Origin of the sequence: Undibacterium sp. Ji22W, assembly GCF_049340305.1 — a bacterium.
Taxonomy (GTDB): domain Bacteria; phylum Pseudomonadota; class Gammaproteobacteria; order Burkholderiales; family Burkholderiaceae_D; genus Undibacterium.
Genome location: NZ_JBMPOU010000001.1, coordinates 576,717 through 692,059, shown reverse-complemented (window position 1 = coordinate 692,059; position 115,343 = coordinate 576,717). Strand labels below are relative to the sequence as shown.

Below are 115,343 nucleotides of genomic sequence, written 5' to 3'. Positions count from 1 at the left end.
CAGGTACCAAATCAGGCGCCGAAAGGAGCATCCACCGCATGACTTTGTCCAGTAAACCATTTTGGCCCATTCTCAGTCATGTAAAAATGATCTTCGAGACGAATACCGAATTCACCATCCAGACAAATCATTGGCTCGTTGCTAAAGCACATACCCGCTGCCAATGGTGTCTTATTCCCTTTCACCAGATAGGTCCACTCATGAATATCAAGACCGATGCCGTGACCAGTCCTATGTGGCAAACCAGGCGTTTTATAACCGGGACCAAGGCCTGCCGCTTCAAGTACACGACGTGCAGCGGCATCCACGTCTTCGCATGACACTCCAATTTGTGCTGCATCAAAAGCAGCAGCTTGTGCGGCTTTTTCCAAATCCCACATGCTACGTTGACGAGCAGTCGGTTCGCCAAAAACATAACTACGCGTAATGTCCGAATGGTAGCGCTCGATCATGCAGCCAGTATCAATCAACACCATATCGCCTTCTTTCAAATATTGCACACCATCAGGACCATGTGGAATCGATGTCGGCAGACCGAAACTGACGATACAAAAAGTCGAACTGCTACCACCAAAGGCGCGATGTGCCTGATTAATAAAATCAGCAACCTCAACAGAAGATATTCCTTCGCGCAAAATTTTTGCTGTACGTCTCTGTACTTCCAGCGTAATGTTTTTTGCTGCCTGCATTAGCGCAATTTCATTCGCTGACTTATGCATGCGGCATTCCGCCGTGATCACCATACCGTTCACAATGGAATACGAAGTCAAGGCTTGACGCAATCCGTCGGTAATGAAAAACGGCGCAGCCTCATCCATGGCAATACTGCCACTAAGACCTTCATCCTTGAGAATTTGCGCAACTAAGGAGTACGGACTTTCATCTTCTTCCCAAAGACGAATCTCAGCTTGATTGCCAAGAGTCTCGCGGAGCTTCGAATCTTCAAACGCCGGACTAACAAAAATCAGTTTACCTGTATGTGTCAGCACGGCACCCACCAAACGCTCACTTTGATACCAAGATAATCCAGTGAAATAATACAAACTAGTACTCGCACTCAAAATCAATGCTGCGATACCACGTTCCTGCATCAACGCAGTTGCCTTTTCGCGTCGACGCTGACGCTCATCACCGGCGATAGGGCGAACATGCGATAAATCTTTAACGATGCTGGCTAATTCGGTTGCAGCGTTTGAGCCACCTATGGAAATCATCATATATTTTCCTTCAAGTCGGTAATCGAGATCAATCTAGAGAATCGGGATTCAGTAATAACAGGACTGTAACAAATTTAAATTACGCAGTCTTGATAAGCTCCAGAATATCCGTGACGAAATCTGCATAACAAAAAAGGCTAGTCATTTTCTGACTAGCCTTTCATCTCTCTCGCCATTAATGTAGCAAGCGTCTTACCAGTTTATTTGCTTGATTACATACGTGCTTTTATCAAGTTACCGATTTTCTCAATACCTTCGTTAATTTTCTCAGGTGAAACGGTCACAAAACTTAAACGGAACGTATTGGTTTCTGCTTCATTGGCGTAGAACGGACCGCCAGGTACAAACGCCACATTGTTCGCCAGTGCATCATCCAACAAATCTTTACTATGGATATGCTTAGGCAAAGTCGCCCAGATAAACATGCCGCCCAATGGTCGTGTCCACGTCACGCCTTCTGGAAAATGCTTAGTCATCGCCGCCAACATCACGTCACACTGTGCTGAGTAAAAACGACGAATACTAGGAATATGTTCGTCTAAGAAACCATCTTTAATCACTTCATACACCGCCATCTGCGTCAGTGTTGACGTATGCAAATCGGTCGCTTGTTTTGCCTGTTCCAACTTACGAATCAAAGTCACGGGTGCAACCATGTACCCTAGGCGTATGCCAGGTGTCAATATTTTTGAGAATGAGCCAAGGTAAATCACGCCATTTGGATTCATGTTCAACAACTTAGGCAAAGGCTCGCCGCTGTAGCACAAATCGCCATAGGGATTATCTTCAATCAGAGGAATACCCATGCGTGCGCAGGTTTCCACCAATTCTTTTCGACGTTCAACAGACAATGTTCGACCAGTAGGGTTTTGGAAATTAGGCAAAGCATAAAACAACTTTGCTCCCTCCCCCTTGGCTGCAACCGATGCGGGTACAACGCCATCGTCGTCCATCTCGATAGAAACAAATTCTGGGCGGTAGACGGAGAATGCTTGTAAAGCACCAAGGTAACTTGGCGTTTCCACCAAAATTTTGCTACCTTCATCGACCAATACTTTTGCCAACAAATCCAAACCTTGCTGGGAACCAGACACCATCATGATTTGATCAGCGGTGATCGTACAATCGGCAGTTGACAATGATTTAGCGATAAATTCACGCAGTGGTGCGTAGCCATCCGTCGTCCCATATTGCAATGCCGTTTTACCATTTTCTGCCAAGACTTTATCAAAAGCGGCACGCATACGATCGACCGGAAAAGTTTCCGGTGAAGGCAGCCCACCTGCAAAAGAAATCACTTCTGGACGCATCGTCACTTTGAGGATTTCGCGAATTGCCGAACTTTGCAACTGTTCTGCACGTTCGGAAAATTTCCACTCTATTGGTTTTACATTTTGCAGGTTCATACTTGTTTCACTTCAAAAAAAGTTTCAAAACTGGTTGATTGACTGAGCGCTCATGACATCTGCGCCATATAGCAAAAAAACTACACTCAGACAATCTCAGCAATCATTTCGATTTCGACACAAGCGCCCAAAGGAATCTGTGCAACGCCAAACGCAGAACGTGCATGTTTCCCCTGTTCGCCAAAAATTTCTCCGATCAATTCAGACGCACCATTCGTGACCAAATGTTGCTCCGTAAATTCTGAGGTTGAATTTACCAGACTCATCAATTTCACAATACGTTTAACACGGTTCAAATCGCCACCACAGGCATCTTGCAAGGTCGCCATCAAATCAATTGCGATCAATCGTGCTGCTTCTTTACCTTCGGCGGTTTCCATATTTTTACCTAATTGTCCAACCCAGACCTTGCCATCTTTCTTAGCGATGTGCCCGGACAAAAATACGGTATTACCCGTTTGTGCATGCATTACATAAGCGGCGGCAGGCGCAGCTACTGCTGGCAATTGAATGTTTAAAGCTTTTAATTTTTCGTAAACTGACATGACAATTCCTAAACAAAAGTTAATCCGTAACGCGGTTACGGTTAATGGAGAATGCTGAAGTGCAAAAAGCGAATTAATAGCGTCATTGTAAGGGGCAAGGCTTTGCAAGACCACCCTGGAATCCAAAAACAACTCAAATGCCGGCTGTTTTTTGTATTCTTTTGACTGGAAATGAAGGTAAACCAAGAAGTATCTGCAAGATACGCGTCAAAACTGTTTAGCGTAGATACCACCCAAAAACCACTTGTGTTTGCCCTGTCAAAAACCAAAAGCACTTGTTCTTTATGCTATGCTACTCGCAAAAACCAATACAGTACCAATACAATTAACAAAATAGATTTCACACTGTCATGGCACTTTTACCGATACAGAAGAGGATGAGGAAATGCGCTCTAGTTCTAAACTCACAATAGGCAACATGGTGTCGCGTGATTCTGGCGGTTCTTTAGTCGAACAAATCGTGCGTTCGGTCGCCTGTCGGATCGATGACAAACTATTGCGCACTGGCTCACGGATGCCCTCCATTCGCCAGTTTGCAGATGAACAAAAAGTGTCACGCTTTACGGTGGTGGAGGCTTATGATCGCTTAGTCGCGAATGGCTATTTGGAGTCGCGTCGAGGTTCTGGATTCTTCGTACGAGAACGCGCTTCACTGATTAATACCCCTACCGCTCATGCACAAGAAATTCCCAGCTCGCAGCAACCAGATGTCGTTTGGCTGGTACGAAATATGTTGCGTCAGCTTCCACCGCAAAAAATGCCGGGATCTGGACTATTGCCGCATGAATGGCTAGATGGAGAATTGGTTGCTAATGGCCTGCGTGCAGTCAGTCGATTAAATCAAAGTCTGTTACTGCATTACGGCACACAGCAAGGCTTTCTGCCTTTTCGCCAACAGCTGCAACTGAAATTGGCTGAACTCGAAATTGCTGCAGCACCGGAACAAATCGTCACCACGAACGGAGTAACGCAAGCCCTGGACTTGGTCGCTCGTGAATTTACCCAGCCAGGTGACACAATCTTTGTGGACGATCCCGCTTGGTTTTTAATGTTTGGTACCTTTGCTACTTTAGGAACCAAAGTGATTGGTATCCCGCGTTTGCACGATGGTCCAGATGTCGCCAAACTTGCCGAATTGGCCGCCCTACATAAACCCAAACTTTATATTATCCATTCGGTCTTGCACAATCCAACCTCCACTTCTTTGTCAGCAGCAAAAGCTTTTCAGGTCTTAAAAACTGCCGAGCAGCATGATTTTATGATTGTGGAAGACGATATCTATTGCGACATGCATCCTGGCTCTGCAGTGCAGCCAGCTACGCGGGTAGCTGCGCTCGATCAGCTCAATCGCGTAATTTATTTGGGGGGATTTTCTAAAACTCTCGCTGCGAATTTGCGCGTAGGTTTCATAGCAACGTCGCGCGAAACGGCAATACGTTTGGCAGACCGCAAGATGCTATCGAGCCTGACGACCAATGAAATCAGTGAACGCGTGGTTCACAAAATTCTGTCCGAAGGGCATTACCGCAAGCACGTTGATCGCATACGCGGCAAGCTCGATAGCGCACGCGATGAGGTCACTAACCGGGTCGAAAAAATCGGCATGCAAGTCAAGTACCGCACACCCGCAGGAATGTTTCTTTGGGTCGATACTGGCAAAGATACGATAGCCTTAACCGAAAAGGCTTTAGAAAAAGGTTTCTTACTTGCCCCCGGAAGTTTGTTTTCACCACATCAATTGCCATCGACCCACATGCGCTTGAATGTGGCTGCGATGGCTGATTCTGGCGTGTGGGATTTTTTAGAAAAGGAATTGAAGTAAGTTGCACTCCTTACCGTGATCTGTGCAACTTCCTAAGAAAAAATTGTACCGATGAAAATTGGCGCTGCAAACAACTTAACTCTGCTTACTAGTGAATGCAAACAAAAATCTATCCATAGCGGCAAATAGAATCTCAACGCTATAACCGGCCAAAAATGCCAGGGCGAATGGCGACAAGGACTTAAATAAACCATCGCTCTGATCCGGAATGACAAACCACGCAAACACCATCCCACCTAAGGTCCCCAAATACAAGCGTATCCGAAATCCTATATTCGATGCTTCCGAATAAGTACGCGTAGAAATCTCAGACGATAGCGTACGCAAAACATACACACAAGTGCCCAGCAAACCGTATAGGAGCGGTAGCAAATAGCGCTGTAAAGCATCTAGTAACAAATTCGACGATTGCAATAAAATTGAATTATCATAAATTCTCCTCTCACCGGGATCATCGACTTCAATTTGTGGATTCGGTAGAAAAATTGCCCAAATACGACTCCAAACATGTAAGGATTCATAGCTAGATTTCTTATGAAGCAAATAGGTTTGTTCTTGCGCTTTCAATGTAAATAAACTGGTATCTTGCACCACATTTCCGCTACTAATTGCGACGCTGCTGGACTCTTGCGAAGCTGTCTCCGCAGAAGATTTATTGTTATTCTTTACCGATGAACTCATCGCTTGCAAACGTGCGGCTTCCCATTTTGCTTTGGCCTCTGTATGCTTTTCGGTAATTGTTTGTATATCGCCAGTAATCTGTTTTCCGAACAGCCAATAAATCTGGATCGTCAATAAAGTACAAAGCGTCACAATCGCCAATGTGGTGTACCAACGCACTGCGCTACGTGCCAAAGAAATCATCGAGAGATGTAAGCCCCATACCTTTCTGGTAGCACCTGGCTGGGGATCTAAGACCGCTTGCAAACTATTCACGGTGACTGGCGCCACAGCTTTCGCCAAGGTGTTGTAGGCGAGCCAAAATGCGGTTTCAGCATCGTCATTCATGGATTGTGCGGCGTAAGCACTGCCACTGCTGATAATCACGTGTATGACATTTTCGTCGACAGAGCTGCCACGTTCTGCGGCATAAGCAACCAAAATCTGCGCATCTTGAATGGCTGCTGCCAAGCGTTGATTATTTCGCGTATTCTTCGTCTCCTGAACAGCGGGACTCGTCATATCAGCAACGGTTTGTTCTACACTCATCGTTTCACCTCAAAAGAAAATTTACATGCTTTCTGTTTATTTTCTGCCGTTGGACAAAGTACCGGATCGCCCGTCGCGTACACCAAGTCGACACGCCACCATCCACTACTCAGATGTTCTTTACCACTCCAGACACGCCAACTAAAGGCACCATCGGCTGTTAATTCATACGACAATCTCTGCAAAGCATCTTTCTTGCCAACCGACAGGTCAACACTCAAATTCAAGACATCTGGGGCCTCTGCACTAATTTCATCACTTTGATATTTGTACCACTCATGACGAATGGGTAAGCTCCCGTCACGACTCAATTTCAGTTCCTCCAAGAGTGCAGCGGAACCACGCAACTGCATCCATAAATACGCTTTTTTGCCACGTACCGGAGAAGATAATTTATTCTTAAATTGTCGACTACTCCGCTCGATGCCGTCGGTCAAAACCATGCGTTCAAGTTGAATTTTTTCTTGTGCTGGTACGTTCAAAGCAAACATACACATCACGATCATCGACACTAGTCTCAGAATATTTTGCATGGCCCTTCGCCTCGTTTGTTTTACTTTGCGCTCATTCGCATAAATAAAAAAATATTTTTTATAGTTTATTTTTACGCAAAAGTATTCAACAAAAACAGGAATGAAACAAGCAAATTTTGAATTATCAAATGAAAAGCAACAAAGATACTTTTTTACTTTAGCTAAGCGAATGGTTTGAACTTGTCGCTGCCAATTGTTGGACAATTAGACAAGCAAAAAAACGCCTAGATACCGGCGTCCTGATGGGGAGGGAATGATAAATTAAAAACTAGGCGGACGCCATGATCTGCGGATGATCCGCCACCACGACTGAAGAAGTTCTGACACGCCGCAAATCGTCTTCAGCGCGTTTCAACATACTTTCCACGCTGTCCGCTTCTTGCATGGTAGCGATACCAACATTGGCACTGACGCGGACCTCTCGACCAGAGATAGGAATCGGTATCGCAGCAATCGTGTTGAGTGCCCTATTTGCAACTTTATTCGCAATTTCAGCTTCGGCTTCAGGCAATAGAACGACAAACTCTTCAGTTCCATATCGCGCCAGACAATCATAATTGCGGGTAGCCCGTTGCATCCGTTTGCTAGTTTCAACTAAAACCATATCAGCGGTGCCAGTACCAAATTGTGAATTGATGTGCTTAAGATCGTCGACATCAAATATCAATACTGACAAGGACTTCCCCAAACGAAGATGCCTTAGCATTTCGTTTTCGGTAATTCGCAAAAATTCACGCCGATTAACGACCCCGGTGAGTGGGTCAGTAATTTCTTTGCGTTGCAATTCAAATTCAGCACTAAGCAATTTCAAACGGTATTTGTGGACGGTCGCCGCCACCATTTGGCCAGTGTAAGTACTTAGCAACAACACACAAAACACGATTACCTGATAGGTTGCGCTAGGGAAAATTTTTGTCAGACACAGTATTGTGACGAAAAACAAATACGTAAGAACCAGACGCTTGACATAGACACCACGTATCGGCAAAACGATCGAAGCCATGACGCAAATCCAAGCATCGATTGCAAAATGTCCAAGATAAGTTAGCGGAGATAAAAAATCGCCGACTAATTGTGTCGTCAAGACCAACGCCGACCAAAAGAACAGATGCTCTTCAAGATGAACGAACGGGGATGCATGATTCGATTTGCGTAAAATCCACCAAGCATATGCCATGATTGCCAGACGCATTAAACCTAGCCCAGCAAAAGCGCTCCCCTGACCGAGTAGCGTGAAATCGACGTACAAGAGCGGAGCGTTAACATACAACATGAATTGCAAAATTCTTTGCGCCCGGAGCTGATCTGGTTTTTGATACTGTGCGCGGAGCTCCGCGTCAGTGACTTCTGGATATGAAGTAGTCATAGATCCCCCGCGCTTAATCTCATTTTTATAATAGGAATTATCACCAACCGGATAATTGCTTAAGAGTATGAATTCAGTGTAGCGGCTTCAGGGCCAATATCAAATCAATTGGTACAATTTAATTCACTTTGTATGCAAACCCTTGCGCGCATCAGACAAAATTAACAATTCAATACAAAAAACACGCCGAATTAATTACTGCACTACGGCAAGAAGTCGAATTAAGCGATAATATCGTCCTGCCGAAAACTCTGATCATTTCACTACAACGATGAAATCAGGAACCACTGGCAAAACTACCTTTATTACTTCAAATAATCCATGACCATGCAACTTTACGATAATTGGGAACGCTCCCTACGCCCTTTCTCTCCGATTCATCAAGACTGGGTCGGCTTGTATTGTTGCGGTCCAACGGTGTATGACTACGCCCACATCGGCAACCTGCGCACCTATCTATTTGAAGATGTTTTACGTCGAGCCTTAGAGTTCAACGGTTACAACGTTCGACACGTCGTGAACATCACCGACGTCGGACACCTCGTTTCCGATGGCGACGACGGTGAAGACAAGATGGAAAAAGGCTCGCGCCGCACCGGCCAAACGGCGTGGGAGATCGCCGAGAAATACACTGTCGCGTTCAAAGAAGATGTGCAACGCTTAAATATTTTGGAACCAAAAATCTGGTGCAAGGCGACCGACCACATCGTCGAACAAATTGATTTCATCAGCGTCATCGAAGGAAAAGGCTATACCTATCGCACCTCCGACGGCATCTATTTCGACACCTCGAAACAAGACGACTATGGCTATCTCGCTCGCCTCAACCGCGAAGGCTTAGAAGCAGGCAAACGCGTAGACATCGGCGAAAAGAAAAACCCAACTGACTTCGCGCTATGGAAATTCAGCCCAGCAGATAGCACCCGTCAAATGGAATGGGATAGCCCTTGGGGCCGTGGTTTCCCAGGATGGCATATCGAATGCTCGGCCATGTCGGCGAAATATTTGGAACCCTGGTTTGATATTCACTGCGGCGGCGAAGACCATATCGCGATCCACCACAGCAACGAAATCGCACAAAACCAAGCCTGCCACGGCACACGCTTAGCTAACTTCTGGATGCATGGCTACTTCTTGCAAATCGATGCAGGCAAGATGTCGAAATCGAGTGGCGACTTTTTGCGTTTGCAGACTTTAATCGATGACAATATCGACCCACTCGCTTATCGCTGGTTATGCTTGTCTGCCCACTATCGCAGTCAACTTAATTTCAGTTGGGAATCCTTAAAAGCCTCGCAAACCGGTTTGAATCGTCTACGCGAAACCTATTTCAGTTTGCCTGCTGGCGGGAGCATTAACCAAGACTATGCCGACCGTTTCAAAGCTGAAGTTGATCAAGATTTGAATTTACCGAAGGCGATTGCGGTGATGTGGGAGATGTTGAAATCAAATGTCAGCGACGCCGATAAAAAAGCGACTCTCGATTACTTCGATCAAATGTTAGGTTTAAACTTGAAGGCATGGGAACCGAAGAAAACTGAAATCCCTACGCACATTTTAGAACTCGTCGAACAACGTAAGCTCGCTCGTCAAAACAAAGTGTGGGCTGAATCTGATCGTTTGCGTGATGCGATTAAAGCTGCGGGGTTTGAGGTTGAAGATACGCCCGCTGGGATGGTGGTGAAGGCGTCTACCTAAAGAGACACCATAGCTATCAAGGAGCGCAAAGAATTCGAATTCTTTGCGCTTTTTTTAGCGGTAACAAATGTGCGTCTAAGAATTTCCACACATTCCTAATAGCAAAAAATACCCCAGCACAGGCCCAGCACCAAAGCCAATTAACGGCATAGGCGTCAACCCTAAGTACGCGCAAATCATGATCACGATGTAGTACAGCGCAATCGGCATCAATTCTGGGGAGCTACGTTTGATACCTGCATAAAACAAGCAAATCGGAATTAGTGCTACGCTCAATATCGCCGCTAACATCGGGGCGATTCCCGCACTCCCCGCCAACTGAATCACACCTTCAACATAAGACACGGGCTGCAGCGGATCTGGCTGCTGCCGGCACCAGTAACATAGCAATCCCAATACCAAACTAATCCCCAATTTCAGCACCAAACCACCCGCTCGATGCCACACAACGAACAAGACCGCTAGCGAGAAGGCCATGAGTTGTGAAACATCTGGTTGTAAAGCCAGTAGTGCTGCGAACACTAACACAAGCAACACATTGGCGTACGCGGAAAACTGTAAGCGCCAATGGAGGTTAGCGAACACGTATAAAGCCAAAGGCAAAACTGCTGCTGAAAAGTATAAGCGTAAGCCACCGAATTTAAGCCAACGACTTGGACTTTCAGCTTTAGAAAATACGTAACAAGCGGCGAAGCCGATCAACATCGATACGAGTATCAAAATCGAATTACGGACTAGCCGTGGCATCGACGAACCGTTCTCCGCATCTTGATTTCGGCGCACTTTGTCCATCCAAAGCACGAAGGCGATGCCTATCAAGGCAACCACAATCTGCTGCACTTGCAGTGCCTGTCCCGCCCCTGCCAAGCGCACCAGTAGAAGACTGCCAATGAGGCCTGGCAGGGCAAACAGAATCAATAACCAACTTGTGCGCACCAATTCTCTCCCCACATTTTGCAGATTAAAACGAGGCTCTATTTACTTAAGGTACGTGAACGTAGATATCGCATAGCTGGCGTACTGATCCACCGTTCCAGCAACGCACCAAACAACAAACAAGCCACTACCACGGGCACATACACCACAAACGTCCAACGCATATTCTCACCAAAATAAGCACGATAAGCGCTGCAAACCGACAAGACGATGAACATATGGCTCAGATAGATTTCATAACTCAAATACCCCATCTTCGCCAACCATTGCCACCCCCAACGAGGGCGTGGAGCGAGTCGCTGAGCTGCGAACACTAAGAGGCAAGCGGACAGGCACAAGAGCAGCATGCTGTAGCCATGTATCACTTTCCACACCTCGCTGCCGAAGAAATAAATCGCGATCAAGCCAATGCCACCCAATACAGCAATCGAACGCGCAAACTGTTCGCTGGTTTTCCAGATTTGTGCAAGCAGCGCTGTCAATACGCCGAAAGCAATGGCCGACATGCCTGGCAAGTAAGCTTTTTCTTTCCAAATTTCGTTACTAACGATCGCTTCACGGGTCCATGGCAATGAGAATGCCAAAATCAACAAAGCGGCGACCAACCAGCGTCTTGGTAAGACTATACACAGCAAGGGAAACGCGAGATAAAAAACCTCTTCGATAGACAAAGACCACAAGACATCCCAAGCGGCTGGCAGCCAAGTCGTTTGTCCTTCGTACCAATTCAAGTGCAAACCAAGCGCAGACAATAAAGCGCGCCATAAAGTTTGGCCTTTTTCTTGGACCACGTAGCCGTCAACACCAAACAAATGCATGAGGCTCAATACAACGAGTAAAAGTGCGAGCAATGGAAAGATACGGCTGAAACGTTGACGGTAGAACTGACGCCAATTGATCGCACTGAGTTCCCCATAAGTTTGCAAGCATCGCTGTGCAATCAGAAAACCAGACAAGACAAAAAACAGAAACACCGATTCATAGCCATTGAAGCTAATGCCATTAATGATGCGCTTACTCAAAAACTCCCCCGCCAAGCTCGGTTGCAAGGGCAAACGAAAACTCATGGCGAGATGATGAATGACGACGAATAGAATGGAAAACCCGCGTAGCAGGTCGATACCGAAATTACGTTGACTTGAACTAAGTTTAGTTGAAATTGCGTCTTGAGTCGGATGCATGAGGAGTAGTAAGCGTGAGCGAACCCGCATCCTACACAAAGCGCGAGGATAAACCAAGCACCGACTATTTGCTGCCGACAACGCCCGCAGATTTATCGTAAAGTGGTTTGTTCTTTTCGACGATATGAACAGTGAACAATTTCAACGAGGTATCACCAACAACCTTGAAGCCGCCATGTGGCACCATGCGTAAATTCATCAGGCTAGCACCCGTAGAGAGACTAAGCGACTCTTTTCCTGGCATTTGAATCTGAGCGCCCTGCACCACATACAAGGCTTCGATGCCGTGATGAAGATGCAAATCAATACCCTCGCCTGGCTGATATTCTGCGACGGACGAAATTACTTCCATGCCGGTAGCAATGCCATTAGGTCCTAGCAGTTCAACTCGTTGTTTTTCTTGGCGCTGCGGAGAATCGCTCAAGGCTTGCGCAAGTAGAGTCCCGCCGCTGCCAATCGCGATCAAACAAGCTGCCACCAACAATTGCCGTAAATTAAAACTAGCCATGAAGTACCTCCCGCTGATCTCACTAAAATATGCGGCTAAAAGCGCGAACTATCTTCTTTCAGAAACTCGATTTCTTCCGCCGTCGATTCGCGTCCCAAAATCGCATTGCGATGCGGGTAACGCCCGAAACGGTCGATGATGCGCTTGTGCTTTAACTCGAATTCGTAATTACCTTGAGGGGCATGTTCATGAAACAACTTTTCAGCAAAAGCGTGGATAACACGAGATTCACTATGCATGAATGGCATGTACAAAAAATTTCTTTCAATCGGGTTTAAGCCATGATCTGCCTGCGCCCTGATCGCCTCTTGTGCCAGCACCAAGGCCATGGCATCCTGCGCAAAAGCTTGCGGGGTATTGCGATACATATTGCGAGAGAACTGATCGAGGACGATGATTTCTGCGAGCCGACCATGGTCATCAGAACGCCACTGATAAAGCTCGCCTGCGGCGGCCTGTAGCATCAAGCTGTGAAAGCGACTTTGTATCAGTTGATCAAATTCAGGATCAACACTCCACCATTTTTTGCTGTCGATTTCTTCGAACCAGAAGTGAATAATGTCTTGAAACATGAGAGGCTTTCATGGGGAATCAATCCGCTCATTCTACCCGTGAAAGCTAAGTCAAGACAGCAAAGTTCAGTGTTGATCAACGGTCGAAATCAAACGCTCTGGCGCCAACACACCAAACTCTTGCAACTGTGCCGAGCCCAGTAATTGTCTCGCTGCTTGTTCAGGATCAACGCGATAAACTCGCACTCGTCCGAGCTCACTTGGATGAGCGACAGCTTCTTTCGCCAATGAAATCCGTTGTCCTTGCAAAAAGCGTTTAGATAAATCTTGGTTTAAGAGAACCTCAGGAAAACTCGATAACAAAGCATCGACAGGCGCCAACAAGGCATGACGTTGCTCTTCACTCATTTCTATCAATTGATCGAGCGTTACGGTATTTTCTAAAATAAGATGACCAACATGGGTGCGGCGCAATGCGTTTAGGTGCGCACCGCAGCCCAAAGCATTGCCGATGTCTTCACCTAAAACACGAATGTAAGTGCCTTTGCTACAGCGTACATTTAGGGTGAGAAATGGCGCTTCGTATTTAACGAATTCAAGTAAATGAATCGTCACCGGACGCGCTTCACGTTCAAGAGTGATGCCTTCGCGTGCATATTCATAGAGTGGTTTGCCATCGCGCTTGAGTGCCGAATACATAGGCGGGACTTGTTGGATGTCACCTTTGAATTGTTCTAAGACCGTCTGAATTTGTGCTTCGGTGACGTGCACTTCGCGGGTTTGTATGACTTCACCTTCGGTATCACCTGTGTTGGTGCTGACACCCAGATGCACCACAGTTTGATAGGTTTTGTCGGCATCCAATAAATCAGCAGAAAACTTGGTCGCTTCGCCAAAACATAATGGCAACAAGCCGGTGGCAAACGGATCTAAGGTCCCAGTGTGGCCGGCCTTAATCGCATTGAGCAAACGCTTCGCTTTGATTAATGCATCATTGCTCGACCAACCCACAGGCTTATCTAATAACAGCACGCCGTTGATGGGTAGGCGTGTTTTTTTCTTAATGGGTTGGTTCATATGCAGGTTAGAATTGGAAATTCAAAAAGTCTCTACTCAGCACTCATAAGGCATGTAGGGCGGGTAAAACCCGCGCCGCCAGCCTATCGAGCACCTGATCAGCGCGGGTTTCACCCGCCCTACGAAAACTGCAGTCTCTAAGTCTCTGCGGTTTCAGCTTCTTAAGAACCGAATCAGTCTTCGTTGTCGTTCTTATCTTCTGGAACGTGAGTCGCGTTCGCCTCATCGATCAACTTCGACATCGCGATACCGCGCATAGTGGAAGTATCATGGACGAAATGTAATTGCGGCAAAGTGTGAATGCGCAATTTCAAACCTAGCTGATTGCGCAAAAATCCTGCTGCCTTGTTTAAGCCTTCTAGGGTATTTTTGATGGCGGCGGGATCGTCCGCCAAGGTCGTGAAATACACTTTGGCATGGGCGTAATCAGGCGTCAATTGCACTTCAGTGAGGGTAATCATGCCGACACGTGGATCTTTCAGTTCCGACCAAATGATTTCGGACAAATCACGTTGGATTTGATCAGCAACGCGCAAACCGCGAGCTGGGATGGATTTACTATTTTTTGCCATAAGGATTACCGGTTACTTCTTTTATGTTCTATCAATCATTGAAGAAAGCTCGCTGCGCTTTTCAATGTTCGTCGCCATGATTCTTTAGGAAAAAGAATTGGCTTTTACTAGCATTGCATGCTGCCACTTAGACCTTCACTCTTCCGGCAAACGGTGCTTGCGAGGAAGATGCTACATTGTAGGGCGGGTGCAACCCGCGCCGCCATCGCATCACATATCTGAGCAGCGCGGGTTGCACCCGCCCTACGAGATCTAGAATTTCTCCCATTATTCTACAAAGGGAAGGAATTTTCAGTCTCTTTTCAACACTACAAAACTAAAGAGGAAGCTTGCGCTTCCTCTTTAGTCTTACTTCTTAATTGCTTACAGAGTACGGGCAATTTCCTGGATTTCGAAGATTTCTAAGAAATCTCCAACCTGGATATCGTTGTAGGATTTGAGTGAGAGACCGCACTCCATACCTGCACGTACCTCTTTGGCGTCGTCTTTGTAACGCTTCAAAGAATCCAACTCGCCAGTCCATGTCACCACATTGTTGCGCAACAAACGAACCGACGACGTACGCTTAACAACGCCTTCTGTAACCAAGCAACCTGCAATGGAACCCACTTTGCTGACGGAGAAGACTTGGCGAATCTCGACCATACCAATGATCGTTTCGCGCTTCTCTGGTGCCAACATACCGGACAGAGCAGATTTGATTTCGTCTACTGCATCGTAAATGATGTTGTAGTAACGGATGTCCACGCCATTCGATTCAGCCAACTTACGAGCGGAAGCATCAGCACGAGTGTTAAAGCCGATGATGACCGCTTTGGAAGCAACCGCCAAGTTGACGTCGGATTCGGAAATGCCACCAACTGCCGCATGTACCACTTGTACGCGGACTTCGTTGTTCGACAATTTGACCAATGATTGAACCAAAGCTTCTTGCGAACCTTGAACGTCGGTTTTGACGATGATCGGCAAGTTTTTGAGTTCGCCTTCGCCCATGTTTTCGAACATGTTCTCGAGCTTCGCTGCCTGCTGTTTCGCCAATTTAACATCACGGTATTTACCTTGACGGAACAAAGCGATTTCACGTGCTTTGCGCTCATCAACCATGACCATGACTTCTTCACCAGCCGCAGGGACTTCGGTCAAACCTTGAATCTCTACCGGAATCGATGGTCCAGCTGTGTGGATATTCTTACCGTTTTCATCCAACATCGCACGAACGCGACCATAAGATGAACCAGCCAAAACCACATCTCCGCGTTTCAAGGTACCAGATTGAACCAAGATCGTTGCAACAGTACCGCGACCTTTATCCAAGCGAGATTCAACCACCAAACCTTTAGCAGGTGCATCAACTGGTGCACGCAATTCTAAAACTTCAGCTTGCAACAAAACTTGCTCTAACAACTCGTCGATGCCCTGACCAGTTTTCGCTGAGACAGATACAAACGGTGATTCACCACCGTATGCTTCTGGAACGACGCCTTCAGCGATCAATTCTTGTGTCACGCGATCTGCATTACCACCTGGCTTATCAATCTTGTTGATCGCTACCACCAAAGGTACACCAGCTGCTTTTGCATGCGCAATCGCTTCTTTCGTCTGTGGCATCACGCCATCGTCTGCTGCAACGACCAGAATAACGATATCGGTTGCTTTCGCACCACGGGCACGCATAGCTGTAAACGCTTCATGGCCTGGCGTATCCAAGAACGTGATCATGCCACGTGGCGTTTCGACGTGATAAGCGCCAATGTGCTGCGTAATACCGCCCGCTTCACCGGAAGCCACCTTAGCGCGACGAATATAATCGAGCAATGATGTTTTACCGTGATCAACGTGACCCATCACCGTAACGACTGGCGCACGTGGTGATGATTCGTATTCTGCATGTTCAGCAACATCCGTCAGCATAGACTCAGGATCATCAATCTTCGCCGCGAAGGCTTTATGGCCCATCTCTTCAACCAGAATCATCGCTGTTTCTTGATCAAGAACCTGATTGATCGTGCACATTTGACCGAGTTTCATCAAATGCTTAATCACTTCAGAAGCCTTGACTGACATTTTATGTGCCAGTTCAGCGACAGTTAAAGTCTCTGGCACATAGACGTCTTTAATAACGGCTTCAACTGGTACCTGGAAATTGGTTTCTCTATCATCATGATGATTATTACGACGACCTTTAGGACCGCTTTTCCATCCATCACGACCAACTGGTGCTGCACCACGTGTTTTCAAACCACCAGCGCCGCGTTTTTTCGCGTCTTCTTGCCATGTAGAGGACACATTGGCAGATTTGATGGCTTTTTTGTCGGTTGGTGCGGCTACTGCCGGCTTCACTTCTTTCTTGTCACCAGGCTTTTTCTCACCAGGCTTTTTATCAGCTGGTTTATGTAACGTACCTTCTGCGACTTTAGATGGTGCAGCAACAACAGGAGCTGGCGGCTCGACCACTTTTGGTTTACGCGCTGCCAGCATCATCTCTTTAATCTGTGCAACTTCGTCAGCAACTTTCTTGCGAGCGTTTTCAGCATTGGCAGCACGTGCAGCCGCTTCTTTCACCGCCTCTTTGGCTTCAGCTGCAGCGGCAGTCGCTTTTTTCTTTGCTTCCTCAGCGGCTAGACGTTTTGCTTCTTCATCTGCTGCAGGTGCATCAGAAGCGACTTCCGAAACCGCTGGAGTTTTGCTTGCTTTCGCACGTTTCTCTTCCGCTTGTTTCGTTTTTTCTGCTTCTGCTTTTGCCTTCGCAGCAGCTTCCGCTTCGCGTGCCGCTTTCGCTTCTGCTTCTTTTTCTGCTTCAAGTTTAGCCAGTTGCTCTTGCTTCGCTAACAGCTCAGCTTCACGACGCGCTGCCAACTCTGCCTCGGCTTGCGCTTCTGCCTCACGACGCGCCATTTCCGCTGGATCAATTGCTATCTCAGGTTTCGCATTGTCTTCTGGAGAGCTTTCGTCCCGCTTCACAAAAGTGCGTTTTTTACGTACTTCAACTTGTACTGTGCGTGTTTTGCCTGTCGCATCAGCTTGTTTGATCTCGGTCGTTTCTTTCCGAGTCAAAGTAATTTTTTTCTTATCGGCATCAGGAGCCACGCCGTGCGAACGGCGCAAATGTTCCAACAACTTGTCTTTATCTTCTTTAGACAAGACGTCGGACGCAGACGCTTTTGTAACGCCTGCGGCATTCAATTGCGTGAGCAGTAAATCCGCTGACATTTTCAGCTCGGTGGCAAATTGAGCTACATTATTACTCGCCATTCAGTCCTCTTTCTTTGTTTGCGCTGTGATTTAACGCTATAAATTTAGTTAAATCCACGCTTAAATTATGTTGTTAACTCGTGATTATTTTGCTTCAACGAGTTTCCATGCTTTTTCCAATAAGGCTTTAGCATGTTCATCATATTTAGCGTCAATGAGTTTCATCTCATCATCAGTCACATCTTCAAATGCATTATCAATTAATTGACGCGCACGGTCTGTAGACAGAGCCAAAATCGCACCAAATTCATCGTAAGCTAAGCCACCGAAAGCAGCGAGGGTCTTAATACCAGCCAAGCCCAATTTACCTGCTGTTGCACGGCTCATACCTTCCAGATTAATCAATGCGTCTTCCACACCTTCTACACCTTCTTCAGAAGCAATCGCTTCTGTCACAAGTGCATCACGTGCGCGATTGCGCAATTCATTCACTGTATCTTCATCTAAGGCGTCAATTTCCAGCATTTCGCTAATTGGTACATAAGCGATTTCTTCTAAGCTAGAGAAGCCTTCGTCGACCAAGATGTCTGCAACTTCTTGATCCACGTCGAGTTTTTCCATGAACAGAGCACGGATGCCAGCAGATTCTTGTTCTGCTTTATCCGCAGATTGCTCTGCCGTCATGATATTAATTTGCCAGCCAGTCAATTCTGCTGCCAAGCGTACGTTTTGACCACTACGGCCAATCGCAATCGCGAGGTTTTCATCATCGACGACCACGTCCATTGCGTGTTTTTCTTCATCAACCATGATAGAAGAAACATTCGCCGGTGCTAATGCACCAATCACGAATTGCGCTGGATCTTCAGACCACAATACGATATCAACACGTTCGCCACCAAGCTCGCCAGTCACTGCTTGAACGCGTGAACCACGCATACCAACGCAAGTACCGATAGGATCAATGCGTTTATCATCCGTGTGAACCGCAATCTTAGCGCGCACACCTGCATCACGTGCTGCAGATTTAATAACCAAAGAACCTTGTTCGATCTCCGGCACTTCCAATTCAAACAATTTCATGATGAATTCTGGCGCGGTACGAGACAAGATCACTTGTGGACCACGTGCATTGCGGTCAATACGCAAGATGTAAGCACGAACGCGATCACCAACACGCAAGTTTTCTTTTGGGATCATTTGATCGCGCGGCAAACGTGCCTCGATACGACCAGATTCAACCACCGCTTCGCCGCGCTCCATGCGTTTGATCGTACCCATCACCAGGGAATCACCACGCTCTAAGAATTCAGCCAAAATCTGTTCACGTTCCGCATCACGGATACGTTGCAATACGATTTGTTTAGTATCTTGTGCAAAACGACGACCCAGTTCAACAGATTCGACCGGCTCTTCGATGTATTCATCGACTTCGATATCAGCGTATTGCTCAACAGCTTCGAAATGCAAAATTTCTTGATCTGGCAATTGCAAACCTGCCTCGTCAGCCACCACGTGCCAACGGCGGAATGTACGATATTCGCCCGTATCACGGTCGATTTCTACACGAATATCAACTTCACCTTCATAACGCTTTTTGGTAGCCGTTGCCAAAGCATGTTCCAATGCGCCAAAAACGATATCTTCATCAACGTTTTTTTCACGCGCCAGCACATCAACCAATAATAAAACTTCGCGACTCATGCTTTGCGACTCCTAAAATCCACTTGCGGCACTAAGCGTGCCTTATCTAAATCAGCGAGCGTAAACTCAAGCATCGCCGCGCCATCTTTTGTTTCAAATTCGAGCTTCAGAGTTTCCCCGTCTGGCTCATGCAATACACCTTCGAAGCTCTTACGATTCGCCATGCCTGGCATAGGCAATCGCAATTTCACATTGGCTTTTTCGCCGACAAAACGGACGAAATCAGCAATCTTCTTCAATGGTCGATCCAATCCCGGAGAAGAAATCTCCAAGCGTTCGTAAGCTACTTCTTCCACAGTCAATACGTGTGACAATTGATGACTGACTTTCGCGCAATCCTCTACTGTGATATGACCCTTTTCTTCAACATCTTCAGGCAAAAGGTCAATATACACACGAAACAAACCGCGCTCTGCCCGCTCAAAATCGACCAGATCATAGCCTGTCCCATTGACAGTCTTTTCAATTAATTCCAACAATTGCAAGACAATTCTCCGATAAACACAGATCTCGATTTTGCAGCAAATCAATTTAAGTTCAATTAACTTAATTTCACGCTCAAAAACGATTCGCCAAAAAAAAATGGGCACTAGCCCATCTTCTTAGCGCCTTAAACGAATTTAAGATAATGGTTAAAAACCAATCTAAAACCAACCCAAGGAAAAATCTGCTAACTACAAGATTATAAACGATTAATTACTCAATCGCAATGAGAAGTCGGTGAAAAACACAGCCTGAGCAACATCTTTCACCCACTTCCAGGCATTTAATTTTATGTGCCGCGGCGACGGCGTGCTGCAATCGCCTGACCAATCGCCGGCCCACTACCACGCTCAGTTGGCCCGCGACGATTTTGATCACGACTTGGATAACCTAAGGCTGTTTGCAAAGGATCTGGCTGACGACTGCGCGGCTTTCCACCATTTGCATTTGGCTTAGCAGTTTTACCACCCTGTGCACCAGCATATCCACCAGTACTTGCACCACGCGCTGGACGACCATTTTGAGGATTAGCAAAACCACCACGCACCGTAGGCTCAAAACTTCTTTGCACTGGTGCATCAAATGGATTCACATTACGTGGCACTTTGCCACCTTGCACGCGATTACCATTTGGCTTGCCCATAGGTTTTTCGGATTTTTCACCAGCAGTTTTTTCCAAACCACTAACTTTGAGCAAGCTACGCACTGCATCCTCGCCTAACTCATCCCAACGGCCGCGTTTCAAGCCAGAAGGCAAAGTCATCACACCATAGCGAGTACGAATCAAACGCGACACAGTCAAACCTACAGCCTCGAACATACGACGCACTTCGCGGTTTCGGCCCTCTCCAATGATGACGCGATACCATTTATTCACGCCCTCACCACCACCATCAGAAATTTTGGAGAATTGCGCCAGACCGTCTTCTAGCTCAACACCGGCCAACAGTTTTTGACGCATGCCTTCTTCCAAATCACCCAAAGTACGCACGGCGTATTCTCGCTCAATGCCGTAACGTGGGTGCATCAGGCGGTTTGCGAGATCACCCGACGTGGTGAACAACAACAAACCTTCAGTGTTGTAATCGAGACGACCAACTGCCAACCATTTACCCACCTTCATTTGCGGCAAACTATCAAACACCGATGCGCGACCTTCTGGATCACTAGTACTAACGATTTCACCGGCTGGTTTGTGGTAAATCAGCACGCGTGGCGGTTTTTTACTAACCTTACGCTGAATTAGTTTTCCGTTAATCCGCACTTGATCTTGCGGCAAGATCCGCTGACCAATATGCGCTGGCTCACCATTGACGGAAACGCGACCAGCAATAATCAACTCTTCCATATCACGACGCGAACCGAGACCAGCTTCTGCCAAAACTTTATGCAATTTTGGCGCATCATCATCGGCCGTTAAATCACGGCGCGGCTTCTTATTTTTATCGTTGCGTAATAGCTGAGTATCATCTGCTGCGTCATAGGCATCAGAAGTCACGAATGAAAACACATCATCCGCATCTGGTACTGCGCCACGACTATTTTGCTGACCCGGACGACGTTGAGTATTTTGGTTGCGCTGATCGCCGTTGCGATTTTGACCACCTTGTCCAGGTTTAGCCTGTTGACGATTACGTGGCTGACCATCGCGCGCCTGCCCATCACGAGGTTTCGCGTTACGGGAATTTGTTCTATCGCTTTGCGGACGACGTTGGCGCTCATTACTCTCTTCAACACCAACTTGATTCGCTGACTCCAACTGGGGTGCATTTTGCTGCAATGCATTCACTTCACGCGACTCAACTTGACGTGGCGCGCGCGGCTGACGTGGCGGACGCTCTTGACGCGGCGCTCTGGCAGCAGGCGCTGACCGCTCTGCAAAAGCTGATGCTTGAACCACTTCAGCACTGTCTGCTTCTGGCTTCAATCTAGGCTTGCGCGGTGCACGTGGCGCTTTAACAGCTGGCGCGCCGTCACTCACCGCATTTACAGCATCGGCAGTTGCATCATCGGTCTTTGCGACTTTTGGACGTGCAACGCGTTTTGCACGAGCACGCGGTGCGTCGGTTTCAGCACCAGGATTTTGCTGGCTAGAAGTATCGTCTGGATTATTTGTGTTCATTATCTGATTCTGGTTTGAAAGGTGTTAGAGCTTCAGCATCTGCTTCCACTACTTCATCTATATTCGTATCAGCCATCATTGCAACATCATCCAAGATCACATCACTGGCTGCTTCTTTTTCTAGAGCATCTGCAGCATTGCCTTCCGCTACAACATCACTCAATTCTTCTTGCGCACTTATTTGCACACTTATTAGCGCATTTACTTTAATTTCATCTTCAACTATTTCAATCGTATTATTTTCAACGACAACCGCAATAACATCTTCTTGAGAAACCTCGACCTCAAGCTCGCCATCTACATCAACATTAGAAAGCAAATCATCACCAAGCGTGTCAACATTCACCACAGGCGCATCAGCAACCTCAACCAAAGCCTCAATCCCGTCGAACATATTCAATTCTGGAGAGTCATCTTGAGAAGGAAGCCCGTCCTCAGCCTCTTCTTGACCAATCTGCTGCAAAGGTGGCAATTGATCAAGCGATGCCAAACCCAAATCACTTAAGAATTGCTTGGTCGTCGCAAACAAAGCTGGTCGCCCCGGCACTTCACGATGACCAATGGTTTCTATCCATCCACGGTCTTCAAGCGTCTTTACCATTTGCGAGGCCACTGCAACACCGCGTATTTCTTCAATATCACCACGCGTCACTGGCTGACGATAAGCAATGATCGCTAAAGTCTCCAAGGTCGCACGTGAGTATTTGGGCGGCTTTTCTGGGTTCAAACGATCAATGAAAGCACGCATCTCAGGGCGACTTTGAAAGCGCCAACCGGTCGATAAGGAAACCAACATAATTCCTTTATCCGACCAATCTTGACGCACTTCTTCCAGCATTAATTTGATCGTATCAGCACCGACCAAATCTTCTTGATCACTACTATCAACAAACAATTTTTTCATTGTATTAATGGTCAGCGGCTCATGTGCGCATAACAATGCGGTTTCGAGTACACGCTTGGCATCTGCAGTATTCATGCAAACTCTTTAGCTAACAGGTTGTGTTGATCTTAAGAAGTATTCAGTGAAGCACTCGGGATAATTATTATCCCAACCAGTCTAGTCTTGTAGGACATTGCGCAGCACGAATCATCGATGTGCGCCTGGTGGATCAGTCTGCAGCCAACTTGTTCTCGGGTCGCCAATTCGCGAGCAACCAATATAAGTCAGTCAAAACAGTCGATCAATTTAGTAGATGCCCGATTGTAGTCTAGAAATACGCTCTAAACGCAAACCAATCAAAAAAATTCGTCAGCCTAACGAAAAAGCCACGATGAAACGTGGCTTTTTCTTAAAACTGGTTGCGGGGGCAGGATTTGAACCTACGACCTTCGGGTTATGAGCCCGACGAGCTGCCAGACTGCTCCACCCCGCGTCTGATAAATAGAACTATACAGGACTTTGCTGCTTTGCGCAATTTCTTTCTATACTTAAGCAGTATTCGTAAGTAGATACTTATCGCCACATCATGACTCTACGTGGTTTTATCACTTATGCTCTCATCGAATCTGACTGACAGTGATACACTTTGATAGATACAATTTATATGTCTGCTCCGAAAGATTTACGCTATGAAATTTTGCTCTGATTGCGCTGCGCCTGTGGCTTTGAAAGTTCCCGCTGACGATACGCGAGAACGCTTTGTCTGCACAGACTGCGGCACGATTCATTATCAAAATCCGAACATGGTGGTCGGTACTTTACCAATATGGAATATTGCAGGCGAAGTCAAAGTGTTGCTCTGCAAACGCGCGATTGAGCCTCGTTATGGCTTCTGGACTTTGCCAGCAGGCTTTATGGAGAATCAGGAAACTTGTCGCCAAGCTGCACAACGCGAGACGATAGAAGAATCTGGAGCAAATATTGAACTGCACGAATTATTCTCCGTGCTCAGCGTACCGCATGTAGATCAAGTCCACCTATTCTATAGAGCAACTTTGGTTGACTTGAATTATCTGGCCGGGATCGAGAGTCTCGAAGTAGCTTTATTTGCCGAACATGAAATCCCTTGGGACGAAATTGCGTTTGCTACAGTGGGACAGACTTTGAAGTTTTTTTTTGAAGACCTAAAAAAAGTCCGCGCTGGTGGACAATTTAGCTTGCACGAACATGATTTTTATAAATCACATCGCCCTAACTAAGTAAGCAAGTATATCGGCATCCCGCACCTATGATTCCTTGGTTAGAAATTGACAGCCCGTTCCCCAATGTCGAGGACGCCTTGACGGAGGAACAAGGTGCCGCAGGCTTATTGGCTGCTGGTGCCGATTTGTCACCTGAACGCCTATTAAATGCCTACCAGAACGGCATATTCCCATGGTTTTCTGAAGATCAGCCCGTGTTGTGGTGGTCAACTGATCCGCGTATGGTCTTAAAAACTAGCGATTTCAAACTCTCCGATAGTTTAAAGAAGCGTCTGAACAAATCGCTCAAAGATCCGCACTGGAGTTTTCGTTTTGACACGGCATTTGAACAAGTCATGCGCTATTGCGCCGAACCACGCAAAAATCAAGATGGAACCTGGATTTCAGAAGAGATCATCGCTGGCTATACCGCTCTGCACCAATTAGGCTATGCGCATAGTTCAGAAGTCTGGCTTGACGACCAATTAGTCGGTGGAGCCTACGGCATTTGCATCGGTAAAATGTTTTATGGTGAATCGATGTTTGCTAAGGTGACGGATGCTTCTAAAATGGCATTAAGTCAGTTAGTGGTTTTCTTACGCAAGCAGGATGTGGAAATGATAGACTGCCAGCAAGAAACCTCGCATCTGGCGACATTTGGCGCTAAGCCCATAAGCCGCCATGACTTCATGCAACATGTAAGGCAGGCGATTGTGCAAGAGACGATCCAACATTGGAGTTCTTTAGATTTAATCAGCTTCAAGGAATATTTACAAACCACGCATCCCCTAGCCAGCAGAAAGATGATCAGCGATGCAATCCCGAACTAATCCGCCAACACAGTCTATTTTGCCTATCGCTGACGAAGCAATTCAACGCGCTGATCATACTGATAGTGCCGATAATAGCAATGATGCGGGCAACTACATCACGTTGCATTACTATGCGACAGCGCCCTACGCCTGCAGCTATTTGGATGATCGGCAAGCGCGTTCGCAGGTTGCCACACCAGCACACCTGATCGGCAATGAGGTGTATTCGGAATTAGTCAGTCGTGGCTTTCGACGCAGCGGTGTTTTTGTTTATCGCCCGTATTGTGACCATTGTTCGGCCTGCACACCGGTACGTACCATCGTCGACGAATTCAAAACCAACCGTAGCCAACGTCGCGCACTACGATTGCACGCCGATTTACATGCCGAAATTTTGCCACTCGAATTTATTGAAGAACACTTCGAGCTCTATCAACGATATCAAAGTCGCCGCCATGCGGGCGGTGGCATGGATCAAGATGGGCGCGATCAATATGCACAATTTCTATTACAGAGTAGAGTCAATACGCGACTGGTCGCATTTCGTGACGCGCAAGATATTGTACGTATGATTAGCATCATCGATATCTTGAATGATGGTTTATCCTCCGTTTACACTTTCTATGATCCCGATGTGCCACATAGCGCTTACGGCACCTTCAATGTGCTATGGCAAATCGCCCAGACCAAAATACTTGGCCTACCCTACCTATATCTCGGTTACTGGATAGAAGCCAGCCGTAAAATGTCGTACAAAACCAATTTCAAACCACTGCAAGCTTTACTCGATGGCAGCTGGCAATCACTCTAAACTCAATGTAAACTACTTAAAATTATGTCCGATCAATTGCTCTATTCCTTAGCTCGCCCTTTCCTCTTCTTCATGGATCCTGAAAGCGCGCATGACCTAACGCTACCGGGTCTAAAGCGCGCTCACAATATGGGTCTGACGCGCCTGCTCCCTAAGCCAGCGGCCGATCCGCGTAAAGTGATGGGAATTACGTTTCCGAATCCGGTGGGTTTAGCCGCAGGCTTGGACAAAGATGGCCGCTATATTGATGGGCTGGCATCTTTAGGTTTTGGCTCGATCGAAATCGGCACTGTCACACCACGCGCCCAAGCTGGCAATCCTAAGCCACGCATGTTCCGCTTGCCGCAAGCCAACGCGATTATTAATCGTATGGGATTTAATAACGGTGGCGTCGATGCCTTTGTCGCGAATGTGCAAGCTTCACGTTTTTATCAAGAGAAGCAAGGTGTGCTCGGCTTAAATATCGGGAAGAACGCAGATACACCGATAGAAAAAGCTGCCGACGATTATTTGCTGTGTCTGAATAAAGTCTATCCTTACGCTAGCTACGTCACTGTCAACATCTCCTCACCGAATACAAAAAACTTACGTCAATTGCAAGGTGCATCCGAACTCGACGATCTGTTATCCAAACTCAAAGACGCACAACAGCGCTTAGCCGATCAACATAAACGTTATGTGCCCATCACTTTAAAAATTGCACCTGATATCGACAGCGAGCAAATCAAAAACATCGCCGAATCTTTATTGCGCCATAAAATTGATGGCGTGATCGCCACCAACACGACGATCACCCGCGATGCGGTCAAAGGTCTACAACATGGCGAAGAAGCTGGTGGATTATCGGGTGAACCGGTATTTGAATTATCCAACAAAGTCATACGCACATTAAAATCAGAGCTCGGCAACGCGCTGCCCATCATCGGCGTTGGCGGTATTTTTTCAGGCAAAGATGCAGTGGCAAAAATGGATGCAGGTGCATCGTTAGTGCAAGTGTATTCAGGCTTGATCTACCGCGGTCCCGCTTTGGTGCGTGAGTGCGCCCTCGCAATACGAAACAATAAATGACTTTACATAAGGTGGCTACGACAATGCTATATCCACCCTATCGATTCCATCTCAAAATTTCAGATTAATCATGAAACTCAAAAAACTTGGCTGCAGCGATTTAATGGTGTCAGAAGTATGTCTTGGCACCATGACTTTCGGTGAGCAAAACACAGAAGCAGAAGCACATCAGCAACTTGATTTCGCAGTAGCAAATGGCGTGAATTTTATTGATACCGCCGAAATGTATCCTGTCATGCCACGCGCAGAAACAGTCCACCGTACAGAGCAATTTATCGGCAGCTGGATTAAGCAATCTGGTCAACGAAACAACATCATTTTAGCCACCAAAGTAGCCGGTCCGTCACGCGGCATGCCATGGATACGCAATGGCGATAACGATCTCGATGCAAAGAATATCCGTATCGCCATCGAAGCGAGTTTGCAACGCCTGCATACCGATTACATCGATCTGTATCAATTACACTGGCCTAGCCGCAACGCGCCTATTTTTGGTCAGAAAGAATTTAATCCCGACTTAGAACACGACAGCGTCGACATTGAGGCCACATTGGATGTCTTAGACAGCCTGGTCAAAGAAGGCAAGATTCGTCACATCGGCGTGTCCAACGAAACACCTTGGGGCGTGAGCGAATTCGTCAAGCATGCCGAACGCAAGCAACAAGCCCGCATCGTCTCAATTCAAAATCCCTACCATCTGATGAACCGCAGCTACGAGCAAGGCTTAACTGAGACCTGCTATCGCGAACAAGTCGGACTGCTCGCTTATAGCCCACTCGCGTTCGGACGCTTAACGGGTAAATACGTCGATGATGCACTAGCCAAAGGACGCTTGACAAAATTCCCGCCAACTTGGAGTCCGCGCTATATGCGACCTGAAGTCATCACCACGAGCGCACGGTATACGGCTTTAGCGCGCGCGCATGGACTAACCCCTGCACAACTTGCATTGGCCTGGTGTTACTCACGCTGGTTTGTGGCCAGCACCATCATAGGCGCAACCGACTTAATCCAATTGGAAGAAAACATTCGCGCAACGGAAGTTTGCTTAAGTAATGAGCTGATTGCAGCGATCAATCAAATTCATGCTGAAGGCGCAAATCCCGCGCAGTAATTACAGAGAAATTGCCACCATCTAGCGTGAACGCAAGTCGCTTCACGCCGATGGTGCCAGGTAATAACTCAAGGCGATTCCAAAACCGAGGCAGCGCGTCCAAGCGCAAATTTCCACCACGATTGATAAGCAGAATTAGATAAGCCTTCGCCATGTGCTTTGGCTCCCCGGACTGGCTTTTCGAACACACCCACATTCGCCGCGGGTATACGCAAAGCACGATAAATTTCTGCCATCAGATTCGCGGTAGGCTCTTCCACATGATAGGTAGCAAACCAGCGCTTGGGCTGCGTTGCATTGGGCTTGGTGTACCAGTCGGCAATCTCCCCTGGTGCGCTTATATCCCAGCCTCCCGACAACATGATCACGCGCGCCACTGGTTTCGTTTGGGCGATAAAAGCGGCATGTCCACCGCCCTGCGATTGACCGCCGACTGCAATGCGTTCCCACCGCGGACTGCCATCGGCGTTGAGATAATGCTCCCAATGTTCATCCTGGCGCGTGTCTTTCAAATATTGTAAAAGCTGCGTAAATCGGTATTGAATGGCGTCTTGCGCTTGGTCCGCGATCAGCGAAAATCCCAGATCACCAAAAATGCGTTTGCGTCGAAAATCTTCCGCGCAAGACCGGTTGCCGCGCAAATTCTTGCCAACGCAAATACCCGACACAGCCTGATCAGTAATGTAGGACAAAATAATGACACGATAGCCCTGCTGCGCCGCAAATTGCGGAAAATCAAATTGTGCACCAAGATGCGGACGTCCCAGAGTGCCCGGCATCCATAGCAAGAGATCACCTGCGACGCGACCTGCATCAACAAGAACAATATGCGGCGAATCTGCCGCCTTGATCTCAGGCGCAGTGGTTGAAGGTCGCACATCGACACGCACCACTTCCGCTTGAGCAAAGTTCATCAGCAAAAAGGCCAAACTTGCAATGAATGTGTTCTTCTTCATTGTCGATTTCTCCTCCGAGAATAGCGAACTATTTGAATATCGAATACCAAGGAACAGCTTTTTTGTAGAACTCACAGCTTGCCCCAGCATGCTCGCGGGGTGAATGCTTAAGAAATCCCATTTGCAATCCCATTTGCAATCCCATTCGCAACACCACCCGCAGCCACCAGACCATGGCCACCCACAGGTTGCGTTTCAAAACGTTCGCCAAATCCGGCAATAATGGGCCGTGCCTTGGCGATCGCCGCTTGTACCGAAGGCAGCGAAAGTGAATCCTTATGCGCCTGCTGGCTTGTCCATGCTTCTGTAATCCATATCGCATCTGCGTCAGTGGGATCTTTAGCGACAACATAACTAAGACAACCCGGCATTCCCGACACACCTTCTAGCAAAATGGATATCAAGTAATCTTGCTGCCCAGGTGTGCACTTCATTTTTCCGATAAGACCGTACATAACTTGCTTCTCCATAGAGATAGATTTAAGGTGCGAGGAGTTGTCATTGTAGCTGCTGCCCCGGCGAGCATAATCGACTTTGAACCAGGTATGTTTGTTAATCACTAGCGAATTGACACATCGTTTGGAAGTCCGCGTTGAGCTTATGCTTGATTAAGAAACCGGTACTAGCAAATGACATGCGCCGCCCGCGTCAACAGGAAAGCTACTGCCGGGTGCGAAGTAAACCCATCAAGCGGGGCATAAAACCAAATGTGATATGGATTGACCGAACGGAGTCACGATTGCCATAGGTAATACGATGTGTACCAAGAAGGCATCAATCTTCGTTTAGTCACCCCGAAACACAAGTTGACCATTCAAATGAATAGCGATCCCAACCATTGAAATCGTTCTATCAATGACCCCAACGACGACGTCTCGTTGAAGCGTATAGGATTCACATTGTCCGTCGCCGGTCTCCGTTATTACCCATGTATCCCCTTTTGCTTCGAAATAATCACGCTGCCATTTGAGATGGGTACGAAGGCGTTTCATCGTATCGACATCAAAGCGCGTCGCGCCATATTCGTCAATTGGTTGCTCACCAACGTCAAAGTAAGGAAGCAAATATTTTTGGGTGCCGAAGTCAGGGAACCAACAACCATCTTTATGTTCATCCCAACCTGAAGGAAATTTTCCCTCGACGATAATTTGCCAATCAATCATAAAAGAAATGCCATGTCATGTCATGTTAAATAGGCCAGCACGCCCATCACTGAAATTTAGGAAGGGACGCATTCATGCGTCATCGTCGAATGTTAGATAAAGCACTAGGAGATCGCGCCCATTAAAGCACCAATCACACAATCATTCCTAACTAGTACATGCCGCTCAACGAAAAAACGTCCATCTTGAAAATGGACGAAATAAAAACGATCACCAGGCAAGTATCTAGCTTTTAACTGAACCCAATATTTATTAATATACCCAAATGGCAGCACTTCTTTTGTTTCACGAATTTCGATCAAGTTGTTTGATTCTAATTCAGCTATTGTGTAGGGCCCTTTCACAGTGTGTTTTTTGCTCTGAAGGATCATGGACCATTCGGCATCGGGCGACTCACATGCAAACACAGATGAGGTGCAAACTACAAAGACAAGGGCGAGTATGAATTTAGTCATGTTTGCATCACGCAACGGTGAGTGGATGGCCGCCCACCAATTAATAAAACACTGAGCCGCTTCAGGGCCAGTCCGGTCGATTGTCATGTTATGCATCGACTGGTCAATAGACATTCGCGGTCTCATCGATCATAAGTTCTACATTATTTTTCTTACACCAGGCTCGCAGCTGCTCATGCAGAGCAGGCCAGTCCTCGGTCGCCCATGACGGCCCCACTTCCTTCCATCTACATTCATTTGGAAAGTAAACGGTCGGATTACCTATTGGGAATTCCAATACGAATGACTTTGCAGGAGTTGAACAAACCAATTCTTCTTTCCATCTTGCTTGGAAATTGTAAGTCTCCAAATCATCTTCTCCGTATGTGTATAACGTTGAGTTGAAAGGTGCGCACACGAGTTTTCAAAATAGAGCGCGTAGATAATTCGCGCGTCCGTAACGAATGTCAAGTTAGGGCGCATTTACTGCTTCTTCAAACATCGAAAATATTTTCTTTAGAGACATCCGATAGTTTTGTATCGGTTTAATATAAACTTCTTAGCGAATTTTTCAACTTCGCTTGCATCTTTAATATTCTCGGAGATGTAAACATTCATTGCTTTATGCTCATTTTTTGCAAGGCTATATAACGCGTTTGACATTTCGTCTTCAGTGCCTTGGGGGCGATTAGTTCTTAGTTGTTCTTTATGATTTTGTAAAACAGTATCATTTTGTTGGGAGAAGTTCGCATCGGCACTCATCACGTTTGATTTCATCAAATTTTTACCTTCCATTGCAACAGCAACACAACGCAAACTCTTATTTTTTCTCAATTCTTTTTCTACGCTATTTTCTGCAGCAACTAAGTTACTGCTTCCAACGAAAATAGAGACAATCATTATCAATTTTAAGGCATGCATTTTTAGCTCCTCGTGTGTAACGTTAAAGAAACAATAGGATACTACGGAGTACTCTCACGCCGAGCTAAGGGGCTGTCCAACGAAGCGGCCTTGAGCGACTTGCTAGAGGTTTGTGAACCTGTTTTTAATGGCTTCAATAACATGGCTAGCTTCCGCTTCATCAAGTTGCGCCCCGAATTTATGGGTACTTTGTCCGTAGTCAAAGGCAATAGTGCCTCCTGTGATACCCCAAAACTCCATTCCATTTCTAGAGCCAAACATCGACGTGTTTTGTGGTTGCAGCCTTAATTTTGATATTGAAGATACTGCATATTCACTACTTCTACTAAACCCAGCAACAATCTTGATGTGACTTAGCTCTGACGAAGTTATGTCTACTATTTCTTTCCCCATAACATTCCAAAGCCAAGCATATATGGCGAAGGCTCCACCGACAGTCCAGCCACCAAGCCACGCAATAAGAAAAAATTGCGGCGCTCCATCTTTTGGATTTAATAATTCTTTTAAAACTGACACCTCACCAAATGCCCAACCCATTAGCCAAAAGCCCATGAAGGCGATTAAAAAGAAATTCTTTTTAGACGGGATAGTAATTCGCAAACCATGATTAGTTTGCTCAATCTTACTTCTTCCTTTTCCTACTTCAATTTTTGCCATGTGCTTAATTAAACCTCTAACGTTAAAATAGCAGGTGCGCAGCGTCCGAGTTGATTGGAAAGTTAAACATCCTTCTACTTTCTTAAATGGCTCAATACCCTAACCACCAAGGTTTTTGGGAACCTGTTTGGTAACTCTTTCCATCGTAGCGAAGCAAATGATGTTCAACACGATTTCTATCAATTTTTGCAGTAAGCAATAGGTCAGCAAAACCATTGGTACTGTTCCTTTGCACTGCCCCTGTGAGGTAGGCATTCTCCATAATTGCCTCAGAATTTGGATTGCAGCGAATTCCTTCAATTAAGCGATACCAATACATGTACATATCAAAAACAGCACGCAATTTTTTTCCTTCCTGCACAAACAAAGTGAGATTATCATTCTGACCACCTTCCTCACCACAACTAGATATTGCTGCATTATCAAACCTGACGCCAAATGCTCTCACTTTATCGGAAAGTTGGTATCTCCCAGTATCAAGCTTGAAGCTGTTTTCACTAAACTGAGTCGAGAAGTCCTGATTCATCACACTCTTGTAGCTACTAACTATCTGGTTTCTTTTTTCATCAATGATAGCTACCAGTAAATTCTTCTCATCTTTGATAGCACTATCGTATGCAAAGACGGATAAGATCAAATTGGGATTAGTCGGAGAGGCCTTGCATGCGGCCGCGATAACAACACCATTTTTAGATTTATATGTAAAATTCTTGAGATTTAAGTAGCGCGCTGAAATATCAAATATATCCTCAGCACATTCTTGATCATTGGTGAGTGCGGAAGCATTTGCAATAACAAACAATGCAATAAAAAAACCTAAGCTAAAAACTTTATTCATTTGTTTTTCATCTTTTGAAGTCTACGCATTTCATTCATTATTTGTGAGGTACTGAAAATTCTTAGCTGTTTAACGCCAAGGTTGAGGAGCCGCGATGCGAAGCATTGCGGCCGCACTCGAACTTACGGTGAGGCTGGTGCGCGTACTAGAGGGCGTTGAGAACATATATACCTCAAAGGTGTCGCGTTTAATGCTTCATGCTGCCACTCCAAAGATGGCGCCAACTCCAGCGGTAAGTCCCATTGCTAATGCTCCCCAGAATGTTACGCGCGTCACAGACACGAGCATTGGGGAGCCTCCTGCGCGTGCGGCAATCAGACCCAGCAGAGCAAGGAAAAGGAGTGAGCTTCCGGCAAGACCCCACATAAGCGCTGCTGCGGGAAAAACGAAGACCATTAGCAGCGGTAGAAGTGCGCCAGCGGCAAAAGTGCCCGCAGAGGCGAGCGCTGCCTGGATTGGTTTGGCGGCCAAGGTGTCTGAGATACCTAGCTCATCTCGTGCATGCGCGGCAAGCGCATCGTGCGCCATTAACTTAGTTGCGACGCTCGATGCCAATGCCTCATCCAGTCCGCGCTTAACGTAGATCGCCATAAGTTCTGCGTGTTCTTGGGCTGGGTTCTCCACAAGTTCAGCTTTTTCTCGATCCAGATCTGCGCCTTCAGTGTCGGCCTGTGAGCTGACCGAAACATATTCGCCTGCTGCCATTGACATGGCTCCAGCAACGAGGCTTGCAACACCTGTAACGAGAATGATCTTGGTGCTGGCGCCTGTAGCCGCTATCCCAAGGACCAGGCTCGCAGTAGAGACAATCCCATCATTGGCACCCAACACGGCGGCCCGTAGCCAGCCAGTTCTGTGAGTTCTATGTCGTTCGCTGTGTCTCATTGGGAGCCCGTGGTTGTATGAAAGCCTAATGCAGAGGTGTCGAGATCACCGCCACCAGAAAATTAATAAAGCGAGAAATCCTCACTGGCGATTCCCCTACGACCGTAATGTTAAACCTCAATATTCTTCCAATCAAAATCCTATCTTTTCAATAGCTCTAACCCGTTTGCTGACTGCATTTGCGATATGCGCAGCTGCGATCGACACCTCAGCACTATCAGTTGAGCGACCAACAAAAATTTTCTTCCCTCCTTGGAGTGTCAGGTTGAGAACCCACCACTCGAAGCGTTTTCCATTGACGGAATGTTCGACATCAACAGACAGAATCGACCCGAACGAAGCAGCTAGCGTCCCTGATCGAGACACTAACTTCGATGCTTTGTTAAACTCGATGAGCCAACCGTCTGAGTCCAAAACCAAGCGTTCTTTATCTTCATACTCAATTGCTATAGTCGATAGAGCTACTAGGATGCCTCCAGGGAGGAAAGCTAAAATTCGCTTGAGGAGAAATGTCATAAGTGGAACTTGAGGTTTAACGCCGAAATGACCGGCTCGCCAGCGCGTCCCAGTCGATTGTTGAGTTAAACATCAATACCTGAGAATTGTAAGCAGCGATCATTTTGCTCGCCCGAGGATATCAACCAGAGATTTTCGTCCGTTTTCATAAGCGATGTCCCGAATTCGCCAACCTAAATTAGTGAGTGTAAGAAAGTAAGTGAGTGTTCGTGTTTCTGACCCGTACCTCAATTGGACATTAACCTCATCGTTTTTACTCGTTGGCAAAATCCGGACAATGGCACCAGTCGGATCCTGGCTATCCCAAAGTGGCATAAAGTCCAAGTTGCAAATTTCGTGTGTGTCAGCCGCGCATTTTCTATCTTTTAAAACCAATTTCGCCAGACTTGGCGTCAAGTAAGAAAGTAATACGTTGCGGGGTCTATCTAAAAATTCACCATCTAAGTCGGATTCATCGCGTATAGCTTCGAATGCATAATTTTTATATAGCTTCGCAACAAGCGCCTTTTGGGGAGTCAGCGCTTGCGCGGCAAAGCACGTTACTGAAAAAGTTAGAACGCCCAAAAGAACTGCAATTAATAGTGAGATTGTGCGCATTTGCTGTTGATGTTTAACGCCGAAATGACGAGATCGCCACGACGGTCAAAAATTTCAGTGAGATAGTCATTGGCGATTCTCCATCGCTTGACCTGTTAAGCATTGTTTGTTTTAAGATCAAATAGAAAGCTTTCGAGGAAAAGTTTTAACTCGTCGTCTTCAATATGAAATAAATCGAATCCAATTCTGGAGTTAGTTCCATCCTCACGTGCCTCAATTCTTCCAATATTTTTATTCTTCTCTGAAAAACTCGATTGCAAAACGTAGATTAACTGCATATACCTCATGCTTGGAAGTCCATTCCAAATCTCTTTAATGAGATTTGATATTTCGTCTATTCGCTCTAAAGGTCTCATTTAATTTGATGCTTAACGTTGAGGTGCCGGGATCGCCGCCACCAATAAATAAAATAGTATAGAAGTCGGTCGCGGCGATTCCTCGCCGACCGCCAAGTTAAATCTCAAGTTCAACCTCGACACCCCGTTCGTCATAATAGCGAAGTCCGCGAAATAACTCGGTCCGATCAGACCAATAGGCTCGTGCTGAAATCGGAAACGTTAAATCGGACGCCATTAGCGTATCTTTGAGATGGGCTATTTCCGACTCTGTCGGCTTGCGAACTCCATGCCAAAAATAGAACCACTCATTATTTAGAAAAATGCTATAAGACTTTGAGCCGTCATACATCCCGAAATACTCTCTGTCACCATCAAATTTAAAGACAGCTAGTTCAAGCTCGATTACGTTCTCGTCAAACTGCTCATGTGTATCTGGAATAACATATTCAAACGCATCGAACCCAGCCTCATCGTCGTGGAAGTAGCACCAACGATGTAACTTCAAATCGGATACCGTGATCTCTTCGATACGTTTGGGCTTGGGCATACTCATTGAGATTTAACTTGTTTTAAAGTGAAAAAACCGACGTTAACACAAACGTACAAATTGAGCAACACTGTTTCAACTTTCTCAAAAGGCTTATGTTTACTGCTTCTTTTTTGTTATACTGTATAAATATACAGTATAACAAGGGAACCTAGATGGAAGCGAAAGTACCTCGTTTGTTGGATCAAGTGCGCGAGAGCATACGTTATAAACATTACAGTCTTGCGACAGAGAAAAATTATGTTTACTGGATCCGTTTTTTTATTCGTTGGTCGGGTCTTCGACATCCAAAGGACATGGGAGGGCCGGAGGTTGAAGCATTTTTGTCTATGCTGGTTGTCGAGCGAAAGGTTTCGCCTTCGACGCACCGTCAAGCCTTAAGTGCAATTCTCTATTTGTATAAAGAAGTGCTTAAAATCGAATTGCCTTGGTTAAACGACATTGGTCGCCCCAAGGAAAAAAAGCATTTACCAGTTGTGCTTACCAAATTAGAGGTTCAACAAACCATTCAAGTGCTCGACTCCAGCAATACGACCTTTGGCCTATTTGCAAGACTCTTGTATGGAACCGGTATGCGCATCATGGAAGCTGCCCGATTGAGAGTAAAAGATATTGAATTTGATCATGGTGCGATCTTGATTCGTGATGGTAAGGGTTTCAAAGATCGCGTTGTGATGCTTCCTCAGAGCTTAGTTCCCGCCTTAAAAGAACCTCAGAGCTTAGTTCCCGCCTTAAAAGAACAATTGGCGCGTTGCCATACGATCTGGGAAATGGATAGACGAAATGAGCTTGCCGGTGTCGACATGCCATTTGCACTTGCAAAAAAATATCCGCGTGCTGATCAGAGTTGGGCTTGGTTTTGGGTCTTTCCTCAACAGTCTGTCTCTACCGATCCTCGTTCTCGTATAGTCCGTCGGCATCACCTTTATCCGCAAACATTTCGTCGTGCGTTTCAGCTCGCATTAAAGAAAAACGCCTGTTTTAAACCTGCCTCACCGCATACCCTGAGGCACAGCTTTGCCACCCACTTATTGCAAAGTGGTTGCGATATTCGTACGGTTCAAGATTTGCTTGGACACAATGATGTGAGCACCACCATGATTTATACGCATATTTTAAAGATTGCTGGTGGTGTACGCAGTCCGCTTGATAGCCTCTAACGCCGTCTTTTATGTAAATTCTCATCACAAAACAAGTGCAAGAATCTCCCTATTTCACATCCCAGACAATGCAATAATCCGTGCTAACCCCCTGATTTTTAAAATAAAACCGCTATTTTCAACTTTCTTCCTTGAAAAAGCCCCAACCCGCCCATATAATTAGCACTCAGCGAAAGAGAGTGCTAACAATCAAACCAGCATTTTATTTTGGCAACATATTCCCATGTGGAACTGAAGGCTTGAAAGTGGTTTGTGCTGCTCCCATGTGTTGGGTTGCATATCGCTAGGCGCAAAACACGTAAGCTCACATTTTTGCAATTTTGTTTACTTTGGTAATTTTACTTTTGTAATTTTTTTAGGAGTTAGTATGAATCTTCGTCCCCTGCACGATCGCATTATCGTTAAACGTTTGGATCAAGAAACAAAAACAGCATCCGGTATCGTTTTGCCTGACGCAGCAGCTGAGAAACCAGATCAAGGTGAAGTACTGGCTGTTGGTAACGGCAAAGTATTGGAAGACGGCACAGTACGCGCTTTAGAAGTTAAAGTTGGCGACCGCGTGTTGTTCGGTAAATATTCTGGTCAAGCTGTCAAAGTTGACGGCAATGAAGTGTTGGTTATGCGTGAAGAAGACGTCTTCGCTATCGTTCAAAAATAATTGAACCGCAACCCATTCACTTTTAAATTTATTTTGGAGAAATTCTATTATGGCAGCTAAGCAAGTTGTATTTGGCGATGACGCACGTGCAAAAATCGTTAACGGTGTTAACGTTTTGGCCAACGCAGTTAAAGTAACTTTGGGCCCTAAAGGTCGTAACGTGGTTTTGGAGCGTTCATACGGCGCGCCTACAGTGACTAAAGACGGTGTGTCTGTCGCTAAAGAAATCGAACTGAAAGATCGCCTCGAAAACATGGGCGCGCAGTTGGTAAAAGAAGTTGCTTCCCGCACTTCTGACAACGCTGGTGACGGTACAACAACAGCGACAGTATTGGCACAAGCTATCGTTCGCGAAGGCTTTAAATATGTTGCTGCTGGTTTCAATCCAACGGATTTGAAGCGCGGTATCGACAAGGCAGTTGTGGCTTTGGTAGCGGAAGTGAAAAACATCGCTCGCCCAACAACAACTAACAAAGAAATCGCTCAAGTTGGTTCTATCTCTGCAAACTCCGATCAAAACATCGGTGACATCATTGCTAAAGCAATGGACAAAGTCGGCAAAGAAGGCGTGATCACAGTTGAAGATGGTAAGTCTTTGGAAAACGAATTGGATATCGTTGAAGGTATGCAATTTGACCGTGGCTACTTGTCACCCTACTTCATCAACAATCCAGAAAAACAAGCTGTGATTTTGGATAATCCATTTGTTTTGTTGTACGACAAAAAAGTATCTAACATCCGTGATTTGCTCCCGGTATTGGAACAAGTTGCAAAATCTGGCCGTCCATTGTTGATCATCGCAGAAGACGTCGATGGCGAAGCATTGGCAACTTTGGTTGTGAACAACATCCGTGGCATCTTGAAAACTGCCGCTGTTAAAGCGCCAGGTTTTGGTGATCGTCGTAAAGCGATGTTGGAAGATATCGCGATTTTGACTGGCGGCCAAGTGATTGCAGAAGAAGTTGGTTTGACTTTGGAAAAAGCAACTTTGGATCAATTGGGTCAAGCTAAGCGTATCGAAATCAGCAAAGAAAACACCATCATCATCGACGGTGCTGGTCCTGCTGTTGGCATCGAAGGCCGCGTAAAACAAATCCGCGCACAAATCGAAGAAGCAACATCTGACTACGATAAAGAAAAATTGCAAGAACGCGTTGCCAAGTTGGCTGGCGGTGTTGCAGTGATCAAAGTTGGTGCAGCGACTGAAGTTGAAATGAAAGAGAAAAAAGCACGCGTTGAAGACGCATTGCACGCAACACGTGCAGCGGTTGAAGAAGGCGTTGTTCCTGGCGGTGGCGTTGCATTGTTGCGCGCACGTGCAGCAGCTGGCGTGATCAAAGGCGACAATCCAGATCAAGACGCAGGTATCAAATTAGTCTTGAAAGCAATCGAAGCACCATTGCGTGAAATCGTTGCAAATGCGGGTGGCGAAGCAAGTGTCGTAATCAATGCTGTTGTAAATGGCACTGGCAACTATGGCTTCAATGCAGCTAACGATACCTACGGCGACATGATCGAAATGGGTATTCTCGATCCAGCTAAAGTAACACGCTCAGCATTGCAAAACGCAGCATCTGTTGCTGGCTTGATTTTGACAACTGATGCATTGGTTGCAGAATTGCCAGAAGACAAAGCAGCTGGTGGTGGCGGTCATGATATGGGTGGCATGGGCGGCATGGGTGGTATGGGCGGCATGATGTAATAGCCGAACACACTGGACACGACAGTCGTTCAGAGTTATTCGCAATGTAATACTGCAGCACTACACAATGAGAAAGCCCCGTTACTCCGGTAACGGGGCTTTTTTGTTGTTGGGCGGTTGGGCGTAGTGTATTGCTCTCAAAGAAGAACAGTTTGTATATCTCAAGCGTCGCGAAAACATCACTCGTCTTGACAACACGGCAACTGCCCTAGATACTTCCCTGACAATAAAAATCTGGAGATCTCCTTGCCAATTCAACAGCTCAATGACGAACAGATCAAATCCTGGTCACGCCAGCAAAAAGATCAGTGGTGGTTAGATCATGTGTATCGCGGCGACATGGCGCAACTCAGTTGGCGCTCCGGTTTGACCGGTTTTTTATTGGGTGGAATATTGTCGGCCACCGCGATGTACATCGGTGCCAAGACGGGTATTTCTATTGGCGTTAATTTGATTTCAGTGATTCTCGCCTTTGGCATATTCAAGGCTTTAGACAATGCGGGTATCGCAAAAAATTTCACCATACTAGAGAATAATTGCACGCAGTCGATTGCCACTTCGGCTGGCTATATGACAATGCCTTTAGTCGCTTGTCTGCCTGCCTATATGATGATTACGTCGACGATTCCGTCTTGGTGGCAGATGTTAATCTGGATGGTCATTATTGCGATTCTTGGGGTCTTATTGGCATTTCCGCTCAAACGTCGTTTCATCAATGAAGATCAACTCCCCTTCCCCGAAGGCAATGCCTGCGGCGTTGTGCTCGATACACTCTATACCGGCGATGCTGACTCGGGTATTTTTAAAGCAAAATTATTGGCTAAAGTGGGATTGTGGACCGCCGCTTTGCAGATCATCCTTAGCGATGGTTGGATGAAATTATTGCAGTTCAAATTACTGCGCATGGATCAGTGGGCTGGACTCACAGAGCCATGGTTTCTGAAAGAGCGCCTCGATACTTATTACTATCAAGCGGCTGTCAAATACGACCTGTGGATACCCAAAATTCTGGGCACAGATTTCCGCACCTTGGGCCTACGCTTTACGCTAGACGCGGCAATGTTAGGCGTCGGCGCCTTAATGGGTATCCGTGTTGCCACTAGCTGCCTGATCGGAGCCGTACTCAATTTTGCCATTCTGGGACCAATCATGATTAGTCGTGGCGAAATCGCGCCACGTACAGGATTAGATGGTCAGCTCGTCCCCTTATCACGCGTAGAAATTTTGAATCAGTGGTCGCTGTGGTGGGGCATCGTGATCATGGTCGTGGCCGCCCTAATCAGCTTATTTGCCAAACCAGAAATTTTCAAAGGCTTGTCGCGCCTTTTTAAATCCGAAGAAAAAACCGTTCAAGCACAGGACCCCTTAGCGCATATCGAAGTGCCACTGTGGATTTCGTACCTAGGTGTGCCTGTCTTTAGTTTTTTAGGTGTATGGGCGACCCATAGTTTCTTTGGTGTGCCATGGATGTTCGCGTTTATCTCGTTAGCCTTAGTGTATTTGCTGACCGTAATCTGTATTAATTCGATGGCGTTAACATCTTGGATCCCAACCAGCGGCTTATCAAAAATCACGCAATTCTCTATGGGGGCTTTAGACCGAAGCAATCCTGCGACAAACTTAATTCCGGCGGGGATGTCGGCGGAGGTGGCCTCCAGTGCAGCTAGCCTCTTATCCGATATAAAACCTGGCTATATGCTCGGTGCCAAACCACGTCATCAAGTTTTAGGACATTTGATCGGGATTTTTTCAGGCACATTGGCATGCATCCCTGTGTATTTTTTGCTGTTCTTACCGCCGGATGCGAATGGCGTGCGTCATACTGCGACGATTATCACAGATCAATTCGCCTTTCCTGCCGCGATGCAATGGAAAGGCGTTGCCGAACTCATAGGCCATGGCTTCAATAACCTCTCGCATAGCGCAATCATTTCTGTCATGATCGCGGCCATTGCGGCGGTAATATTTGAAGCCGCTACCATTATTAGCAAGGGTAAGTTCCCCCTTTCTGCCATCTCGATTGGGCTTGGTGTGGTGTTACCACCGGAAGCAGTATTGGCAATGTGGATCGGTGCGTTTGTGTTTTGGCTGAAGGAAAACAAACATCGCTCCAGCCCGAAGGACAGCACCGGCTATCGCGTCTGGGTCGATGGTATGCAAGCTGTCGCGGCAGGCTTATTGGCTGGATCAGCTTTGATCGGTATTGGAAACGCGATGTTGAATGTCCTGATGTAAGACGATACGGATAGAAAGTCCAAATGGCGCTGATACTTTTCAAACTAAAATGAGATCAGCGCTATTTTTTTACGCGCAATAAATTATTCACGCCAAACTGTATCTGCAGCGCATTAAAAGCATCGAAGGCTTGCAATAAATTTCCAATTTGCTGATTGTGCGATTCGACTTGCATCAGGGCATACGTGCAAGCTTCAAAAGTCGAGAGTTGATCCTCAGCATGTGCCTGCCGAATCTGATAGCGCGAAGCTGGTACCTCAGTCAATGCGTAGCGCGGTAGCGCTCGTAGCAAGGGACTTTGCAACAGCATTTGTTTACTGTGGCGCCAACTTGCGTCAATCAATACGAGTCGAATCGCGGCGTCTGAGCCGGGTTGGTGTGATGACGCAGCGGGCACGCTAGCGACTGAGCCCGTTTTCGCAACAAGCGTCGAGCCAAAAACTACGCTATCTGGATAAAGTAACACGCTGGTTTTACCATTCGCATTTAGGTGCTGCTGCAATGCATTTGCATCGAACGCTTCGCCCACGACAATCGCACTCTTTGGCAAACATAAATGTAAGAGCCGCGCGCTGCCTTTGACATGGTGCACCTCGGCGGGATGCTGCAAAATCAGCACTTCGGTTTGGCAGTCCACACGACGAACACAAGCGCAAATACAGGCGCGCAATGCACGCTCGCATTGCGGACAGATTGGCCGCTTGGCTTGCCCACTCGGACGTGCACCCGGATGTGCACCCGGACGTACATTTTCTGGTACATTCGAAGGTGCATTCTGTTCTGAAGTCTGTTGCTGAATCACTGCCATGTTCGCTGCCTTTGCTCGAACTTTACTTCTTGAGCAAATTGATTAATGCAGAAGACAAATCAGAAAAATCAAATTGAAATCCTCTGGCCAGCAAGGCTTTTGGTAACACCTTTTGTCCGCCCAAGAGCAAATCCGAGCGCTCGCCTAACACCAAATTCAACACAAAGGCTGGCGTCATCAACAATGCGGGACGATGCAAAGTATGCGCCAATATTTGTGTAAATTCGGTATTCGTGACGACCATAGGTGCAGTCAAATTGAAGGCACCATGCGCTTGTTCATCATCTAACAGGCGTAACACCGCGCGCAGATAATCTTGACGATGTATCCAACTCATCCATTGCTTGCCATTGCCTAAACGGCTGCCCATTCCCAATTGGAAAGGCAGTAACATCTTCTTCAGCACGCCACCCGCTTCGTCCAGGACCAAACCTGTTCTCAGGTACACAAGGCGTAAGCCTAGATCTTTTGCAGGCGCAGCCGCTTGTTCCCACTGCTCGCAAAGCGTCGCAGAAAAGTCATTCCCAGCCTGCGCATCTTCGTATAAAACTTCTTCTGGATGAATGCCGTAATAGCCGATGGCCGAGCCACTGAGCAGTACTTGCGGCTTAATCGAGGCTTGACGTATTTTCTCTATGAGTTTATGCGTCAGAGCAACCCGGCTATCTAGTAAAACTTGCTTACGCGATTCACTCCAAGCTTTGTCAATAATCGGCTCACCCGCCAAATTAATCACCGCGTCGAAATGCTGATCAGGCTGCCAATCATCCAAACTTGCCAAAGCACGCACATCTGCGCCACATAGACCGGCGACCAAATGCGGACGACGGCTCAATACAGTCACCTGATCGCCACGCGCTGTGAACGCTGCACACAAGCGACGTCCAATCAGACCGGTTCCACCAGTAATTAAAATATGCATGCTATTTCCGTTCTTAATTTCCGTACGCAGTTGTCGCACCTAAAATGCCGATGGCAAGTTATCTAGAATGCGCAATTTATCACCGAAACTCCAGACTCGCTGCACCTCGATCACATCGTATTTCAATGCCAAGGCGGGCGGGAACGCTGAATATGGCGAATTGGCCATAATAATATTGCGGGCTTTCTCATCAATCGCACGCGAGCCACTACTGCGCATGATCGTCACTTCTTCAATGCTGCCATCGCTGCGCACCACCATATTGATCTGCACATTATGTTCAACCTCGCTTAAAGTACGACGTTCGTAAATTAAATTGCCATTGCGTTCGAGTTTGTGCTTCAAGCTATCGACATACATGCGCAAAGGAACTTCTTTATCATAGGCACCAAGGAAACTACGTCTGCGCGCGGACTTTTCGTCGGCTAATTTACTATTCGACGGTGTCGATTTCAATAAATCAGTATTGCGCGCCTGCTCGCGCAAACGACTGGCGAGATCGCCCTTGCCCAAGTTCTGTGTGAGTGCACCGCTACTATTGGCATTGCTTGAACTACCAGTACCGCCCTTACCATCACCATTGACATCACTACGATTGGATGCGCCAGTTTGGCGCGATGCGGCTATCGCGGCTTCGCGTTCCGCATTAGCACGTGCAGCATCGGCCAGGGCTTTTTGCTCAGCTAATTTTTGTTCCTGCGCTTTTTGTTCAGCTAATTTTTGTTCAGCTAACTTTTGCTCTGCCAGCTTTTGTTCAGCTAACTTTTGTTGTGCGATTTTTTGTTCAAATGCGCGTTGTTCCGCTATTTTTTGTTCAGCGATTTTTTGCTCCAACAGTCTTTGTTCTAACTGTTTTTGTTCCGCCGCTTTTTGCTCTGCAATTTGCAACTGACGCTGAGCTTCCACCCGCTTCGCTTCCAAATCTTCTTGGCGCTGACGTTCAGCGATTTCTAAGGCGCGCTTTTTCTCTGCCTGCTCTTCCGCCAATTTCTGACGCAATTGTGCTTGTGCCTGCGCTTCTTGTTTTTGCTGCTCTTGTTCTTGCGCCAATTGACGCAATCGTTTCTGCTCCGCCTGACGACTTTGTTCTTCTTGCTTTAAGGTTTCTTGCGTCAATAATTCTTGGCGTTTTGCCTCCCGCATGGCTTCTTCTAACGCTTGTTCACGTTGTTTCTGCTCGAATACTGCTTTCTGTTGCGCGAGAATTTTTTGTTGTGCCAATTGTTCAGCCTGTTGACGCTTCAAATCGTTGGTTTGCTGAATCTGCTGCAAACGTTCAGCCTCTTGCTGCTTTTGTTTTTCTTCATTCGCTTTCGCGATTTGTTGCAAGCGCTCTGCTTCTTGCTGTTTTTGCTCAGCTAAGACTTTTTCCTGCGCTATCTTTTTTTGTTTCAGCTCTTCTTGACGTTTTTGTTCGGCAATCAGGTCTGCTTCGGCATTTTTATCGATAATCGCATCTTCAGGAATAGCTTCCAGCTTTTGCTTCGTTTCTTTCTTATCTTGTGTGTGCCGCTCTAAATCCTCTTCGCTGGTTAAGGGCACAACAAAATCATCATTCTTGATCTTATCTTGCGCGATGATACGCGTCGGTGATTCAGACGGCGGTGGCACACGCTTTTCGATCGGCAGCGGTGGTACTGGCTTACTCTTAACCGATTTGGCCGGTTTCTTCTCAGGCGGGACTGGTTCCGGTTTCGATTGCATAGCTAACACTTGCAAACCGGTCGGTGGCGCTGTCATCTTAGGAATGGGCGCAGGTAAAATGGGAGTAGGCAATTTAAACAGCTCGGGCGTCGTCACTGCCGGCGTCGGTGGCACCGGCGCCGCTTTTGGGGCTGGACTGGCAATTTCTACCTGCAGCGTTTGCACCGGCGTACGTCGCTCTTTCCATGGGACTTCGAGACTTGGAAGATCGAGACCAGGGATACCAAATTGCAAAGATAAGATTAGTGCATGTGCGATCAGTGATACCAGAATACCACCCATCAATCGGCGATTTGCCACAGCATCATCGCTCATTACTTGAGGTTCTTCGGGAGTAGAATCAAAACGCATGCAAATTGATATTCATAAGAAACAATGAATCTTCATTATCCCAGATTTTCTGTTTTTCACTGGTTTTCTTATGTAGTGTGTTGCATGGATCGCTGTTGCCTTGCTACATAGGTCAAATAAGACTGGAAATGGCACAGTAACTCGCTTCGCGATTCAATTTACAACGCTAGTTTCACGCTTAACGAAAAATAAACTCGCACCGACCAACATCAAGACCGCACCAAACAGTCGATTTTGAATACGCTGCGCTTTGACGTCGCGCATTAGATTTTGCAATGATGATGCCAATAAAGCATAACTATGCATTACGCTGGCGTCTACCACCACCATGGTCACAGCGAGAATAATCAACTGGGGCAGCAAAGCGGCATGACTATTAATGAAGTTAGGCAAAACCGCGACCATAAAAACAATCCCTTTAGGATTGCTGGCGTTCGTCAAAAAACCTGTGAGGACGCGGCGGCGAAAACTCGGTACCTGCGCAGTATCCTGAGTGCCTACTGCGGACATATTTGAGCTCGTCTGGGGCTTACTGAAAAATTGTGTGACTCCCAGATAAATCAAATACAAGGCACCTAATACTTTGACGATGCTAAATGCAGTTTCAGATGCGAGCAATAAAGAACCAACGCCTGCACCAGCGACAATTAAGACTAAAAGCAAGCCAAACTGCAATCCCAATATCGTCACACTAGCACGCTTCACACCATAAGCCAGTCCATGGGACATCGACAAAATCGCCCCAGAACCGGGGGAGATAGCGATCAGGCAGGCAGCACAGAAAAAAGAAAACCAAGTAGCGAAGCTCATAATATTTATTTATTGAAGCGAATGAATAAGGCACGAATTATCCCGCAAATTTGCGCATTTGCCGCATTCACTTTCACAATCAAACTAAAAGATCGTCAGAATATTCAAATAAATTTAGGGAATACCATTCGCGCCATATTGCAAAAATCCCGGACGCTCACACAAGCGACCGAAATACCTTGCGAGCGCAGGTAAATCTGCATGTGCAATTGGTGCGGAACGCCAGCGATTGAGTGACAGACCCAGCACGATATCAGCCAGAGAGAACTCAGCACCATTCACATAGGCATCCGTGCCTTGCAATTGCTGATCTAAAATTTGCATATGGCGATTCCATTCACGCACACCATGCTCTAGTGCAGCTACATCGCTATGCGCTGGGCTTTTGCGCACGGTGGCCATGAAGGCATAGCGCCAGGAATTATTTAATTCTGTGGCCTGCCAATCCATCCATTTCTCTATTTGTGCCCGCGCCATCGCTTCTTGTGGCAACAAATCACACCGTTCAAAACGGGTTGCCAGATAACGGCAAATGGAATTTGATTCCCACAAGGTCTGGCCTTCATGTTGAATCACCGGCACCATCGCGTTTGGATTAAGCGCCATGAATTCTGGCGTTGTTGCCGGATTTGATGTGCCCGAACCGACCTCAGTTAATTCAAATGGGATACCAATTTCAACACAAGTCCATAAGACTTTGCGCACATTAATTGAGCTAGATTTACCGAAGATGGTTAACATGAGGATTAAAAGTAGAGTTACTGAAAATCGTATTCTACACATCTCATTGATTGTGCTGTGTTCGCGATGTCAAATTCAACAAGCGAAACAGCAGCAATCAAAAAATTCCAATAAACAATCTGAAAATAGCTAAGCTCACTGACCCTAGCTTATTACTCCCCGCAATTACTCCGCCTTATTACGCTGCGGTTTTCTGCATGAAGGGATAATCCGTATATCCTTTCTCTGCGCCGCCATAGAAAGTCGTACGATCTGGTGTAGTGAGATCGGCGCCAGCGGCAAATCGTTCGACCAAATCCGGATTCGCAATATAAGGACGACCAAAGGCAACGGCATCGGCTAATCCGCTGGCAATCAATGTATTGGCTTCTTCCGCGCTATAACCACCACAGCAAATTAATGTGCCGCTAAATGCTGCACGCAATTGCTGACGAAATTCCGCACTCATTTCAGCGCCGCCTACCCAGTCTGGCTCGGCAATGTGCAGATAAGCAATGCCGCGCTTGGTGAATTCACGTGCCAAATACAATGCACTTGCTTCTGCTTCTGCATCAGCGATGCCATGCGCCACAAAGTTAGGTGATAAGCGCACTCCAACGCGTTCTGCGCCCATTTCACGGATCGCTGCATCCACGGCTTCCAGCATCAACCGTGCACGGTTTTCAATACTGCCGCCATAAATGTCGTCGCGTTGATTACTATTGGTAGCAAGGAATTGCTGCAACAAATAGCCGTTCGCGCCATGCACTTCCACAAAATCAAAACCGACACGCTTTGCACGATGTGCAGCTTGACGATATTGCTCAACGATGCCTGGAATTTCTGCCAATTCCAGAGCGCGCGGCTGTGCTGTTTGCACGTTCGCTGGCGTGCCATCTTCTTGAATCACAAAGCATTGAGAATTTTCTGCCGTAATCGCCGACGCCGAGACTGGCGCTGCGCCATTTTCTTGCAAAAGATTATGTGAAATACGACCCACATGCCACAGTTGCAGCGCGATTTTTCCTTGTTTTGCATGCACAGCATCGACCACAGTTTTCCAGCCTGCTTCTTGCGCATCAGTGTAGATACCGGGCGTCCACGCATAGCCCTGACCTTGACGCGAAATCTGGCTTGCTTCAGTGACAATCAAACCAGCACTGGCGCGCTGCGCGTAATATTCGACGTTTAAGGCATGTGGAATATCACCAGGTTGCGCTGCACGCGAACGGGTTAATGGTGCCATCACGACGCGATTGGCTAATTCGGTTGAACCGACTTTAACAGGGGCTAATAATTGTTCAAACATACTATTTCTTTCATTGAATTAAACCAGTCCTCAATAAATTAGACCGGTCGTCTAGATTGTATTTCAAAAAAATAGGCGTATGCCTATCGAGTATTTCCGCTCTTTACCGCTTATTTTTACTCTGCTGCTTTAGAGCGTTTCAACACATTTGCAACTTATCATTCACCAACTTTATCCCGAATCATCACACTTACCTCGCGTTAGTCGGTTGCAGCAAAGTCTTAGTCTGTTGCATCGCGATGTCCAATGGCCGCAAATGCAAATTCACCTTGCTTAATAAAGACGCCCCAACCCAAGTGGCATACAAAAATTCTGCTAACTCATCAATATTGCAATCCGCGGATAAATCACCGTCTAGCTGCACTTGCCGCAAGGCCTCTGCCAGCTTGCGAGTAATACCCTGCATCCCTACCGTCAAAGACAAGCGCATTGGCTCGGACAAATCAGAAACTTCAGCCGCCAACTTCACCGCCAGACATAACGTCTGACAAGCGGATTGCTCGGCCTTCTGTTGCCAACTCGCGAAATATCGGATCACACGCTCGCGTGCTGGCAAGTCACCTTCCAACAAAAGCTCCTGCAGGCGCGGCTGATAGTCGGCAAAATACCGCTCCAACATTGCCACCCCAAATCCTTCTTTGGATTGGAAGTAATGATAAAAAGAGCCCTTAGGCACCGCTGCCGCACCCAAAATTTCACTCAAACCCAATGCGGAAAAACCTTTTCCCAAAATCAACGACTGACCGGTCGCCAAAATGCGCTCACGAGTGTCGTGCTGGGTGGAATGAGTAGAGTTTGAGGTTTGCATGGCAATACAATATTAGACCAGTCGTCTATTGTCAAGGAAAATATTCGACGATGCGTATTTATGGCTCACAAGTACATTGTTTTACCTAAAATGAAACTGATAGGAAACCATCCATTTTTGCATCCCCTTAACATCTTTCTGTCTAAGTGAAATTTCAAGCTTTCATAAAATCGACCGATACCCATCATGGCGAGCAAACTTTTTTAAGTACTCTCGCAAAGCATTTTTCAAAAAATTTTGATCCATACTGACTGGCATTCTGATCGGAATGGTTGCGGTTTACACTGGGAATAGCTTGGTATTTTTTTGCTGATTTTGTCTGTTGTCTTTGAGTGATGTTTGTCGCTCATTAATGCCTAATTTAGTTCGGCCTAATTCAGTTCAGCCTAATCAGTTCACACACATACCGACGTTCTCTGCGTTTCCGCATCATCCAAGTGGTCTCTGCGCGCTAAAAAAGACGTAAGACGATGTTTAACAATGTACTTGCCAGCCGATTTTTACGCATAGCTTCATGCTCCATTCGCATCGAATGATGCGGATACTTTTATAGAAATAATGATGAAAAATCGTGAGTATGACGATGTGCCATTTTGATGGGATACACAAATGAAAATCGCAAGTTCAGATATACAACTGCAGGCCAGTTATGTCGCCACACAGAAATTAGAAACCCAGGAAAAAACGCGTGCATGGGTGGGTAGTCAACGTCCTGATTTTGAAGGCATGGAAGCGCGGCTGCGTGATGCTGGCGCGGCTGTTGGTCAAACCAAAAGTGCTGATATGTCGCGTGAGGCTCGGTCTTTACTTCCCTTCGACCTAGTCCAATTATCTGACGCTGCATTGCAAGCACAAGCGCAAGCAAGAAGCAGCGATGCGGCTAATGCCGCGGATGCAGCAAGTGCGGTTGATCGTATTCAAGATGATGTTGATAATGATCCGCGTATGATGGTAATTCGCTATTTGATTGAGCTGTTAACCGGACGTAAAATTGACTCGCTCAAGTCAAGTGATCTGCAAGACAATTCGGCCACCAATGTTAGCGCACCTCGACCAACTACGACACCAAATACAGCAACGCAAAACTCAGTGGAGGTCGCGCCAAAAAATCCTCGCCCGAATGCTGGTTGGGGTGTAGAAATTGATGTGCATCATAGCTACACAGAAACGGAGCAGACGAAGTTTCAGGCGAACGGCACAATCACCACAGCCGACAATAAACAGATTAAATTTGATCTAAGCTTCGCATTAAATCGTAGTTATCACGAAGAGAGTCAAACGCAAATTCGCAAAGGCGATGGCAAGAAAGTTGATCCGCTCACCTTAAATTTTTCAGGCAATAGTGCGCAATTAACGTCACAAAAATTTGAATTTGATTTGAATGCAGACGGCAAAAAAGATTCAATTTCTTTTGTAAAAGGCGCAGGTTTTTTGGCTTTTGATAAAAATAGTGATGGCAAAATCAATGATGGCACTGAATTGTTTGGACCCGGCACAGGCAATGGGTTTTCTGAATTAGCCGCGTATGACAGTGATGGCAATCATTGGATAGATGAGAACGATGCGATTTATAGCAAACTGAAAGTCTGGACCAAAGACGCGGCCGGCAAAGATCAATTGCAATCACTTAAACAAGCCAATGTCGGCGCACTGTTTCTTGGGCAAGTAGAAACGCCGTTTGAACTCAAAAGCGGCAATAACCATAGCGATGGACAAATACGTTCAACGGGTCTGTGGCTGACCGAAGATGGGCAAGCTAAGACGATGCAGCAAGTCGATTTAGTCGTTTAAAAATAAGTGACCAGAACATTGTCACTGGTCACTGATTTTTTTGCGGGCAATTTAATTTACAAAATCACGCTCCACGACGCTCCAGAAAGAACTCTTTTAATAAACTCACGAAACGCACAACATCCTGTGTATTGATATCTAAATGTGTCACTAAGCGCACGCGCTTACCGGCGGAGATAATAACGCCATGTTCGCGCAAAAAATCGCCAGCAGCCAAGCCAAGTTCTACCGATGCAAATTCGATATAGAGCATATTAGTATGGGCGGCTTCAATTTTTAACTCGACGATTTCACTGAGACTGTGCTGCAATTGCTGTGCGTGTGCATGATCGTCAGCTAAACGCTCGACGTGATGATCGAGCGCATAGTCAATCGCCGCTGCGATGATTCCTGCTTGGCGCATACCACCACCAACCATCTTGCGCCAGCGACGTGCGGCATGAATAAAGTCCCGAGGACCGCACAGAACACTACCTATCGGCGCACCCAAGCCTTTGGAACAACAAACCGACACCGTATCAAAAGCCGACGTGATCGCAGCCACAGGCAATTGCTGCGCCACTGCAGCATTAAAGACACGCGCGCCATCTAAATGGGCGGCCATCTTATGCTTGCGCGCCAGCGCGATGGCGGATTGCAAATACTCATTACTCAACACCTTACCGGAATGCGTATTTTCTAAACTCAACAGCGTAGAGTGCGCGTAATGCACGTCGTCGGGTTTTATCACTGCTTTGATTTTATCTAAATCCAAACTACCGTCTAGCTCCACCGCAACCGGTTGTGGCACGATGCTCCCCAAACTCGCGGCACCGCCCGATTCATACAGGTAAGTATGATAATTTTGCCCGACGATATATTCATCACCGCGCCCGCAGTGCGTCAACAAAGCTACCAGATTACTCTGGGTACCGCTCGCCACTAACATCGCAGCTTCCATACCCGTTAATGCTGCCATTTTTGTCTCTAGCGCATTGACGGTGGGGTCATCACCATACACATCATCACCTACAGCTGCACCACTCATGGCAATGCGCATTGCGTTAGTTGGGCGGGTGACCGTGTCGCTTCGAAAATCAATGACGCTACTCATGGTTTATTCTTTCTTCAAGTAAAAATATTTTAAGAAACTATGCTTGGCGTTTGCGCCATTTCTGTCACAGCAAGTACTGTTCAGCAAGTAAAAACAGAACAAGCTTGGAAGCAATCCCTAGCGTTTGGTTCCGTGATTCTACAGAAAAACAACTCAAGACTCTTTCAAGTGTCGATTAGGCGAAGAAATACATGGCGACCTCAAACAAATCCCTTACCAGATTCAGTATGTAATTTAACTATGCCGAAATCTGCATGCGATAAAGCAGAAATCGGCAAGACAAGCCATCGCTGGCTTCGCTACACTTTCCTTTACCATTTTTCTAATGATTTATATTCTGCAGACTGGAGCGAACGCATGTCACATTCGATGTCACACCGCCTACCAAATTCCGTACAAAAAATTCGTATTATTGATTCACACACTGGCGGCGAGCCTACCCGCTTGATCGTCGAGGGCGGCCCCGATCTAGGCAATGGGCCACTAGCAGAACGGGTTGTGATATTCAAAGAAAAATTCGACCATTTCCGTAGTGCCGTAGTATGTGAGCCACGCGGCTCAGATGTTTTAGTCGGCGCGTTACTGTGCAAACCTTACGACACCAGCTGTTCGGTTGGCGTGATCTTTTTCAATAACGTGGGCTATCTCGGCATGTGTGGCCATGGCACCATAGGTTTGGTAGCAACCTTGGCATATCAAGGCATATTGGAAATCGGCAGACATAAGGTGGACACGCCGGTTGGCGCAGTAGAGGTCGAGTTACATGAAGACCATAGCGTCACGGTTCACAATGTGCCCTCTTATCGTGCACGTCATGCCGTCAAGATCGAAGTGGAAGGACATGGACCTGTTACTGGCGATGTAGCCTGGGGTGGTAACTGGTTTTTCCTAGTCGCCGACCATGGTCAAGACATGCGATTAGCCAATGTCGAGGCGCTAACGAGTTTTGCGTGGCGTGTGCGCGAAGCCTTGAATGCGAACGGAATTACTGGCGACAACGGCGACGAGATTGATCACATCGAATTATTTGCACCACCATCGTCACCCGAAAGCGATAGCCAAAATTTCGTACTATGCCCAGGCAAGGCGTATGACCGTTCGCCTTGCGGTACTGGCACTAGCGCCAAATTAGCTTGTTTGGCAGCGGATGGAAAATTGCAACCGGGCGAAATCTGGCGTCAAGAAAGCATCATTGGCAGCGTGTTTGAAGGCAGCTTTGAACCTAGCAGCGAATCCGGAAAAATTCATCCGACTTTACGTGGAACCGCTTACGTGAATGCAGAAGCTAGTCTGATTCTCGATCCGCGCGATCCGTTTATTTTCGGCATCCGATGATGGGAGTCAATGATTACATCAACTACGACATCAACCATGAAATCTAAAGATACCTACGAAGTTGTCGTTATCGGCGGTGGCATCATCGGCTGCGCCTGCGCCGCCAGTCTCGCTAAAGCCGGACTTAAAGTCCTCATCATCGAACCTAGCACCATAGGCGGCGGCACAACGGCAGCAGGTATGGGACATCTGGTGGTGATGGATGACAACGCCGCAGAACTCGCCCTTAGCAGCTATTCACTGGAACTGTGGCGGGCATTGATCACCGAAGATCAACGTGAAGCAGCTCGCCATGAATACATGCAATGCGGGACGATTTGGGTCGCCGCGGATGACGAGGAAATGGAAGCGGCGCGTGCCAAACTCCAAATTTTACAGGCTCATGATATCGCTTGCGAAATGCTCAATGCAGAACAACTACGGCAACGAGAACCGCAGCTACGCACCGGCTTGGCAGGTGGCTTATTGGTCAAACAAGATGCTTTAGTCTACCCACCCAAGAGCGCGCAAATCTTACTGGAATTAGCCTTGGCGCATGGCGCTACTTTGCATCGTCAATCAGCAATCGATTTATTGGATGATGGTACACATCGCGGTGTTAAATGCGCGGATGGCAGTGAAATATTCGCGCAACACATCGTTGTTGCGAATGGGATAGCGTCGACGCAACTCGTCAATGATTTACCACTGCGCCACAAAAAAGGACATCTAGTGATCACCGATCGTTATCCCAACTTCATTCAGCATCAATTGGTTGAACTTGGTTACATCAAAAGCGCGCACGCGTCTGACGGTGACTCGGTTGCCTTCAATTTACAACCCCGTCCGACTGGACAAGTGTTCATCGGCTCTTCACGCCAGTTCGATGTGACGCACAAAGAAATTGATACAGGCATACTCAGCAAAATGCTGGCACAAGCGACTAGCTATGTCCCTGCATTGGCAGACCTAAAAGCAATCCGCACCTGGACCGGATTTCGAGCAGCGACACCAGATGGTTTGCCTTACATAGGTCCGCACCCCACCATACAAAAGCTCTGGATGGCGACTGGACATGAAGGCTTGGGCATCACCACTTCGCTTGCCACGGCTGAGATTTTGAAAGACCAGATTTGTCAGCAAGTGAGCAAAATTGCAGTCGAACCCTATTGGCCTTCACGTGCTGCTGGTCAGCATTAAAACTTTTTGCATCATTAATATGATCAAACGCGATCAGCCACGATCAAACACGATTCATCAGCGCATACAAAATGAAATCATCTAATCGTCCCACCCTAAGCCTGATCATCAACGGCACAGCCCATCAGGTTGAACCGGGCATCAGCGTTGCAGCCGCTTTAGCACGTTGCGGTTGCACAAATACCCGAGTCTCGGTGACTGGCATGCCGCGTGCACCTTTATGCGGGATGGGCGTTTGCCAAGAATGTAGGGTCAGCATTAATGGTCAGCCACATCAATTGGCTTGTCAAACTTTGTGTGTCAAAGACATGTATATCGTGACAGGAGAAGCTGTATGAGTAGCGATATCCTGATCATTGGTGCGGGTCCCGCAGGTCTGGCTGCGGCGACTGCCGCTGCCGACGCTGGTCTACAAATTGACATCATTGACGACAACTTTATGTCAGGCGGCCAAATCTGGCGTGGCGGTGCACAGCAACAACGCGACCCACGGGCACTCGCGATGTGGCAAAAGCTCACGAATAACAATCATGTCCGCTTTCACTTTCAATCGAAAGTAGTGCACGCATCTAAAAAAAATGCCGAATATGAATTCATTGTGGAGACCCAAGCCGCTTCGCAAGCGGGCACGCAATCCCACATTTTGACTGCAAAAAAAATCATCTTATGTACTGGAGCACGTGAGCTATTGTTGCCATTCCCGGGCTGGACGCTTCCCGGAGTCACCGGTGCAGGTGGCTTACAGGCCTTGGCGAAAGCTGGATATCCGGTTGCAGGAAAACGCATCATCGTTGCTGGCACTGGTCCTTTACTGTTAGCGGTTGCTGCCAGTTTGATTGAGCGCGGCGCGCAAGTCACCCATATTTTGGAACAAACGACTTTCAGCCAACTCGGCAAGTTTGGTTTAGGTTTACTCGCGACACCAAGTAAAATCACTCAGGCTATTGGTTTGTGGCGTAGTTTGCGCTCGGTCGCCTACCACAGTAACAGCTACGTGGAGGCGGCCGTAGGGAATGACAAAATCAACGGTGTACGTGTAAATATACAAGGCGAACAACGTGAATTGCCATGCGACTTGTTAGCCTGCGGTTATGGCTTGATTCCGAATATCGATATTGCCGCTGCACTGGGATGCGAACTGGAACACGATGCAAATAGCGAAACAGACTATGCGTGTGTAAAAGTCAACGAATGGCAAATGACATCACTTGATGGCATCTACTGTGCGGGCGAAGGCACGGGTGTCGGTGGTGTCGATTTAGCGTTAGCAGAAGGCTCGATCGCGGGCTATGCCGCCAGCAATCAAACAATTCAAAACATACCAGCCGAGCATTGTTTTGGCGAGCGCGATAGTTGGAAAAATTTTGCGCAACGCCTCCATCGCCATTTCGCCTTACGCAAAGAACTACGTCAATTAGCACAAGCAGACACCATCGTCTGCCGCTGCGAGGATGTCAGTTTTAGCCAGTTACAACAGTATCGCGACTGGCGCGATGCTAAGCTTCACACGCGTTGCGGCATGGGTGCTTGCCAAGGACGCATCTGCGGTGCCGCAAATCGTTTCCTATTTTCGTGGGAAAAAGATGTAGGAAGATTGCCGCTCAGCAGCGCCAAAATTAGCAGCTTATTGGTGCTCAATGCAGAACAACAAACACCCGCAGATTGACGCGAAAAAAAATCCCGAATCGAATACACAAGAATTAATCTCGCTATTCGAATCGGGATTTTGCATCTGGATACGGTATCCAGATTCTGTACAAGGATACTTTTTTGGGACTAATCCTGCCCCAAAGCAATGTCAGAAAATGTCGGCGTTTATTTCACTGGCACATAGTTAACTGGCATCCACGCGTAGCCTTTACCTTCAGTACGCAAATATCCTAAGCCTGGGAAAGACAAATGCGTTGCACCGACCATATAACCTTGCTTAGCCGCATCCGCATAAGCTTTCAGTCGTTGTGCCATCGCTGCCTTATTATCGCTATCAAAGGAAATGGTCACAGTCGGATTTTCAAACTGCACCGCAGCGACGTGCATCAAATCGCCCCACAACATCAGTTTTTGTCCCTTACTTTCCACTGCATAAATCGTATGTCCAGGTGTGTGACCACGTGCTGCCACGGCTTTTACACCGGGCACCAATTCTGTATCACCATCAAATGCTTTAAATTTGCCAGCCTTGACATAAGGATTCAACGAAGCCATTGCACCTTGAAACGCTCCTTTAGAATCTGCTGGTGCTTTATCCATATTTGCCTGACTCAACCAAAAATCGGCATCACGCTGATCCGCGCGCACGATCGCATTCGGAAATGCCATTTGTGCGCCGTTCATGAGTCCGCCCACATGATCACCATGCATGTGCGTGATATACACTTCATCAACTTGTTCGGGTGTGTAACCGGCAGCTTTTAAACTGTTGGACAAGCGTCCTAAAGTTGGGCCAAACAAAGTGGCGGCACCTGCATCAATCAATACTAGTTTTGACCCAGTATTAATCAAATAGGCATTGACCGAAGTATCGAGAGGTGTACTCAGATGATACTTTTGCAGTGCCTTCAGAGTCTTTTCAGGTTTGCTATTGTTCAGTAGCTTATCCACTGGTAATGCCACCGTACCATCGGACAAAGCGGTGACTTCAAAATCGCCCAACATCACGCGGTAATATCCCGGTGCTGCCGCTTTGCTCATTGGAGCTTCAGCGTAAGCAGGTACAACAGTCAAACTCGCAAGGGCTGTCATCAATGCTAAAGCTACTCCGGATAAACGAACTTTCATAAATCACTCTCCACGTTGGGTTGATAAATCAGGAATCAAAGGTACAGCCTATTATGCCGTTTTGATTCTTACTAAATTCTATGAATATATTCTTACGAATGCCGTTCAGTGAAACATTGTCTTCTGTTCTGGGTTGTCATTTCCACGAAAGCAGGAGCCCAGTGATCTCAGCATCGCGAAACACCGGAATCCAGTTCACACATGAGTGAGAGTTGAATATTCAAAAATCAACTGAACGACATCCCTTGATTATGACGGCAATTCAAAAATCTTGCTGCGCGGGACACGGTTCAACATTTCAGCATGCTAATTTCCAAATAAACTCTTCAACAAATCGGTGGCTTTATTTTTTTTCTCTTCTTTCTTAGGTTGTGGTTTCTCTCCCATATCGCCCATCCCCCCGAGAATTGATCCAAATACCGACTTCACTCTCACCTTGGTTTGCCAATCTGGCTCCCATGCAATCTTAGGGTCTTCGGGGCGTGGTGGATAGGAAAAATAGGCGTCAGAGCCGTAAGCAATCATGCGCAGCATGCCCGCACCACCATCCGGAAAAATACCTTTAGGCACTGCGCATTGTGTAGCGTTGGCGGATAAGATAACTTTTTCTTTGATCCATTTATCAATATCTTGATTCGATTGATAATCCATTAAACCGAATCCAAGATCGGCCAACTCACTCGATGTCCAGACGATCATTTCGCCGCTCGCATTTTCACCTGCGCTTCCATCTGACTTGCCACCCATCACAGTCACAAAATAGCCACGGGCGTGAGGGATACTTTTCCAGTCCAGCGCGACCGCACCATCTTTTTTCGTTTGTTTGAGTTCAATGGATGGCATCAAGTCTTGTGGCGCGGCTAAGCTGACTTTGAAGCTTTCCGGAATGCCATTGCCGACAAAGTTATGTTGGCCTACGAGCGAAGCGGTATCCGGTACTTTTCTGTCGTCCACTTTATTTGGCCACGCGGGATGTCCTGGTTGCCAGCGTGCGCCCTTGGTGGTTTTACCACGCATGACAAAAAATTTGGCATAGTCGTCCATCGATGCCGTCGCCACGTCCAAGGTGCGCGGTTGCCCCGGACGTATGGTTTCGCCGCAGCCCCAATACACAGAAATTTTTCCCTTGGGTTTTTCGTAGGTTGGTTCAACCGGAGTTTCATCGACTGGCACATGCACTATCTTTTCCGGCACTGGTGCGTTCAATTGCAGACTCTCGCCCAAATTCATCACATTAGGAATGAATTGTTTCGCTTCACTCAAACCCGGATTTTTGCTGGTATACACTGAGATGTCGAGAAACTTACCACTGACAAAACCCAGACTATGTGTACTGCCAAATACGTTGCCGCGATCACTGGCACCGCCCATTGCGCCTTTCGCCATGCCGGTTAAAGCACCAAATAATCCACCACCCGATTGTGCTCCCTGCGCCGCACCTGCCATCAAATTTCCACCTGGCATATCACTACCGCTGGTCGCGACATCGATATACGCTAAGGCGATGGGTGGTTTGACAACTTGTACAAATTCTTTGCCGGCAGTGGAGGGTTTAATGGGGGCCGCGGCTTTATTTTTTGTCTGCGCCAAACTGGTTTCTGGCAAACTAAATAAGCCTGCTGCCAATAACAATATGCTTAGCGTGGTCATGCGATGCGGGATACGACAGGTGGAACGACGGGGTTTCATCATTGACTCCTATTCAAGTAAGCAATCAGAACAACATCGTGCTGTGAGCGAATATCAGTGCTTCATAAGCACTTCATCAGCACTTCATCATAGCTCAAAAAATAGGCAAAGCGACAAATCCAACTTAGCTTTCTGTAGCTTATGCAGCATTTGCTGCATGAGAACAATCGTGCATCCATCATTTCATTGACCTAAGACAAAGACGTGTGCAGCGCGTATAGCTACCATCTTGCGCATGAAAACACTCGATCTCGTAGCACCCGCAGGCAGCTTAGTTGCGCTCAAAGCGGCAGTCGACAAAGGTGCCGATGCCGTCTATTTAGGTTTGCGAAATGCCACCAATGCCCGTAATTTTGGTGGATTAAATTTCACCGATGCCGATATCCGACTTGGCGTAGAGTACGCCCATCAAAGAGGCAAACAGGTGTTGTTTGCCATCAATACTTACCCGCAAGCACAAATGGCGCATGAGTGGCGTGCCGCCATCGACACTGCCGTATTGCTCGGTGCCGACGCGATTATTCTGGCCGATCCGGGATTAATGGCGTATGCGCGCCATCGTTATCCTGATGTGCGTTTGCACTTATCCGTGCAGAGCTCATCCACCACAGTCGATGCGATTGAACTCATGCGTGAACAATTTGGCATACGTCGTGCGGTACTTCCACGCGTATTGACCCTGACCGAAATTGAAAAAATTATTCGCCAGACAGATGTTGAAATTGAAGTATTTGGCTTTGGCAGCCTGTGCGTGATGGCGGAAGGACGTTGCCTGTTATCGAGTTATGTCACCGGAGATTCACCCAACAATAAAGGCGTCTGCTCGCCCGGTCATGCTGTCAGCTGGGAAGAAAAAGACAGGGTCTTATCCGCGCGCCTGAGTGGTACTTTGATTGACCGCTACGCACCGAACGAAGCTGCTGGTTATCCGACGCTGTGTAAAGGTCGCTTTGAAGTCGAAGGACAAATTGATTACGCCTTAGAGGAACCAACCAGCTTGAATGCCATAGGTTTATTGCCGCAGTTGCTCAAAATGGGTGTGAGAGCGATCAAGATTGAAGGCCGTCAACGCAGTCCCAATTATGTATCACAAGTGGTGGGCACATTGCGAGCGGCGTTGGATTCCGCTGAACATGATCCTGAACGATATACGGCAAGGCCGGATTGGAATGCGACCTTGGCGAAACATGCTGAAGGAGCGCAAGTGACGCAAGGGGCATTCGAGCGTCCCTGGAAATAATCGTACTCATAAATCCGATTATAGGGCGCATGGCGTTGTTACCAATGCTCGCAATACCGACGTATTGCTGTGCTTGGCGCCTAGCCCTGCATCCCTAGAATCGAATTTCTGAGCACGATTAAGGTTCATTGAACTCACCAAAATTCCTCGAACCAAGTCCCCTCTCCCGCGAGCGGGAGAGGGTTAGGGTGAGGGGGGATTCAGAAAATATAGATGTATCGAAGTACACCAACTTACAACGCAGCTAATCGCTCTGCCATTTGCTTGAAAATATAGACCTAAAGAACTTATGAAACTCTCCCTCGCACCACTGTCTTATTATTGGTCCAAAGAAGCCACGATGCGTTTTTATGTAGAGGCTATGCACTGGCCTGTGGATATTATTTATCTGGGCGAAGTGGTTTGTTCGCGCCGGCATGTAATGCGTTTGGCAGATTGGATTAGTTTGGCGAAAGCGTGTCGTGATGCAGGTAAGCAGGTCGTGCTTTCAAGTTTAACCTTGATCGATAACGAAGCCGATCGACGTGCCATGCATAAATTAATTGATGCTGCACTTGCTGACGATTTGCTGATAGAGGCAAATGACTTTAGTGCCGTGCGCGCGATGCAAGGACGGCCTTTTGTCGCCGGCCCGCATCTCAATGTGTATCACACTGGCACCTTGAATTGGTTGCGTGAATTAGGCGCGATACGCTTTACGCCGCCGATAGAATTAAGTGGTGCGGACCTGGCAGCATTACAGGCGCAACGTCCAGCAAATTTAGAAACAGAAGTACAAGTATGGGGCCGCATGGCGCTCGCCTTTTCTTCACGCTGCTTCACGGCACGTCATCATCGTCTGCGCAAAGACAATTGCGAATTTCGTTGTGAACATTATCCCGATGGATTGGCATTGCAAACCCGCGAGCACAGCGACTTTCTGACGATTAACGGCATACAAACACAGAGCGCGAATTGTCTAGACTTAAGCCCGCAAATTCCTACCTTGAAGAATTTGCAGGTCGACATCTTGCGCCTGCAAGTGCAATCCAATCATATGGAACAAATCGTCCACGCCTTCGATACCGCACGCCGACGCGAACAAGCGGCGGTGATTGAACCTGCATTCCTGCCGCCGCAATCGGAGCCCTGTAATGGCTATTGGAATGGCAGTTCCGGCATGCAATGGCAAACCATTCCCATTCAAGCAATTTAAATTCACTTATGATGAACCTCACTGAATTTCGCTTTCCCACGGTCTTTGAAAAAATCGGCCAACGCTTGCCCTCCCCTGTGGCTGGTGCACCTTTAATGTTGATGCTGGAGCTGGCGCGACAACGCAGCTGGCTGATAGCGCCGGAAAACCTCTACGGCAGAACGTTTCAAATTCATGTCGAAGACCTCGGCATACGCCTATGTTTTCGTTGTGATCAAGGTCGCTTCAGAGCCATCCAGCTTCAAGCGACCGACGTTAGCCTGAGCGCCTGTGCAATGGATTTCTTGAAACTGGCAACGGCCTTGGAAGACGCGGATACCTTGTTCTTTCGCCGCCGCCTAAAAATCGAAGGTGATACAGAATTGGGGATTGCAGTGAAATATTGGATAGACGCTAGTGAACGTCCGGCTTGGTTGAATCGGCTTGCTGAAAAATTGAATGCGAGTGCGATTTAGTGAAAGTGTGCCAAAAAATCAACAGGTGTATTCGGTAATTTTAAAATCCAAATCCACTTTATTGCCAATTTATTTTTCTGCTACAACTAAGCTTCACCATGACAAAATAGTGAGTCTATTTTTTTCTGGTGCAAGGAATATTTCAGCTCAATTACACTACATCCGCCATCAAATATAATAGGTAATTTATTAAAGGTAGTAATCACTATGCCACCTTTCTTCGCTCGTTTAGAAACATAAACTGCAAAAACGTATTCAGTGTTCTTAACTTTCTTAAATGCATAATGTCGGGTGTACTCATTCAATTGATATGCGCGATTGGGTAGAATAAGGGTCGTTTCTAATTCCACAATCAAAGCATTAAATACTTTGTCAGAAATTTCATTTTGACTACTTATAGAAATCTCCTTAGCAGAAAACACATCAGTAGCGACCAAAAACATAATCAGTACAAACAAAAATCTAAACATAACTCAATATTTCCTTTTCGAGAATCCGTCACAACTTAGGTATCTGAATTAAAGTTTCATTCAATTCTATTTCTACAGACCGAAAAAAGATAGAAACACAAACCGAAAATTTCAATGAAACTTGTGCTAATTCGCGTAAATAATCGACAAGTTCAATGAGCACCCAAATTGATACATCAATTCTCAAAAACTTGACCAGCATCTAGTTTTTCCACGCCCAAGCACGCGGTCGCTAGCACTCCTCACCATGAGGACTACACTTAAAGCATATCTCTTGTTCTCCATCAAAATTCGACTGAGCATTTGAGATTATGCTGATCGTCATTCTATTTGCATCACCCTAGCCTCAAGAGATTGTCATGAAACGCCTAGCCCTAGCCCCTCACCGTCTGTATTTTTTTCTTGGTGCCATTGCCGTATTGATTTTATTTTCATGGTGGTGGTTGCATGTACAAAGCGGTCGTAGCTTGGCAGTCCCTTTGCATGCCTTGTTGATGCCTCTCGGTGTATTCCCACTATTCATTTTAGGTTTCACCTTCACCGCTGGTCCAAAATGGTTGGCAGTGGATGAACCACCGCATAATTTTTTGCTGCATGGTGGTACTTATTTTGGTGGCTTGATGTTGGTCTTAATCGCTTCGACCTTGGAATTACCCCCGTTGCGTATGTCGGGTTTTGCCCTAATGTTGGCGGCTTGGTGTGCGGTGACATTACGCTGGGCACGTCTGGTAATCCATAGTCAGGTAAAAGATAAGCGTCACCCACAAGCGTTATTACTGGCGATGACGGGTGGCGTGTTGGCGATATTATCTGCATTTTTGTGGAGCGCAGGTCTGAGTGATGCTTGGATTGCGGCACGTCAGCTTGCCTTTTTTGCCTTCCTGTTACCGGTGTTTTTGACCGTGTGCCATCGGATGTTGCCCTTCTTTAGTAGCAATGCAATCAAGCCTTACACGATGTGGCGCCCTTACTGGTTGCTGGGTTCTTGGATCGCTGCTTGCTGGGGTCTGGCGATTGCTGGGATTTTGGGGGCACATACCTTCGAGGCTTTGATCGCGACCTTACTCAGTTTAAGCTTTGCCAATACGTCATGGCGTTGGGGTCTATTCCGTAGCCTGCAGAATCGTTTACTGGCGATGTTGCACCTGTCATTTGCTTGGCTTGCCATCGTGTTCGCATTGCAAGCCGCAAGTGCTTTTGGCGCACAGATAGGCTCGGCGATGGTGCATGCCTTAGCCTTAGGTTTCATGGGAACGATGTTAGTCGGCTTCGTTAGCCGCGTGAGTTTTGGGCATAGCGGCCGCCCTCTTCAAGTGAGTAATTTATTGTGGGCGATTTACCTATCTTTGCATATTGCCGCCTTGTTGCGCGTCGCTGCTAGCGTGACGGCGATTCCACAAATGATGACGCTCTCAGCCAGCATCTGGCTGTTATTGCTGCTGAGTTGGGTAGGCTTAATGTTGCCAATATATGTGAATGCCCGCGCGGACGGCCAACCAGGCTAACCATGGTGCTTTAAGTCAGCGATCTCCGATACCATAGTGATTTCATATTCACTATCAAGGCGCACCGGAATCATGCTATGTTTATGCCCGTTCCCACTCTGGCATAGACATACCCATGCAAGCATTGTCCTCCAAGGAAATCAACGCAATACGCGCTGAATTTCCTGCACTTCAAATTCCCAATCAATGTATTTTTCTCGATAATGCCGGCGGCTCTCAGGTCTTAAAGACCGTCGCCGATCGCATTCATGACTATCTATTAACGACCAGCGTACAACTTGGTGCAAGTTATCCGACCTCGACCTTGGCAAGTGCACGCGTGCTAGCTGCAAGAAAAGCTATAGCAGAACTCATCAATGCAGCAGATGATCGCGAAGTCGTGATGGGCGGCTCGACCACGGGTCTGATGTTTCAACTGATACAGGCTATCCTTCCCGAGATACATGCTGGCGACGAAATCATCGTGACCAACACCGACCACGAAGCCAATATCGGTGCGTGGAATCGTTTGCAACAAGCTGGCGCAGTCATCAAAATTTGGCATGTAAACAATGAAACCTTGCATTTAGAATTAGCGGACTTAGACAAGCTACTCAGCACCGATACGAAATGGTTAGCAATGACATACGCGTCGAATGTGCTTGGTACGATCAATCCGGTGAACGAAGTCGCCCGACGTGTACATGCAGTCGGTGGTCGTGTTTGCGTCGATGCAGTTGCCTACGCACCACATCGTTTGGTCGACGTGCAAGCGAGCGGTGCAGATATTGTGGTCTTCAGTTTTTATAAAGTATTTGGGCCGCACTATGCCGTGTTGTGGGGCCAATTCCAGCTCTTGCACAGCCTCGCGAATTTAAATCATTTCTTTATAGCCGACGACAATCTGCCATACAAACTGCAACCGGGTAACGTAAATTTTGAACTATCGTATGGCTGCCAAGGAATCGCTGATTATCTGGTGTCGATAGGTGAGCAATTTGGTGGGAGCGGCAATCGACGCCAACTGATGCAATTTGCGTTTGATAAATTTGAAGCGCACGAAAATTATTTGGCACAAAGATTATTAGATTTTTTGAATACCAAATCCAATGTGCGTATCATCGGTATGCCGCAAGTCCACCAAGGCGAGAAAAGTCGTGTTCCAACGATTAGCTTTGTCCTTGAAAACACCCTTTCCGAGACTATCGTCAAACACATCGACCAATTTAATATTGGCATTCGTTTTGGTGATTTCTATGCGCGTCATTTAATCAAGGCTTTAGACTTAGAAAAGCATGGTGGAGTCGTGCGTGTTTCGATTGCCCATTACAATACCGTGGAAGAAATTGACTTGTTGATTTCTCATCTGAACACCATTCTTCCTTCAGCTTAAGAACTTACGAACATGCCTTATTCACTCGACAAATTATTGGTTATCGGGATTTCCTCGCGTGCTCTATTTAACTTAGAAGCCGAGGAAGCGATTTTCCAGCATCAGGGATTAGACGCGTATCGCCAGCACCAATTGGCGCACGAAAACGAAATTCTCAAGCCCGGTGCTGGCTTTGCCTTAGTCAAAGCGCTATTAAAACTAAATCAATTGACACCCGACAATAGGTTAGTTGAAGTCGTTATCATGTCGCGTAATTCTTCTGAGACTTCTTTGCGCATCTTTAATTCGATTGCGCATTACGGCTTAGATATCAGCCGCGCAGTCTTGGCTGGCGGAGCATCTTTGTCTTCGTATTTACAAGCATTTAATGTCAGTCTATTTTTATCTTTGCACGAAGATGATGTGCAAGCCGCAATCAATGCGGGCGTGGCATCAGCACTGCTGTATCAATTAGCAGAAAATGTCGCCGACCTTGACCAGATTCGCATTGCATTTGACGGTGATGCCGTGATTTTTTCGGACGAGGCTGAGAAAATTTATCAGTTGCAGGGCATAGAAGCCTTTGAACAGCACGAGCGTGAAAATGCGAAAAAGCCTTTGCCAGAAGGTCCGTTCGCCCGTTTACTTGTGGCTCTTTCCTATATCCAGAATAATTTTAAAGCGCCTGATGGTCACGCCCTACCCTTACGCACGGCATTAGTCACTGCCCGTTCATCGCCAGCACACGAACGGGTGATACGCACTTTACGTGCCTGGAATATCGCGATTGATGAAACTTTCTTCATGGGTGGCGTAAATAAATCTGCCGTTCTGGCAGCGTTCAAGCCGCATATGTTTTTTGACGATCAGCATGGACATTGTATGCATGCTTCTAGTGTGGTTCCGACAGGTCGCGTGCCCTACAAACAATAACAACAGTGAGACTGCAATATGGAAATCAAACTCGATGATGTAAGTGGCAAGGAAATCACCGCCTTGATTCAATTTCATCTCAATAATATGGCAGAAATTTCGCCCCCAGAAAGTTGCCATGCTCTCAGTGTTGAATCACTCAAAGGTGGTCACATCAGCGTCTGGAGCGCTTGGAACGATGGCGAATTGCTAGGCTGTGGCGCACTGATGGAGTTAGATGCCCACCATGCAGAAATCAAGTCGATGCGCACCGCCACGGCGTATCTTGGCAAAGGTGTGGCGGCACATCTATTGCAACACATAATCGATGTCGCACTGCAACGTGGTTATCAGCGTCTGAGCTTAGAAACCGGCACGGTCGCCGATTTTTTACCTGCGCGCAAATTATATGAAAAATTTGGCTTTGTCGAATGCGGCCCTTTTGCCGATTATGTACTTGATCCATTGTGTTATTTCATGACAAAAACACTAGCCACCTAGCCAGCGAATACTCATTAATTTTCCGTCAATCTGGATTGATGCCTCGCTTTGGTTCCTTTTTTTCATCAAGTCATAACTTTAAGTCCTTTGTTGTCTGAAAGTGAATTCGCTACACTTGGGTCTGTTGATATACATTTGGGTCAAGAACCCCTGATACCATAGGATAATAAGAAATTTATCGCATCAAATTGAATTCATTAAATTCCGCAGAAGCTTCAGCTTCACGACCACAACAGCAGAGAACGCACATGACAACCAACATCCACACCCTACTCGCCGACCTTGGCGTCAATATTGCTGACTATCAAGGACAAGATCTACACAGTATTTCACCTATTAATGGTCAGACGCTGATGAGCTTGCGTGCTGATAACGCCGATCAGGTCAAACAAAAAATTGACCGCGCCCACGCCGCTTTTCTGGCATGGCGCAAAGTACCTGCGCCACGTCGTGGTGAATTGATCCGGTTATTTGGTGAAGAACTACGGACGCACAAAGCCGCTTTAGGCCAAATTGTGACGCTAGAAGCTGGGAAAATTCTGCAAGAAGGCCTGGGTGAAGTCCAAGAAATGATCGATATTTGCGATTTCGCTGTTGGCTTGTCGCGTCAGTTGTATGGCTTGACGATCGCCTCTGAGCGCCCAGGACATCGCATGATGGAAGTTTGGCATCCACTCGGCGTGGTGGGAGTGATTTCCGCGTTCAATTTTCCGGTCGCGGTATGGGCTTGGAATGCGGCACTTGCCTTCGTCTGCGGTAATAGCGTGACTTGGAAGCCATCTGAAAAGACACCTTTAACTGCGGTCGCGACGCATGCCTTATTCATGCAAGCGGTCACACGCTTTAATGCGACGGGGAATGACGCGCCAGAAGGTCTAGCTGAATTGATCATTGGCGCGCGCGACACCGGCGCTCAAATGGTGGAAGACAAACGCGTCGCCTTGGTATCTGCCACCGGCAGTACCCGTATGGGACGTCAAGTGGCTGAAGTATGTGCCAAGCGCTTAACACGTACGATCTTAGAATTAGGCGGCAACAACGCGATGATCGTTGCTCCGAGTGCGGATTTGGAAATGGCTGTACGTGCGATTACGTTCTCTGCGGTCGGTACCGCAGGTCAACGCTGCACCACTTTACGCCGTTTGTTCGTCCACGACAGTATTTACGATACGCTTGTACCTCGTTTACAGAAAATCTATGCGGGCCTGCCAATCGGCAATCCACTAGAAAAATCCACCTTGATCGGCCCATTGGTAGATCAAGCGGCCTACGAAGCAATGCAAACCGCATTAAGTACCGCAAAAGCAGATCAAGGTATCGTCTTTGGAGGCGAGCGTGTGATCGTGGCGGGATCAGAAACCGGGCACTACGTGCGCCCCGCCCTCGTCGAAATGCCGACGCAGACTGCACACATGCATCACGAAGTATTTGCGCCAATTATGTACATCGTCCGTTATCAAGATTTGCAACAAGCGATCCACTGGAACAATGAAGTGCCACAAGGATTATCGTCCAGCATCTTCACCACCGATATGCGTGAAGCGGAGTTATTTATGTCTGATGTCGGCAGTGACTGCGGTATCGCCAATGTCAACATCGGCCCATCGGGCGCAGAAATTGGCGGTGCATTTGGCGGTGAAAAAGATACAGGCGGAGGTCGCGAATCAGGATCGGATGCCTGGAAAGCCTACATGCGTCGTTCGACCAATACGGTCAATTACAGCCACTCTTTGCCTTTGGCGCAGGGGATTAGTTTTGATATTTGATTGGGAAGTTGCTTAAAATCTTGATTCGCCGAGGCGCCAAGAATTAATTTGTAAGACGGGTGTAACCCGCGCCGCACACACGACGAGCTTCGTCGCATTACGTTTTGGTAGCGGAGCTTGCACCCGCCCTACATGTTTTCAAGGACAAGCGCGTGACGTTGAAGGATTAAGAGTACAAAATTAGAAGCCACGGTAAATACAAATAACGCTCTGAATCTGCAACATAAAAACCTCATCAACAATGCAAACCATCACCCAAGAACAAGCACTCAGCTTAGTCGAACAACATTGGCAAATCACCGGTAGTGCCAAAGAACTCCCCTCTTACGCTGATCGCAATTTCAAGATTCATACGTCTCGAGGCAACTACGTTTTTAAAATCGCTAATCCCAACTGGTCGTATGCTGATCTTGATATCGAAAATGCGGCCTTGCTGCATCTGGCTAAAACCTGTCCGGATTTGGTCTTGCCGCAAGTAATGATCAGTCGCTCTGGGCAGCACATCTTGCCGCTCACAACAACTAGAGGCCAAACTTGTCACATGCGCCTACTTAGCTTTGTCGAGGGCGAAATTTATGCGAACGTGGCTACGCGCGACAAGCTTGATCAAACTTACCTGCAAACTAGCCTCGGCATTGCTATTGGCAAATTAGATCGTGGTTTACAGGATTTTCAACATCCCAGCATGGACAGGTATGTCGATTGGAGCATCAGCAATTTACCCGAACTGCGTGAAGAAATCGCCTATGTGAAGGAAGAGGATTTACGCCAACTAGTGACGCGTCATACGGAATATTTTGCAGCCCACGAAACCACGTGGAAACAAACTTTACCAATGTCTGTGATTCACAATGACGCCAATGATTTCAATGTCATCGTGGCCGCTAGTGCTGCAAATCCTCATCCACATGTGAATGCCATCATCGATTTTGGTGATATGTGTCGACACCTGCGCATCGTCGATCTGGCAATCACCATCGTGTATGCTTTACAGCATGTTGAAGAAGATCAAGCAGTGCGTGATTGCATAGTGGCGATACTTACGGGTTATCAGTCGCAGCACCCCTTGACTGAACAAGAAATTCGCATTTTGTATCATGTGATTATGGCCCGACTAAGTCAGAGTATTTTGATGGCCACGCGTGCCTACCGCCGCAATCCAGATAATGACTATATTCTGGTTTCTCAAGTAGGTGTGCGTCGCCTGATCCGGCAACTTGACGCCATGGATTACGCACATTTACAAGACTTATTTTTAAGCGTACTTTACATTCACTGATAGCTCTATCATGCCCACTACTGTCACCCCTATCCCTGATCGCAGTCCTGAAGACATTATCGCGCTGCGCCGTCAGCACATCAATCCGACCTTGAGTATGTCATACCGACAACCGTTGAAAATGATGCGCGGCGCGGGTGCGTATTTATATGATCAGAATGAAAATGCCTATCTCGACATGGTGAACAATGTCTGTCACGTCGGGCATTGTCATCCGGCGGTGGTCGCCGCTGGTCAGGCGCAGATGGCACAGCTCAATACCAATACACGCTATCTGCATGACAATATCGTCGAATATGCCAAGCGACTAAGCGCGACTTTCCCAGCTGAACTAGCGGTGGTATTTCTGACGAATTCAGGTACAGAAGCCAACGATCTCGCTTTACGCATTGCCAAAACCTATACCCAAGCCAACGACATTATTGTGGTCGATCATGCCTATCACGGCAATTCGCCGACCATGATAGAACTGAGTCCGTATAAATTCGATGGCAAAGGTGGGCGGGGTCGTCCAGCACACATACAAGTCGCCGAGATTCCAGATGATTATCGCGGACGTTTCCGCAAAGATGATCGGCAAGCAGGTCCACATTATGCCGAAGACTTGCAACGCGCAATCTCAGCGATACATGCACGCGGAGAAAAACCTGCTGCATTTTATTGCGAATCGGTCTTGGGCTGCGGCGGTCAGGTGGTACTTCCCGCTGGCTATCTACAAGCTGCTTACGCACATGCGCGCGCGGCTGGTGTAGTCTGTATTGCGGATGAAGTGCAAGTTGGCTTTGGCCGCGCTGGAGATTATTTTTGGGCGTTTGAAGCACAAGGTGTGGTTCCGGATATCGTCACCATGGGCAAACCGATTGGTAACGGCCATCCTATGGGTGCTGTCATCACCCGCCCAGAAATCGCACAAGCCTTTATCACAGGTATGGAATATTTCAACACCTTTGCAGGTAATCCTGTGTCCTGTGCGATAGGCTTGGCGGTACTGGATGTGATTCAACAAGAGCACTTACAAGCGCATGCAAAACAAGTTGGAGATTTCTTATTGCAAGGTTTGAACGACCTGAAACAAAAACACGCCTTAATCGGTGACGTCCGTGGCATGGGATTATTCATAGGCGTAGAACTGGTCACAGACCGCACCAGTCTAGAACCGGCTACTGCAGCAGCCAATGCCGTAATTGAATTCTTGAAAGCGCATCGCATTTTATTATCGACCGATGGCCCTTACGACAATGTCTTAAAGCTGAAACCGCCTATGGTGTTTAGCATGGATAACGCAAAAGAATTTTTACTAAGACTCGATCAAGCCTTATCTTCTCTGGCCTAAACTTCTTCACATTCAGCAATCAGGAACCGAGCATCATGCACCTGATTGCTCGCTCCCCTCGCGCCATTCAGTGAGCCCTTCTTCGACATCTATCAAAAAATCAATCTACTACATTGATACAGATGCCGTGCTACATAAGCAGTATCAAAGTGCTTGCAACGTGGTTTGTGCAGGCATAAGACCTCAAGAATAAATTTCAGCAAAAAAATATTGATATACCTAGCAAAATAGTTACCAACATAACGATCAACGCGGTTTTGTCTCTATCTCGCTCAAGATGCGTGTTTGCCTACCTATTTTTTGGAACTATTGTTACACTTTGCGTTCAAACAAGTCTCAATAATGACAAATAATTTTCACAACAACTTCATTGTCTTATTGACGTTTCTTCGATGCTTCAAATTACTCACCTAACGTATCCGGGACAGGGCACATGAAAAAAACATTTAATTTACTCATTCTTGCCAGCAGCATTGCTGCCATCGGCATGAGTTCATTCGCGCTTGCACAAGAAAATCTACCTTACCAAAAACCACCCCAATCCATTTTAGAATTGGCGGATGTCGTTCGTGCTCCAGCCGTCAACATGGACTCCAAAAAACAGATGATGTTGCTGAGCTATCGCAACACCTACAAGACGCTGGCAGAACTCAACCAAACAGAAATGCGCCTTGGTGGTTTGCGTATCAATCCGGTCACGAACATATCCAGCTCCACCAATTATCTAAACAATCTTAAGCTACGCAAAGTCAGCGATAGCGCAGAACAACAAGTCAAAGGTTTGCCGCAAAACCCGTTGATTGCGAATCTCAGTTGGTCGCCAAACGAAAAGAAAATCGCATTCACTCACACGACAGACAAAGGGGTGGAACTGTGGGTAATTGATGTCGCGACTGCACAGGCAAAAAAACTGAGTAGTGCAACTGTCAATGCTAACCTTGACGCGCCATTTATCTGGTTCAAAGATAGTGAAAATCTATTGGTGAAATTCTTGCCAAAGAATCGCCCTGCTTTGCTCGATGCCAGCAAAGATTTGCCAACGGGCGCGATTATTTCCAATTCAGGTGGAAGTGTTTCGCAAAACCGTACCTATCCCGACTTGTTAAAGAACCGCAATGACGAAATCAATTTCGAGAACATTGCCAGTTCTGAGTTGCACAAAGTCAATATCAATGGCACCAGTAGCCTGTGGAAAAAAGCCGATATGTTTGCGGGTGAGAGTTTTTCACCCGATGGCAAGTATCTGATGTTGACCACGATCCAAAAACCGTTTTCCTATATCGTTCCTGTCAATCGGTTTCCAAGTAAAACTGTGATCACGGATATAACCGGGAAACTCGTCAAGACTGTCAATGAAGTTCCGTTGACCGAAGTGATTCCGAAAGGTTTCAGTGCTACTCGTGAAGGCAAGCGAAGTATGAACTGGCGCGCAGACAAGGCTGCCAGCCTGAGCTATGTTGTTGCCCTTGACAATGGTGATCCAGCCAAAAAAGTAGAATTCCGTGACGAGGTTTTTCAGTGGGATGCCCCGTTTGAGCAAGGACCAAAATCCTTGGTCAAAACCGCACAACGCTATGCGGGTATCACTTGGGGTAATGACAAACTGGCAGTCGTCAGCGATAGCTGGTATGACACGCGGAATGAAAAAACTTACTTCTTCAATCCTGCCGATGCGAACGAAAAACCACGTCTGATATTTGATCGCAACTCGCAAGATATTTACGCTAATCCTGGCCGTTTTGAAACCAAACGCAATCAATATGATCGCCGCGTGCTGGCCATCGAAGATAACAAAGCCTATCTGATCGGGGCGGGACACAGCAAGAAAGGTCAATTCCCGTTTATCGATGCCATGAATCTCGATACACTCGAAAAAACGCGCGTCTATCAATCGACTTATACCGATAAGATAGAAAACATTCAGTCGATAGAAGATGTAGCCAAAGGCGACGTCTTAGTGCAGATACAATCGAAAAATGATTACCCCAACTTCTACTTCCGCAATATCAAAGATAATCAGCTCAAGCCGATTACGCAGTTTAAAAATCCGTATGAAGGCTTGAAAAATGTCTCGAAAGAAGTCATCAAATACACACGTAAAGATGGCGTGCAGTTATCCGGTACTTTGTATTTGCCTGCTGGTTACGACAAAACCAAGAAAGAAAAACTTCCTTTATTGATCTGGGCCTATCCAGCCGAATTTAAAGATAAAGATTCAGCCGGCCAAAGCACGCATAATCCAAATGCATTCACCGCGCCAAGCTATGGCTCATTCATCTATTGGGCGACCCGTGGTTATGCGGTATTGGACGATGCAGCCTTTCCAATTATTGGCGAAGGTAAAACCGAACCTAACGATAACTTCGTACCACAATTAGTCGACAATGCAGAAGCGGCGATTGATGCAGTCGATGCCTTAGGTTATATCGACAGGCAGCGCGTCGCGGTCGGTGGCCATTCCTATGGCGCGTTTATGACAGCGAACTTACTCACGTATTCAAAATTGTTCGCCTGCGGTATTGCGCGCAGTGGTGCCTATAATCGGACCCTGACACCGTTTGGTTTCCAAAGTGAACAGCGCAATTACTGGGAAAGCCCAGAGGTCTACACCAAGATGTCGCCGTTCATGAATGCCGACAAAATGAAGACCCCGATATTATTGGTACATGGCGAGGCTGATAATAATCCCGGCACTTTCACCCTACAAACTGAGCGTTACTTCCAAGCCTTGAAAGGTTTAGGCGCACCAGCACGCATGGTGATTTTGCCGAAAGAAAGTCATGGCTATGCCGCGAAAGAAAACATCTTGCATTTGCTGTGGGAGCAAGATCAATTCTTGGAAAAATGTCTGAAGAAATAATCGAAGCCTGATTAGACTAAAAATCCCGATGCACAGATTAAATCGGCATCGGGATTTTTTTATGGACGCACTTGTATACCCAAACTTTCTGGCGTTAGACCAGGCACAGCTTCGCATTCACTGATCAGGCGATGTGGCGCACCATCGCACACAAAAACTTGATGCTTTCCTTTAGGTGTACGTTGCGGTTCGCGATAAATATAGATTTCACCATCACCCGTACCTTTTTTATCGTCAAAAATACGATTTAGCAAGGAAAGAGGGAATTTACCTAAGCTTTTGCTAGCAATTTTTTTATTGATCACTTCGGTCTTCCCATAATTCACTTCGCGAGTACGATGATTGCGTATCGCATGAATCATCAAAAAAGTCGGCTTACGATCATCGGTCGGTAGCAAGCTGCGGGTCGAGCCCAAGAGAAAAGCGGCAGCACAGGCCGAAGCACAACTCCCTATCGCTTCAGTACGCAACTGGTGACGATTAATCAGAATTTCTAATTTTTCCAAAATAATCGTCGCTGCCGCACCCGCACCAGGTGAATCTTCAAACTGCAGAGTATTAAAGACACCGGGGTTAGTCACGAGAGCGGCTTGAATTTGCGCCACACTATTGAGGTTGAGCTCACCTTGCAGCGAGATACGACTGAAGTCATTCACCACGCGATACGATTTGATGGCCACAATACTGCAGGCGATGATCAGGATGAGAAGTTCGGCGAACGTGACGCGCCATGGATGTGATTGCTTATGCACTTCTAATTTTCAGTTTCAAATTGCGTTTCAAATTTTGTTTCAAATTCTATTTAGACTTCAGCGTCGATTTTAATTTCCAGCCTACCATGTCAGAGCAAGAATCTGCGTCAATGCGGAACGGAGATACGCATTTCGAATCATGTTTATGAAAAATGTGCCGAAAAAAATACAAAAATTAAGATTTCAACGCAAAAATATTTTTGCACCAAAACATCCCATCTCAAGAAAAGTCGAGCAATTTTATTCCAAATCTGCACCAGTTTCGTGAATTTGAAAATCCCCACAGATCGCTTTCGCACCAACAAAATGCATAATTAAATCGACCTGCACGATATACGATTTGAGAATAATCCTCATACGAAATAGCAATTTCGCTGCATCAAATTCTGCACGTATATTGACTCCATCGGCTTCGCATTTTTCAATAAATATCTCATTCAATGTGCGCAAAACTCTTCTGATGATGCCAATACCAGTGTGCAGAATCGATGGAGTAAAACACAGAGAATAGCTATTTATTCACAACCAAAAGTTGTCGTGAAGTCGTCCTATTTCTTAACCTAAATGGAGCAGCTATGAAAACCTCAACACATTTCTCTCGTACCGCAATCGCGACAGTATTAGCAACCGTATTAGCTGGCACAAGCATGATCGCAAATGCCAATGAAAGTTCTAATCCATGGACTAATAATACCTGCAACGCTCCGGAATACGATGGCAGCATGTTGCGCGGTGAAGAAAAAGGATCCGTTAAATTGCGCTTCACCACAGATGCGAGTGGCAACGTGGTAGATGCAAAAGTCGAAGAGTCAAGCGGACATGCAAAACTTGATCGCGCGTCAATGGCCGCCCTAAAAAGCTGCCGTTTCGCGGTCACAAATAGTGTCAATACCGATACATCAAACGACAGCAAAGCATCACGCTTAGTGACGTTTTCCTGGATGATTAAATAGGCTTACAACATGGGAACAAGTGGCTGGGCAACCAAGCTGCAAAAAACTAAAAGGCGGTAGTAGAAAAACAAACAGGCAAAGCGCGAGCTCTGCCTGTTTGTTTTTATCGATTGTTTTTTTGTGTGATGTCTACTAAAAATCTGGCCGCCAACTCTTAATCCACTCTGGGATAGCTGCAGCTGGCATAGGGCGTGCGATCCCATAACCTTGTGCCTTATCACAGCCAATCGACAATAATTTACGTCCATGTTCTACCGTCTCAACACCCTCGGCAATCACGCAACGATGGAATGCTGATGCCAAACCAATTACCCCTTTGATGATAGTAAGATCGCCTTCATCCTCTAGCATATCGCGCACAAAACTTTGATCGATTTTCAAAATTTGCGCAGGCAAACGCTTCAGATAACGCAGCGATGAATAGCCAGTGCCGAAATCGTCTAAGGCAAAACCGATACCCATAGCCTGACAGGCTTGAATCACTTGTGAAACCTGCTCAATATCATCAAGTGCACTGCTTTCCAATATTTCCAATTCCAACTTGGCGAAAAGTGATTTGGGATAAGCGGCCAATAGGCCTTGTAAGCGCTGAGTAAAATCGACTTGTTGCAATTGCAGAGCGCCAACATTCACGCTGACTGAAATATCCAATCCAATCGCCCGCCATTGCATCATTTGCGCTAAAGCGGTAGCGATAACCCATTCACCAAGCTCGATACTAAACAAGTGATTTTCTACTGCAGGCAAAAAATTTGCCGGTGACAGCAAACCCCTAATTGGGTGCTGCCAACGGATTAAGGCTTCTGCGCCAAATACTTCACCCGTGCGCATATTTACTTTAGGCTGGTAGTACAAAACAAATTCACGTCGTATAAACGCCTGCTGTATCTGCGTCAAATCATCACGTTGCACTTTGATTGCCGCATCTTGTGCAATATCGAAAAGATGGAAGCAGTTTTTTCCGGCCTGCTTAGATAAATACATAGCCTGATCAGCGTGCCGCAGCAGCTGCTCTGCGTCTACCCCGTCTTGAGGGTAAATAGTCACCCCAATACTTGCGCTCACTTGCATATCGATGTGATGCAAAGTTAATGGCTCAGATGCCGCGAACAACAAACGCTTCAACACTGGTTCGCACGCTTTGCTATGTTCGAGATCGGTCAGGATCGCAACAAATTCGTCACCACCTATCCTTGCTAAAGTATCGCCTTCACGCAAAGCCGCACGCAGGCGTCCGGCCACGGCGACGAGTAATTCGTCTCCCATACTATGACCATGCAAATCGTTTACGGCCTTAAATCCGTCCAAATCCAAATACGCTACGGCCAATGAATTACCACGTCGTTGGCATTGATGCATGGCCTGTTGCATTCGATCCCCCAGCAGAACGCGATTTGGTAAATGCGTCAATGCATCGTAGTGGGCAATATGTTCGAGCATGCCATTTGAGCGTTCTAACTCAAGATAGGCATTTTTTAAGGCGAGTTGTGACATCTTTTGTTCTGTGATGTCTTGAAAAATTCCAGTCAAACGAACCGCTAGTCCGTCATGCATCGTGACATTGCAAGTCGTTCTTACCGTAATTTTTCTGCCTTTCACTGTGAACTTCTCTAACTCGAGATCGTAAGTGTCGCCGTACTCCGTCGCTCTTGCTATTGCGGCGATTAGTCTTTCTTTCGATTCAGGTAAGAAGTAACTGATTCCAGCATCGATGGTCGGATTAAATTCCTCGGGCGTCGTATCATGTATCCGATAAGTTTCATCGGTCCAAGTTAATTGATGGGTACGCAGATCGATTTCCCACCCACCAATTTGGGCGATTGACTGACACTCGCTCAAGAGTCGACGCGAAGTCGCCAAATCCTCCTCCACCCTTTTTCGGTCACTGATATCTTGTGCTGTACCGGTTAGCGCAATGAGATTTTCCGCTGGATCAAACAAAGGTTCGCTCTTTGCTTCTATCCATAGAACTTCGCCATTTTCTTGCGGATAGCGAAAGTCCAATTGACATTGTTTTCGCCCTTGCAAATATTCGGCATGCATTTCAATAAACGCAGCCTGATCTTCTGGGTGAACACGGGCGACTATTTGATCAATGTCTGGTGGCGGCAAAGTCGAATCAAAACCGAAAATTCTGTACATTTCAGTCGACCAAACTGCGGTATTTGTCAACACATCACGCTGCCAACTACCTATTTTTGCGCGTGCCTGTGCTGCGGCTAGATTACGTTCACTATTCTGCAAGGCAATTGCATTTTGCTTGCTAAGCGAAATGTCAGTATTCGTTCCAAACCACTGTAATATTTTCCCGCCCTGGTCACGCAAAGGCAAAGCGGAACCGATATGCCAACGGTAATCACCATCCGCACGTCGCAAACGAAATTCGACTTCATAAGCATCGCCTGTGGCGATCGCCAGGTGCCAACGACGCTGCGCCTCGGGCAAATCGTCAGGATGAATCAATAGCTCCCAACCTGACCCATAAATGCATTCTCTAGGAACGACAAAATAATCTAAGGTACGTTGATTGACGTAAGAAATTCCACCATCTGTATTTGCGGTCCACACTTGCTGTGGGATGGTTTCGATCAAGGTTCGAAAGCGTTGTTCGCTTTCAAATAAAGCGTGCTCGATATTTTTCTTTAGGGTGATATCACGCGCTATACCAAATACAGCAACCACTTCCCCTTGGCTATCTCGCACTGGGCTGGCACGCATCTCCATCCACAGTGAGCGCCCTTTTAGCCCGGAAATTTTAAATATCAGACTTGACTGTGCACCGGCGCATACCCGTTCATGCAAATCTAAAAAGGCAGGACGAAACTCAGCTTCGACCAATTGATCCAAGTAAGCGCCTTCGACTTCTTGAAAGTTATCGGCCTCAATCAAACTTAAACCAGCCGCATTAATTTCTAACAATCGTCCCTCTAGTGACATCAGTTTCAAGCATTCAGAAAAAACATGATGCAAACTGGGTTCGTTGATAATTTTCTTCAGATTCAAAAGGGTATCAGGCATCGTTCTTTTCAGCAAAGGTGAATCGACTTTCGAGGCAGGAAATAGAATACGAGATTCGTTTAATAGTTTCTCACAGACCAAGGAATGATGCTAGAAGTGACGCTGCAATTAATTGAAAATTGAAACCCGGAAGCATCATCAAAGATGCTTCCAGTTTCGTTAGTGCATAGATAACATGATTAAGGCAATGCTTTTTGCAAATATTTTTGCTGATATTTCTCAGTTAATCGCGATTGTTTTGTGCTCGTATCCACAGTCCGCCCTTGGATATAAACCTGTTCGACCTGGCTAGTTGTTTCTAAAGGATCGCCAGTCGAGATAAAGAAATTCGCGAACTTACCAACCTCTAAAGATCCCAATTTGTCGGCGACACCAAGAATCTGTGCTGGATATAGAGTGATTGCTTTCAAAGCTTCATTCGGATCCAAACCAAAAGTCGCGGCGACAGCTGCTTCGTAAGGTAAATTGCGCTCATTTGGAGCATCGTCATCGCTACCACTCCGTGCGATACAAAATTGCACACCAGCCTGGGCGAGTTTTGCGGCAACAGTGAAGTAAGTGTCGTAATCGGCACCGCGACGCATAGGCAGTTTGTGGATACCTGTCACGATGACGGGCACGTGCTGTTGTTTCAAAACATCTGCCAATACCGGGGCATCGGCACCACCAACAATGACAGCTCTTAAGTTATAGCGCTTCGCAAAATTCAAAGCAAAACGAATCTGATTCACGTCTTGCGCATGAAAATACACTTGCCGCTTACCAGCTAAAGCAGTTTGCATCGCTTCCCAACGTACGTCGATTTGTGTGCCATCGTTTTGCGCGCGTGCATCACGATAAGCAATTGCGGCATCGAAGGCATCTTCCAGCATCTTTAAGCGCTGCATGCTGGATTTACGGATGTCATCCAAGCGGGTATCAAATGGCGCGGGAAACAGCTCCGGATTAAAACGCAAATTCGGCAAAGTGATATGTAACCCAACTTCGGCTTGCACTGCCATTTCTTCCCAAGTCCAGCCATCCATCTGTATCAATGCAGAAGTACCATTAATTAATCCTGCAGGCGAATTCGGCACCGATAAACTAGCGAGCACGCCGTTTGCACGGGCTGTGGTGATCAATTCTGAATCTGGATTCACCGCAACCAAAGCGCGCGCATTCGGGTTGATTGCACCTGCTTCAGCATAATCTAGCGTCGCGCGCACAGACTGAACTTCGGCTAAGCCCATGACGGTGTTGGCAGCAATCATGCCTGGATAAATATGCTTGCCGCTAACATCGATCACTTTGGCATTAGCGGGGATCGCTACTTGATTGCCGATTGCAACGATGCGACCTTTATCGATCAACATACTGCCATTCGGAATATTCTCGCCGCTAACAGTGTGAAGCGTCGCGCCTTTAAAAACCAAGGGTATTTTTTGCGCAGCCGCTGGCACATTGTCCGAGGCCGGAGCGAGGCCACTCAAGGCGGACAAGATACTCACGGTGATCACGCTTGCCGCGCTGAACTTTGCACGCTGGGCGTAATGAGCTAATACAATTTTTTTCATCATAGAATTTGAATTCATGGTTAATGGTAGGGAGAGTTTTTTCAATGAGTTCATCATCATTCTTCTCCTGTACATTCATGTTCCTCCGCGCCCATCCAATAGCCAGTGCGATGTTTACTCACCATGTGCATCCAATGTTGTAACTCCAGATATGCGCGATTCGCTTCTAACATTTCTGCAGCTGATTTTGGTGCACTGATTTTTTCCGCAATAGCATCTTTCGCTTTTGCGTTCGGCATCGCCGCCGCTGCGGCACGATTGGCGATCACATTGGATGCGATCCGCTGACGTTCTTCTTGGGCTTGCTGACGCAAACGAGCGTCGACTGCCAAGTCAAAGTAACGACGGCCTTCAATCCAAGTTTGTTCTGCACGACTGAAGGTCGATAGTGGGCTGGTATTCCAGATCACAAAATCAGCGTCTTTGCCAACTTCTAACGAGCCGGTTCTATCATCGATGCGCAATTGTTTGGCAGGATTTAAAGTAACAAATTTCAAAGCTTCGGTCTCAGACAAACCACCATATTTCACGGCCTTCGCTGCTTCAGTATTTAAGTGACGTGCTAGTTCGTCGCTGTCGGAGTTGAAGCTAGTTACAACACCCGCTTTGTGCATCAAAGCGCCATTAAATGGAACAGAATCACTAACTTCCATTTTGTAGCCCCACCAATCAGAGAAGGTCGAACCGCCAGCACCTAAAGCAGCGATTTCATCGGCCACTTTGTATCCTTCCATCACGTGTTGGAAAGTGCCAACCATCAAGTTGAATTCCTTGGCAATGCGTGCGAACATCAAAATCTCATCTTGACGATACGAGTGGATATGAATCATTCGCTTGCGATCAAGCAATTCCACCAGCGTGTCCAGCTGCAAATCACGACGCGGTTCTAGCATCGTGGAAGGAGATTTACGCCATGCTTCACGATCTTCTTTATAGGCACGAGCCGCTAAGAATCCGCTACGTAAAATTTGCTCAACACCCATCCGTGTTTGTGGATAGCGACCAGTTGCTTCATTACCCCAATTCGATTGCTTCACGTTTTCACCCAAAGCAAATTTAATCCCCGGGAACGCGCCTTCCAACTTTAAACCTTCTGCATCCGAGCCCCAACGCATTTTGACCACTTGATTTTGTCCACCTATCGTGTTTGCCGAACCGTGCAAGACGTTTGCAGTGGTCACACCACCTGCCAGTTGACGATAGATATTGATGCTGCTGGCGTCAATCACATCCGCGACACGTACTTCGGCAGTGATAGAACTAGTGCCTTCATTGATCCCCTGCATCATCGCTGTGTGTGAGTGTGCATCGATAATCCCCGGGCTGATGTGTTTGCCGCTGGCATCAATGATCTCTGCGTTGGCTGGTGCTTTTAAATTGCTGCCGATCGCACTGATTTTTCCATCGACGACCAACATGTCTGCCTGCGCGAGTTTGCCCGCATTTCCACTAGTCCAAATCGTCGCATTTTTAAGTAATACTGCCGCGGCTCGATTTGGTGTCTGTCCTGCAAATGGACCCGCTGGATACACATTGTTCCAGACTGCCACTGCTTTTTCAGCTTTAGCTGGCGTGGTATCGGGATTCGCTGCTTTAGTGCGACTGGCTGTCCACACCACGACCTTTTCCTGCCCTTGTTGCAACGTGCCAGTCAGATTATCGCCGCGTCCTTCTGCGACAATCGCAGTGTCACCATAGCGGGCTAATAATTGATTATCACGCAAGGTCAACTCGACATTGACGCCGTCGATATTCAACATCGGCTTCGTCGCTGGACCGGTAATATTCCAATTGTGAGCCTTACCGCCTACGTTCACCGCCCAACTACCTCGTAACTCGAAACGATTGTAATTTTCAGTGACGAATGGTTTGCCATCGACAAACGTGATTTCAATAGTCGCTTTGTCGTCACTGAACAGATCTCCGCTAGCGACTACGATGTTGGCTAAGTGACCGGGAGTCAGACTCCCCAAACGCTTTTGCTCACCGAGTAATTTTGCCGGTGTTGTCGTTAATCCTGCGAGTGCCTGATCGATGCTTAAGCCGCGTCGAATCGCCTGACGCAAACGCAACCAAAAGTCTTTCTTGGCATCTTTCAAACCTGCTGGAGTAATGGCGAATTCAACGCCCGCTTTGTCCAGCATCGACAAGTTTGATGGAGCCTGCTCCCAATGCTGCATCGCTTCCAAAGAAGTATCCAAGAACATATCCGGATTATCGACTTCTGGCGCATTCGGATAGGACAAGGGAACGATGACAGGCATACCGCCTGTTTTCAATTGTTGGGCACGGCGATACTCATAGCCATTGCCCTGCAATATCACATGCAATTTAAACTCGTCCCGGATTTTTGCGACACGCTGATAGGCTTGTTCATTATCGGTCGCGTAAATGACAGGCTGGCGTCCAGCCAGCACTGGCTTCAAGGCTTCTAAAGAATCATTCAGTTGTGGCCGCTCTGATTTTATCTTTGATTCTGTGGCGCGTTGATACCATTGCGCATCATAGAAAGTTTGACGTACTTGGGCGATCACACCCATTAATGAACTTGGATATGCAGCGCCACGGCCAGATTCCAATTCATTGGCCATGTGCTGCGCCACACGCGCATCCAACACCATGGATTTCGCATTATCACTGCCGTTCAAGTTAATAAGTGCACTTTGTCCTCGAAAGATACCCGCAGCAGGTGTTGCCAATACCGTCGTAAATCCTAACTCTCGCACAGTCTTAATTTCATCCACACGCACTTCTAATTGATTCGACACATCTTGTTCTGGCCGAACCCGTGGATTTTCACTCGCTAAGGCGCGTCCATTCACGATGCGTGGCGCACTCGGACGTGCAGCAGCACCAGCACCCGCAGGCATCGCTGGCGCTGGCAACAAACCTGCAGGGACAGCAACACTGCTCGCCATGTCAATAAAACCGGGGTACACGGTGCGTCCTTCCAGCTTCCAAACTTTAGCGCCAGCGGGCACAGCCAGATTAGCACCTGCTGCAACGATTACGCCATCCCGCATCACGAGGGTTCCGTTTTCTATCACTTTACCTGGAGCCAATACCAGGCGTGCGCCTGTCAATGCATGCCAGCGAGGATTGCTTTCATGCAATCCCTCTATTCTGGCTGTTCCTAACTGTGCACTTGCACAAGCTGAAATCAGACTTAGTGAACCCAACATCACCGCGGAAATAGGCTTTAGTCGCCAACGAATTTGCATAGTGTCTCCTCAACATGAAGCAGCAAGCGCCGCGTCGCAGATGTTTGGTCTTGCGTCGGCATCAATTTGTGTTTCTTAGAATAATCGTGTGATTTCAGTTTTGATGTGAGCCCCGCAGTGCGTTCTAATAACAATGCAAGCAAGACTAGCAACAAAACTTTCCCGGGCGTGAGGCCAAGAAGTGCGTTTAGACACAAAAAAAGGGAATAAATTCCCTTTTTTTTAAATAAATGCCACGGAGAAAAATCAACTAAATTGTATGCTGACCTTCTACAACGATCATATTTTTGATGAAAGGAAAAACAAAATACAACAACTATCAGGCTATTAGTCTTTATCCGCGGACAGCAAAACTTCGCGGTACTCGGTTGGTGTCATCCCAACCGTCGCTTTAAACATACGAGAGAACGCACTATGATCTTGATAGCCGCAAGTCGCGGCAATATCGGTAATGCTGCGCTGGCTGTCAGCCAACATGCCAGTAGCTGCATCGAGCTTCACTTTGATCATGAACTGTCGTGGCGTCAGTGAAAAAATTTTCTGAAAGTAGCGTTCTATCTGCGCTACCGATAAATTTGTAATTTGCTCCAGCTCTATCATGGGGACAGTTTCACCAAAATGCGTATGAATATGCCGAACTGCAGCAGCTATTCTGTGATACACCGGATGGCGCTGATCTGGCATTCCTAAGTCACGCGAAGTACCACTCAAGCCTATTACCTTGCGATTCTTATCGAATAATGGAATTTTATTCGTCAGACACCAACCTGGATCACGATCTGGATATAAGTGCAGCTCCAGTTGATCTTTAACTTCGTAGCCTTGCACCAATACCAGTTGATCTTGCTCTTGATAACTAGTCGCCAGCGATGCGGGAAAAACTTCTTCAGCGGTGCGACCGATTAAGTGGTCTTTATCTTTCAAGCCACATCTATTCACTAAAGTTTGATTCACAACGACATACCGCCCTTGCAAATCCTTTACAAAAAATACCAGATCCGGCATAGCATCAAACAATGGCTCGGCAAAGAACATATCCGCGATGCCGTCCGCCAGTTGTTGTCGGCCGATATTGTCGATAAAACTGAGCTTCGGTCGCATAGAGTTTTGTAACATAAATAAAGTCGCGTAATAGTTGTAATGAAGTGTAGAGGCTCGTAACAAATAATAAATACAATAAACGCAATTAATTATTTAATTCTCAATAAATACTATCCTAAATTCCTACAATTGAATATGTCACTTTGCATAAATTGAAACAAATTTTACGTTTTTTCTGGATTTTTTTGTAACAGCCTTTCTCGTACGAACTACTATTGAAATATCTTCTCGATTTCCACGCTTACAATACCAGTCAGCCACGTCCAAATTTGCTAAGTTTTTGAAATTTAAATGAGTTCGCCAACGAAGCTGTTGGAATTTTCTGCCGACGCACTACTTGGACATTAATTTCTCACAATCAGCATCAAATATATTTAACTAATATCACACTTGCTCCGTGGTTTGTCCAAATTTATTTTTTCAAAAAAGGATGCAACATGAATCTCCCTAAATGGCGCGGTATATTTCCTGCAGTAACGACAAGTTCAAAGAAAACGAAGATCTTGATCACGTAGCAATGGAAAGACATTTTGCCTTCCAGATCGATGCAGGCGTGCACGGCATGGTCACCGGCGGCTCTTTAGGTGAAGCAAGCACTTTATCATTCGATAAAAAACTCGAAGTGACAAAAATTGCCTTAAATGTTGCGGACAAGCGAATTCCAGTTTTGGCGAATGTCTCTGAAACACGTACGACAAATGCATTACACTTTGTCAAGTAGGCCACCAAAATGGGTGTACAAGGTTTCAAGGTCATGCCATCCGTTTTGTATGTAGCCGATTCACGCGAGGCCAAAGACAATTTACGTGCCATCGCCGATGCAGCGCAATTGCCTATCATGGTCTACAACAATCCTGTGGCCTACAAAGTTGATCTGACACCTGAAGACTTTCAAGATCTGGCAGATTGCAGATGGATCGCGGCCATTAACGAATCCACCGATAACATACGTCGCGTAACGGATTTGCGTAACGCAGTTGGTGATCGCTATCAGATTTTCATGGGTATGGATAATTTGTCGTTTGAAGGTTTAGCCGTTGGCGCAGATGGTTTGTTAGCTGGCTTAGTAGTCGCCTTCCCAAAAGAAACAGTAGTTCTGTACAACTTGATGCAAGCAAAACGCTATGATGAAGCGCTCGCTTTGTATCGTTGGTTCATGCCGTTGATGCATCTCGATGTTTCTACAAAACTGGTGTAAAACCTGAAATTGGTCGAAAACATGGTCGGTGTTGGTAACGAGTTCGTACGTCGTCCGCGTCAGTGCGATTGCGCGCAAGGCATTAGAGACTCGTCCAGACGTTAGTGCATATCTGTAAAGCACTTCCTTTGGATTTGTTCGGCACACCGTCAAGGAGAGCGATTAGCCGTTGCGTTTGCACTTAAGATTTAGACGTGACTATGTCTGATCAAGTCTTTCGACCGCAGTTGGTAAAGCCATCGTGGAATTCACATGATGACTTACTCGCTGCGGTTGTGCTTTTGAAGCTCCAAATCAACTAAAGCAAAATCCTTCGGCCACACCAACAGCAATTGGGTCCTTCGAGACCAACAAGTGAAAGACACAACCAAGTAATTTGGAGGTTTGCTATCTGCTTCCAGCGTTGGTTATCACATTCCCACCGAGGCAACAAACTCTTTGCGCTTTGCTCACGTCACGCAAGGTTTCGTGGATGTGAGGTTTTCATCCAAAACAAAAACAGATTACCTCGCTTAATTTACATGAATTAACGTCATTAATATCAAATTCACATTTAAATTTGCTTTTATACCTAAACAAAAAAGCGACAGAACGATTTCTATCGCTTTTTTTGTATGAAAAAAGGGCGAAAAATCAAAAGAAAATTGAGGCAAATAGGCCGAATAACTTATAATCCAATGATAAATTTCACAACAATCATTGTATGCAATCAACTAAAGTCTCAACACCCGCCAAAATGCGTGCTGCTGACATCGCCTACGATGCGATAGAAAGCATGATCGTGACCTTGCAGCTCAAGCCCGGAGCGCCCATCGTCGAATCCGAATTAATTGAGATCACCGGACTAGGTAGAACACCGTTGCGTGAAGCCTTAATGCGCATGTCTTCCAACGGCTTAATCGTACAGTTGCCACGTCGTGGTTTGATCGTGAAAGACATTGAAGCTGCAGAACATGTCACTTTAATCGAGACTCGTCGTGTCATCGAAAAATTGATCGCCAGCAGCGCGGCGCGGCGCGCAACACCGCAATTACGTCAGGACATTGCTGCCTGCGGTGAAAAAATGGTGGCTGCAGCCAATCACGGCAAGCTCGATGATTTCATGACTGCTGATCAGGCTTTGGATCACGTCGTGCATGAAGCATGTCGCAATCCATCCGCGGTGGCGGCAGTGATTCCATTAATTATCAAATGCCGGCGGTTTTGGTACGCCTATCAACATGAAGGCGATATGCACGAAGCTGCGCGTTGCCACATGTTGTTGGCAAAAGGTATCGCTGATGGTAACGAAGAAGCTGCGGCTCGCGGTGCAGATAATTTGATGGATTACCTGGAATCGTACACTCGCAAAGTCATCAACGGTTAAGCTACTCAAGGGTGGCTGATCTGCTATTTGCAATTTTCTGGATGGAAAAAAAGCTGCACAAGAAATTCTTGTACAGCTTTTTTTATTGGTAGATTCTGACGAGATTGATCGACGATTACGGACGCAGTTTTCCATATGGATCACCCGCACGCCACTTCGGAATAGTCTTCGCGTTGGCAAGGCGATAGCCCAGTTCAAATGTAAATTGTGCCTGTTGTTGCATACCACTCAAATCCCACTCAGGATCGTAGCGATCTCGCGGGGTGTGATAATCCTGTTTAAAGTGCTTCATTTTCGCCGCTGACTGTGCATGATTGTGCTGATAATCAAAATGGCCATCACCAGAAAATACCGCAGAACCGACATTAAATGCTGGCACGCCAACCCGCGCAAAATTGAAATGATCAGCCCTATAGTATGCGCCACCCAAGTCCAATACGGAGGGTGCAGTTTTTAAACGCATAGCGTTCGCGACGTCCACGGCTGTGTCATACAGACTGCTGCGTTCACTGCCGGCAATGCCGATATCGAGCGTTTTACCTGCGAAATTCATGCTATCCAAATTCAAATCGGCAATGGTATTTTCTAAAGGCCACGGCGGTGTTTTGACATAGGCCAAGCTCCCCAACAAATACTGCTCCTCAGCGGCAGGCCATAGGAATATTTGCGTACGTTTGGTGGGATGTTTGACGGCCTCTTGCGCCATCGCTAATAAGGCCGCCGTGCCGCTGGCGTTATCAATGGCGCCATTCCAGATCTGCGTCGGTTTCCCCGCGGCCTCGACTTTACCTAAGTGGTCCCAATGCGCTGAATAAACTAGGGCTTGATGTCTTAACTGTGGATCCGTACCCGGTACCATACCGATTACATTGAATTGCTCGACCGGTCGGACCTGACTTTGCATCGCCACATTGACTTGCGCATTGATAACAACCGGCTGAAAATCTCGCCGCTCTGCAGCCGCCCTCAGTGCAACAAGGTCATACCCCGCCAATTTAAAAAATTCTCGTGCACTATCCTCTTGCCACCAACCTTCGACCGTGTTTCCGGCACCAGCTAAACTAAAACGTTCATGACTGAAACTTGTTTGCGGTACATTCCAACCATACGATGCCGATTCGGTCGTATGCAATAACAAAACACCCGCTGCTCCTTGGCGCAATGCCTCTTCGTACTTGTAAGTCCAACGTCCATAATAAGTCATCGCCTTGCCAGCGAAGCGATTAGGCTCCTCCGCTGTCGGCTGCGGATCATTGGCGAGCATAATCAAAAATTTACCACGCAAATCCTGACCTTTGAAGTCATCCCAATTTTCTTCAGTAGCACGTACCCCGTAACCGACAAAAACCATCGGTGCTTGCAAATCAATTGCTGATTGGCCATTCGAATTCCCAATCAAAATCGCCTCGCCTAGCTTAGGTGAAAAAACTTTTCCTAATATCGAAAATTGTATATGACTACTCGACAGAGTTTGTGACCCAACAAGCTTCACGGACTGACGATAGGGAGATCTCTCTTTTGGATACAAGGACCGCAAGCCGATTAACTGCGCCTGGGTTTCCAGATAACTGACAGTCAGATCACCCCCACGCTGCCCGGTTCCACGTCCTTCTAACAAATCATCCGCTAGAAATGCAAGATGCGCTCGTAAAATCGATTCGTTCACCAGCGGTGCTTGGAGTTGCTGAGCCTGCACAGGAAACAGAGTGAACGACAACAAAACAATTAGCAAACCACGCATACGCCACATCCCTTTTTTATTCTTTGACTTTCTTGATACAAGTAATCAACCCAACTTATCAACGCAAATTCTTGATGGCAGATTTCGGTAAACGCTTCACATTCTCTAGTGCTTGGGTGAGTAACCAGCGCTTAAACCGTATCATCTTGTAATTCGTGTGCCCACCTTCAGTGCGCGTTTTTAGCAAGGAGAGCAAGCCAGATTCAGTGACACCGACCATCGGCTGTTCAGGAATTTTGCCATACTGGTCTTCCAGAAATTTTAATTCATGCTTCACGATTTTAGGTTCAAACACGCGCTCCAGATCTACTAAGGGAATCCAAACAGTCTGTTCGATCAGATAGAAACGTATCTGGCGTCCATCGAAACTATAATACTTACCATGCCAATGATGTACCGCCGAGTGATATGCCGATCGCTTAACAAAGGAAAATAAATTGAGGATGTCGCGTGGGAATAAGCGCACCCAGATCATGCTGACCAATAAAAATCCAACAGGGCCGTAGCCGCGGTTGATTTTCTCAAAGAAAACCCAAGCGCCTACAGAAATCCCTGCACTGAAAATAATTTTAGCGATAAAACGCAACCAATTATTGCTTTCCATACGAGACTGTTATTTACTCTTGGTCGTCTAAGGCATCTTCCATCATGCCGGTATCGACGCTTTTCCCCTGTCCCAATAATACTGGGGGGACATAGGTGGCTAATAAGTGCTCGCGACTTTGCGGCGTTTCCAAACTGACCCGCCCTAAAGCACCGCTACGGTAGTCGAGCAATAGTGTATGCGCTGCCTTTTCAAAATCCCAATCGCCGCCCTTCAAACGATATGCACGTTTTTTAGCGACCGCTTCAATTACACTCACGGCGTCGATACCTTCAGTCGCCAATCCATAGCGTGTTGTCAGAAATTGCGGGTAACGTTGCAATAAAATTTCAGCCAAAAAAGTTGCAACTTCTTCTTCGATCAAGGCATTCACACCAACCGCATGACTTGCCGCCAACATCAATCCATCGGTCGGATGTTCGATTTTTGGCCACAACATTCCTGGCGTATCTGTCAAAATCATATTCTTACCAAGATAGAGGCGCTGCTGGGTTTTCGTTACAGCTGGTTCATCACCGACATTTGCAACACGCTTCTTTAGTAGAGCATTCATGAGTGTCGATTTACCGACATTCGGAATCCCCATGATCATCATGCGCAAAGGTTTGGTCGGCACCCCACGATGCGGCGCCATCTCCAACGCAAACCCAGGAACTTTGGCGACATCAGCGGGCTTTTTACAGCTCATGGCGACGGCTTTAACACCTTTTTGTGCATTGTAGAACTCGAGCCAAGCCTTCGTTGCATGTGGATCGGCCAGATCGCTTTTGTTCAGAATCTTCAAACAAGGACGCTGACGGAAAGTGCGTAGTTGTTCCACCATAGGATTACAACTCGCCTGCGGAATACGGGCATCCAGAACTTCGATGACCAGGTCGGTATTTTCCATGGTTTCGGCGGCTTTTTTGCGCGCCGCGTTCATGTGACCCGGGAACCATTGTATAGACATACTTTTTCTTCTTTTGCGAAATAACTTAAAGCGCTATTTTACGGACTTGCAGACAAATACACCGAATTACTTTGCAAAATTCGGCAAAATTCATCAAGTTTCCATAGTCTGAGGGTAGTTTTGGGAGTTATTTGGGCAATTTCAGTCAAAAAAGAGTGTAAAACCAGCACTTTCGAATATGCATGCGATTTAATTAACATTTATTAAGCCAACCGCTATTTTTGTAATTGGCTAATTCTCTGATCAATAAACATGTGCAATTCAGCACTGAGGCCCGGCTGTAACTTGGCCTGCTTATAGGCATCAATTGCCTCTTGCGAATGTGCTTCTGCTTGCAATGAAATACCTAAGCCCATCCACCAGCTACCATTTTGGCTATGCTTATTTAACGCCTGTCGATACAAGGAAATCGCTTCTTTATGGTGATTTGTTTTTTGCTGTAATGCGGCCAAAAACGCCAGAAAATCAGGTCTATCTTGCGCCAAACTGACATTTCTTTGTAACACATCGATTGCCTCTGAAAGCTTGGCTCTCTCTACTAAAAGTCGCGCCAAGATCATAGAGAAATTTAATTGCGCCGGATCTATCAACAAGCCTTGGCGCAATTCACGAATCGCTTCATCGTAACGTTTATTCTCTAACAGCAAGGAAATCAATAACTGTCGTGCTGGCGCATGCGCAGGATCAGTCTTGAGTGCATTTTCTAATGCAGCTAACGCTTCGTTGGTCCGTCCCTGTTGCTGATACGTGGTCGCTTGACGATATTCGCCTTCAGCTCGTTGCTGTACAGAGACTTCTTTGATCATCGTGACGGGTTCTGTATTTGCCACGATAGTGGTAGATGCCGCTTTTTTGCTATTAGCTGAAATTACAGATGACTTAGATTCAGCCGCAATTTGTTTATTTAGGCTAAGTGTATTTTGAAGGTCTTGCTTTATGACTGCATTCGCTGGATTGCGATTCACTTCGGACCAACCCGAAGTTCCCTGATTATCTTTGGCCCGTACGCTAAGCTCTCTCGACTCATTCGTTTCGTTCAGATTTTCGGTATCGACTTGCGTACTCAACTTCAGGTGCAAACTCAACTCACTCATTGCTGGGCCTGCATCAGGTGTGACGACTTCGATAGGCCTAACCGGATTTGCCAATGTCGCGGTAAGGTTGCTAAAGGTCTTCATTTTTTCTGGTGGTGTTGAACTCAATTTCGTCAATTGTTTGGGATAGAAAACAAAGAAAAATACGCCGCCAACCACGATTATCAATAGCAAAAGAAAGTAGCCATAAATTTTTCGTGATATTGATGGGCTGATCGCTCCGCCAAATTGCGCATAGTGTGTAGCAGCGTGCGAGCTATCGTCCTCTCCACGTTTCTCCAAATCTTGCAGCATTTGATTAATTAGACTCATTCAGTACTCACTAGCTGTTCATCCAACTAAAACTTAAGGTCAGTAGCGCACCAGTCAATAACAATAGAGCCGTCGCTGTAAAGGTAAGTGAAACCCTCTTAAATAGTGGGAGTGCTTCTGTGTCTCGTATCGCTGCCAACACTTGCATCAGGCCTACCATACGACGCCCAGCACCATAACTCAGCATCATCGCCTTATTCGCTAAAATATTTAGGACTCGAGGCACACCAGCACTTGCGAGCCACAAAACAAAAATAGCGCCACGAGTAAATAAACGAATTTCACTATAGCCAGCAACCCGCAAACGGTGCTGAATATAAAAATTGGTCTCATCCCAAGTTAACGGTCGCAGTCGATAATGAAAGCTGATACGTTGCGCCAACTGCCGTATTTCATTGCGTGCGAGGCGACGGTCTAATTCGGGCTGTCCGAATAAAACGATTTGTAACAGCTTGCGTTTTTCAGTCTCCAGATTACTCAATAAACGAATCGCTTCCAGAGTTTCAATAGGGAGTGCTTGCGCTTCATCGATACACAATAAAACACGCTTTCCTGATCTTGCCAATTGCAACAAGTGTAAATTAATCGCTTTCAAGACTTCATGTTGTTCACTGCTCTTTTCTTGAGGAATACCTAAATCGTCGGCCAACACCAACAGCAAAGTTCTAGGCTCCAAAAAAGGGTTGGGAACATACGCAGTAACAAAATCGCCGCCCAACAATTTTAGAAACTGGCGACATAGCAAAGTTTTACCTGTCCCAACTTCACCAGTGATTTTGATAAAACCCTCACCACTTTGCGCGGCGACCAGCAAAGTATTCAAAGCCTCGAGATGGCTACCAAAAGAAAAGAAAAAGCTGGTGTCGGGAGTAATCCCAAAAGGCGTTTCATGCAGGCCAAAATGAGATTTATACAAATTCATTCTCACCATGAAGTTCGCTCCAGATGCTCAATCGACGCGGTATCACTCAGCAACTTCCAAGTAATCACTGCGCCTTCTTTTCTAAACGGCTTCGTGGTGTCATATCTTCGATGCGCCTCTGGCTATCGAGTAAATCCTTTTCCCAATCGGCATCACCGTCCACAATGGTTGGCCGGATTAGAATTACTAACTCACGTTTTTGCGAAATTTGATTTGTATTTCTAAACAGGCCGCCTAATAAGGGAACTTCACCGGCACCTGGAACCTGCGAACGATCATCTGAATTTGATTGACGCATCAAGCCTCCGATCGCCACGATACGACCATTTTGGCCGCGCACGATACTATCGGTTTCCGATACCACACTGGATGCCAATGGCAAAACAATAAACCCTGCACTACCAGCATTAACGGTCTTTTCTATCGTACTCACTTTGCTCACGGATGGATGCACGTGTAGAACGATATTCCCACTATCATCAATTTGTGGTGTGACGTCCAAAGCGACGCCAGAGAAAAAAGGTTGCACTTCGATATTGACGGTCGGTGCTGTGGTACTGCCGTTATTCACTAAACCTGGTGTGGTTTTCAAGCTAGTCACAAAAAACTCATCCTTACCAACTTTCAATACTGCTTTTTGATTATTCAAAGTAGCAATTCGCGGGCTGGATAACACATGCACGCTACCCTGTGACTCCAAAAAGGACAGTAGTGCAGAAAAATTTGCAGTCTGAAACGCCAATCCAAATAAAGAGCCCGCAGCACGCGCACCTGCCCCTAAGCTTATGCCAGTTACAGCGTCTAATCCATTCCCATTCGTCGTGGAACGTGTCGTACTTAAAGTCGTTCCGGGGCTTACAAAACCAATCGATGCAGCACTATTCGGCGATGATTTTAACGATGCAAACGAAGCCCAATTGATCCCCGTTTGATATTGATCGTTTAACTCTACTTCTAAAATTTTTGCTTCAAGTATCACTTGACGATCAACCGAAATCTGAGTCGCTTTCAAATATGCGGCAATATTACGAATTTCATCTGACATCGCACGCACGACCACCACACCCGACTGTGGATTAATGACTACTTGTTTACCGTCTTGTCCGCTACCCGCCAAAATATCTAAGGAGGCTTTCAATTCTGACCAAAAATCGTTATTGGAACTGGTGGTAATTTTACTGGATGTCGAGCTTTGCCCTGAATTGCCGCTGGCACCAGCATTCGGTGCGTTTTGTGCCGAACTCGAACTGCCACCCGAAGCGCTATTACTTGGAATCAAAGAATCAGCCACAGAACCTGAAGTGACACGAATATCTGACGTCCCTTTGCGTGTCGATGCCAGATAATTGATTTGAAATACCCTCGTTTGCAAAGTCAATGGTTTAACATAAATTCGACTACCTTCAACTCGATATTCGTAGCCATACAATTCACGAATTGCATCCAAGGCTTCAAATAAAGTGACATCTTTTAAATTTGCAGAAATATTTCCAGTTACTTCAGGATGTACCAGCATATTGTAGGGGGTACCAGCAACGATGCCCATAAAAAATTGGGCGGCAGGTGCGTTACTAAAACTCAGATTAAAACGTTCTTCAAGTGGTTTGCGTACTGGTGGCAAATCGACATTCAGTGGCGGCAATAAGGACGCAGCAACAGCATCAGGCCCTGCAGCTTTCACTGTGTTGGCTGCAGCCTTATTCATTTCACTCTTAATCAAATCATAGGTTTCCTGACGTGTAGGCGGCATAGCGCACCCAGCGACAGCCCCTAGCAGTAACATTGTTAGCCCGAATTTTTTCATTTTTCTACCTTCTTGGTCCAACTCAATTTCATATTATCTTCGTATCGTGTAAGCCATTTGACGCAACTTATTGTGACTTCGTGGGACTTAGTGCAATTGAAAGCGAATTGTTCCAGCACACCATCAAACAAACAAATAAATAGACGCCATGTTAGTTTTTACATTATCTATTTTGATGAAGATGTCGACTGGATCAACTTTTTACTAAAATCAGGATGCAAATTAAGCGTCTGCAACTGAGCTCCACGTTTCAACACAACACTCGTTTCTGTAATTTTGACCAGCGTTTGATCACCGAATTTGGCATACAATTTGACGGTTTGTCCATCAATAATTGCCAGCTTACGATTCGGTGCAATTAATACCGATTGCAAGACTGGATCAATAGATGTCTGCAAGGTTTCTCCCGCTGGCGATATGCTGCCAGGTGGTCGGGTCGGATCCTTTATTTCTTGCGCATGCGCTGACGTTTGAATGACCACACTAAAGACACCAATCATCAATAAGTGAATCAGTTGCTTATACGAATTTGGCCGATTAGGCGATTTTACAAATTGAGCCATTTTTTCTCCAGACTCAAGGTAAATAAACGCAAGGTCATACTTGATTTCGGATATTCCACTACTGTCAAACTACTGTGACTCCAATACACGCGTTCTGGCATCGCTTCGAGCGCTTTGATGTACTCCAGCATATCAAGGTAATTACCTTGCAACTCAAACTCGACTTCGTGTTTATAAATGCTACGCTCATCTTGGCTTTGTGAACTATTCGCTGGTCTATCTTTTGATATCACCTGACTGGTGCCAGAGTTCGCTGCGGGATTCACTACCATCGCAGCAACAACACTTGCTACATCAATCGACGCTTTATTAGAAGCATCAAGTAGATTCACAACAGGTAAACTTTTCAAAGAAATCAATTGTAAGCGTTTATTTCGTTTCAACAGTTCTTGCAAAAGTTCATCCATTTTTTCTGGTTGTACCAGATTTTTTTTCAGTGTCAATAGATCCTTGTCCATTAAAACCAAGCGCACCTTTGCTTCATTGATTTTTGATTTCAATTCGAGATCTGGATCAATTTTTAAAGCCTGACTGAGCTGAGCAATTTCTGTTTGCAATAGGTTGACCTGCGCGATGTTACTTTCATGCTGTTTTTTTACGATTGCCTGCAGTTTCAACTGCGGCTCTATAAACAAAATAAAGCCCAGGATCAAGACTCCTAAGGTACACACGGCAAACAATATGCCGCGCTCGCGTACACTCAAAGCATCCACTTTCAGTATGTATTTTTGCGATTGTTTATTCATGGTGTTTTCACTCCAGCCTGCTCATTTTTTTGCTTAAGCTCGGAAGAATGAAGTTGGAACTCTAAGTAAGGTGCTGATTCGGATTTTTTCTTATTATCTGTCCCTGCTACACTTTCGAGTAAAGTCAGTAATGGCCTATCCATTTGTATCATAGAGAAAGTCTTACCCTGCATAATTTTTTCACGCTTCAATTGCGTAACATACAACGGCACAGACTCGGCTTGGAGTGCTCTTCCTTGCAGAGTCAAATCAAACCCGGCACCTTCCAAGCTAAACCCCGTTAGCCAGACATTTGCTGGAATCTGGCGTGCAAACGCGATGAGGTAAGCAGAATAGCCATCGGTATTTCCAAATTCACTATTTTGTAAAATTTGTGCGATCTGGTTACGTCGCGTCAAGGACGCTTCTATCATTCCTAATTCCTGCTCTAAAGCTGGATTTTTCACCTTTGGCAACTGACCGATACGCAAACTATTGACCCGTTCAGTCATTGCATTGAGTTGCGATGCCGATTGTTCGGAGACTTTTTTTATTTGTGTCATTTGCATTCGGACGTAAGCAAAGACTGCAATGACAATCAGCATACTTAACACTAAGCCGATCAACAGATTTAGCGCTGAAAAAAAACTCTTCTGCTTAATAAGTGCGGCATTGAATAAATTGATTTGCTGGCTCATGGCACACCCGCATCCTGCCGTAGGGCAGCGCCAATCACAGAGAAAAATGCTTGCTGACGTTCCGCATTCTTGAGTTCTGGAATTTTTTCCAAGTCGAGTAAACTTGCCAGATCTAGTATTTCAACTGGCAAATACATATTGGTCGACAAATATTGTCGCAAAGCTTCAGCCACATCACCGAGTGGCCCCAATACTAATTTTGACGTCGTCACATAGTTATGTTGACGATCGAAATGATCCAAAGAACGTTGTAACTCAAGAGAAATGCGCTCAAAGCTCGCATCTCTTTCTGCGAGACCTTGCTGGGTTAAGTCTTGTGAATTAATGTCAAGGCGACGTGATAGATAAAGTTCGCCCGCATAGGTCACGGTCAATAAACCACCTTGCGCGTCAAACGACAACATCGCCAACGCGCGCCCTTCGGTTTCTACACGTGCAGAAATATTCCTTTGCGCAGTCTCTGGAACATCGATAATGCTTAACGCCAACTTTGCCGCAGCAAATAGATTTTGATTTTTAATCAAATTTTCGTTCGCAGCAACGACTGCAATCAAAGATTGATTTCGTCCCCCATTATGAATATCGCCGGGCACCTTCAACAGATCAAAACCAGCGTTCTCTATCGGATAATCAATCAACTCTTTCAAGCGCCAAAGCATCGCGCTTTTTAGCTCGTCATCAGGAACATTTAAGGTATCTATTGCAAACCATTGATATTCATTTTGATTTAATTGGAGCAAACATTTTTTTTGTTTTGCAGGTGTTTCACGTGCCAGTCGTTCTAGTAAAGTTGACCAGCTTTGATTGACAGAGGGATAGAACGATAAAAAATCCAAAACGGGCAAACCCGTTGCAGGATGGCGAATGCAAGCCGAATACAGGCCATCATGCCCTAAGCGAATTGCCATTAATTCAGCATTTTTTTTATTATTTGAGAATAATCTCATGCACGCGACCCAGTTCAGCAATATTGCTTGACGTTAAGATAATATGAGCTTGTTGTCAATCATTGATCTTGGTTTTGTTGTCGGAATGATGATTTACTCTACTGATTTCCAACTTCAACTTGATACTCTTTCCAACTTACTCAATACACTTCACGCGTATAAATAAATTGATTAGATTTTTTATAGGTACCAAATTTCACTTTTGCGGTGGGATTTATTGCCGTTGCTCCGCCACGCCATGGGAATTGTAACCAGGCGCTGACTGGAATATCCAAATCTAAATAACCACTATGCCCTAATCCCGGCTTAGAAAATTTCAATTTACTGTCCCCAGCAACTAGTTTTCCGGTCGCACTTACACTTGCAGTCGTATTTCCAGCACTTAATTGATTGCTTGTAGTCAAGGGCGCAAACGTCACACCAGTACCCACTGCGGGAGCCACCACCACTGTGCAACTATCATCAAGGTTTTTCAGCCATTGATCACCATTTCTGTATTCCGCAAAAAATGGCACAGGTAAATCTAACATTTCTGATCCATAAGCACTTTGTAACTTCATGCGTCCATAACGTTGTCTGCTACTTCCAACCAGTGTTGGTGTTGCAGCGGGGACTTCCCCATCTGTTGGTGCAACGTAGACGTTAATGAGCGCTTCATTACTTAACGCAGTAGGTCGGCTAATTTTATTCCAAACAGTCACCCGGGCAGGTGCACTGGGTGTGAGATTGCTGGTAGCACTTTCTCCCGCAAACCAACTACCTGTTGGTGCAATTGCACTAGCTCCAATCGTTGAACCAGCAGGAGCACCCATCATTGTAAATAGATAGCTGCCGTAATTCGTTAAATCCAATTTAGCAAAAGCACCAGAATAGTTTTTCGTTGTGCCTCCACTACTATTTTGTGCAGTAATCGCAAACTGCGTCTGAAAACCATCCTGGCCAAAATAAGAAAAGGGTGTAACGCCAGGCACTCCAAGATTACAAGCCTCGTTCAAATTCGGAATACTAACCAGAAAATGATCTGGAATAAAACGGCCAAAATACGGACTCACTGCAGTATTCCCAAACTTGCAGCCATATTTACCACCAACCAACACGTTGGAGGCATCATTGGTGCAATCACCACTCGTGACATCACCCGAACCAGAATTCGTCACGAAATCGTCGTCAAATATACCCAAAGCTTTAAATCGGAAATACCCTACTTCGCTATACGTGAACGCAGTTCCAACCGTATTGCCTGTCGCCACATTCGCAGCTCCAAACACGCCTGTAACAGTACCGGTACCTGGCACCGGCAAACCACCATTGGCAGTGGAAGGTACGCCGGTCCACTCCAGCAAACTATTATTGACCTTAGGTGTGCCGTTGTAGCCAACTACACCGGTCGAGGCAGTTAGCGTAAAATTGTCACTCCCAGCGCGAAGTACAGAAGGTACAGTCGGGCCGGTAGGACCTGTCGTGGATAAACCACTCGGGTCGTTATCGGCAGTCGTATTCGACGCTATCGCGCTGATTATTTTCGGACGTACGGTAAAAGTATCAGAAGAACAGGCTGTCACTGGCGAGCTAACTCCCGTTTGCGTCACTCTACATCGGAGTTTCTTCGCGGCAGCGGCCAGAACCATATCCGTGAGTATCGTTTTTCTGCCATTATCCGCAGCGGCAAAAGTTAAAGCCTGGGTGCTGCCAGTCAACGCAGTAGCGGCCAGGCAAGCGCCCGAAGTATCATCATACAACTCAACATTGACATTGCCTGCAAAAGCGGTCGCAACGGCCCCGGAGGACTGCAACGCTAGCACATCAAACTTAAATCCTGTTGCTGTCATTTTGGTATATAGCGGATTACGATTAGTGACGGTTACTGGATTGTTATAGGTTAATCCCGTTTCCATACATTCAAATTTAGCAACGCAAGGTGTGCTACCGATGGTAATTTGGCAGTTGGCCTGCGCAACGCCGTTAACAACACAACGAGTGCCGTTGAGCGGTGTTGCACTTAAACCTGAAGGAATAAAGCTATAGGTTCCGGCAGAAGCCGCTGTTGCCTGCAAAATCATGTTAGCGATTGGACCCGACGTGCTACTTCCACCGATAGAAAAACTGCCGGGTGTAAAAGTCACGCCGGTAGCGGCAGGAGATAAACCAATGGATCCAGTTAACACTCCAGTACTTACCTCGCTGCCAGAAGGGCAAGGCACTGTCGTCGATAAACATGCAAGCACCTGTATTGTTTCAGGGCATAAATTGATACTGCCATCATGACGAATTTCTAAATGATCGTAAGGTGGAACAGCCGTTGTGCCAATCACAAAATCATAACTAAAAACATAAGTGCCGGTTGCCGTAAAATCATATGCAATACCAATACCTGTATCGACTAAAGTCGTGTTAATCGAATTACTCATCGCACCTGTCGTGGAGGTCGGGGTACTTAATTGCAAGACTGAGCAATACGGACTGCCATTGACAAAAAAATTACTCCACGTGGCGGCACAATAGCTACTAAAAGTGGCGACCGCACTAGCTCCTGGTGGCGGCGTTGGGGGACTGCGTTCACGAAATGATTCAACAATCGTGCCTGAAGTGGGCAACGAGGTACTTACCGGACATGGGGTTGGGTTTCCCATACTTGAATAGGTACCAATAATGCGATTCGTCCCCGTCACATTTACACCGCAACCACTGTCACTACCGCCGAGGTAAGTATCAAACACATGGTAATAGCGCACCGGGTTATTGGCGCTAACGGCATACCCGGGTGGAATCACCAATGTGACTTCAGCGGTCAAGAAATCCAGGGGCGTAGTATATTTCCACACAATAGAAAGTTGAGGCCCACTGTTAATTCCTAGGAGATGCGTGGCTGTTTGTTGCACGCCAGCTGTAGCTGGGTTCGCAGGTGTTGTGGCGCCAATACTATAAGTACTAAACATACCACCAGTAGGATTGAATGTCGTTACGGTATGCGACGGACCATAGATCAAATTATTTGCGCGAAGAAAGACACCATTATCTAAGCTGTTCGGCGTCGTTGGCAAAGCTGTTGGGCTATACACCTGCCCAGTATTATTTAAGCGACGAACCTGAATTTTGCTGGTTCTATCAATATAGAAATGAAGGCCATTGGTCGAACTAGTACCACCGGTACTGTTAAATTCAATAGTCTGCGCCTGACTCTTACCGCTCACTGAACACACGCACAAAAATAAAACAAACAGTGCCATCGCACCAATTGATTTTTGTAGGGTTGAAAGTAAATGATTAAACATGGACTAACCTATTTTTCACTGCCAAAATTCTCACACAATTAACACACGGGATCAGTTACAGCAGGACCAACGCGACAAGTACTCAAACTCGCAATAATACGACGTTCAACATAGTCACTTGACGGTGCGCTGCCCTTGCTACCAGTTGAAGTGAGCTGATAGACACGGATGGTATTTCCAGCTTCAGTCGTTGTTGTGAGCTGACAATCAACATTGATAGCGAATCCTGACAGCGCACCATTCGCGGCTGGCGGCGTCATACCAGCGGCACACCCTGCAAACACAGAATTTACAACTGCCACATTTTCAGGTGTCAGAATTTGATATGTTGCCCATTCTATTCCCGTCTTTGCTGCCTGATATGCCAAAACCCCTCGTACATCTTGGGTGACAACCGTTCGTTGACTCATATAAATCGATAACATGAAAACGCCTAAGGCGGCAAGAATCACCAATAGAAAAATGGCGGACACTAAGGAAAATCCTCGCATCATAGCGTATCGAAATAAATGACGAAGTGATTGATCAGGGTACATTATTAATATTCACATCTTGATATAGCTTAGCGGATTCACCCGCTTTCTTTAAGCCAATACGAATCGACAAGACTGCGCTACGCTCAACCACACCACTGGAGTAAGTAAAACTGCAACTATCGACATTTTCAGCCAACAATGGGGTCGTCGTATTGGCGGCGAGCGTTGGGCAACTTGCGGTCGCCGGCGCGATTGCGTAGTTGGACAAACGATATAAACGTCCAGTTCCGTTGCCGTTCGCATCAACGCCAACGCCCTGACAGACAAAAGTCACCGCTGGACTAGTTCCAGACAAGACAAAAAATCGCTTTGCTGGTGACTCCAGAGGATTTTGAATCGGCGTGCTCAATTTGATGCTATTTACCGTCGTGCCAGCACCATCGACGATGCCACGATAACCAGCCTCATAGGCGTCTGCGCCTGCAATACCCAAGTTATACACGACAATGAAATCACCCGATTGTGGAGCAGTACTCAACGGGCCGATAACATCAAATTGCGTACCCGAAGTGCTATCGAATTGCATGAAATTACCCGGTGTAGCTGAGCGATAGCGACCACCATTTGTCGTCATTAAAAACTCAACGCAAGCGGGTGCGGGTTGACGTACGCTATTTGGCAAAGCTAGGTGAATATCTCGCGACATTCGGCGTACAGCTGAATTAGCAATTTCGGTTAAATCAGCGCGGCGACTCAAATCAAGATATTGCGTTATCGGTCTCGATATAAAATTTGCGGCGGCGACCGCGAGTATGCCTGTCAGCATGATGACGATAATTGCTTCGATTAAGGTAAATCCACGTTGAGATAAAAGGCTAATTTTCTTCATATCAGGGAACTATTCTGGGCGCATAGCGATAACGATATCCAGTCAACACGACTTTGACATCGTCCACACTCACTGTCACATCAATACGAATGCAAGCACCACCACATTCATCCACCTCAAGAACTTTCATGCTATAAGCTTCTAAACCGACAATTGCTTGTTCTTGTATGTCAACGACAGGCTTGATTGGCGTAGGATCTCCATATCCAAAATAATCACCAACATTATCAAACCGTGGCACACCGCCACGCGTCTCACCTACACTTTTACCCAAGCCTTGCACTTCACTCGCACAATCAGCTGCACTATAAGCCGTCGTCGCATTCGCATCGTCTGGATCACAATACGTAAATGCCTGTAATTGGATCTCTTCTAGCATTGACTCAGCTAGCGCCAAAGCTTGCTTTTCACGAAGTGGATCGGTACTAGTGACGCTGGTTAAGTTCATAATGCGAATAACACCAATCACTGCAATGCTCACGATGAGCATGAACATGATTAGCTCAATCAGGGTCACACCACTCTGTTTAATCTTAACCGGCGGATAAAAATTTGAGGAGAGAAATTTAATGTACATATCCTGTCTCCGCCTCAATCTTGATATTACCTATTGAAGTCGAACCTCCCTGATAGAGGGTCAAATTTACTGCCGCATTGGGACTAGGTTGACCTAAGGGGTTAAATGCAAACACGGGAGAACTGCCAAAACTAATGTCAGTTGGCGCCGTTTTTACAAACCAAGTCTGCTCGCCTGGGGTCGGCACTGGAGCACCTCCATCATTTTGACAGTCGACATTGACCTGAACATAGGTCAGACAAATGATGCGACCAGTCTGACTGGCCTGCACCCAGACGGTACGACGCTGAGCAATCGCCAGCTTTTGTGCATACCGCACCATACTTAAGGTTTGATCAAAAAAACCGCGTCCATCGAATTCAACTCGCGCCGTAAAACGCGACATCGCAATTGCGGACAAAATTCCAAAAATCACCATTACGAGAATCAGCTCCACCATCGTGAAACCGCGGGCTGAATATAATGTTCGGGAATGAGCAAGAGTTCGCATAAGGAAAACCCATCGATCCAAGCGAATACATCGGGAAGAAACGGTGATCCTTGACATATTCAGTCGAATTACATGCCTTGGATCGCCAAATTTGGGTTTTATGAGTCTACGCTGTCAGTTTGCAGCATGTCGATATCGACATATCAACGCTTATCTGCAAAGACTATCGCAGGACGCACAAGCCTTCAACACTTTTCATAAAACCCATTGCACTACTAAATCAACACTAAAAAAACAAACATTATTAAGCGCAATTGGCCGCAGTTAAGCCAGCGTTACTATAAGTTGGAGGAGACCCTGCAGCAACTGGTACAGTGTAAGTCACAGCACAGGTAGCATGATTTGCATCTGCAGAAACGGTAAACACGGTCGCAGAAGTGACGGTCAACACGAAATCAGGCGTCGCCAAACCCGCAGCGATAGGAATCCCTGTCAATGCTGTAGTTGGGTAACCATTTGCCATTGGCACGACTGAACCTTCCATGGTGATTGAAGTATTCAAAGCCAATTGCTGTGTCAATTGAATTGAACGAGCCAATGCGGCGCCCGATTTCAACGACGCCAGCGCTCCATTCATTTTAGCGATACGTGCTTCTGTTTGCAGTGCTGCGAATCGTGGTAAAGCATAAGCAGACAATAAACCCAAAATCACAATCACAACGATCAATTCAATTAAAGTAAAGCCACTAGCGTGCTTAGCGGATTTGTTATGGTATTTTTGCATCATCATTCCAAAAAGTTAATAATCAATACATACATTAATAACAAGGATCTAAATACAACAAACCATGTTATTCAAATTTTTACTACTCACTTCATATCATAGCAAACATTACTTGAAAGCTAGCGTTTGAAATGTCGCGTTCAAGTCGAAAACAACAGGCCTTCAACAGGCATCACTTAGCTAATGCCACTCGTCCTAGATCCCAGATCGGTAAGAAAATACCCAACGCCAAGATCAACACCATCACACCAAGTGACACAATCAAGATTGGTTCAATGTTGGCCGACAAGGTTTTTAATTCATATTCGACTTCACCTTCGTACATCATGCCGATTTCGTCCATCAATTCATCGAGAGCACCCGTTTCTTCGCCCACAGCGATCATTTGGAGTACCACGGGCGTAAAAACATGGGTTGCGGTAGCGGTGCGCAAAATACTATCACCACGCTCAACACCGTCACGCATTTGTTCTACATGACTCGCTATATAGCTATTATCGACAGTACCTGCTACGACAGTTAATGCTTGCACGATCGGCACCCCACTCTTGCTTGATAGTGCAAAACTACGTGCGAACCGTGCCAAAGTTGCTTTGAGGACGATGCGGCCAAATATCGGGAATTGTAATATCTGTCTATCCCACCAAAATCGACCATCCCGCGTCGCCAAGAAGCTCCTAAACGCGAAAGTTGCGGCTATAGCTGCACCGAGTAAGATCAGCCAATAATCGACAAAAAATGCGGACATTCCCAATAGAAATCGCGTCATCAACGGCAGTTCAGCATGAAAACTGGCAAAGACTTTGGCAAATGCTGGGATCACAAAAATATTGATCACAACGATCGCTATCACCATCACAATCATCACAAACATCGGATATCGCAGAGCGGTTTTAACCCGATTTCGCATATCGCGCTCAAATTCTAAATGTTCGGATAAGCGCAAAAAAATCATATCCAAGCGCCCTGTCATTTCCCCTACTTTGACCATGCTGATGAAAAACAACGAAAACACATTCGGATGTCGGCGCATGGCGGTTGATAATTCACGCCCGGAATCCAGGGACTCTCGTAAATCACGAATCACACTACGAAAAGCATTGCTGACTGCGGAATCCTGCAAACCTGCCAAGCCTCGCATGATGGGCACACCAGCGCGGATAAGTGTATGCAATTGCCGGCTAAACAATTGCACGTCAAGTGCCTGAACTTTCTTCTCCCAGAATCGCTGCCACCAATTGAGTTCGCGGTTACCCGCGACGCCTTTAGTTATTTCTATACGTACTGGTGAAACACCTAAATTCATTAGCTGGCGAGCGACGGCATCACGATCGGCACTTTCAACGACACCTTCGATCAATTCACCCTGAGAGTTTCTGGCTTTATAGGCAAAAAAAGGCATGTCTCACCTATTCGTCAATTTGATTACTAATACGCATGGCTTCACTCACCGTCGTCACCCCACTCCAGACCAAATCAATTGCATATTTACGCAAAGTCTTCCCGCCCATCTGACGTTTTGCCACATCCATAAAATAGGCGTTGTCTTCACTATGCGCGGCATCCACCACGGCTTTCGTCATTTCCAATAGTTCATACACACCAATACGACCATGGTAGCCAGTACCGTTACAATGCCCACAACCGCGGCCGATATAGTATTGATGTTGATCAACTGTATCGTGCATATCCAGACTTAACCATTCATGCTCGGCGGCGGACAACGTATGGGGTACCCGACAGCTCTCACAGACGACTCTGACCAAGCGTTGCGCTAATACCGCTTGTAAAGAACTACCCATCATATAACGTGGCACGCCCATATCTAATAGCCGTATCGGGGTACTGATTGCATCATTCGTATGCAGGGTGGATAACACCAAATGTCCCGTCATCGCGGCACGCATACCGATTTGTGCGGTTTCTTGATCACGCATTTCACCCAGCAAAAGAATATCTGGATCTTGTCGCAACGCAGAACGCAGCACTCGGGCAAAACTCAATTCAATTTTTTCATTCACCTGTACTTGATTAATACCCGGCAAGCGATACTCAACCGGGTCTTCAACAGTAATCAATTTACGATCTTCACGATTGAGCTCAGCCAAAGCTCCATATAAGGTCGTCGTTTTACCACTACCGGTTGGTCCGGTCACCAACACCAAGCCATTAGGGCGTTGAATAATTGAGCGGAATCGCTCTAACATTTCGTGCGGCATGCCGATCTTATTAAGATTCAAAATGCCGCCACTCTGGTTAAGCAAACGCATTACAATAGATTCACCGTATTGCGTCGGCATCGTTGAAATACGGACGTCAATCTGTTGTTGGCGTACTTTAATAATAAAACGACCGTCTTGCGGCAGACGTTTCTCTGAAATATCCAACTCAGAAATCAGTTTTAAGCGCAGCGCCAATGCACCTGCGATTTTCATATCGGCTTCAGTCTGCAGATGCAACATCCCGTCGATACGGAAGCGAATTTGTAAGCGCTTTTCTTGAGGTTCAATATGAATATCCGATGCGCGGACTTGCGTTGCATCATCGAACACAGATTGCAACAGTTTTACGACTGGAGCGTCTTCCACCCCAGCGGCACTCACCAAAGCGCCAAAGTCGACATTCGCGTCGGTTAATTCTTGTTCTAACTCGCGCGCCAGATCAGTGATTGCGTCGGTATGCCGATACAAATTATCGATCGCCACCAACAAATCATTTTCATTTACCACAGCCAGATGAATCGCGCTTTTTAATATGCGACTAATTTCATCATAGGAAAACAAGTCAGTTGGATCAACCATCGCTACCAAATAACCAGTGTCACGCTGCTCCAATACAATGGCGCGAAAACGACGTGCCTGCAATTCAGGCAGCTTTCTGACGATATCCGGTTTGATGTTGTACTGCTTAAGATTAACGAAACTGATGTTCAATTGTTTCGCCATCGCCTCGGAGATTTGGTCTTCTGTCACGAAACCATTTTCCACAAACAGCCGCCCCAACTTACGTCCAGTGCGTTTTTGTTCAGCCAAAGCAAATTGCAGCTGCTCTTCCGTCATGAGCTTTTGTTGTAATAGGATTTCACCCAAACGAATTTTCTCTGGTCGTGCCATGCCTAATCCTTATTTTTTTCTGTATCGTGACCTATCACTTCGGTCGCTAGATGTCATTCATTTTCCACACTGAAGTTCACTACTACGTACTTGCATTTTGAAGGTCAGATCACAGTGTCAACCTATTTGCTTAAATATGCAATTTTCTGGTTGTAGTTTTCTAATTTTGCGCTCACATGCTTAAATTTTACGCAGGCTTTTAGTACCAACTTTTGCGATCGGGCTCTCTGTGCTAGTCTTACAAACTTATCCAGTCTATCTTGCTGATTTCAGCACGTATTGACGCCTGTCTTGATTCTATGGGAAAAGTACATGTTTTCAAAAGTCCATGAGGTAGCAAAACAACTGAACCTTGTCATTATCGGAAAAGAACGTCAAATTCAACAAGCACTGGTTTGCCTTCTAGGTGGTGGGCATTTACTAATAGAAGATGTTCCTGGCGTCGGCAAAACGACTTTGGCGCATGCTTTAGCAATTTCATTGGGATTGCAATTTAATCGCCTGCAGTTCACCTCCGACTTATTACCTACCGACGTCATTGGTGTTTCTATTTTTGAACGGGACAAGAGTCAATTCATCTTTCACCCAGGACCAATATTTACACAGGTTTTACTGGCAGATGAAATCAATCGTGCCACGCCAAAAACACAATCTGCATTATTAGAGGCGATGGAAGAACAGCAAGTCAGTGCCGAAGGCCAAACCCGACAATTACCTGATGCTTTTTTCGTCATCGCAACCCAAAACCCCACGCATCAAGTCGGCACCTTCCCGCTACCTGAATCACAATTAGACCGTTTTCTGATGTGCTTATCTCTTGGCTATCCCGATGCAGCAGCAGAACGGGCACTACTCATGGGCGAAGACCGCCGCAGCTTATTGAAAAGTTTAAAAGCCATCATGCGTGCCGATGAATTATTGCAAGCCCAAGCGCAAGTGAGACAAATTCATGCGTCACCGGCCTTGATTGATTACATACAAAGATTGGCGCAAAGCACCCGCGAATCAGGCTTATTTGCTGAAGGCATGAGCCCGCGCGCGTCGATCGCCTTGTTGCAGGCTGCTCGGGCCTGGGCCGCCTTGGAAGGACGTGATCATGTTTTGCCAGAAGATGTGCAGGCCGTATTGGTACCCGTGATCGCACATCGTTTACGCCCGATCAAGGCCGTCAACAGTAAATCCAACGCGAGTGCCGACTTGCTCAGCCAATTAATGTTGCAGATCGCGGTCTAAAATCCAAATTCCTTGAGCCGCAAACGCGACTTCGATCACTTATCCATAGCCAAATATCTTGTTAAAACTCTTCTCTCAAACTATGCAACAAATCAGCGGATAACCAACAGGCATGAGACAAAAGCTAAGAAGCCTGATTAAACGCATCGTGTTACTGGAAAAATCTCCAGAGGCGGGAGAAGTCGTCCTGAAACAAAGACGCGTTTTTACCTTACCAAATCAAGCGGGCTTAGTTTATGCCGGCATGTTGATCGTGCTGTTGTTAACCTCAACTAACTACAATTTAAATCTTGGCTTTGGCATGACTTATTTACTGGCAGGACTGGCTGCCGTCAATGCCCTGTTTACCTTTCGGAATCTGGCCTATCTACGTTTGCGGGCTGCACAAGGAGACAGTATTTTCGCTGGCGAAGTAGCAGAATTTCCGATCTACATCCACAACCCCCAGCAGCTCGATCGCTACGCGATTCACGTGGGTTTTCTTGATAAACAAGCGATAGAACAAAACATTGATATCAACGCCGAATCCAGCGTCACGATCAAATTACGTACACTCAGCGAACAGCGCGGTTATTTGCAGTGCCCACGAATTCGTCTACAAACCAGCTTTCCTTTAGGTCTGTTACGCGCTTGGAGTACCTGGTTACCGGCCAGCCAGATTCTGGTGTATCCAAGCCCAGAATTAAATCCACCAGCATTACCATTCGGCACAGATAGCTTGGGCAACAATAACCAAAGCAGCGGAAATGAAGATTTTGCTGGCGTGCGTAGCTATCAATCGGGCGATCCCGTAAAACATTTATCCTGGAAGCATATTGCACGCGTCGATCTCGATGCTGGTGGAAATTTGGTGTCCAAACAATTTGCTGGCGCGAGTAGCGGTGAAATTTACCTAGACTTTTCTACTCTTTCGCCTCAACTCGATTTGGAAATACGGATTTCCAGAATGACCAGCTGGGTACTGGAAGCAGAGCGCTTGCAACTCGATTACGGGTTCAAACTAGCGACCTTGAATCTCATGCCAGCGCAGGGTGAAGTTCATTGCCAAGCATGTTTAAATGCGCTGGCTCTTTATGCTTTGCCGGTTGCAGAGCTGGAGCAAAATCGTGCTTAAGACTTTTCATCAGCGTATGTCCCCATTTCAACGACCAAAGATGAGTGACGACAAACGGAATACCTTGTTGCTCGTCGTATCTTGTTTCTTGGTCCTGTCGACACATGTTGGTAATTTATTCATATGGATTAGCGTTAGTTCGGCAAGTTTGATGTTGTGGCGCGCCTTTCTAACCTTGCGCGGCTTGCAATTACCGTCACGCTGGTTATTACTACCGATCGCCCTGACTTTGATGGCCGGTATTTTTTGGCAATTTCGCAGCTTCTTTGGACGAGAAACCGGAGTCGCTATGCTGGCAATCCTACTCTCCTGCAAAATGCTGGAAATGCACGCCAAACGCGATTTGTTTGTGATTCTGTTCCTAGGCTTTTTTCTCTTAATCACCAGCTTCTTCGAGTCCCAAAGCATCGTCCGTGCTTTGCATGTCAGTCTCGCAGTCTTCATGCTGCTATTGGCACAAATCACTTTTCAGTTTCATGGCAAACTACCGAGACTTTGGCAACGTGCCAAATTGCTGTTACTGATGTTGAGTATCACTCTACCCTTAACGGTTTTCGGATTTTTCTTATTTCCACGTATTCAAGGCCCTTTGTGGGGCTTACCAAGTGACGCCGATGTTGCTCGCAGTGGCTTATCGGATTCGATGACGCCAGGGAACATCAGCAAATTAGCGATGTCGGAGGAATTGGTATTTCGTGCAAAATTTTTAGATAAAACACCCGAAAAATCTGAACTCTATTGGCGCGCCATCATACTCGATCAATTTGATGGGCGACGCTGGACACAGTCGCCCAATGCGCGCATAAGTGATACGCGCGATTTGCTTGTTTTTGGCAATCCGATTACCCAAGAAATTACTTTAGAACCCAGCAATTCACACTTTCTATTTGGCGTTGATAGCGTCTTAAATGCACCGCAATTAGACGCTACATCGACCTCTGTAAACCAAGACGGTGAACTATTTAGCAGCACCCGAATCAACACCCGAATACGCTATCAGGTCGTGTCATATCCCAATTATCGCCTTGACCAACACGCGACAGCGCAGCTACTCAGAAAAAATCTCAGATTACCGGCGAATCTAAATCCGCGCACGCGCGACTTTGCTGAGAATATACAAACGCAATACCCACACCAAGATGCACAAGTCAACGCCGTGCTTAACTTTTTCAGAACCGAAAATTTCTTTTATACGTTAGAGCCACCATTACTCGCACGCGATAGCGTCGATGATTTCCTCTTCAATACACGATCCGGCTTTTGTGAACATTATTCTAGCGCCTTCGTAGTACTGATGCGTGCCATGAATATCCCTGCACGCGTAGTCACTGGTTACCAAGGTGGCACCCGTAACACGCAAGACAATTTCTACGAAATCAGGCAATCAGACGCCCACGCTTGGGCTGAAATTTGGATGCCTGAGCGGGGATGGATAAGGGTTGATCCAACGGCAGCCGTCGCCCCAGAACGCATCCTAAAGAATTTGCAAGCGACACAATTAAATAAGGGACTTGCGGGACTAGTCAATTCCCTGATGAAAGAAAATGCCTGGAGCAAAGAATTAGCGATGCGGTGGAGCGCATTGAATAACACATGGAATCAATGGGTTCTAAATTACAATCAAACGCAGCAAATCAAATTACTTGATCGACTCGGCCTAAATGGTGTGGATTGGGCTAAAACTTTGATGACGATTTTTGTCATCGGGCTGATTGTGATTGCCGCGTTGGCGATTCCATTGCTACCCAAATTCAAGAAATTATCGCCACATGATAGCCTCTACCTACGGCTTTGCGCTAAACTCTCCAAGCAAGGAATACCTCGAGCAATTTCGGAAGGCCCCAGCACTTATCTAAGAAGTTTGGAGAAACAAATCGATCAACAACGATTTCTGAAAATACGAGAGTTTATTCAGCTATACACAGAAATCCGTTACGGTAAGCATTCCAACGCCGATTCATTGCATCAATCTGAACGAACAACAAAAATTCAGCGTATGCGTGCTTTATTAAAACACATTTAACCAGACAGAATTATTTTGAAGATTTCTCATCGCCTACTATCGGCAGCGCTGTCCACTGCACTTTCTTTCAGCGGTCCTGCTATTACTGCATTCAGTTGCAGCGCCGTCATCATATTAAATCTAAGTAATCAAGCAATCGCACAATCCAATCATATTCCAAGCAAAAACCATCATAAAAAAATCACAAAAAAATCAGCGAAAGTCGCCAAACAAGCTGCATCAAAAACTGCAGCAATCAAAACCAATGATGTGCATTATCTCGAATGGCAAGAAGTTCAAGCGTTTATAGTGCAGATGCAAACGGAGCACGGATTTGATTCGGTTCGTCTGCAACAAATATTCACAAATGCTCGCTACATAGAAACAGCAATTCAACTAGTCAAACCCGCACCGCCAGGTAAGCCAAAAAATTGGAAGGCTTACCGCGCCCGCTTCGTAGAAAATGGCCGCATCTCTGCAGGTATTGCATTTTGGGAACGTAATCTTGAAACTTTAAATCGGGCAGAAAACATTTATGGCGTACCTGCTGAAATTATCGTCGGTTTAATCGGCGTTGAAACCATATATGGCAAGAACACTGGAAGTTTTCGCGCCCTCGACGCCTTAACCACGTTGGCATTTTCGTACCCGGACATTCCGAATCGCGAAGCACGTATGATTTTCTTTAAGAACGAGCTAGCCCAATTATTATTATGGAGTCGCGATACGGGCATAGACATCTTCTCCATCAAAGCTTCGTATGCCGGAGCCATAGGTTTATCTCAATTCATGCCTAGCAGCCTGCGACTATTTGCCGTTGACTTCGACGGTGACAATAAAGTCGACTTAAAAGAATCAGAAGCAGATGCGATCGGCAGCGTCGCCAACTATCTCTCCAAACATGGATGGCAAAAAGGATTGCCTTATGCTTTTCCCGCGACTTTACTCAATCAGGATGCAACGTCTGCACAATTAAATGAAGTGCTTGGACGCGGCTTAAAAGCGAGCTATTCCCTAAATGATTTAAAACCCTTAGTCAGTACTGCGGACGAACAGGCGCCTAAGAATATTGCTTACGGATTAATTGACTTGCAAAATGCAGAAGATCCTACTGAATACTGGCTAGCCACTGACAACTTCTTTGCGATCACAAAATACAATCGGAGTTATTTCTATGCAATGTCAGTGATAGATTTAGGCAAAGTCATTGCTCTTGCCCGCAAAAAAGACTAAGCATTTTTTCGTTATTTTGTTAATTTTGTTTTTGCAAGAAAACATCATCTAGGCATTAGAACCCTATCGAACGTTAGTACTGAACAGGATGCGTTTTAATCGAGAATCAAGTGTAAATACGTAGCATTATTTTTCTAGGCTATTTTTGCGCCTCCGATAAACACGTCTAAGTCATAGTGGACTTTTTTGCCTAAATTTGCGCAACAAAAATATTGCAAATAAGAATTTTTTGGTCTAAAGTAATGTTATCTAATGATACATTGATGATGATTTCGAGGAAAGTGTCAATAGATTTAACAATTTTCTCACTTTATTTCTTGAGTAATAAGTAGATAAATTTGTTTCAAAGATATAGTATTACTGTTTAAATAATTTATTACAGTACCCTCCAGCAATAGCAATAATCATCAATAATGAGGAAATGATGCCAAACTTGACACAACTAGAATCAGATGAAATCGACTACGATCCAAATAACCTTTTGGACACTTTGATCAAACAATTGCACCTGAAAAACGATGCAGCATTGTCGAGAGCGCTAGAAGTTGCGCCGCCGGTGATCAGTAAAATTCGTCATCGTCGTTTGCCAGTTGGCGCATCTTTGCTAATCCGTATGCATGAAATTAGCGATGTCAGCATCAAAGATTTACGCGCATTGATGGGTGATCGCCGCGCGAAATTCCGTATCAGCGACAAACAATTCAAACCAAAAGACGCTGCATAACAGCTCATTTTCTTGCTTGAATCCAATAAAAAAATCGAAGCATAGTGATGCACTAGCTTCGATTTTTTATTTGAAAATGGTTTTTTATCAGTTGCAGTGCTGCCTGACCTTTAATTTCGATGCTTTTTTACAACACATTCTAAAATGTCGACATTGAGATTATCGCCATAATCAAGCTGGAAAAACCCCTGTCGATAGGTATCGATCTCCTCGATCACAAACAATAAATACAATTGTCGCATTCTCTACGGTTTCTGAGATTCTCAAAGCAACTTCACAAGCTCCGGCAGCCGAAATCCCGCAAAATATCCCCTCCTCAACTGCTAATCTTCTAGCCATGATTTCGGCGCTCGATTGACTAACGGATTCGAGTCTATCTATCTTCTCATGTTTATAAATCTTCGGTAAATAAGCCTCTGGCCATTTTCGTATACCCGGAATTTGAGACCCATCTTCAGGCTGCACGCCAATAATTTGAATATCCGTTTTTTGTTCTTTCAGATACTTGGAGACTCCCATGATCGTGCCTGTAGTTCCCATCGCACTAACAAAATGCGTAACTTGACCTGCAGTGTCTCTCCAAATTTCAGGGCCTGTGGCTTCATAATGCGCCAAGGGATTATCAGGATTTGCAAACTGATCAAGAATCACACCCTGTCCTTCTTTTTGCATTTGCTCAGCAAGATCTCGAGCGGTTTCCATGCCACCTGCCTGTGGTGTCAAAATAATTTGGGCGCCGTAGGCCGCCATGCTTTGACGCCGTTCTACACTAAGATGCTCGGGCATCAACAACACCATCTTGTAACCACGCATCGCTGCAGCCATCGCCAAAGCGATACCAGTGTTACCGCTGGTTGCCTCAATCAAGGTATCGCCGGGCTTAATTTGTCCGCGCTGCTCTGCACGTTTAATCATCGATAATGCTGGTCGATCTTTCACCGAGCCGGCTGGATTATTACCTTCCAACTTACCCAAAATAACATTATTTCGACTTTGCGATGCTTCACTCGGTAATCGTTGTAAACGAACCAGTGGCGTATTGCCTATCGTGTCTTCGATCGTTATATAACTCATAGTAATAAGGCGTAATAGAAATACAAAATCATATTCTAAACCTTGTCAGCGCTTTCTGCTGAAAGTAAATCAACATCTGCAAAGTTAATCAATTTTTCTAATTCCAAAGAATCAAGTATCCCTACAACTTTGTTGGAGGTAGGGATACGATGTCGTCAACTTAACGACAGGCACCTGTTATTTAGACCTATTTTGTTGATTTCGCTTTCGTTGCTGATGGCGATTTAACAGCTTGAGAAGCTGCATCTTCCTTATTGCCACTGGTCTTAGCTTGACCATTGACCGTTAAACCAGCATCAGACAGTTTGATTGAATTTTTCGGGCCTATGCCTTTAATTCGTGTTTCAAAATCTGACCAGTCTTTGAAATTTCCACCCTTCGTACGCTCAGCTAAAATCGCTTTTGATTTTGCCGGACCGATACCTTTGATACCATCTAAGGCCGCTTGGTCTGCTTTATTTACGTCTACATCAGCAAATGCAAAGCTCATACTTGCCAACAGTGTCGCAACCGCAAATACAATTTTTTTCAACATCGTCAACTCCAAAAAATAAATTTAATAAAATGTAAGGCAACACAATGACGAAAAAAGTAACAATTCGTCATTGCAAATACATATTACATTAAATTTATTAAATAGCTATATTTTTTGGAATAATTCTTCTCTGGTGACGGTTGCTGTTCCCAATTTACCAACAACAATACCGCCGGCTTGATTCGCGATTAAGACCGCGTCATGCAGATTCTTACCTTCTGCCAACATTGCAGCAACCGTGGCAATAACCGTATCGCCTGCACCTGATACATCGAATACTTCTCGTGCCATTGCGGGTACGTGCAAGATATTTTCATCGGTAAATAAAGTCATTCCCTCTTCTGAACGGGTGAGTAATAGAGCTGCAATATCCAACTCTTTACGCAATGCCTGCGCCTTCTTCGTCAAGTCAGCTTCATCTTTCCAACTACCGATAACTTGACGCAACTCTGACTTGTTTGGCGTCAATAAACTGGCACCTCGATAGATAGAATAATCACTTCCCTTAGGATCGACTAGTACATATTTCCCTAATTGCTTGGCGTGTTCTATCATCGGTGCGATATTCACCAGGCTACCTTTT

100 protein-coding genes, 1 tRNA gene and 1 pseudogene (1 of these 102 only partly in view) are annotated in these 115,343 nt (G+C 46.3%); 35 read left to right on the top strand and 67 right to left on the bottom strand.

The window, feature by feature from the left end:
• Positions 1-11: 11 nt before the first annotated feature.
• The 3 genes from ACO0KW_RS02820 to ACO0KW_RS02810 all read right to left on the bottom strand — a co-directional run bounded on the left by ACO0KW_RS02820 (position 12) and on the right by ACO0KW_RS02810 (position 3,168).
• Positions 12-1,217 (bottom strand): M24 family metallopeptidase, encoded by a 1,206-nt coding sequence (locus tag ACO0KW_RS02820; RefSeq protein ID WP_423050422.1) that lies wholly within the window; start codon positions 1,215-1,217, stop codon positions 12-14.
• A gap of 212 nt (positions 1,218-1,429) precedes the next feature.
• Entirely contained in the window at positions 1,430-2,623 is a 1,194-nt protein-coding gene (locus tag ACO0KW_RS02815) for a PLP-dependent aminotransferase family protein (RefSeq protein ID WP_423050420.1), read from the bottom strand.
• An 86-nt stretch (positions 2,624-2,709) separates the two neighbouring features.
• Positions 2,710-3,168, bottom strand: a complete 459-nt coding sequence (locus ACO0KW_RS02810; RefSeq protein WP_423050418.1) for a RidA family protein — start codon at positions 3,166-3,168, stop codon at positions 2,710-2,712.
• Between the two features lie 385 nt (positions 3,169-3,553).
• Between ACO0KW_RS02810 and ACO0KW_RS02805 the strand changes: the two genes are divergently transcribed.
• A complete protein-coding gene (locus ACO0KW_RS02805; protein WP_423050416.1) occupies positions 3,554-4,990 on the top strand; it encodes a PLP-dependent aminotransferase family protein in 1,437 nt (478 codons plus the stop codon).
• A 75-nt stretch (positions 4,991-5,065) separates the two neighbouring features.
• Here the strand turns inward: ACO0KW_RS02805 and ACO0KW_RS02800 are convergent, their stop codons facing one another.
• The 3 genes from ACO0KW_RS02800 to ACO0KW_RS02790 all read right to left on the bottom strand — a co-directional run bounded on the left by ACO0KW_RS02800 (position 5,066) and on the right by ACO0KW_RS02790 (position 8,098).
• A complete protein-coding gene (locus ACO0KW_RS02800) occupies positions 5,066-6,199 on the bottom strand; it encodes a hypothetical protein (RefSeq protein WP_423050414.1) in 1,134 nt (377 codons plus the stop codon).
• A complete protein-coding gene (locus ACO0KW_RS02795; protein ID WP_423050412.1) occupies positions 6,196-6,732 on the bottom strand; it encodes a hypothetical protein in 537 nt (178 codons plus the stop codon). The genes ACO0KW_RS02800 and ACO0KW_RS02795 overlap by 4 nt, the downstream gene beginning before the upstream one ends.
• Positions 6,733-7,000: 268 nt before the next feature.
• Entirely contained in the window at positions 7,001-8,098 is a 1,098-nt protein-coding gene (locus tag ACO0KW_RS02790; RefSeq protein WP_423050410.1) for a GGDEF domain-containing protein, read from the bottom strand.
• A 321-nt stretch (positions 8,099-8,419) separates the two neighbouring features.
• Here ACO0KW_RS02790 and cysS point away from each other — a divergent pair, with 321 nt between their 5' ends.
• Positions 8,420-9,796, top strand: a complete 1,377-nt coding sequence (gene cysS, locus ACO0KW_RS02785; protein ID WP_423050408.1) for a cysteine--tRNA ligase — start codon at positions 8,420-8,422, stop codon at positions 9,794-9,796.
• Between the two features lie 75 nt (positions 9,797-9,871).
• On the opposite strand, the gene ACO0KW_RS02780 is transcribed toward cysS, so the two are convergent.
• From ACO0KW_RS02780 to ACO0KW_RS02725, 12 genes are all read right to left on the bottom strand, one after another.
• The gene (locus ACO0KW_RS02780; RefSeq protein ID WP_423050406.1) at positions 9,872-10,732 is read right to left on the bottom strand and encodes a hypothetical protein; all 861 of its coding nucleotides are present in this window, start codon (positions 10,730-10,732) and stop codon (positions 9,872-9,874) included.
• Positions 10,733-10,770: 38 nt separating this feature from the next.
• The gene (locus ACO0KW_RS02775; RefSeq protein WP_423050404.1) at positions 10,771-11,913 is read right to left on the bottom strand and encodes an acyltransferase family protein; all 1,143 of its coding nucleotides are present in this window, start codon (positions 11,911-11,913) and stop codon (positions 10,771-10,773) included.
• Between the two features lie 64 nt (positions 11,914-11,977).
• The gene (locus ACO0KW_RS02770; protein WP_423050402.1) at positions 11,978-12,421 is read right to left on the bottom strand and encodes a cupin domain-containing protein; all 444 of its coding nucleotides are present in this window, start codon (positions 12,419-12,421) and stop codon (positions 11,978-11,980) included.
• A gap of 35 nt (positions 12,422-12,456) precedes the next feature.
• A complete protein-coding gene (locus tag ACO0KW_RS02765) occupies positions 12,457-12,993 on the bottom strand; it encodes a DUF924 family protein (protein ID WP_423050400.1) in 537 nt (178 codons plus the stop codon).
• A gap of 66 nt (positions 12,994-13,059) precedes the next feature.
• Positions 13,060-14,010 (bottom strand): tRNA pseudouridine(55) synthase TruB, encoded by a 951-nt coding sequence (gene truB / locus ACO0KW_RS02760; protein WP_423050398.1) that lies wholly within the window; start codon positions 14,008-14,010, stop codon positions 13,060-13,062.
• A gap of 173 nt (positions 14,011-14,183) precedes the next feature.
• On the bottom strand, positions 14,184-14,582 hold the full coding sequence (gene rbfA / locus ACO0KW_RS02755) for a 30S ribosome-binding factor RbfA (protein ID WP_423050396.1): 399 nt from the start codon (positions 14,580-14,582) through the stop codon (positions 14,184-14,186).
• A gap of 363 nt (positions 14,583-14,945) precedes the next feature.
• On the bottom strand, positions 14,946-17,834 hold the full coding sequence (gene infB, locus ACO0KW_RS02750) for a translation initiation factor IF-2 (protein ID WP_423050394.1): 2,889 nt from the start codon (positions 17,832-17,834) through the stop codon (positions 14,946-14,948).
• An 84-nt stretch (positions 17,835-17,918) separates the two neighbouring features.
• Positions 17,919-19,478 carry a transcription termination factor NusA gene (gene nusA / locus ACO0KW_RS02745; RefSeq protein ID WP_423050392.1) on the bottom strand — a complete coding sequence of 520 codons (1,560 nt, stop codon included), beginning with the start codon at positions 19,476-19,478 and terminating at the stop codon, positions 17,919-17,921.
• Entirely contained in the window at positions 19,475-19,963 is a 489-nt protein-coding gene (rimP, locus tag ACO0KW_RS02740) for a ribosome maturation factor RimP (RefSeq protein WP_423050390.1), read from the bottom strand. The genes nusA and rimP overlap by 4 nt, the downstream gene beginning before the upstream one ends.
• A gap of 287 nt (positions 19,964-20,250) precedes the next feature.
• Positions 20,251-22,083: a pseudouridine synthase gene (locus ACO0KW_RS02735; protein WP_423050389.1), complete on the bottom strand. Its 1,833-nt coding sequence runs from the start codon at positions 22,081-22,083 to the stop codon at positions 20,251-20,253.
• Positions 22,070-23,062 carry an SMC-Scp complex subunit ScpB gene (gene scpB, locus ACO0KW_RS02730; protein ID WP_423050388.1) on the bottom strand — a complete coding sequence of 331 codons (993 nt, stop codon included), beginning with the start codon at positions 23,060-23,062 and terminating at the stop codon, positions 22,070-22,072. Before scpB ends, ACO0KW_RS02735 begins: the two co-directional genes overlap by 14 nt.
• 320 nt (positions 23,063-23,382) lie before the next feature.
• Positions 23,383-23,459 (bottom strand) — tRNA-Met (locus ACO0KW_RS02725).
• A gap of 196 nt (positions 23,460-23,655) precedes the next feature.
• Between ACO0KW_RS02725 and ACO0KW_RS02720 the strand changes: the two genes are divergently transcribed.
• From ACO0KW_RS02720 to ACO0KW_RS02700, 5 genes are all read left to right on the top strand, one after another.
• Entirely contained in the window at positions 23,656-24,225 is a 570-nt protein-coding gene (locus ACO0KW_RS02720) for an NUDIX hydrolase (protein ID WP_423050387.1), read from the top strand.
• Between the two features lie 29 nt (positions 24,226-24,254).
• A complete protein-coding gene (gene aat / locus ACO0KW_RS02715) occupies positions 24,255-25,037 on the top strand; it encodes a leucyl/phenylalanyl-tRNA--protein transferase (protein WP_423050386.1) in 783 nt (260 codons plus the stop codon).
• Positions 25,021-25,830, top strand: coding sequence for an arginyltransferase (locus tag ACO0KW_RS02710; protein ID WP_423050385.1), 810 nt, complete (start codon positions 25,021-25,023; stop codon positions 25,828-25,830). Before aat ends, ACO0KW_RS02710 begins: the two co-directional genes overlap by 17 nt.
• A 24-nt stretch (positions 25,831-25,854) precedes the next feature.
• On the top strand, positions 25,855-26,898 hold the full coding sequence (locus tag ACO0KW_RS02705; protein ID WP_423050384.1) for a quinone-dependent dihydroorotate dehydrogenase: 1,044 nt from the start codon (positions 25,855-25,857) through the stop codon (positions 26,896-26,898).
• A gap of 70 nt (positions 26,899-26,968) precedes the next feature.
• Positions 26,969-28,012: an aldo/keto reductase gene (locus ACO0KW_RS02700; protein ID WP_423050383.1), complete on the top strand. Its 1,044-nt coding sequence runs from the start codon at positions 26,969-26,971 to the stop codon at positions 28,010-28,012.
• Positions 28,013-28,080: 68 nt separating this feature from the next.
• Here ACO0KW_RS02700 and ACO0KW_RS02695 read toward each other — a convergent pair whose 3' ends face one another.
• The 11 genes from ACO0KW_RS02695 to ACO0KW_RS02645 form a co-directional block, all read right to left on the bottom strand.
• On the bottom strand, positions 28,081-28,968 hold the full coding sequence (locus tag ACO0KW_RS02695) for a BPSS1187 family protein (protein WP_423050381.1): 888 nt from the start codon (positions 28,966-28,968) through the stop codon (positions 28,081-28,083).
• Positions 28,969-29,075: 107 nt separating this feature from the next.
• On the bottom strand, positions 29,076-29,423 hold the full coding sequence (locus tag ACO0KW_RS02690) for a putative quinol monooxygenase (protein ID WP_423050379.1): 348 nt from the start codon (positions 29,421-29,423) through the stop codon (positions 29,076-29,078).
• 330 nt (positions 29,424-29,753) lie between these two features.
• Positions 29,754-30,131, bottom strand: coding sequence for a hypothetical protein (locus ACO0KW_RS02685; RefSeq protein ID WP_423050377.1), 378 nt, complete (start codon positions 30,129-30,131; stop codon positions 29,754-29,756).
• A 104-nt stretch (positions 30,132-30,235) separates the two neighbouring features.
• Positions 30,236-30,700 carry a hypothetical protein gene (locus ACO0KW_RS02680; protein ID WP_423050375.1) on the bottom strand — a complete coding sequence of 155 codons (465 nt, stop codon included), beginning with the start codon at positions 30,698-30,700 and terminating at the stop codon, positions 30,236-30,238.
• 381 nt (positions 30,701-31,081) lie between these two features.
• Complete coding sequence (locus ACO0KW_RS02675) at positions 31,082-31,486, bottom strand: hypothetical protein (RefSeq protein ID WP_423050373.1); 405 nt, start codon at positions 31,484-31,486, stop codon at positions 31,082-31,084.
• 102 nt (positions 31,487-31,588) lie between these two features.
• A complete protein-coding gene (locus ACO0KW_RS02670; RefSeq protein WP_423050371.1) occupies positions 31,589-32,143 on the bottom strand; it encodes a hypothetical protein in 555 nt (184 codons plus the stop codon).
• Positions 32,144-32,234: 91 nt separating this feature from the next.
• Positions 32,235-32,981 carry a hypothetical protein gene (locus tag ACO0KW_RS02665; RefSeq protein WP_423050369.1) on the bottom strand — a complete coding sequence of 249 codons (747 nt, stop codon included), beginning with the start codon at positions 32,979-32,981 and terminating at the stop codon, positions 32,235-32,237.
• A 195-nt stretch (positions 32,982-33,176) separates the two neighbouring features.
• The gene (locus ACO0KW_RS02660) at positions 33,177-33,866 is read right to left on the bottom strand and encodes a VIT1/CCC1 transporter family protein (RefSeq protein ID WP_423050367.1); all 690 of its coding nucleotides are present in this window, start codon (positions 33,864-33,866) and stop codon (positions 33,177-33,179) included.
• A gap of 132 nt (positions 33,867-33,998) precedes the next feature.
• Positions 33,999-34,382: a hypothetical protein gene (locus ACO0KW_RS02655; protein WP_423050365.1), complete on the bottom strand. Its 384-nt coding sequence runs from the start codon at positions 34,380-34,382 to the stop codon at positions 33,999-34,001.
• A 99-nt stretch (positions 34,383-34,481) separates the two neighbouring features.
• On the bottom strand, positions 34,482-34,979 hold the full coding sequence (locus ACO0KW_RS02650) for a hypothetical protein (protein ID WP_423050363.1): 498 nt from the start codon (positions 34,977-34,979) through the stop codon (positions 34,482-34,484).
• A 453-nt stretch (positions 34,980-35,432) separates the two neighbouring features.
• Positions 35,433-35,864, bottom strand: a complete 432-nt coding sequence (locus ACO0KW_RS02645) for a hypothetical protein (RefSeq protein ID WP_423050361.1) — start codon at positions 35,862-35,864, stop codon at positions 35,433-35,435.
• Positions 35,865-36,019: 155 nt separating this feature from the next.
• Here ACO0KW_RS02645 and ACO0KW_RS02640 point away from each other — a divergent pair, with 155 nt between their 5' ends.
• From ACO0KW_RS02640 to ACO0KW_RS02625, 4 genes are all read left to right on the top strand, one after another.
• Positions 36,020-37,024: an integron integrase gene (locus ACO0KW_RS02640; protein WP_423050359.1), complete on the top strand. Its 1,005-nt coding sequence runs from the start codon at positions 36,020-36,022 to the stop codon at positions 37,022-37,024.
• A gap of 367 nt (positions 37,025-37,391) precedes the next feature.
• On the top strand, positions 37,392-37,682 hold the full coding sequence (groES, locus tag ACO0KW_RS02635; protein WP_314860127.1) for a co-chaperone GroES: 291 nt from the start codon (positions 37,392-37,394) through the stop codon (positions 37,680-37,682).
• A gap of 49 nt (positions 37,683-37,731) precedes the next feature.
• Positions 37,732-39,384, top strand: coding sequence for a chaperonin GroEL (groL, locus tag ACO0KW_RS02630; RefSeq protein ID WP_423050356.1), 1,653 nt, complete (start codon positions 37,732-37,734; stop codon positions 39,382-39,384).
• A 246-nt stretch (positions 39,385-39,630) separates the two neighbouring features.
• Positions 39,631-41,619 (top strand): OPT family oligopeptide transporter, encoded by a 1,989-nt coding sequence (locus ACO0KW_RS02625; RefSeq protein ID WP_423050354.1) that lies wholly within the window; start codon positions 39,631-39,633, stop codon positions 41,617-41,619.
• A gap of 61 nt (positions 41,620-41,680) precedes the next feature.
• Here ACO0KW_RS02625 and ACO0KW_RS02620 read toward each other — a convergent pair whose 3' ends face one another.
• The 7 genes from ACO0KW_RS02620 to ACO0KW_RS02590 all read right to left on the bottom strand — a co-directional run bounded on the left by ACO0KW_RS02620 (position 41,681) and on the right by ACO0KW_RS02590 (position 49,051).
• Positions 41,681-42,427: a tRNA-uridine aminocarboxypropyltransferase gene (locus ACO0KW_RS02620; RefSeq protein WP_423050352.1), complete on the bottom strand. Its 747-nt coding sequence runs from the start codon at positions 42,425-42,427 to the stop codon at positions 41,681-41,683.
• Between the two features lie 22 nt (positions 42,428-42,449).
• The gene (locus tag ACO0KW_RS02615) at positions 42,450-43,349 is read right to left on the bottom strand and encodes a TIGR01777 family oxidoreductase (protein WP_423050350.1); all 900 of its coding nucleotides are present in this window, start codon (positions 43,347-43,349) and stop codon (positions 42,450-42,452) included.
• Positions 43,350-43,388: 39 nt separating this feature from the next.
• Entirely contained in the window at positions 43,389-45,404 is a 2,016-nt protein-coding gene (locus tag ACO0KW_RS02610) for an energy transducer TonB (RefSeq protein ID WP_423050348.1), read from the bottom strand.
• A gap of 153 nt (positions 45,405-45,557) precedes the next feature.
• Complete coding sequence (locus ACO0KW_RS02605) at positions 45,558-46,214, bottom strand: LysE family transporter (RefSeq protein ID WP_423050346.1); 657 nt, start codon at positions 46,212-46,214, stop codon at positions 45,558-45,560.
• Positions 46,215-46,328: 114 nt separating this feature from the next.
• The gene (locus ACO0KW_RS02600; protein WP_423050344.1) at positions 46,329-46,955 is read right to left on the bottom strand and encodes a glutathione S-transferase family protein; all 627 of its coding nucleotides are present in this window, start codon (positions 46,953-46,955) and stop codon (positions 46,329-46,331) included.
• A 178-nt stretch (positions 46,956-47,133) separates the two neighbouring features.
• A complete protein-coding gene (locus ACO0KW_RS02595) occupies positions 47,134-48,243 on the bottom strand; it encodes an alkene reductase (protein ID WP_423050342.1) in 1,110 nt (369 codons plus the stop codon).
• A 190-nt stretch (positions 48,244-48,433) separates the two neighbouring features.
• The gene (locus ACO0KW_RS02590; protein WP_423050340.1) at positions 48,434-49,051 is read right to left on the bottom strand and encodes a TetR/AcrR family transcriptional regulator; all 618 of its coding nucleotides are present in this window, start codon (positions 49,049-49,051) and stop codon (positions 48,434-48,436) included.
• Positions 49,052-49,660: 609 nt separating this feature from the next.
• On the opposite strand from ACO0KW_RS02590, the gene ACO0KW_RS02585 reads away from it, so the two are divergent.
• Positions 49,661-50,842 (top strand): hypothetical protein, encoded by a 1,182-nt coding sequence (locus ACO0KW_RS02585; RefSeq protein WP_423050338.1) that lies wholly within the window; start codon positions 49,661-49,663, stop codon positions 50,840-50,842.
• Positions 50,843-50,906: 64 nt separating this feature from the next.
• Here the strand turns inward: ACO0KW_RS02585 and ltaE are convergent, their stop codons facing one another.
• On the bottom strand, positions 50,907-51,935 hold the full coding sequence (gene ltaE, locus ACO0KW_RS02580) for a low-specificity L-threonine aldolase (RefSeq protein WP_423050336.1): 1,029 nt from the start codon (positions 51,933-51,935) through the stop codon (positions 50,907-50,909).
• Positions 51,936-52,292: 357 nt separating this feature from the next.
• On the opposite strand from ltaE, the gene ACO0KW_RS02575 reads away from it, so the two are divergent.
• The 4 genes from ACO0KW_RS02575 (at position 52,293) to ACO0KW_RS02560 (ending at position 56,115) form a co-directional block, all read left to right on the top strand.
• Positions 52,293-53,270 carry a 4-hydroxyproline epimerase gene (locus ACO0KW_RS02575; protein WP_423050334.1) on the top strand — a complete coding sequence of 326 codons (978 nt, stop codon included), beginning with the start codon at positions 52,293-52,295 and terminating at the stop codon, positions 53,268-53,270.
• Between the two features lie 9 nt (positions 53,271-53,279).
• The gene (locus ACO0KW_RS02570; protein WP_423050332.1) at positions 53,280-54,449 is read left to right on the top strand and encodes an NAD(P)/FAD-dependent oxidoreductase; all 1,170 of its coding nucleotides are present in this window, start codon (positions 53,280-53,282) and stop codon (positions 54,447-54,449) included.
• A gap of 71 nt (positions 54,450-54,520) precedes the next feature.
• On the top strand, positions 54,521-54,787 hold the full coding sequence (locus ACO0KW_RS02565; protein WP_423050330.1) for a (2Fe-2S)-binding protein: 267 nt from the start codon (positions 54,521-54,523) through the stop codon (positions 54,785-54,787).
• A complete protein-coding gene (locus ACO0KW_RS02560) occupies positions 54,784-56,115 on the top strand; it encodes an FAD-dependent oxidoreductase (RefSeq protein ID WP_423050328.1) in 1,332 nt (443 codons plus the stop codon). The genes ACO0KW_RS02565 and ACO0KW_RS02560 overlap by 4 nt, the downstream gene beginning before the upstream one ends.
• Before the next feature lie 149 nt (positions 56,116-56,264).
• Here ACO0KW_RS02560 and ACO0KW_RS02555 read toward each other — a convergent pair whose 3' ends face one another.
• Positions 56,265-57,227 carry an MBL fold metallo-hydrolase gene (locus tag ACO0KW_RS02555; RefSeq protein ID WP_423050326.1) on the bottom strand — a complete coding sequence of 321 codons (963 nt, stop codon included), beginning with the start codon at positions 57,225-57,227 and terminating at the stop codon, positions 56,265-56,267.
• A 306-nt stretch (positions 57,228-57,533) separates the two neighbouring features.
• A complete protein-coding gene (locus ACO0KW_RS02550) occupies positions 57,534-58,919 on the bottom strand; it encodes a hypothetical protein (RefSeq protein ID WP_423050324.1) in 1,386 nt (461 codons plus the stop codon).
• 232 nt (positions 58,920-59,151) lie between these two features.
• Here ACO0KW_RS02550 and ubiU point away from each other — a divergent pair, with 232 nt between their 5' ends.
• From ubiU to ubiT, 3 genes are all read left to right on the top strand, one after another.
• On the top strand, positions 59,152-60,156 hold the full coding sequence (ubiU, locus tag ACO0KW_RS02545; RefSeq protein WP_423050322.1) for a ubiquinone anaerobic biosynthesis protein UbiU: 1,005 nt from the start codon (positions 59,152-59,154) through the stop codon (positions 60,154-60,156).
• A 289-nt stretch (positions 60,157-60,445) separates the two neighbouring features.
• Positions 60,446-61,351 (top strand): ubiquinone anaerobic biosynthesis protein UbiV, encoded by a 906-nt coding sequence (gene ubiV / locus ACO0KW_RS02540; RefSeq protein ID WP_423050321.1) that lies wholly within the window; start codon positions 60,446-60,448, stop codon positions 61,349-61,351.
• 8 nt (positions 61,352-61,359) lie between these two features.
• Complete coding sequence (ubiT, locus tag ACO0KW_RS02535; protein ID WP_423050319.1) at positions 61,360-61,806, top strand: ubiquinone anaerobic biosynthesis accessory factor UbiT; 447 nt, start codon at positions 61,360-61,362, stop codon at positions 61,804-61,806.
• Positions 61,807-61,892: 86 nt separating this feature from the next.
• Here the strand turns inward: ubiT and ACO0KW_RS02530 are convergent, their stop codons facing one another.
• Positions 61,893-62,276, bottom strand: coding sequence for a hypothetical protein (locus ACO0KW_RS02530; protein ID WP_423050317.1), 384 nt, complete (start codon positions 62,274-62,276; stop codon positions 61,893-61,895).
• A 359-nt stretch (positions 62,277-62,635) separates the two neighbouring features.
• Here ACO0KW_RS02530 and ACO0KW_RS02525 point away from each other — a divergent pair, with 359 nt between their 5' ends.
• The 8 genes from ACO0KW_RS02525 to ACO0KW_RS02490 all read left to right on the top strand — a co-directional run bounded on the left by ACO0KW_RS02525 (position 62,636) and on the right by ACO0KW_RS02490 (position 73,783).
• The gene (locus ACO0KW_RS02525; protein ID WP_423050315.1) at positions 62,636-63,781 is read left to right on the top strand and encodes an NnrS family protein; all 1,146 of its coding nucleotides are present in this window, start codon (positions 62,636-62,638) and stop codon (positions 63,779-63,781) included.
• Positions 63,782-63,896: 115 nt separating this feature from the next.
• Positions 63,897-65,153: a cysteine desulfurase-like protein gene (locus ACO0KW_RS02520; protein WP_423050313.1), complete on the top strand. Its 1,257-nt coding sequence runs from the start codon at positions 63,897-63,899 to the stop codon at positions 65,151-65,153.
• A gap of 12 nt (positions 65,154-65,165) precedes the next feature.
• Positions 65,166-66,065 (top strand): 5'-nucleotidase, encoded by a 900-nt coding sequence (locus ACO0KW_RS02515; RefSeq protein WP_423050311.1) that lies wholly within the window; start codon positions 65,166-65,168, stop codon positions 66,063-66,065.
• A gap of 18 nt (positions 66,066-66,083) precedes the next feature.
• Positions 66,084-66,545 carry a GNAT family N-acetyltransferase gene (locus ACO0KW_RS02510; RefSeq protein WP_423050309.1) on the top strand — a complete coding sequence of 154 codons (462 nt, stop codon included), beginning with the start codon at positions 66,084-66,086 and terminating at the stop codon, positions 66,543-66,545.
• A 248-nt stretch (positions 66,546-66,793) separates the two neighbouring features.
• A complete protein-coding gene (locus ACO0KW_RS02505; RefSeq protein ID WP_423050307.1) occupies positions 66,794-68,311 on the top strand; it encodes an aldehyde dehydrogenase family protein in 1,518 nt (505 codons plus the stop codon).
• 241 nt (positions 68,312-68,552) lie between these two features.
• On the top strand, positions 68,553-69,590 hold the full coding sequence (locus tag ACO0KW_RS02500; protein WP_423050305.1) for a phosphotransferase: 1,038 nt from the start codon (positions 68,553-68,555) through the stop codon (positions 69,588-69,590).
• Positions 69,591-69,600: 10 nt separating this feature from the next.
• Positions 69,601-70,923, top strand: a complete 1,323-nt coding sequence (locus ACO0KW_RS02495) for an aminotransferase class III-fold pyridoxal phosphate-dependent enzyme (RefSeq protein ID WP_423050303.1) — start codon at positions 69,601-69,603, stop codon at positions 70,921-70,923.
• A 433-nt stretch (positions 70,924-71,356) separates the two neighbouring features.
• Positions 71,357-73,783 carry a prolyl oligopeptidase family serine peptidase gene (locus ACO0KW_RS02490; RefSeq protein WP_423050301.1) on the top strand — a complete coding sequence of 809 codons (2,427 nt, stop codon included), beginning with the start codon at positions 71,357-71,359 and terminating at the stop codon, positions 73,781-73,783.
• Between the two features lie 59 nt (positions 73,784-73,842).
• On the opposite strand, the gene ACO0KW_RS02485 is transcribed toward ACO0KW_RS02490, so the two are convergent.
• Together ACO0KW_RS02485 and ACO0KW_RS02480 are read right to left on the bottom strand one after the other, a co-directional pair.
• Positions 73,843-74,535, bottom strand: coding sequence for a hypothetical protein (locus ACO0KW_RS02485; RefSeq protein WP_423050299.1), 693 nt, complete (start codon positions 74,533-74,535; stop codon positions 73,843-73,845).
• A 240-nt stretch (positions 74,536-74,775) separates the two neighbouring features.
• A complete protein-coding gene (locus ACO0KW_RS02480; RefSeq protein ID WP_423050298.1) occupies positions 74,776-74,985 on the bottom strand; it encodes a hypothetical protein in 210 nt (69 codons plus the stop codon).
• A 125-nt stretch (positions 74,986-75,110) separates the two neighbouring features.
• Between ACO0KW_RS02480 and ACO0KW_RS02475 the strand changes: the two genes are divergently transcribed.
• Positions 75,111-75,488, top strand: coding sequence for an energy transducer TonB (locus ACO0KW_RS02475; protein ID WP_423050296.1), 378 nt, complete (start codon positions 75,111-75,113; stop codon positions 75,486-75,488).
• 132 nt (positions 75,489-75,620) lie between these two features.
• On the opposite strand, the gene ACO0KW_RS02470 is transcribed toward ACO0KW_RS02475, so the two are convergent.
• The 4 genes from ACO0KW_RS02470 to ACO0KW_RS02455 form a co-directional block, all read right to left on the bottom strand.
• Positions 75,621-78,506, bottom strand: a complete 2,886-nt coding sequence (locus ACO0KW_RS02470) for an EAL domain-containing protein (protein WP_423050294.1) — start codon at positions 78,504-78,506, stop codon at positions 75,621-75,623.
• 179 nt (positions 78,507-78,685) lie between these two features.
• Positions 78,686-80,062: an amidohydrolase family protein gene (locus tag ACO0KW_RS02465; RefSeq protein WP_423050292.1), complete on the bottom strand. Its 1,377-nt coding sequence runs from the start codon at positions 80,060-80,062 to the stop codon at positions 78,686-78,688.
• A gap of 53 nt (positions 80,063-80,115) precedes the next feature.
• Positions 80,116-83,280 (bottom strand): amidohydrolase family protein, encoded by a 3,165-nt coding sequence (locus ACO0KW_RS02460; protein ID WP_423050290.1) that lies wholly within the window; start codon positions 83,278-83,280, stop codon positions 80,116-80,118.
• 327 nt (positions 83,281-83,607) lie between these two features.
• Positions 83,608-84,396, bottom strand: coding sequence for a helix-turn-helix domain-containing protein (locus ACO0KW_RS02455; protein ID WP_423050288.1), 789 nt, complete (start codon positions 84,394-84,396; stop codon positions 83,608-83,610).
• 422 nt (positions 84,397-84,818) lie between these two features.
• On the opposite strand from ACO0KW_RS02455, the pseudogene ACO0KW_RS02450 reads away from it, so the two are divergent.
• Positions 84,819-85,639 (top strand): annotated as a pseudogene (locus ACO0KW_RS02450) (dihydrodipicolinate synthase family protein); the annotation flags it as partial.
• A gap of 643 nt (positions 85,640-86,282) precedes the next feature.
• Positions 86,283-86,945 (top strand): GntR family transcriptional regulator, encoded by a 663-nt coding sequence (locus tag ACO0KW_RS02445; RefSeq protein ID WP_423050286.1) that lies wholly within the window; start codon positions 86,283-86,285, stop codon positions 86,943-86,945.
• 115 nt (positions 86,946-87,060) lie between these two features.
• Here the strand turns inward: ACO0KW_RS02445 and ACO0KW_RS02440 are convergent, their stop codons facing one another.
• The 18 genes from ACO0KW_RS02440 to ACO0KW_RS02355 all read right to left on the bottom strand — a co-directional run bounded on the left by ACO0KW_RS02440 (position 87,061) and on the right by ACO0KW_RS02355 (position 106,845).
• The gene (locus ACO0KW_RS02440; protein WP_423050284.1) at positions 87,061-88,686 is read right to left on the bottom strand and encodes a M28 family peptidase; all 1,626 of its coding nucleotides are present in this window, start codon (positions 88,684-88,686) and stop codon (positions 87,061-87,063) included.
• Positions 88,687-88,744: 58 nt separating this feature from the next.
• Positions 88,745-89,290 (bottom strand): hypothetical protein, encoded by a 546-nt coding sequence (locus ACO0KW_RS02435; protein ID WP_423050282.1) that lies wholly within the window; start codon positions 89,288-89,290, stop codon positions 88,745-88,747.
• 13 nt (positions 89,291-89,303) lie between these two features.
• The gene (ylqF, locus tag ACO0KW_RS02430; protein ID WP_423050280.1) at positions 89,304-90,239 is read right to left on the bottom strand and encodes a ribosome biogenesis GTPase YlqF; all 936 of its coding nucleotides are present in this window, start codon (positions 90,237-90,239) and stop codon (positions 89,304-89,306) included.
• A gap of 215 nt (positions 90,240-90,454) precedes the next feature.
• A complete protein-coding gene (locus ACO0KW_RS02425; RefSeq protein ID WP_423050278.1) occupies positions 90,455-91,645 on the bottom strand; it encodes a tetratricopeptide repeat protein in 1,191 nt (396 codons plus the stop codon).
• 10 nt (positions 91,646-91,655) lie between these two features.
• Positions 91,656-92,561: an ExeA family protein gene (locus ACO0KW_RS02420; RefSeq protein ID WP_423051941.1), complete on the bottom strand. Its 906-nt coding sequence runs from the start codon at positions 92,559-92,561 to the stop codon at positions 91,656-91,658.
• A 70-nt stretch (positions 92,562-92,631) separates the two neighbouring features.
• A complete protein-coding gene (gene mshL, locus ACO0KW_RS02415; protein ID WP_423050276.1) occupies positions 92,632-94,317 on the bottom strand; it encodes a pilus (MSHA type) biogenesis protein MshL in 1,686 nt (561 codons plus the stop codon).
• Positions 94,318-94,538: 221 nt separating this feature from the next.
• A complete protein-coding gene (locus ACO0KW_RS02410; RefSeq protein WP_423050274.1) occupies positions 94,539-94,934 on the bottom strand; it encodes an MSHA biogenesis protein MshK in 396 nt (131 codons plus the stop codon).
• Complete coding sequence (locus ACO0KW_RS02405; RefSeq protein ID WP_423050272.1) at positions 94,919-95,680, bottom strand: hypothetical protein; 762 nt, start codon at positions 95,678-95,680, stop codon at positions 94,919-94,921. Before ACO0KW_RS02405 ends, ACO0KW_RS02410 begins: the two co-directional genes overlap by 16 nt.
• Positions 95,677-96,357, bottom strand: a complete 681-nt coding sequence (locus ACO0KW_RS02400) for a PilN domain-containing protein (RefSeq protein ID WP_423050270.1) — start codon at positions 96,355-96,357, stop codon at positions 95,677-95,679. The genes ACO0KW_RS02405 and ACO0KW_RS02400 overlap by 4 nt, the downstream gene beginning before the upstream one ends.
• Positions 96,354-97,304, bottom strand: a complete 951-nt coding sequence (locus ACO0KW_RS02395; RefSeq protein WP_423050268.1) for an agglutinin biogenesis protein MshI — start codon at positions 97,302-97,304, stop codon at positions 96,354-96,356. The genes ACO0KW_RS02400 and ACO0KW_RS02395 overlap by 4 nt, the downstream gene beginning before the upstream one ends.
• A gap of 140 nt (positions 97,305-97,444) precedes the next feature.
• Entirely contained in the window at positions 97,445-100,576 is a 3,132-nt protein-coding gene (locus ACO0KW_RS02390; RefSeq protein WP_423050266.1) for a DUF6701 domain-containing protein, read from the bottom strand.
• 38 nt (positions 100,577-100,614) lie between these two features.
• Positions 100,615-101,070 carry an agglutinin biogenesis protein MshP gene (locus ACO0KW_RS02385; RefSeq protein WP_423050264.1) on the bottom strand — a complete coding sequence of 152 codons (456 nt, stop codon included), beginning with the start codon at positions 101,068-101,070 and terminating at the stop codon, positions 100,615-100,617.
• A 31-nt stretch (positions 101,071-101,101) separates the two neighbouring features.
• Positions 101,102-101,941 (bottom strand): PulJ/GspJ family protein, encoded by an 840-nt coding sequence (locus ACO0KW_RS02380; protein WP_423050262.1) that lies wholly within the window; start codon positions 101,939-101,941, stop codon positions 101,102-101,104.
• 1 nt (position 101,942) lies between these two features.
• The gene (locus tag ACO0KW_RS02375) at positions 101,943-102,518 is read right to left on the bottom strand and encodes a type IV pilus modification PilV family protein (protein ID WP_423050260.1); all 576 of its coding nucleotides are present in this window, start codon (positions 102,516-102,518) and stop codon (positions 101,943-101,945) included.
• Complete coding sequence (locus tag ACO0KW_RS02370) at positions 102,508-103,008, bottom strand: pilus assembly FimT family protein (RefSeq protein ID WP_423050258.1); 501 nt, start codon at positions 103,006-103,008, stop codon at positions 102,508-102,510. Before ACO0KW_RS02370 ends, ACO0KW_RS02375 begins: the two co-directional genes overlap by 11 nt.
• 244 nt (positions 103,009-103,252) lie before the next feature.
• A complete protein-coding gene (locus ACO0KW_RS02365; RefSeq protein WP_423050256.1) occupies positions 103,253-103,732 on the bottom strand; it encodes a type II secretion system protein in 480 nt (159 codons plus the stop codon).
• A gap of 172 nt (positions 103,733-103,904) precedes the next feature.
• A complete protein-coding gene (locus ACO0KW_RS02360; protein WP_423050254.1) occupies positions 103,905-105,134 on the bottom strand; it encodes a type II secretion system F family protein in 1,230 nt (409 codons plus the stop codon).
• A gap of 7 nt (positions 105,135-105,141) precedes the next feature.
• Positions 105,142-106,845, bottom strand: coding sequence for a GspE/PulE family protein (locus ACO0KW_RS02355; RefSeq protein WP_423050252.1), 1,704 nt, complete (start codon positions 106,843-106,845; stop codon positions 105,142-105,144).
• Positions 106,846-107,157: 312 nt separating this feature from the next.
• Here ACO0KW_RS02355 and ACO0KW_RS02350 point away from each other — a divergent pair, with 312 nt between their 5' ends.
• The 5 genes from ACO0KW_RS02350 (at position 107,158) to ACO0KW_RS02330 (ending at position 113,151) form a co-directional block, all read left to right on the top strand.
• Positions 107,158-108,078: an AAA family ATPase gene (locus ACO0KW_RS02350; RefSeq protein WP_423050250.1), complete on the top strand. Its 921-nt coding sequence runs from the start codon at positions 107,158-107,160 to the stop codon at positions 108,076-108,078.
• 112 nt (positions 108,079-108,190) lie between these two features.
• Positions 108,191-109,192, top strand: coding sequence for a DUF58 domain-containing protein (locus ACO0KW_RS02345; protein WP_423050248.1), 1,002 nt, complete (start codon positions 108,191-108,193; stop codon positions 109,190-109,192).
• Entirely contained in the window at positions 109,185-111,215 is a 2,031-nt protein-coding gene (locus ACO0KW_RS02340) for a transglutaminase TgpA family protein (RefSeq protein ID WP_423050246.1), read from the top strand. Before ACO0KW_RS02345 ends, ACO0KW_RS02340 begins: the two co-directional genes overlap by 8 nt.
• Before the next feature lie 15 nt (positions 111,216-111,230).
• Positions 111,231-112,427, top strand: coding sequence for a lytic murein transglycosylase B (gene mltB / locus ACO0KW_RS02335; RefSeq protein WP_423050244.1), 1,197 nt, complete (start codon positions 111,231-111,233; stop codon positions 112,425-112,427).
• A gap of 433 nt (positions 112,428-112,860) precedes the next feature.
• A complete protein-coding gene (locus ACO0KW_RS02330) occupies positions 112,861-113,151 on the top strand; it encodes a hypothetical protein (RefSeq protein ID WP_423050242.1) in 291 nt (96 codons plus the stop codon).
• Positions 113,152-113,322: 171 nt separating this feature from the next.
• On the opposite strand, the gene cysM is transcribed toward ACO0KW_RS02330, so the two are convergent.
• The 3 genes from cysM to rfaE1 form a co-directional block, all read right to left on the bottom strand.
• Complete coding sequence (cysM, locus tag ACO0KW_RS02325; RefSeq protein ID WP_423050240.1) at positions 113,323-114,225, bottom strand: cysteine synthase CysM; 903 nt, start codon at positions 114,223-114,225, stop codon at positions 113,323-113,325.
• 187 nt (positions 114,226-114,412) lie between these two features.
• On the bottom strand, positions 114,413-114,760 hold the full coding sequence (locus tag ACO0KW_RS02320) for a ComEA family DNA-binding protein (protein ID WP_423050238.1): 348 nt from the start codon (positions 114,758-114,760) through the stop codon (positions 114,413-114,415).
• 105 nt (positions 114,761-114,865) lie between these two features.
• A protein-coding gene (rfaE1, locus tag ACO0KW_RS02315; RefSeq protein WP_423050236.1) for a D-glycero-beta-D-manno-heptose-7-phosphate kinase crosses the window boundary here: on the bottom strand, positions 114,866-115,343 show its 3' portion. It continues 443 nt past the right edge of the window; 478 of the gene's 921 nt are visible here — the last part of the coding sequence; the start codon falls outside the window, past its right edge; the stop codon is at positions 114,866-114,868.

Coding starts and splice junctions, on each gene's coding strand:
- ACO0KW_RS02820 (WP_423050422.1), bottom strand. CDS start 1,217: ATGATGATTTCCATAGGTGGCTCAAACGCTGCAACCGAATTAGCCAGC.
- ACO0KW_RS02815 (WP_423050420.1), bottom strand. CDS start 2,623: ATGAACCTGCAAAATGTAAAACCAATAGAGTGGAAATTTTCCGAACGT.
- ACO0KW_RS02810 (WP_423050418.1), bottom strand. CDS start 3,168: ATGTCAGTTTACGAAAAATTAAAAGCTTTAAACATTCAATTGCCAGCA.
- ACO0KW_RS02805 (WP_423050416.1), top strand. CDS start 3,554: ATGCGCTCTAGTTCTAAACTCACAATAGGCAACATGGTGTCGCGTGAT.
- ACO0KW_RS02800 (WP_423050414.1), bottom strand. CDS start 6,199: ATGAGTGTAGAACAAACCGTTGCTGATATGACGAGTCCCGCTGTTCAG.
- ACO0KW_RS02795 (WP_423050412.1), bottom strand. CDS start 6,732: ATGCAAAATATTCTGAGACTAGTGTCGATGATCGTGATGTGTATGTTT.
- ACO0KW_RS02790 (WP_423050410.1), bottom strand. CDS start 8,098: ATGACTACTTCATATCCAGAAGTCACTGACGCGGAGCTCCGCGCACAG.
- cysS (WP_423050408.1), top strand. CDS start 8,420: ATGACCATGCAACTTTACGATAATTGGGAACGCTCCCTACGCCCTTTC.
- ACO0KW_RS02775 (WP_423050404.1), bottom strand. CDS start 11,913: ATGCATCCGACTCAAGACGCAATTTCAACTAAACTTAGTTCAAGTCAA.
- ACO0KW_RS02770 (WP_423050402.1), bottom strand. CDS start 12,421: ATGGCTAGTTTTAATTTACGGCAATTGTTGGTGGCAGCTTGTTTGATC.
- ACO0KW_RS02765 (WP_423050400.1), bottom strand. CDS start 12,993: ATGTTTCAAGACATTATTCACTTCTGGTTCGAAGAAATCGACAGCAAA.
- truB (WP_423050398.1), bottom strand. CDS start 14,010: ATGAACCAACCCATTAAGAAAAAAACACGCCTACCCATCAACGGCGTG.
- rbfA (WP_423050396.1), bottom strand. CDS start 14,582: ATGGCAAAAAATAGTAAATCCATCCCAGCTCGCGGTTTGCGCGTTGCT.
- infB (WP_423050394.1), bottom strand. CDS start 17,834: ATGGCGAGTAATAATGTAGCTCAATTTGCCACCGAGCTGAAAATGTCA.
- nusA (WP_423050392.1), bottom strand. CDS start 19,478: ATGAGTCGCGAAGTTTTATTATTGGTTGATGTGCTGGCGCGTGAAAAA.
- ACO0KW_RS02735 (WP_423050389.1), bottom strand. CDS start 22,083: ATGAACACAAATAATCCAGACGATACTTCTAGCCAGCAAAATCCTGGT.
- scpB (WP_423050388.1), bottom strand. CDS start 23,062: ATGAATACTGCAGATGCCAAGCGTGTACTCGAAACCGCATTGTTATGC.
- ACO0KW_RS02720 (WP_423050387.1), top strand. CDS start 23,656: ATGAAATTTTGCTCTGATTGCGCTGCGCCTGTGGCTTTGAAAGTTCCC.
- aat (WP_423050386.1), top strand. CDS start 24,255: ATGATTCCTTGGTTAGAAATTGACAGCCCGTTCCCCAATGTCGAGGAC.
- ACO0KW_RS02710 (WP_423050385.1), top strand. CDS start 25,021: ATGCAATCCCGAACTAATCCGCCAACACAGTCTATTTTGCCTATCGCT.
- ACO0KW_RS02705 (WP_423050384.1), top strand. CDS start 25,855: ATGTCCGATCAATTGCTCTATTCCTTAGCTCGCCCTTTCCTCTTCTTC.
- ACO0KW_RS02700 (WP_423050383.1), top strand. CDS start 26,969: ATGAAACTCAAAAAACTTGGCTGCAGCGATTTAATGGTGTCAGAAGTA.
- ACO0KW_RS02695 (WP_423050381.1), bottom strand. CDS start 28,968: ATGAAGAAGAACACATTCATTGCAAGTTTGGCCTTTTTGCTGATGAAC.
- ACO0KW_RS02690 (WP_423050379.1), bottom strand. CDS start 29,423: ATGTACGGTCTTATCGGAAAAATGAAGTGCACACCTGGGCAGCAAGAT.
- ACO0KW_RS02685 (WP_423050377.1), bottom strand. CDS start 30,131: ATGATTGATTGGCAAATTATCGTCGAGGGAAAATTTCCTTCAGGTTGG.
- ACO0KW_RS02680 (WP_423050375.1), bottom strand. CDS start 30,700: ATGTCTATTGACCAGTCGATGCATAACATGACAATCGACCGGACTGGC.
- ACO0KW_RS02675 (WP_423050373.1), bottom strand. CDS start 31,486: ATGCATGCCTTAAAATTGATAATGATTGTCTCTATTTTCGTTGGAAGC.
- ACO0KW_RS02670 (WP_423050371.1), bottom strand. CDS start 32,143: ATGGCAAAAATTGAAGTAGGAAAAGGAAGAAGTAAGATTGAGCAAACT.
- ACO0KW_RS02665 (WP_423050369.1), bottom strand. CDS start 32,981: ATGAATAAAGTTTTTAGCTTAGGTTTTTTTATTGCATTGTTTGTTATT.
- ACO0KW_RS02660 (WP_423050367.1), bottom strand. CDS start 33,866: ATGAGACACAGCGAACGACATAGAACTCACAGAACTGGCTGGCTACGG.
- ACO0KW_RS02655 (WP_423050365.1), bottom strand. CDS start 34,382: ATGACATTTCTCCTCAAGCGAATTTTAGCTTTCCTCCCTGGAGGCATC.
- ACO0KW_RS02650 (WP_423050363.1), bottom strand. CDS start 34,979: ATGCGCACAATCTCACTATTAATTGCAGTTCTTTTGGGCGTTCTAACT.
- ACO0KW_RS02645 (WP_423050361.1), bottom strand. CDS start 35,864: ATGCCCAAGCCCAAACGTATCGAAGAGATCACGGTATCCGATTTGAAG.
- ACO0KW_RS02640 (WP_423050359.1), top strand. CDS start 36,020: ATGGAAGCGAAAGTACCTCGTTTGTTGGATCAAGTGCGCGAGAGCATA.
- groES (WP_314860127.1), top strand. CDS start 37,392: ATGAATCTTCGTCCCCTGCACGATCGCATTATCGTTAAACGTTTGGAT.
- groL (WP_423050356.1), top strand. CDS start 37,732: ATGGCAGCTAAGCAAGTTGTATTTGGCGATGACGCACGTGCAAAAATC.
- ACO0KW_RS02620 (WP_423050352.1), bottom strand. CDS start 42,427: ATGGCAGTGATTCAGCAACAGACTTCAGAACAGAATGCACCTTCGAAT.
- ACO0KW_RS02615 (WP_423050350.1), bottom strand. CDS start 43,349: ATGCATATTTTAATTACTGGTGGAACCGGTCTGATTGGACGTCGCTTG.
- ACO0KW_RS02610 (WP_423050348.1), bottom strand. CDS start 45,404: ATGCGTTTTGATTCTACTCCCGAAGAACCTCAAGTAATGAGCGATGAT.
- ACO0KW_RS02605 (WP_423050346.1), bottom strand. CDS start 46,214: ATGAGCTTCGCTACTTGGTTTTCTTTTTTCTGTGCTGCCTGCCTGATC.
- ACO0KW_RS02600 (WP_423050344.1), bottom strand. CDS start 46,955: ATGTTAACCATCTTCGGTAAATCTAGCTCAATTAATGTGCGCAAAGTC.
- ACO0KW_RS02595 (WP_423050342.1), bottom strand. CDS start 48,243: ATGTTTGAACAATTATTAGCCCCTGTTAAAGTCGGTTCAACCGAATTA.
- ACO0KW_RS02590 (WP_423050340.1), bottom strand. CDS start 49,051: ATGCAAACCTCAAACTCTACTCATTCCACCCAGCACGACACTCGTGAG.
- ACO0KW_RS02585 (WP_423050338.1), top strand. CDS start 49,661: ATGAAAATCGCAAGTTCAGATATACAACTGCAGGCCAGTTATGTCGCC.
- ltaE (WP_423050336.1), bottom strand. CDS start 51,935: ATGAGTAGCGTCATTGATTTTCGAAGCGACACGGTCACCCGCCCAACT.
- ACO0KW_RS02575 (WP_423050334.1), top strand. CDS start 52,293: ATGTCACATTCGATGTCACACCGCCTACCAAATTCCGTACAAAAAATT.
- ACO0KW_RS02570 (WP_423050332.1), top strand. CDS start 53,280: ATGATTACATCAACTACGACATCAACCATGAAATCTAAAGATACCTAC.
- ACO0KW_RS02565 (WP_423050330.1), top strand. CDS start 54,521: ATGAAATCATCTAATCGTCCCACCCTAAGCCTGATCATCAACGGCACA.
- ACO0KW_RS02560 (WP_423050328.1), top strand. CDS start 54,784: ATGAGTAGCGATATCCTGATCATTGGTGCGGGTCCCGCAGGTCTGGCT.
- ACO0KW_RS02555 (WP_423050326.1), bottom strand. CDS start 57,227: ATGAAAGTTCGTTTATCCGGAGTAGCTTTAGCATTGATGACAGCCCTT.
- ACO0KW_RS02550 (WP_423050324.1), bottom strand. CDS start 58,919: ATGATGAAACCCCGTCGTTCCACCTGTCGTATCCCGCATCGCATGACC.
- ubiU (WP_423050322.1), top strand. CDS start 59,152: ATGAAAACACTCGATCTCGTAGCACCCGCAGGCAGCTTAGTTGCGCTC.
- ubiV (WP_423050321.1), top strand. CDS start 60,446: ATGAAACTCTCCCTCGCACCACTGTCTTATTATTGGTCCAAAGAAGCC.
- ubiT (WP_423050319.1), top strand. CDS start 61,360: ATGATGAACCTCACTGAATTTCGCTTTCCCACGGTCTTTGAAAAAATC.
- ACO0KW_RS02530 (WP_423050317.1), bottom strand. CDS start 62,276: ATGTTTAGATTTTTGTTTGTACTGATTATGTTTTTGGTCGCTACTGAT.
- ACO0KW_RS02525 (WP_423050315.1), top strand. CDS start 62,636: ATGAAACGCCTAGCCCTAGCCCCTCACCGTCTGTATTTTTTTCTTGGT.
- ACO0KW_RS02520 (WP_423050313.1), top strand. CDS start 63,897: ATGCAAGCATTGTCCTCCAAGGAAATCAACGCAATACGCGCTGAATTT.
- ACO0KW_RS02515 (WP_423050311.1), top strand. CDS start 65,166: ATGCCTTATTCACTCGACAAATTATTGGTTATCGGGATTTCCTCGCGT.
- ACO0KW_RS02510 (WP_423050309.1), top strand. CDS start 66,084: ATGGAAATCAAACTCGATGATGTAAGTGGCAAGGAAATCACCGCCTTG.
- ACO0KW_RS02505 (WP_423050307.1), top strand. CDS start 66,794: ATGACAACCAACATCCACACCCTACTCGCCGACCTTGGCGTCAATATT.
- ACO0KW_RS02500 (WP_423050305.1), top strand. CDS start 68,553: ATGCAAACCATCACCCAAGAACAAGCACTCAGCTTAGTCGAACAACAT.
- ACO0KW_RS02495 (WP_423050303.1), top strand. CDS start 69,601: ATGCCCACTACTGTCACCCCTATCCCTGATCGCAGTCCTGAAGACATT.
- ACO0KW_RS02490 (WP_423050301.1), top strand. CDS start 71,357: ATGAAAAAAACATTTAATTTACTCATTCTTGCCAGCAGCATTGCTGCC.
- ACO0KW_RS02475 (WP_423050296.1), top strand. CDS start 75,111: ATGAAAACCTCAACACATTTCTCTCGTACCGCAATCGCGACAGTATTA.
- ACO0KW_RS02470 (WP_423050294.1), bottom strand. CDS start 78,506: ATGCCTGATACCCTTTTGAATCTGAAGAAAATTATCAACGAACCCAGT.
- ACO0KW_RS02465 (WP_423050292.1), bottom strand. CDS start 80,062: ATGATGAAAAAAATTGTATTAGCTCATTACGCCCAGCGTGCAAAGTTC.
- ACO0KW_RS02460 (WP_423050290.1), bottom strand. CDS start 83,280: ATGCAAATTCGTTGGCGACTAAAGCCTATTTCCGCGGTGATGTTGGGT.
- ACO0KW_RS02455 (WP_423050288.1), bottom strand. CDS start 84,396: ATGTTACAAAACTCTATGCGACCGAAGCTCAGTTTTATCGACAATATC.
- ACO0KW_RS02445 (WP_423050286.1), top strand. CDS start 86,283: ATGCAATCAACTAAAGTCTCAACACCCGCCAAAATGCGTGCTGCTGAC.
- ACO0KW_RS02440 (WP_423050284.1), bottom strand. CDS start 88,686: ATGCGTGGTTTGCTAATTGTTTTGTTGTCGTTCACTCTGTTTCCTGTG.
- ACO0KW_RS02435 (WP_423050282.1), bottom strand. CDS start 89,290: ATGGAAAGCAATAATTGGTTGCGTTTTATCGCTAAAATTATTTTCAGT.
- ylqF (WP_423050280.1), bottom strand. CDS start 90,239: ATGTCTATACAATGGTTCCCGGGTCACATGAACGCGGCGCGCAAAAAA.
- ACO0KW_RS02425 (WP_423050278.1), bottom strand. CDS start 91,645: ATGAGTCTAATTAATCAAATGCTGCAAGATTTGGAGAAACGTGGAGAG.
- mshL (WP_423050276.1), bottom strand. CDS start 94,317: ATGCCGCCTACACGTCAGGAAACCTATGATTTGATTAAGAGTGAAATG.
- ACO0KW_RS02410 (WP_423050274.1), bottom strand. CDS start 94,934: ATGGCTCAATTTGTAAAATCGCCTAATCGGCCAAATTCGTATAAGCAA.
- ACO0KW_RS02405 (WP_423050272.1), bottom strand. CDS start 95,680: ATGAATAAACAATCGCAAAAATACATACTGAAAGTGGATGCTTTGAGT.
- ACO0KW_RS02400 (WP_423050270.1), bottom strand. CDS start 96,357: ATGAGCCAGCAAATCAATTTATTCAATGCCGCACTTATTAAGCAGAAG.
- ACO0KW_RS02395 (WP_423050268.1), bottom strand. CDS start 97,304: ATGAGATTATTCTCAAATAATAAAAAAAATGCTGAATTAATGGCAATT.
- ACO0KW_RS02390 (WP_423050266.1), bottom strand. CDS start 100,576: ATGTTTAATCATTTACTTTCAACCCTACAAAAATCAATTGGTGCGATG.
- ACO0KW_RS02385 (WP_423050264.1), bottom strand. CDS start 101,070: ATGATGCGAGGATTTTCCTTAGTGTCCGCCATTTTTCTATTGGTGATT.
- ACO0KW_RS02380 (WP_423050262.1), bottom strand. CDS start 101,941: ATGAAGAAAATTAGCCTTTTATCTCAACGTGGATTTACCTTAATCGAA.
- ACO0KW_RS02375 (WP_423050260.1), bottom strand. CDS start 102,518: ATGTACATTAAATTTCTCTCCTCAAATTTTTATCCGCCGGTTAAGATT.
- ACO0KW_RS02370 (WP_423050258.1), bottom strand. CDS start 103,008: ATGCGAACTCTTGCTCATTCCCGAACATTATATTCAGCCCGCGGTTTC.
- ACO0KW_RS02365 (WP_423050256.1), bottom strand. CDS start 103,732: ATGCAAAAATACCATAACAAATCCGCTAAGCACGCTAGTGGCTTTACT.
- ACO0KW_RS02360 (WP_423050254.1), bottom strand. CDS start 105,134: ATGCCTTTTTTTGCCTATAAAGCCAGAAACTCTCAGGGTGAATTGATC.
- ACO0KW_RS02355 (WP_423050252.1), bottom strand. CDS start 106,845: ATGGCACGACCAGAGAAAATTCGTTTGGGTGAAATCCTATTACAACAA.
- ACO0KW_RS02350 (WP_423050250.1), top strand. CDS start 107,158: ATGTTTTCAAAAGTCCATGAGGTAGCAAAACAACTGAACCTTGTCATT.
- ACO0KW_RS02345 (WP_423050248.1), top strand. CDS start 108,191: ATGAGACAAAAGCTAAGAAGCCTGATTAAACGCATCGTGTTACTGGAA.
- cysM (WP_423050240.1), bottom strand. CDS start 114,225: ATGAGTTATATAACGATCGAAGACACGATAGGCAATACGCCACTGGTT.
- ACO0KW_RS02320 (WP_423050238.1), bottom strand. CDS start 114,760: ATGTTGAAAAAAATTGTATTTGCGGTTGCGACACTGTTGGCAAGTATG.